Consider the following 98,438-nt stretch of genomic DNA (forward strand, 5'->3'; position numbering starts at 1 on the left):
TAGAGCGCTTGACTGTTAATCAAGATGTCGTCAGTTCGAGTCTGACAGCCGGAGTACTCTTGTATGGAGTGTTGTCCGAGTGGCTTAAGGAGCATGATTGGAAATCATGTATACGGGCTTATACCTGTATCGAGGGTTCAAATCCCTCACACTCCGTAGATAAATGAAGAAAAGAGATCATATTCGTTATGATCTCTTTTTTCTTACCTTATAATAAGTAGCAAGAAGGTATTAAAATGAAAAATAAAAAGAAAGTTGTGTTTTCTTCTCTACTGGTAGTATTTTTATTATTCTTTCTATCAGCCTGTTCAACTAAAAAAGAGGAAAATACTCAGAAACATCAAGTCGACATTGTCACATCAACTAATATTTATGCCAATATTGCCAAAAATATCGTGGGTAAGCACGGTAAAGTCGAAGCAATTATCAATCATGGCGATACCGATCCCCATGATTTTGAGCCTACTACTGGCTCCGCTAAAGAAGTTGCCAATGCCAATATCGTTATTGCAAATGGTTTGGGATATGACAGCTGGATGACTAATTTGGCTAATGCAAATGATATTCATGTTACTAAAGTAGGAGAGCAGCTTATGGGACTAAAACAGGGCGACAATCCTCATATTTGGTATAACCTGAATATGCCACAAAAATACGTGGCCTACCTTGTTAAAAAAGCTAGTCAAATTGATCCCAAGCATACATCTTATTTTAAAACTAATGCCAAAATTTATTTGAATAAAATAGATACGATAAAGAAATTGGCCGACAAAATAAATGGAAGAAAGGCGAAGCCAGTTTATGTGAGTGAGCCGGTATTTGATTATGCCTTAGAGCGGTGCCATTTTAAAATTGGTAATCCAGCTTTTGAAGAGGCTGTAGAAAATGAAACTGATCCAAACGCTAAAGTTGTGCACGAAATGCAAATGGGTATCAAACAGAGAAAAATTGCTTTCTTCGTTAATAATGTCCAAGCATCAAGCAGTACCGTTAATAATATGGTAAGCTTAGCTAAGCACTCAAACGTGCCAGTACTTGATGTACGTGAGACGATGCCTAATGGTGTTAGCTACTATCAATGGATGAAAAACAATTATCAAAAATTATTTCAAATTTTTTCAAAATAACCCTTGCATAAATTAAGGATGTCTAGTAATATAATAAACGTTGTGATTGAGATGTCACTCAGATAACTAAAAAATAAAAAAGTTCTTGACTTTTAAAACTGATTTAGTTATTATAATAAAGTACTCTTGATTAAGAGATATGACCCGTTGGTCAAGTGGTTAAGACACGGCCCTTTCACGGCCGTAACATGGGTTCAAATCCCGTACGGGTCACTTATGGAGGATTAGCTCAGCTGGGAGAGCATCTGCCTTACAAGCAGGAGGTCACAGGTTCGAGCCCTGTATCCTCCATTGTTCGGGACTACCGCGGAGACGGTAGTCTTTTTTTATGCAAAAAGAACGAACAAAATAATTTTATCGGTTCAAGTCCTGAAAGGATTCACTATTAACAGTGAAGATGCCTTGTAACCGAATAGCTAATGTCTATATAGGGGGACTATTATGGAAAGACGTTTGTTTACTTCAGAATCAGTTTCTGAAGGACACCCAGATAAGGTTGCTGATCAAATTTCAGATGCTATTCTGGATGCAATGTTGGAAAAAGATCCTAATTCACATGTAGCATGTGAAACGATTGTAACTACAGGTATGGTTTTTGTCTTCGGAGAAATTTCAACTAGTGCTTATGTTGATATTCAAGACGTAGTACGTAAGACCATCTTGAGAATTGGTTATGATCGTCCTGAATTAGGTTTTGATGGCAATAACTGTGCCGTCATGGTGGATATTGATGAGCAATCACCTGATATTGCGGGTGGTGTAGATCATTCACTTGAAACTAGAGAAAATGAGTCTGATCAAGACGAATTGGATCAAATTGGTGCGGGTGACCAAGGTTTGATGTTTGGTTTTGCTATTAAGGAAACACCAGAATTAATGCCTTTGCCAATCTCACTTGCTCATCGCTTAATGAGACGTGTTGCCTCATTGAGAAAGGATCATACTCTAGAATGGCTTCGTCCAGATGCTAAGGCACAAGTTACAGTTGAATACGATGAGAACAATAATCCACTTCGTGTTGATACTGTAGTTATTTCTACTCAAACTGATGCAGAAGTATCTAATGACGAAATTCGTCGAGCAATGATCGATTTAGTAATTAAAGAAGTTATTCCAGCTCGCTACTTGGATGAAAAGACCAAGTTCTTGATTAACCCATCTGGACGCTTCGTTATTGGTGGACCAAAGGGTGACTCTGGTTTAACTGGACGTAAGATCATCGTTGATACTTATGGTGGTTATGCTCGTCATGGTGGTGGTGCCTTCTCAGGTAAGGACCCAACAAAGGTTGACCGTAGTGCTAGTTATGCAGCTCGCTATATTGCTAAAAATATCGTGGCAGCTGGTCTTGCATATCGCTGTGAAGTACAATTAGCCTACGCAATCGGTGTGGCTCACCCAGTATCAATTATGATTGATACAGCTGGTACCGGTAAGGTGGATGATGATCTTTTGACTGAAGCAGTTCGTCATGTCTTTGATCTTCGTCCAGCAGGTATCATCAAGATGCTTGATTTGCGTCGTCCTATTTATGAACAAACTGCCGCATATGGTCACTTCGGCAGAACAGATGTCGATTTACCGTGGGAAAAGACCGATAAAACTCAAGATTTACTTGATTACATCAAAAACAATAAATAATAAAAAGAGGGAGTAAAAATGAAAAAAACAAACGTGTCACTAGTCACGCTTGCGATTTTTATGACTACTTTTATGTCTGGTGTTGAAGGAACGATTGTTTCTACTGCGATGCCAACCATAGTTTCTGATCTGAATGGATTGGAAATTATGAATTGGGTTGTATCAATCTTTCTTTTGATGACGGCTGTGTCAACTCCTTTATATGGAAAACTGGCAGATAGCATTGGGCGAAAGCCAGTTTTTTTATTTGGGATTGCACTCTTTGTCATTGGATCGTCATTGTGTGGCTTAGCTCAGAATATGATTGAATTAATTGTATTTAGAGCAATTCAAGGATTAGGTTCAGGAGCAGTTCAACCGGTGGCTATTACGCTGATTGCGGATTTATATACTTTGCAAAAACGGGCAAAACTGTTAGGACTCAATTCTGGCTTTTGGGGAGTAGCCTCAGTAATTGCACCACTATTAGGTGGTTTTATTGTTCAACATCTGTCTTGGCACTGGGTCTTTTATATTAATGTTCCGATCGGAATTATCGCCTTTTTGCTGGTTATTTTCTATTTAAAAGAACCAAAGCACAATGCCAAATCAAAGTTGGACTTGCAAGGTACAACTTGGTTGGTAATTTTACTGCTAGCTTTGATGTTCTTCTTACAGGATCTTGGCGAAAACACCAATATTGCAATAATGGCTATTTTAGCTCTTTTAATTGTGGTATCGGTAATTGCCTTCTTTAAGGCAGAAAAGCGCGCTAAGGACCCAATAATGCCGTTATCAATGCTGAAAAATAGAGAGTTCCTGGCAATCAATCTAATTACTCTACTTATCTGTGGGGTAGTTATTGGCTTTGAATTTTATATTCCAACTTGGATGCAGGGAATTAACGGAACTAACGCCTCGCTTGCTGGTTTTGCCGTTACACCAAGTTCTTTAATGTGGATTGTAGGTTCGTTTATTCTAGGCTGGATGCTTGGCCGCTGGGGTATTAAGCGGACTTATGATTATATGTTAGGCGTATTGGTGATCACAGATTTGGTATTGCTTTTAGTACCAATTTACACACCATTCTGGGTATTCTGTATTGTCGCAGCCTTTAACGGTACCGCATTTGGGGTTATTACAACGGCATCTCAGGTTCATTCTCAAGTGCTAGTATCTAAGTCTGACATTGGGGTAGCAACTTCATTTAATACTTTGATGAAATATTTGGGTCAAACTATGATGATTTCAATCTACGGTATTGCCTTTAATACGGCGGTAGCTCATGGTTTAGCTAAGCACCCTGGATTGACTCAAGGGATGATGAATAAAATCGTTTCTGCGGAAAATGCCAAGACGCTAGCAGCCAATACGATTCCACAGTTGCGTCAAGTTCTTTTGGGTGGATTAAAAGCCGTATATTTTGTTTCATTAATCGTGATAATTGTTTCCATCGTTTTGAACCGAACATATCGTGATCAAAAAATTAATACCAAATAAAAAATCCAGATGCATCTTTAATGCGTCTGGATTTTTGTTTTAAAAGCTGCGTTTCAACAATTGTTGCGGCATTTTCTTAAGTAATGTTGTTGCACTATTATTTGGAAAAATAGCTAAACAGTCAACCGCTTTTTGGGCATAATCTTGAGCGAGTTTCCTACTTTTCTCAATAACGGAACTATTAACGAGAATTTCTTGAATCAGTTGCATATCTGAAACGGACATTTCGCGTTTTTTATTTAAAATAGGCAACAGCTTTTGTCTTAACTCGGGCTGATCAAGTGCAAGCAAAAGTGGCAAGGAATAAACACCGGTAGCTAAATCTTCTAAAGTAGGCTTATTGAGTTTGTCGCTGCCTGTGTAGTCTAATAAATCATCTACAATTTGAAATGCGATTCCTAGATTTTCTCCAAAATTGGCTAAAGCTTCACTTTCTTCGGCATTCCCACCCGCAAAATGTGCACCTTCTTCAGCTGCTAAACGGAAGAGGGCGGCGGTTTTACCTTTGATATCGTTTAGATAATCCGTAAAGGTCTGCTCTAAGTTAAAGCGTTCAGCCATTTGACCGAGTTCTCCATTTAAAATATGGCTCATAGTTTGTGCGTTGCGCACCAGATACTCGTGTTCTGCAGTTGTATCCAGCATTAAATCAAAAAAGTTGGTGAATAATAAATCACCAGCGTACACAGCGACATCTTTGCCAAACTCTGCTTGAATGCTGATATTGCCTCTACGCAGATCAGAATCATCGATGATATCATCATGAATCAAAGTTGCCATATGCAAAATTTCGATAGATGAAGCTAAATTAATAGTTTGTTGATTAACTTTTCCGACTACATGTGCTGCTAATAATAAAAGGCTGGGGCGCAGATATTTGCCACCGTTGTCGGCCATTGTTAATAAAGCAGTCTGTAAACTCTGATGAGGAGTTTGAATGGTGTGCTGAATCAAAGCATCGACTTCAGCTAATTCATCAGCAATAAGTGGATATTTTTTCCAAGGCTTAAAATTTTTCATAAATTGTTTCCTTAAACTAATAAAATTATTATCGTTTAATTGATTTGTTCAAATAGTTACATTACTTATTATTACGCAGATTGTGAATCTAACCAACAAAAAAACTAGTGAAAATTAAATTCACTAGTCTTTTTGTTTATTTTCGCGATTTTTCTAACATTTTTGGTTCAATGTAAAAGTGGTATAAGAATGAATAACCAAGTAAAACAAAGGTAATTCCTTCAATCCAACCTCCAAAGACATCAGATGGATAATGCACATGGACGAATATTCTTGTGTAGCCGATCAAGATCGGGAACAACGCCCAAATGATAATTAATAGAGTTTTCCAGAATTTGCTTTTAATTAATAAAATTGTCAAGATAATTAAAACTCCAAATAATGCGGCACTACCAACTGAGTGACCTGATGGAAAACTGTAGCCATCGGCATAAACTAAATGGTGAACGGTTGGACGTTGGCGCTCAACTGCGTGTTTGATAATCCAGTTATAACCGTTGGCACAGATCATGACGCCTGCTGTGAACCAAGCATAAGCATATTGTTTAAACGTAATTAAAAGAATAAATAAGATAATTGTTTCTATCGTAATCGTGCTGGTATTGCCTAAATTGGTAAAAGTTTTTGCAAAAGCGACATTTGTCGGATTATTATTGCAGACAATGCTGATGACTGCATTGTCGAAACTGTGGATAAACGGTGAACCAGATGAAACAAGCATCGCCCACGCTGCGTAGATGACCACAAAGATTATCCCTGGAACCAGAGTATCTCTTGGTGGATTTTTTGTATTAATCAAAAAAAGTCTCCCCTTGTAATTTTTAGCATTTGTGGTAAATTATAATCATTATCTATAAGAAAATAAAGGTCAGGAAGTAGTAACAAGGATATTTTTTCAGAGAGAGACTGGTTGCTGTGAAGTCTTAGAATGGAATTGTGAACTTGTCCTGGTATTGAAACCTATCGTTGCCATCCGCGTTAAGGAGCGATTAAGGGTCACATTTTTGATGTGGAACTTAGGTGGTACCGCGATTATTTCGTCCTATGATTGATAGAATCATAGGACTTTTTTGTTAGAGAGGAAAAATATGTATAATCACAAAGTTGTCGAAAAGAAATGGCAAGATTATTGGGCAAAGCATGATACCTTCAAGACAGGTACAGATCCCAAGAAGAAAAATTATTATGCATTGGACATGTTCCCATTCCCATCTGGTAAGGGCCTTCACGTAGGTCACCCAGAAGGATATACTGCAACCGATATTGTCTCACGTATGAAGCGTGCACAAGGCTATAATGTGCTTCACCCAATGGGTTGGGATGCATTTGGTCTTCCAACAGAACAATATGCTTTAAAGACTGGTGAAGATCCAGCAGTTGTTACTAAAAACAATATTGCCAACTTTAAGCGTCAACTTAACAAGTTAGGCTTTTCATACGACTGGGATCGTGAAATTACTACTAGTGATCCTAACTACTACAAGTGGACTCAATGGGTCTTTGAACAAATGTATAAGAAGGGCCTTGCTTATGAAGCTGAAGTTCCAGTTAACTGGTCACCAGACCTTGGTACTGTTGTAGCTAACGAAGAAGTTATTGATGGTAAAACTGAACGTGGTGGTTACCCAGTATACCGTCGTAATATGCGTCAATGGATGCTTAAAATGACCGCTTATGCAGATCGTCTTTTGGAAGACCTTGACGATTTGGATTGGCCAGAACCAGTTAAGGAAATGCAACGTAACTGGATTGGTCGTTCAGTTGGTGCACAAGTAACTTTCAAGATTAAAGACAGTGACAAGACTTTTGATATCTTTACTACCCGTCCTGATACCTTGTTTGGTTGTTCATACACTGTTCTTGCTCCAGAAAACAAGTTGGTGCAAGAAATTACCACTGACGGTCATAGAGACGAAGTTAATGCTTACATCAAGAAGATTGAATCTAAGTCAGACCTTGAAAGAACTGATTTAAACAAGGATAAGACCGGTGTATTTACTGGTGCTTACGCAATTAACCCAGTTAACGGCAAAGAAGTTCCAATTTGGATTTCTGACTACGTTTTAGCAAGTTACGGTACTGGTGCCGTAATGGCAGTTCCAGCTCACGATGATCGTGACTATGATTTTGCTAAAAAGTTTGATTTGCCAATTAATCAAGTACTTGAAGGTGGCAACTTATCTAAGGCTGCCTTCACTGAAGATGGTCCACACATTAACTCAGAATTCTTGAATGGTTTGAACATCAAGGATGCCAAGAAGAAGATGGTTGACTGGCTTGAAGAACACAACTGCGGTGAAAAGAAAGTTAACTACAAGCTTCGTGACTGGGACTTCAGTCGTCAACGTTACTGGGGTGAACCAATTCCAGTTATCCACTGGGAAGACGGTACTACTTCACTTGTTCCAGAGGATCAACTTCCACTTCGTTTACCACATGCAACTGATATCAAGCCATCCGGTACTCCAGAAAGTCCATTAGCTAACTTAACTGACTGGGTAAACGTAGTTGATGAAAATGGTCGAAAAGGTAAGCGTGAAACCAACACTATGCCTAACTGGGCTGGTTCAAGTTGGTACTACTTACGTTATGTTGATCCACACAATGATAAAGAATTAGCTGATTACGACTTATTGAAGCAATGGCTTCCAGTTGACCTTTACATCGGTGGTGCAGAACATGCAGTTCGTCACCTTCTTTACGCTAGATTCTGGCACAAGGTTCTTTACGACTTGGGTGTTGTTCCAACCAAGGAACCATTCCAACGTTTGTACAACCAAGGCTTAATCTTGAAGAACCACGAAAAGATGTCTAAGTCAAAGGGTAACGTAGTTAACCCAGATGAAGTGATCGATGAATACGGTGCAGATTCACTTAGAATGTACGAAATGTTCATGGGACCACTTGATGCTTCAATTGACTGGGATGACAATGGTCCAGCATCAACTAAGAAGTTCTTAGATCGTGTATGGCGTTTGTTTGTTAACGACCTTGACCTTAAGGCAATTCCACAAGAAAGAATTGTGGATAAAAACGATGGTGAACTCGACAAGGTTTATGCAGAAACTGTTAAGAAGGTTACTGAAGACTTTGACGCTCTTCACTTCAACACCGCTATTTCTCAAATGATGGTCTTCATCAATGCTGCGCAAAAAGCTAAGAGTATTCCACGTGAATACGCAGAAGGATTTGTTAAGCTTTTGGCTCCAGTTGCTCCACACATGATGGAAGAAATCTGGCAAGTATTTGGTCATGATGAATCAATTACTTATGCTAAGTGGCCAACTTATGATCCAGCTAAGTTAGTTGAATCAACTGTGGAAATTATGGTTCAAGTTAACGGTAAGCTTCGTGGTAAGTTCCAAGCAGCTAAGGATGCAGATCGTGATGCTGTTCAAAAAGAAGCTATGGCTTTACCACACGTACAAAAATTCTTGGAAGGTAAGGACGTTAAGAAGGTTATCGTTGTACCTAACAAGATTGTTAATATCGTTGCTAAATAAGTTAAGTTTTTCCTAAAAGCTTTATGAAGTTGAGCTTTATGAAGCAAATTGAGTGACAATTAATTAGTTAATGCTTTTTATTAGGAAAAATTGATGGAAGAAGAAAATAATTTAGATAGCAAAGATACACAAAGCACGTTTTTAAAGGGCTCTGCCTGGATGACCTTTGGGTCGATTGCTTCTAGAATCTTAGGTGCGTTGTATATTATTCCTTGGTATGCCTGGATGGGGGACTATGGGAATATTGCCAATGCCTTAACTGCGCGAAGTTATAATATTTATACGATATTTATTCTAATTTCGACGGCCGGAATTCCGGGAGCGATTGCCAAACAGGTGGCTAAGTATAATGCCTTAAATGAATATGGAATTGGGCGAAAATTATTCCATAAAGGGTTAATTTTAATGGCCTTCTTGGGAGTAATTTCTGCTGCGATCATGTATTTTGCCTCACCGCTACTGGCATCTAACGGTAGTCAAAGCGATCCAAGACAAATTGCAGTTATGCGTAGTTTGTCTTATGCGATTTTGATTATTCCGATCTTGAGTATCATGCGTGGGTACTTCCAAGGGTATGCGGACATGATGCCAAGTGCGATGTCACAGTTTGTGGAGCAATTTGCTCGAGTAGTTTGGATGCTTTTAACGGCATTTGTGATCATGCAAGTGCAGCACGGCTCTTATGTTCATGCCGTTATCCAGTCAAACTTGGCTGCCGCAATTGGTGCCGCATTTGGGATTGGCCTGTTAGTTTGGTTCTTGTTTTCACGGCGAAAACAATTAGATAATTTGGTTGCTAATTCGAATAATCGGTTAAAAGTTTCCACAACCGAACTATTTGCGGAAATTATTGAACAGGCAATTCCATTTATTATTATCGATTCAGGAATAACTTTATTCTCATTAGTAGACCAATATACATTCCACCCAATGATTGCAGGGCTGGTTCATGCAAGTTCAGATACAATTGAAGATTGGTATGCATTATTTGGTCTTAATGCCAATAAGTTGATCATGATTATCGTGTCTTTGGCAAGTGCAATGGCAGTGACAGCGATTCCGCTTTTGTCAGCTGCACATACTAGAGGCGATTTTAAGAGCATCTCTAAGCAAATTGCTAATACGATGGACTTGTTCTTGTTCGTGATGATTCCTGCTGCATTCGGAATGGCCGCTATTAGTAAACCGATTTATACGGTTTTCTATGGCCCAGATCCATTAGGCAGCAACGTTTTATACTTGTCATCATTTACTGCAATCAGTTTAGGACTTTTTACAGTATTGATGGCGGTTTTGCAAGGTTTGTCAGAAAATGGATTGGCAATAAAATATTTAGTTTTAGGTTTAATCCTGAAGGGCATTTTGCAATATCCGATGATCTTTTTGTTCAAGATTTATGGACCGTTAGTTGCAACCAACTTAGGCTTATTGGTGATTGTTCTGTTGTCATTGAAGCACTTAGAAGTACAGTATGACTTTAATTTGAATAGAACAAGCCGCCGCTTGGTTGGTATTACCGCATTTTCGATAGGGATGTTCCTAATTGTTAAATTAGTTGAGATGGGCTTAGGCAAGTTCTTAAACCCAGATCATAGAATACCTGCCTTGATTCTGGTAATTTTATCAGTAGTCGTGGGAATTGTCTTTTATGGCTTAGCCACAATAAAGACAGATTTAGCCCAAAAAGTTATGGGTAGCAAAATTGAGCGAATTTTAGTTAAATTGCATATTCATAGTTAATGAAAGAAGAACGATGATTGATTTCATCGTTCTTTTTGTGTTTGGAGTTAAAACACTGGGGAAGGGATGCAAGTAGGTAATAAAAAAGGAACGAGCAAAACTCGTTCCTTTTTTCATGGTATTCATCATGTAAGAATTATTTATTTGTTTTGATCTAAAAGAATTAGTCCTTTACAACGTCCTTAATGTTCAACCATTGGCTTTTGTTAATCTTAACGATCTTCTTGCCATTAGTCTTCTTAACTGCTTTAGCAGTGAAAGTTGAACCCATTGAAACTTTCTTAGCAGTCTTCTTACCGTTAGCGTTTAAAACGTTAACCTTTTGGTTCTTAGTGTCCTTAACAACAACGAAGATCTTGTCGCCTTTCTTGATTGAAGAGTTAGTAGGAGCAACTTCTGAAACACCTAACTTTGGAGCAGTGAAGCTAGCAGCTTCACTAACTGAAGCACCGACACCCATCATACTAATTGAAGCAACTACAACTGAAACAACTTTAACAATTTTCTTTGAGTCTAACATAATGAATACCTCTATTTTCTAAATCACTTTAACTTGTTGGAACTTTTCGTTCCCTCATTCCTTGCATTATATAACGTGTGCTATATAATACAAGGGCAAAATAAAACTTTTTTAAAAAGAAAATAGATGGTGCCAAGCTTGCTATAATAACTTTTATGCCAAGTTTTAATTATAAAAAGTAAAAAATAAAAAAACAAAAATTTTTGTTATAAAAAATCCAGATGCCTATTAGAACATCTAGATTTAAATTTTTGAGGCTTAAGTAGTCAAATATTTATTCATGGTGATCGATCAATCTTCTATTGAGATTAATATTAGTTTATTAATGCATTTATATTAGTTTATAGTATGTCTTTTTTATTCTATATAAATAGACAAATGAACGTCTTTTTGACTATAAATTGGTCAAATATAAAAATCTATTTTTTATTACTTTATGCTAAAATGATGGACGTTAAGTCATGAATATTAAAAAATTATTGTAGGAATTTAAATGAAAGGAAAAGATAACTATAACTCGGTAGATTATTCTTATGTTTTTTCTGCTAAAAAGAAATTGGAGTTAGAGCACGGCAAAAAAAGTGCTACTAATTTTGGCAGAATGAAGAATAAGTGGACTGCTGCCGCTGTTATCGCGTTAGCCTCAGGTTCAGTGGTTTTGTTTGTGCCAACTGGAAAAGCGCAAGCAGCTGAAGCTGCTGGTGTGAAGACAGAACAAGTTGAGACTAATAAGCAAACTGATCAAGCACAGCAAAAACAAGTAAAACAACCTACGCAGGGTGAAGACGAGATGATCAAACTGATCAAGATACACCAGATCAACCGGTAGGTGATGATGATACTGATAAAGGTTATTATGAAAGTCAAAATCAACCTGTAAATACACCTGATCATATTAAAGGCAACGTTCAAGATGCATGGGACCAAGGTTATAAAGGTGAAGGCATTGCTGTAGCTGTAATTGACTCTGGAGCAGATCCAAGTCATAAAGATTTCCAAACTGCACCTACTAATCCTAAGTTTTCTAAAGAAGACATGGAAAAGATCATCAAGAAGTTAGGTCATGGTCGTTACGTAAGTCCTAAGTTTCCTTATGTGCATAACATGATCACAGGTGATGATGATCAAATTAAAGAAAATAACCAAGATGCAGTAAAAGATGGCTCTCACGGCCAACATGTATCCGGAATTATTGCTGCTAATGGTCAGCCCGATAATAAAAATGGTGAATATGTTGTTGGAGTAGCACCAGAAGCTCAACTATTGTTCTTAAAGTATTTTAGTGATGATGGAACTACGGGTGATGTAGCCGAAGCGATCTATGATGCAGTTAATGCTGGAGCTGATGTAATTTCACTATCTCTTAATAGTGCACCTAATGTGCCCAACTTGAATAACGCCGATCAAAGAGCAATTCGTTATGCTGTTGATCATGGGGTTGTTATTTCCGTTTCTGCTTCCAACGATGGTAATTCTGCATCAATTGATGCATCAAATAATGTTTCTGATAAGGATGACTATTATCCTAATTCCAATTTAGGTAATTACAAGCCATTTAGTTCAGGTGATATTGGTGATCCTGCTGACTCTCCAGACACCATTACTGTAGCGGCTGAAAAATCAGAACAAGATGAAGACAGTGACATGGCAGATTTTACTTCTTGGGGACCACTTCCTGATTATACTTTAAAGTCAGATGTATCAGCTCCGGGTGTGGATATTATTTCAACAGGAAATGATAATAAATACGTTAAGATGGATGGTACTTCAATGGCAACACCATTTAATTCAGGTGTAGCTGCTTTAGTTATTCAACGACTAAAAAAGACCAATCCTAATTTACATGGTGCAGCTTTAGTTCAAGCAGTGAGGGGCTTGATAATGAGTACTGCTAATCCACAGTTAGACGTAAATAGTGATAATTCTGCTATTGTGTCTCCTCGTAGACAAGGTGCTGGTCAAATTAATGCTGGTGCAGCAACATCATCACCAGTTTATATTACTGCCGATGATGGAACTAGTTCACTTAGCTTACACAATATTCAAGATTCAACTAATTTCAACTTAACTTTCCATAATTTAAGTGACAAGGAACAAACTTATACCTTTGATGATTTGGGTGGAGGATATACTGAAGATCGTGATCCAGATACTGGATTGTTTAGTGATGTCCAATTAGCAGGTGCACGTGTTGATGGAGAAAATAGTATTACTATTGCTCCAAATTCAACTGCTAAATTTGCCTATACTTTAAAGCTGACTGGTTTGCAAAAGAATCAATTAGTTGAAGGATATTTGCATTTTGCAGGTAACAACGGTCAGGTAGATCTTTTTGTACCATATCTTGGTTATTATGGTGATATGACTAATGAGCACGTCTTTGATAAAAACGCTAATGAAGACGATACTGATATTTTAGGCAACCGTCTTACTAATGAAGATAATTATCCACGTGGTATTGCCGATGAATATTCATTAAAGCAATTTGTTAAGCAGAAAAAACAAGATAATGCCGATTATAAATGGCAACAAGCTGCTCAAGTTTATGATAGTGGTAAAGTTGCATTTTCACCTAATGATGATAATGAGAGTGATTATGTATTACCATTTATGTACTTAAAACAAAATATCAAGGATAGTCCTTAATGACAAGGGTGAAGTAATACGAGTAGTTACTGATGCAAAAGACGTAGCTAAATCATATTATGACAATCACAGCTCTGAAACTACGGTAAGTACAGAGGAGTATAAATGGGACGGTAAAGTTTACAATAAAAAGACCGGCAAAATGGAAGTAGCGCCAGATGGTCAATATACTTATCGCTTCATAGCAACACTTTATAATAAGGGACCTCATCAAGTTCAAACTAATGATATGCCAATTATCATTGATACGACTAAGCCTGTATTTAAGAGTTTCAATTATGATACTCAAACTAATACTCTAACTGGTAGCTATGAAGATACTGGTGTTGGCTTCACTGATTATTCGTATGGTACTGTTACTATTAATGATAAAGTTTTCGGTTTCAAATTAAATGAAGGCCAAAATCAGTTTGACAATGATGATAAAACTAAAGGTCATTTCACTGTTAAATTGGATGCTGAGGAACTCGCAGCTTTAGCAAATACTCAAAATAAAATTACTATAGCTGTGAGTGATGCTCCAGATAATACGGCTAGTGAAACTAGGAATATTGCGCCAGTTGCAGGTAAAGCTGAAGTTAGTGTTTGGAATGCAATTACTGGTATGCCATTTGATACCAACAGTGCTGATTATCATGAAAATAAAAAAGTCGACACTTACACTTTAAGAGGTGCGGCTAATCATAATTTCTACATTAATGGTAAATTAGTGCAGGTAGTTAATGGTCAATATGCGGTTCCAGTTGATGTTACTTCAGGAAAGATCGTATTTACTTCTGATGAAGCTGGAAAGAATGAGTTATATACTTTCAAGGTAACAGATGTGGATCCAGATTCTCCAGCGGCCGAAACTAATGATTCAGATGATTCCGACAATTCAAATCCAGGAAAAATTGACTCAGAGGACCTAGGCAATATTAGCTTTGATCATTTTGAAAAGAATGAAATTGATTTTACTAATATAGATGATGCTAAAGAAAATGGATATGACCCATTAACAGGTAACTGGAATGTTACAGGATCTGTTGATCTAGATAAAGTTGCTAGTTTAATTGCAGTTGTGCAGGGTAATTCTGAAAATGATCCAGCTAATTTAATCAAACTTGATAAAGATGGTAATTTTAAATTTACTTTTAAGGTACCTAAAACTGGTCAGAAGGCAATACAGTATATTTATACTACTAAAGACGGAGAAAAATACCGTGGTGTAATTGGAGCAATAGTGGATTTTGAAACTCCAACTTTGAATGTTGAATTGCCAACTATGACTAATCAACCAGTTTTGCATATTTTAGGTACTGCTAATGATAATATGAGTGGCTATTCTGTCATAATAGACGGTAATAATATATTTACTCAAAGAAATACCAGGCAAGTTAATAGTTATCCAGAATCTGGCCAATCACTTAATCCATACGGACCATATAACATTAACTATGATGTTAATTTAGATGACAATAATGGTCAGCCAAGTGATCATATCATTACAATTAAGGTAGTGGATCAAGTAGGTAATGTCACTAAGAAGAAATTCAATGTACATTATGATCCTAATTACACGGGGCAACCTGAGATTACGTCAGGTATTGATATGCCAACTACTTCAGAACAATCAATTAGTAAGTCACGTGTTGTAATTCCAACTAATAATTCTAGTGATATTGAAGTTTCAACAGACACCATCACCCTAATCTTAACTCACAACGCCCTCGTCTATGATGGTGACGGCAATGTTGTAATTACAGACGGCAAGAATACTTTGCTTGAAAAGGGCAATACTATTTCTGCATGGCACAAGGGTCAAATCACTACCTTGGCAGGCAAGAAGTACGTTCAAGTCGGTGATAACAAGTATGTGAAGTTGTTCAACACTTTGCTTAAGAAACTTGTAGTTCACAACTCATACCTTTACGATGCTAATGGCAAAGCAACTGGTAAGAAGCATAAGTTGACCGTTGTAAAGCATGGTAAGTTTGTTTACGTTTGGAACAATGGCGAAGAATTCAGAATTAATGGTAAAAAGTTCTGTCGCTTAGCCAACGGTAAGTTTATCAAGGTAGCTAACTTACAAACCGTTAAAGCAATCAAGATAAAGCATTACAGAGCACGTTTATATGATAAAAACGGTAAGTTACTTAAGAAACATATTACTTTGACTAAGGGTAAATGCTACTGGGCGTGGAATGATGCCAAGATAGTTAAAATCCATGGTAAGAAATATTACAGAGTAGGAAAGAACAGATATGTTCGTGCAAATAAGGCTGCAAAAGTAGAGATCAAAACAGCCCTAGATGCTGATAAGCTCAAGTAGAAATAGATTTAGATACGAAAAGCCAGGCAAATTTTGCCTGGCTTTTTGACTAGATTGATTTGTAAAAATTTAAGCTTGTTTCATGAAGTCTTTCAATTCATCAATGGAGAATTGATCACCGTAATCCTTCTCTAAGCGATTTAAGATTTGTTCATCATTGCCGCCGAAATCTTTTAAAGCAGCGATTAACTTTTTTATGCCGGAAACAGTAGCGCTAGCTATGCCTCTTTGCATACCTTGTTACATACCCTTTTGCATACCTTTTTCTTCTGCTTCTTGCTCTTTTTCAAGCATTCTAGTTTCATAGTCGATCATTTTATCCCTCCATTCTGGATCTTCGTTCATGTCCTTGATTCGCGTTTGAATTTCATCAAAAATGGCATTCAAGTGGACAGGTCGGTCATTAATCAGGTTAACTAAGCCTACCTGATCTGCATTTTCACCATTAGGAATTCCTTTGCCATTAATTATAATTTTTTCTAGTCCGTCCTGAAATTGCTTAGACTTGTTGTGATCTTCATAAGTATGGTAAGTGTATTTGATCCGGCCTTCACCTTCAGGATCGAAGTTGCATAAGAAAATCAAATAGGCTTTTTTCATGTTGCGATAGGTCTTGCCTTTATCGAGAGTATAGCGTTGATCAATTTTAGCAGCATAGTACCGCATTCGCCAGCCAAGGTCTTTCTTATCGGTAGTTTGAGCTTCTACATCGTAAGGGTTGTGCTCGTAATCTTCGACCAGTATGTCGAAGCGTACATCTTTACGTTCGCGATGTTTAGGATCTTTGACTTCTTTTTGTTTTTCCGGATAGTAGATTTCTTTGATCTTGAAAGACAAGATGGTTTCAAAAATATACTTGCAAATTTTCTTGTCTGATATGATTTCACCGAAGACCTGATCTTCCAAGAAGCCATACCACGGTTTGATTACTTTAGGTGTTTCTTTCGTAGCACACCTGCTTTCTGTAGAGTAGGGCAGAGCCCTCTACTATTTAATACACAAAAAACAGGCAAAATTTTTTTGAAAAGTTAAAATAATAGAAAAACTACTAGATCCGTCTGAGAGTCTAGTAGTTTTTGAGTGATATTAATAATTTTAGGAGTCTTAAAAGCCAAAAATCAATTTGGTGAAACTGCTGATAAAATAAATACACCGAGCAATTCAAGTGCCAAAAATGTAATTCCAATAACTGTAGTCATAATTGCCATCCCCTTAGTTTGGAGATAAATAATTGGATATTTATCTTATTCATACTCTTTATCTTTACAATTTTTACTTTAGCATAGAATTACATAAAAATAAAGCGCTTACATTCGAAAAGGAGAAAAAAGACGAAATCTTTCGGAAATCGTCTTTGTCGCCCCTGCCAAGGAAGTCCATTATAGCATTTTGCATAAGTAAAAGTTATAGCTAGCCAGTAATTATAGATATTTCTCAAGCTTAATTTCTAAGCATACAATGTAATTGAGTTGAGCAAAGGAGAAATAAAAATGGCTAGAAACGAAGAAAAAGTAAAGAACTGTTCATTTGGTTTTGGCGAACCTAACACAGCTTATGCGAAATATTTTACTGGTGAGAGTTATTTGAATCCACTTGCTAATAGGGCTAACTGTAGTATTTCAAATGTTTCATTTGAACCGGGATGCATCAATCATTGGCATATGCACACTGTTGCTCAAACTTTGGTTTGCGTTGCAGGTGAGGGCTGGGTTCAAGAAGAAGGTAAGCCAGCTCATAAGATGACACCTGGTGATGTTTATGTTGTTGCCCCTAACACTAAGCATTGGCATGGTGCAGCGAAGGATTCATGGTTTGCGCACCTTTCAATCATGGCTGATACTGACAAGGCAAAGTCCACTTGGCTTGAGCCGGTTGATGAAGATTACTATAATAATTTGAAATAATTAAATATGCACGTATATTGAATGATCAAATCGTTTGGATTGGGTCATTTTTTTGTTAGAAAAAGCACGTTAAATAACAGCGATATTTTTAGAAAATAATTTTTGAGCCATTACAAGTAAAGCAGACTATCTTTAAAAAAATGCCTCTAAACCAGCACTAGAACTACAAAGCTAGCGTAATAATCAGTAGCAAAATTAAAGCAATATATTATTAACTGATAATAAAAGTTACGCTTAAATAACTAAAAAACTTTTGCAATTTACATAAAATGTGCTAGTACATGGTTGTTGAATAAAAACATACGTTATTTTTAATGAAAACAAGATGTATAAAGAAAGCGCAATGCGTGTGAAATTTAATTAATAAGGAATATTAGGGGGGTTTTTGATATTGTATCTAAGAATAACCGTATTAAGAAAATGGAAAACGCTGCAGATAGACGGCAACACTTCGCAATTAGAAAATTGACTGTAGGTGCTGCTTCCGTTTTGCTTGGAACTACACTTTGGTTAGGTACTAACGCAAGCACTGCACATGCTGATGTGGCTGATGGCAATACTGAACCTGAAGCACATGAAGCAAGCGATACTCAAGCTGATAACGGTACAAGTACAGCTGAAAAAGTTGTAGTTGAACAAACAAAACAGATGATAATACTGTTGCTGGTGACAACAATACATCATCTGTTTCAGAAAATTCAGCAATCGAACAGAGTAATTTGGATGAGAGCAATGATAAAGCTGCTTCAAATGATAAAACGAATAATGAGACAGCTGAGATTAAGAATAATACAAATAAGATTGCTGCAACAGTAGATACTTAAAAATTAGAACAAAATAAAGTTGACGCCTCTACTGTTAAACCCAATAATAACACCAAGGTGCAAAATGGTGTTAAAGATACGCTTAAGGAAAATTCTGTTGCTAAGAATACTCAAGCAGATAAGGTTGAACAAACTGTTAAAGATGCCCAAAAAGCTGCTGATTCTGCAGTTGTGTCAGAAACAGCTGGTATAAATAAGATTAATAACAGCGACTTGAATAAAGATGCTGTTGTTTCTGATGCCGGAAAATTGGGTAAGGCTGCAGATGAAAAGCAAGCTGAAACTGTAAACTTCAATTTGGATGATGCTGCATTACAAGGCCTCTCAAAGGAAGGCTCAGCTAACTTAGCTAAGTTGTTCAATACTAGTTTAGCAGTAGCTAATGAGGGTACTGAAAACCAGAATATTAACACTAATCCTAAGAATGAGAGCAAGCCTGTAACTACTGGGGATGCTGTTAGACAAGCAGCCGGTGCAGGTGATAAGAGCGTTAAAATAAAGGGTAATATTACCGCTTCAGATAATTTGAATGTTATCGGTAATTTAACTATTGAAGGTGTTGATGGCGCGACTTTAAGCTTGGGTCAAAATAGTATTGTTAACAATGGTAATTTGACTCCTGATATTACTAAAGATAAGTTAGACGACATTAAGAACGATGCTCTTTCACATACGTCTGATCAAACTTTGGAATACATTAAACACAGCCAAGCAGTAAGTCAGGATTCTGGTTGGAAGATGACAGACGCAGCTGGTAATCCAGTGACAGATCCATATGCTGCAGTAGAATCTCCTAAACTTGATGGTTACACTGCAACTATTAAGTCAACTAATGCTCCTGGCGTAACTCAAGGCGCCGATGGTTCTGAAGTTCAAGCTAAATTAAAGATTAATCCAGATGCTGTTGTAAAAGACGGTGAGTTAACTGATGCTTACAAGAATAATGGCGTAACTGGTATTCCTGAAAATTATGAAACAGTTGTAGTTTATAAGAAGGAAGCAGAAAAAGGTTCAGTAACAGTTAAGTACATCGATGATACTGCTGATAAAACTCTTGAAACCAAGGATCTTTCAGGTGAAGTTGGTGAAAAGAGTGATTACTCAACAGCTCCTACAATTGAGGATTATACAGATAAGGGTTATAAGCTGGTTAGCGATGATTATCCTAAATCTGGTGTAACTTTCACTAAAGAGCCACAAAAGTATGAAGTACACCTTAAACACACTTACAGTCCAGTAACGCCTGATGATCATCACGATGTAGATCCTAATGAAGTTACTAAGAATGTTAAGGAAACTGTTCATTATACTGGTGCAGGTGACAAGACTCCAAATGATAATGTTCAAAACGCAACTTGGACTCGTCATTTAACTAAGGACAATGTAACTGGCAAACTTGTTCCAAATGGTAAATATGATACTCCTTGGACTCCAAGTGAAACCGATTATAAGGCAGTTCCATCTCCAAAAGTTGATGGCTACACTCCAGATAAGGAAACCGTACCTTCAACTCCAGTAACTATGGACGACATTAATGTTACTGTAACTTACACTAAGAATGGTAAAGATATTCGTAATCAAAAAACTTTGCCATCACAACAAACTGTTAAGTTTGTTGACGAGGACGGTAAAGAACTTCATGCATCAGACAAGTCACCAGTATTTAACTACGAATATAGTGGTGATACTTACGAAAAACAGACTGATAAATTAATCAGCAAGGGTTCATGGAATGCAGATTCACACAAGTTTGATACTGTTGATGTACCGGTAATCGATGGTTACTATGCAGTTAGTGGTTACACTAGTCCTGTTGTAAAAGGTTACCACGTAATTAAAGTTTCAGAAGATAGTGAAGACAACGTTAATGTTGCCCCAGTTACTGTCAATTAAAAGACCAAGAATTACACTGTAACAGTAACTTATGCACCAAATGGTCACATTATTCCAGTTGACAAAGATGGTAATCCAATTCCGGGTGCTGATCGTCCACAATTCCCAACCAATCCAGAAAATCCTGGCAAAGTTGATGAAGGTAAGATTCCGTCAGTTCCTGGTTATGAACCTGTCAATGGCAACCCAGGCGAACCTGTAGATCCTGCTAAGAATCCAAGTGATGATGTCAAGATTCCATACACTAAGAACCCAACTGCAATTGTTGCTTCAGGTAGTGTAACTTACTTTGATAAGACTACAGACAAGGACCTTCAAGTTGAACATTTGAAAGGTAATGTAGGTGAGCCAATTACTTACACCACACAACCAACAATTGATGATTACTTGAATAAAGGATACAAGTTGGTAAGCAGCAACTTCAAAGATGGTGATGAAATATTTAAGAAGACTGGCAATAAGTTCACTGTAGTATTAGAACACGCTACAGTTGATGTGACTCCTGATAATCCAGGCAAGCCAGATGAATCAATCAATCCTAACGATCCAGACGGTCCTAAGTGGCCTGAAAATACTGGTAAGGATAGCTTAGAGAAGACTGGTACTCAAACGATTAAATACATTGGTGCAGGCAGTGATACACCTAAAGAGATTACTGATCACACAACATTTACTCGTCACTATGTAGTAGATAAGGTAACGGGTAAGATCCTTAATCCAAATGAAAGTTGGACTCCAGCAGAGCATACGTTTAAGTCTTATAAGACTCCAGTAGTTAAAGGTTATGTCGCAAACGTCAAAGAGGCTGGTGGCTTCGAGTCAACTCCTACTGATCCAAACAAGACTTACACTGTAACTTATAAGAAGATTGGTAAGATTATTCCAGTAGATAAAGATGACAATCCAATCCCGGGTGCTGCTACACCTGAATACAAGAATGATCCAACTAAAGTGTTGCCAAATGAACCAGTACCAACGGTTGATGGTTGGAAGCCAACTGCTTCAAATGTAACTCCACAGGATCCAATCAAGGATACTCCAGTAATTTACACTAAGAATGAAACTCCAGTGGTTCCACCGGATAGTCCAAACCCAATTCCAGCACCAACACCAACTCCACAGCCTGAACCTAAGAAGCCTGAAACTCCAAAGACTCCTGAAAAGGATAAGACTCCAGAGCCTGATGTTCCTGAACCAGATGAGCCAGAGCCTGATGAACCAGACGAACCTGATGTACCAACACCACGTCGTCACCACAAGAATAAGAAGCATACGCCAGCTCCAAAGCCAGCAAATAACTGGTCGAACAACTATGCTCCTCATGGTCAAAATGGTTACTACAACAACTTCGGCCCTCATGGTCAAGGCACTCCAGGACCAAATGGCGGAACTATTATGCCAAACGGTGAAGTACTTGACCGCAACGGCAATGTAGTTGGTTACATTGATGCAAACGGTAAAATTCACTACACTTTGCCACAAACTGGTGAAAATCAGAGTGAAGGTGTAGCTGCAGCTGCCTTAGGTGGCGCTGTTGTAGCCATCGGCCTTGTTAGTTTGGTCGGTGTGAAGAAACGTCACACGAATTAAATCAACATCTTAGATACCTTTTCCCTATATGAAGGGCGATGCATGTGCATCGCTCTTTTTTTGTGCGAAAATATTGACTTGTAAAAAGTAAGTGATATGATAACTATAGAATTAAACGAAAACGTAGAATACTTAAGGAGAAAATAAAATGACTGAAAAGAAACAAGATAAGGAAAAATTACAATCAGCATTTGCATCACTTAATGATAATGATAATTTAAGTGCGGGCGTTTGTGGTCCAGATGGCTGTGAAATTGACTGGAGCAAGGCGAAGAAAAATACCAAAGATGATCAAAAATAGTCTGAATACTATCCCAGATAATGCTGTTTTATATTTTGACAATGATTGGTGTGCTCAGTGTTACGGTGAAACAAATGTTGTAAAAGATTTCACTCAAATAGTTGGCGATGTGGTTCCTTTCTATGAAATAAATGTCAATGAAAAACCAGAATTAGCCCAAAAATTTGAGGTATGGTCAGCTCCCAGCATTGTTTTGATCAAAAATGGAAAAAAGGTTGATCAGTTTAGTAAGTTTTTAAATTTTAACCAGTTTAAGACGTTATTTAATTACTATTTTAGTTCGTTAAAATCGAAAGAGGTGAAGGAGCATGCAAGATAAACTAGCAATTGCCTATCAAGATAGGGCTTTTGATCAAGTGTTGCGCATTGGGAAAGCCGTCAGCAATCTGACACGTTTAAAGATTATTTTTATTTTAGATCAAGGCTCTAAGTCCGTAGAGGAAATTTCAAAGGCAATCAATATTAGCGTGGGCACAACCTCTAAGAATTTACAAATATTAAAGCAAGTAAATTTAGTTAAGGAAGAAAAAAGCAAGAACTTTGTCTTTTATGCGTTGGCAAATGAGCAAGTAAGTCAACTGTTAATGCTTTTGACGACTTTAGCAGAAAAAACATTGCCAGAAATGAGATGCCTTGAAAAAACATATGATACTTTGCCGCAAACTGAAATAGCGGATCTATCAAATCAGGATAGCGCTACAACTTACGTTTTAGATTTACGTCCGACCGATGAATTCAATAATGTACATTTATCGGGAGCTCATAATATTCCATTTAATGAAATTGATTTTACTAATCTACCCTTTAGTCCTAATCAAGAAGTAATGGTTTATTGTCGTGGTCGACTTTGCGGTTATGCAAATCTGGTTGGCAATGAATTAAAAGCTAGAGGCTATACGCATGTTAGTGTTTTTAACCATAGTATGACAGAATGGCAAAAGGAAAAAGCCAAAAATTAGATACAAGCTTTTGAATTAAATAGTTGACTTACAAAAAGTTAGTGATACTATATAATTATAGTTCAACGAATTTATAGAATATTAAAACTTAGCGAGGTAATAACGATGAAAGAATACGATTTAGCTGTAATTGGTGCAGGTCCTGGTGGTATGACAGCTGCTCTTTATGGAGCTAGAGCTAACTTGAAGGTTGCAATGATTGATCGTGGTGTTTATGGTGGTCAAATGAACAACACTGCTGAGGTTGAGAATTACCCAGGTTTTCCATCAATTATGGGACCAGAATTGGGTGAAAAGATGTATAAGAGTGCAACGGATCAAGGCGTTGAATTCGTCTACGGCGATGTGCAAAAAATTGAATTAGATGGTCAAAAGCGCATTGTTAGAATGGATCCAGAAGACATTACAGCCAAGGCAGTAATTATTGCAACTGGTTCAACCAATCGTAAGCTTGGCATTCCTGGCGAAGAAGAATATAGCGGTAAAGGTGTTTCCTACTGTGCTGTCTGCGACGGTGCATTTTTCAAAGATGAAAATGTGGCTGTAGTTGGTGGTGGTGATTCCGCTATTTCTGAAGGTCTTTACCTAGCAAACTTAGCCAAGGATGTTGATGTAATTCACCGTCGTGATCAACTTCGTGCTGAAAAGGTTTTACAAACACGTGCTTTTAATAATCCTAAGATGGAATTTACTTGGGATAGTGTTCCAGTTGAAATTGTTGGTGATGAAAATAAAGTTACTGGCATCAAGGTTCACAATAAGAAGACTGATGAAGATAAGGTAATTGATGCTTCAGGTATCTTCATCTACATTGGTAATGTGCCAAATAGTGAACCATTCAAAGATTTAGAGATTACTGATGATCAAGGTTGGATTATTACTAATGATGAAATGGAAACTACTGTGCCTGGCGTTTATGCAATTGGTGACGTTCGTCAAAAGAAGTTACGTCAGATTGTTACAGCAGTTGGTGAAGGTGGTATTGCCGGTCAAAACGCCTTTGAATACATTAGTGAATTATCAGACTAATGAGGAAAAAGATGAAAATCAAATACTGGTCAGATATTGCATGCCCATTTTGCTATATTGGTTCTACTAGAATGAAAAAGGCAATGAAGGAAGTTGGCATTTATGATGATACTAAGTTGGAGCTTAAGTCATTTCAATTAAATCCAATGGAAGCTGAGACTGCTAAGAGTGGAGATTATATCAATCACTTTACTGGTGGTAAAAAAGAACTCGAAGCAGATGCTAAACAAAAGATGGCTTACATTACCCAAATGGCTGCTGGTGAGGGCTTAGAATTTCATTTGGATAAAGTTGTACCTACTAATACAATGGATGCTCATCGTTTGATCAAGTTAGCTGAGAGTAAAAATGATCGTGACTTGGTAGAAAGAGTAATCAGTCGTTTTTACAAAGTATACTTCACTGATGGTAAGTCAATTGCGGATAAAGACGTGTTGACAGCAGCTACAGTTGAAGCAGGTCTTGATAAGGATGAAGTAGAAAAAATTCTTGCTTCTGATCAATATGAACGCCAAGTTGTAGGGGATGAAGTTGAAGCACAACAATTAGGTATCCAAGGTGCACCATTCTTTGTAATCAACAATAAATATGCAATCAGCGGTGCACAACCATATGAAGTATTTGTGCAAGCATTAGAAAAAGTTAAAGCAGAAGAAAAGTAAGCTAATAATAAAAGTCGTTGCTCTGTAGTGAGTAACGACTTTTTGTTTGGCAAATAATCGGTTAAGCTTGTTTCATGAAGTTTTCTAATTCCTTCTTAGTGAATTGATCACCGTAATCAGCCTCTAATCGATGTAAAATTTGCTGATTAGTTCCACCAAAGTCTCTTAAAGCAGAAATTAGCTTTTTAAGTCCACTAATAGTAGCTTCTTCTTTACCTTCTTGTTTTTCTTCTAAAAGTCTTGTCTCGTAGTCCATAATCTTGTCCTTCTATTTTCCTTTAGCATTTATTATAATGGCATCAATTTAATACGCAAAAAGTTGGCAAATTTTTTTCAATAATTGAAAAAATATAAATGATAGAATTAAAGTTAGATTTATGATCGATGAATTGAAAATTAATAGAAATATACACGAGGAAAATATGAAGGATATTAAATTAATTGCAATTGACATAGATGGGACCTTATTAAATAGTGAGCGCAAATTGACACCAGGTGTAATTTCTACCATTAAACAAGCAAGTGCTGTAGGAAAAAAGGTGGTTATTTGTACCGGCCGGCCACTTGCTGGGGCACGTGAATATCTTGAACCGTTAGGTCTTGATGAGCAAGATGATCAATACATCATCAGCTTTGGGGGTGCTTTGGTTGAAACTACAACTGGCCACGGTTTAATTGAAGAAACTTTATCATATGATGACTATATTAGAATTGAAGCATTAGCAAGAAAAACTAATTTACATTTTCATGCTAGCAGCGATGATTGCGTTTATACTGCTAATCGTAATATTGGTAAATATACTGTACATGAATCTGTATTGTGTAGTATTGGTATTAAATATCGTACCCAGGAAGAAATGGCTGATAAAAAGATTTATAAATGCATGTATGTCGATGATCCTGATGTTTTGAGCGCAGCAATGGCCAAGTATCAAGCTGATTTTGACCAATTAGCTAAGGAATATATGGTAGTTAAAAGTACGCCATTTTATCTTGAAGTTAATCGTAAAGGTGTCAATAAGGGAACAGCTTTAAAGGCATTGACAGAAAAATTAGGATTGACTCAAGATAACGTAATGGCAATTGGGGATGAAGCTAATGATCTGAGCATGATCGAGTACGCTGAAACTGGTGTTGCAATGGGGAATGGTACTGATTTAGTTAAAAAAACTGCGGATGTGGTAACTGTTGATAATGATCATGATGGAGTTGCTCAAGCAATTAAAAATATTTTATAGTGTAAGCGGATACGGATAGCTCTATAATAGAGTTAGAAAGAAGGTCTCGCTTATGGCTCAAGATGAAGAAAGAATTATTAGAGATAAAATTGAATATATTGTTAATCATGATGAGGAAGTAAAGAAAAATCCCGAATTGATGGAAATTGTGCGGACAGCTTATGGCAGAAGGGCTGCTGGTAAGCCGATGCAAGAAGTAGCTTTAGCACTTGATAAGGCTTTAGCAGGATATATTATTAGCCACGGTGATGATACACCTGACAGTATTTTAGATTTGCATGAAGAAATGCAAAAATTATCTGGAATTTAAAAAATACCCCATAGTGCAGTAGCTTTGCATTAATGGGGTATTTTTGGTTTTAGAGTCATTTGAATGTAAGCGAATACAAAAAGGCTATACTAAAAGTAACAGAGTATTATTTTAGTAGAAATAGAGCCCTATTATGACAAGACATAAATTTAACGTTGGAAAATGGCTTCCCAGCGATCAAGAATTTGAAAATAAATGGGTAAAAAAGGTTTATGAAGAAGCAAAGAGCGAAGAAAATAAGAAGTTGCTTCCACCGGTTCAAGCTTTAAAAGAATTGATTGAATCAAATCGTTATATTTGGAATTTGTTTCAGATGATGTTTGATGAAATTCCTCAGAAAGATGTTGATACACCTGCAGGAACACCGCAGGTTCGAGACTATCACGAACTTTTATTAGTGCTTAATCGGCTAATTCAACGTGCTCCGGAATTTAATACGACTGGCTTGGTTGGTACACCAATTAATGCCGTACTTGATTATTCAATGGGAACTCGTGCCGGTTATGTTTTATTTAACGATCCACGTGTTAATGCGAAGATGAAAAATATTTTGGATTACTGGGGCCGGTATTTACAAAGTGAAGATTCTAGTTATGTTCTGAATACTTCAGATAAAGGCTGGCTTTCACCGTATGCTTTAAATGAAATGGCTAAAGAAGCAGGCGGAGATAATTCCGCGGACTTATTTGCTGTGCGTTCAACAGATGTTAAACAAAAATTAGGTTATACTTCATGGGATGATTTCTTTACTCGTAAGTTTAAGCCAGGTATTAGACCTGTAGCATCTCCAGATGACGATGACGTGATTGCTAACGCCTGTGAATCTGTTGCGCATGATGTACCACTTAAAGCTAAGTTCTGGATTAAAGGACAGCCATATTCATTGATTGATTTGTTGCACAATGATCCGTGGACATCAAAGTTTGAAGGCGGTACATTGTATCAGGCATTCTTAAGTGCTCTTAGTTATCACCGCTGGAACAGCCCAGTTAGTGGCAAAATCGTTAAAGCATATAATTTAGATGGTACTTATTATGGTGAAGCTTTGGCACAAGGATTTGAAAATCCAAATGGTCCTGATAAGGTCGCCGCAAATAATTCTCAGGCATTCTTGACATCGACTGCTGCTAGAGCAGTGATCTTCATTCAGGCTGATAATCCTAAGATCGGTTTGATGTGCTTTGTTGCTGTCGGCATGGGTGATGTTTCTAATAATGAAATTACCGTGCGGATTGGTCAACATGTTAACAAAGGCGATCAGTTAGGGATGTTCCACTTTGGTGGGTCAACTCACGTTTTGCTATTTAGACCAGAAGTTAAGCTTGATTTTGATATGCATGGACAAACTCCAGGTCTTGATACGACTAATATTAAAGTACGTGAAGCCATTGCAAATGTAGAATAAAATTAATGTTAAAAAAGGCGAGGAAACCGTTTTAAGCAACTTCCTCGCCTTTTTAGTTATTCATTGTCTTTAGAATCTGATTCTTTTTCATCATCTGTTTTGGTAAAATCGCCATCCATACTGTTAGGACGACCGGTGTGATAATCTGTGTCGTGTTTTTCAGCTTTAGGTGATGATGCACCAGGTTCTGGCATTACCATTGCGGCAATGATGTAAAGTGCGATGCCAGGGAAAATACCAGTGAACAGAATTACAGCTGCACCGATAATTCTTACCCAAGCTGGATCAAAGCCGAAGTAGTCAGCGATACCACCGAATACACCAGCTAGAATTTTATCAGTTGATTTAGTTAATCTTTTTTGCATAATAATAGCCTCAGTTCTATTTGCTATTGCTTATCTATAATTATACAGCAAGTGGCGGTGCTAGAGAGAATTACAGATCTATTTTAAGAATAGATTAACAATAAAAGGTAATATTAATAGCTTTATTTATTAATGTGACTTACAATTTTAGTAAAATGTAAACAAAAAAGCAGAGGATAATTATGACAAGTATCAGAGATGTAGCCAAAATAGCTGGTGTTTCTCCAGCAAGTGTATCAAGAATTTTAAACCATGACAAAGCTTTTCACATCAATGAAAATACGCGAAAAAGAGTAATTGATACTGCAGAACGAATGAATTATTCCAAAGTTAAGAATAAACGATGCCCCCAAAGGTAAAAAGGGAATGGCGATAGGCTTAATTTTACGGCATACAGAGGAAAATGAACCTAGTGATCCATATTTTAAAAATATCCATACTGGAATTCTTGATGAAGCTGCTAAGTGGCGGCTTGATACCGAAGTATTATTTCGAATGCATGACAAAAATAAAGATCTTGATCAGCTTTCCAAGTACGGTGCCATTATTTTGATTGGTCAGATGACTGATGATGCAATTAAAAGGATTAAAGCATACAATGAAAACGTGATTCTAGTAGATGCTAATCCAACCATTGAGAATTGTGATTATATTTGCAACGACTTCGGTACTCGTACGCAAAAAATTCTTAATTATTTATATGATCTGGGGCATCGAAATATTGCTTATATTGGCGGTAACTCTAGTGTTGTTGCCATGAACGGAAAAACAATTATGTTAGACAGGGATGCAAGAGCCGAGGCTTATTCAGATTGGATGCGGATAAAAGGTCTTAACAAATTTGAGCATCTTTACATTGATAATTGGTCAATTGAAAATGGCTTTCGTTTATGCAACCAAATGATTTCTGAGTTAGATGAGATGCCTACGGCTATTGTGGTGGGAAGTGATCCGATGGCTTTAGGTGTTTATAAGTCTTTAAAAAATCATCAAATTAATATCCCTAATGACGTTTCTATTGTCAGCTTTGATGATGTCGAAATGACTAATTACTTAATTCCATCCCTGTCTAGCGTTTATATGGATTCAAGTGAAATGGGAAAAACGGCGGTACGGTTAGCTAAAGATTTAATGATTGAAAAAGCCAAAATGCCATTAATAATTACTTGTAGAAGTGAATTGCATTTGCGCGATTCAGTGAAAAAGATTAAATGAAAAATTTAATCTTTTTTATTTTGCCTCCTGCGTAAACAAATACTAAACATTTATTATAATAAATGTAAACAATAAAAGTGGTTACACAAATAGAGAGTTTTATTATAAAAAAGTTTTTAGATTGGATGCAAAAGAAATTAGTTCCGTTTGCATCTATTCTTGGTCAGAATAAATATCTGACTAGTCTTCGTGACGGTATGATGGTCGCATTCCCAGCTACTATGTTTGGTGCGATTATGGTTATTTTACAAAATTTACCCCAAACTTTTGGTTTTGCAGGTTTCTTACCAAAAGGTGTGTTAGATTTTATCGATAATTTCTTTGCACCGGTTGGTAACGCCACAATGAATATTTCTGCGATGTTTATTGCATTTGGTGTGGCTTATCAATTAGCAGGTAAGTATAAACAACCTAAGGTATTTGCCGGTGCTGTTTCATTATCATGTTTTTTGATGCTTACTTTAGTTGGAACGGATAAGACGTAAGGTGCCTTTTTCCCAATTCAACAACTTGGTGCACAAGGGATGTTTGTAGCAATTATTACGGGTATTGTATCTTGTGAATTATACTGCCGTATAAGTATGAAAAATATCACAATTAAATTGCCTGATTCAGTACCACCGATGATTGGTCAATCATTTGTTGCCATCATTCCAGGCGCTGTTCCATTATTCTTATTTAACTGTATTAGATTTTTCTTCACCTATACTCCATACAAAGACGCAATCGACTTTATCTATAAAGTTTTGCAACAACCATTAATGGGATTAGGCGAGACTTTACCAGCTGTTTTGCTGTCAGTATTCTTTATGCAATTATTCTGGTGGTTTGGTATTCACGGTACCTTGTTGGTCGATTCAATTATTCAACCAATCATGGACCCATTAGCTTTACAAAACTACAATGCCTATCGTAGCGGAGTAGATGCAGGACACTTGCCACACATTATTAACACTACATTCATGGGTGTCTTTGTTATGCAAGATTTGCAATTGGGAATTGCTTTGATTTTTGCATTCTGGCTTGCAAAATCAGCTCGAATGAAAGCAACTATGAAAACAGTTTTAGTACCATCAATCTTCAATGTATCCGAACCATTAAGAATTGTCATGTTGACTATGTTAAATGGAATATGAATCAGAATATCACTGAAGCTTATTCGCCATATTTAAAGTAACTTCATTTGCCACAAGGTGAATTTTTCCATCGTTATATTTTGGGTGTCTATCATTTATATAAAAAATTACTCACTAATTTTCCTAACTTGTTAATTGAAGGCTGTGCTAGCGGTGGTGGCCGTTATGATTTAGGCATTATGTTCTATAGTCCACAGATTTGGCCGAGTGACGATAGCGATACAGCTGAACGACTTGATATCATGTCTGGCACAATGCTAGCTTATCCTTTATCAGTTTTTAGCAATCATGTGTCTGCCGTTCCTAATGGACAGGTTAGAAGAATCACTAGTTTAAAGTTTAGACAAGAACTTACTTCATTTGGTCCGCTGGGTTATGAACTAGATTTAAATGCACTCTCTTCTCCCCAAAAGCAAGCAATCCATGACCAAATTGAATGGTATAAGAGTAAACGGGATCTACTTGTTAATGGCCACTTTGAGTAATTAGTGCCCTTAGAAGATCAAAATAAATATGCATGGAGCGTAAAACAAGATGAAAAACAAATCATTGGCTTTTTCCGTAAATTAGCTAAGCCAAATGATACGCTTGATCGTTATCTTTCCCTCTCAAATTTAGATCAAAATGCAGACTATATCATTAATCAAAAAAATAAGGTTAGTGGTAGAGTACTTACTAATTTTGGTTTGCGTGAACCATATCAATTCAATGCTTCTAATGGCGATACAGCCCAAGTGACTGGTGATTTTCAGTCGTATCTCTTTGAAATAGAAAAAGAATAGCAAAAAGGCCTAGCAAATACTGCTAGGTCTTTACTTATGCCCGCTAAAGGATTCGAACCTTCACTCAGTCACCTGAACAGCGACCTGAACGCTGCGCGTCTGCCAATTCCGCCAAGCGGGCATTTTTCTCATGTACATGAATAATAATACCAAATATTTGGTAAAATGTAAGCATAAATATACTTTATTATTCAAAAGGACGGGTTTCATGTTTTTTAGTAAAAAGATAAAACGAGCTGTTATTAGCCTCGTTGCTCTTATTTCGTTAGTATCGTGTGGTGCAACATTTTCAGCACCTGTTAAGGCGGATGTGGCTAATTATCAAACGGATCAAGTTAAATTAGATGTCAAGTCAGCAATCGCCATTGATAGTAACAGCGGCCAGGTTTTGTATGCAAAAAATGCAGATAAGACTTTGCCAATTGCTTCTATGACTAAACTTGTGACAGTTTACTTAACTTTAAATGCAATTAAGAATCAAAAACTATCTTGGAATCAAAAAGTTAAGCCAACCGCTTCTATTGTGAAGGTGGCTAATAATGCTGAGTATTCAAATGTACCTCTTAAGATGGGACATTCTTATACTATTAAGCAACTTTATCAAGCAACTTTGATCGAATCAGCTAATGGTGCTGCCATGCTTTTAGGACAAACTATCGCTGGTTCACAAAAGGCATTTATCGATCAAATGCGTGCACAAGTGAAGAAGTGGGGTATTAAAGATGCCAAAATTTACACTGCTTGTGGTTTGCCAAATGGCAATGTAGGCAAGGATGCATATCCTGGTGTAAGTAAAAATGCTGAAAATTCTATGTCAGCTAAGGACATGGCAATTGTAGGTCAAAACTTAATCAAAGATTTTCCTGAAGTATTAGAAACTACTAAATTAGCTCATTTAGACTTCAAAGACCAAGGTCATACTACTAGGATGGCTAACTTTAACTGGATGCTCAAGGGCCTTTCACAATATGATAAAGCTTATCCAGTCGATGGTTTAAAGACGGGTACTACTGATGCCGCAGGTGCTTGCTTTATTGGTACTATCAATCATGCAGGTGCACGTTTAATTACTGTAGTCATGGGTGCGCGTCACAAGGATGGTACTGACCCTGCACGTTTTATGCAAACTAAGAAGTTAATGAACTATGTCTTTACTAAGTATCGTCCAGTAACTTTTAACGCAGGTAGTCAAATGGCTGGTGCTAAAAACATCAAGGTAACTGATGGAGATAATGCCACTACCAATTTGGGTCTTAAAGAAAAGACAACAATTTGGGATCCTGCTGATGGTAAAACCTTAGTAGCTAAGTTAAACAAGCAAACAGTTGAGGCACCAATTACTAAAGGTCAAGTAGTAGGCAATTATCAATTTAAGTCTGGCAATGAAAAGATTGTTTCATTATCAAATCCTAATGGAATGAATGTAAAAGCTAAGGCACTTGCCGCAAATGGTAAGGTTAATTTCTTTGTAAGAATTTGGCGGATGCTTTTCGGGGGCAGATAAAATGACGGAAATAACTGAAGACATTTTAAAGAAAGTTATCAAAAAAAGAGCAAGTGACAGCTACAAAGGAAAATATGGTCGCGTGCTTTTAATTGGCGGTAGTGACAACTATGGCGGCGCAATTATTATGTCTACTGAAGGTGCTATAAATGCTGGTGCTGGGTTAGTAGCTACTGCAACACATCCTATGAATTTATCTGCTTTGCATGCTCGTTTGCCAGAAGCGATGTTTATTGACTGGCGCGATAGCAAGTTAGCGGATTTAATCAAAAAGGTGGACGTAGTTGTCTGCGGTCCTGGACTTGGGATGAGTGATTTAGCTAAACAAATTCTGGTAATTCTAAGAAGATGTACTTCAGAAAGTCAAACCGTGGTTTTGGATGCTAGTGCATTAGATTTAATTAGTGAAGACAAAACATTATTGCCTGCTAATGCTGGGCACTTGATTTTGACGCCACATCAAATGGAATGGCAAAGATTAAGTCAAATTCGTATCCCATTTCAAACAGATAGTGCTAATGTAGATGCTCTTAATCAGTTAATTCCGGATAGTAATGCAATGCTGGTTTTAAAATCTAATCATACACATGTTTATGATGGTACAGGTCAATTCTTTGTTAATCCAATCGGTAATCCTGGCATGGCTACTGGCGGCATGGGTGACACTTTGGCTGGAATCATCGGTGGTTTTGTTGCACAATTTGGTCCAAGCGTCGATACAGTTTTAGCAGCTGTTTATATTCATTCTTTAGCCGGTGATTTAATCAATAAAGATGATTATGTAGTTAGACCAACCAAAATTTCTAAAGTATTGCCTAAATTAATGAAAAAATATTCCGAATTAGACTAAACATGTTAAAATCTTATATAGTCATAAAAGACATCCCCATTATTAGGGATGTTTTTTAACATCATGCTATGAATACGCGTAGCATATTTCAATAAAACTAAAACTATTAATTAAAGAAGATTGCTATATTTATGAAGAAAAATATTGTTATTGGTGTTGCTAGTATTGTAATCGCATTCGGAGCTATTATTGGTTTAGCTAAGGCTTGTGCACCTAAGTCTGACGTTTCTCAAGAAGCGGTTTCTACTCAAAAAGTCGCTAAACAAAAGAAGAATAAAACTAAAAAGAAAAATTCTAAAGTAGATAGTGATATTTTGCGTCCATATAAAGATCCAAAGGATCTTAGAAAAGCCGGGACTTGGAATAGAAAGAGTGAAACTAAAAAGCACCCTAAGCTTAGTCCTACTGAAAAAGATTTAACTTTAAGAGTATCACTTGAAGGTAACCGTACCTATTTGCTTAGAAAAGGCAAGGTAATCTATACCATGTTGTCAAGTGGTGGTATTTATAAAAAAGGTAAGTCACTTACTCCAACAGGAACTTATACCATCCAAGCTGGCCGAGGTGATAGTTTCTTTAATTATAAATTAAATGAAGGGGCAAATAATTGGACAAGTTGGAGTCCAGATAATGTTTACTTGTTCCACTCTGTGCCAACTAAAGCTGATGGTAACTACAATATGAAGGAAGCTGCTAAATTGGGCAGAACTCAGGGATCTCATGGTTGTATTCGACTTAGTGTGCCAGATTCCAAGTGGCTAATGGACAATATTCCTGATGGCACTAAGGTTGTAATTAAAGATCGTTAATGCAGAAAAAGCGTTACTCAGTTTTGAGTAGCGCTTATTTTCATAGTGAGTTAAGCCATTCGAGTTGTCCTTCGTTGCGTGAGATAGCTCGCGTTAAGATCAAATAATGACCATAATTCTTTTTAATATTTTTTTGATCACTGAATAGTAATTTCTTGCGTGCATATAGGTGCTGCAATTGTGATTTGATTAATGCTTTTTCTTCGTCAATTAATTCCGCAATCCGTGGATCATTTTGATCATTGATAAAAAATAATTTAAGTGAAAAGAGATCATGACTAACAGCTAATTCTGTGATAGGTTGCTTTATCCAATTTTCTAACTGGAGAGCGCCTTTTTTAGTTAGTGAATAAACGATCACTCGTGATCCCATCTTTGGACATGTTTTTAGCAAACCAGAGAATTGCTTGCATTTATTGCAGAGTATTCTTCCAGATCTGGGGATAACTGAAGTCGAAGTTACACCTCAGAAGCAGTTAAACAAGAAATTGCTAGAGAAGAATGTCATCATGGATCTGTGGGCAAAGAACAAGGATGGAAAAATCTTTGATGTGGAAATGCAAACGACCAAGCAAAAAGGGCCTGGCGCTAGATTTCGCTATTATCAATCCATAGCAGATCAGGATTCATTGAAGCCTGGCGAAGATCTTGATCAAATTGGGGAAACGTATATTATTTTCATTTACCCATTTGATCCATTCGGTGAAGGAAAATATATTTATGAAGGTGCGTTTCTTTTAGATAAAGATAATCCTGATTCGCAAGCTAATACGAAAACACATTGGATTTCGATTAATGCCAGGGGCTATAAAGGTAAGATTACGTCAGAACTGAAAGATTTTTTGAATTATATTAAATATGGATTGACTAAAGATAGTAGCAATTTTATTAAGGAGATTGATCGGGAACGTTTAGATTACATTAGAAGTACAGAGTGGAGGGATGCCAAAATGAGCTTAGACGTACTATTGACTGATGAAAGGGCAGAAGCTAGAAAAGAAGGCCGTCGACAAGGCCGTAAAGAAGGACGTGAAGAAGGCATAGTAGAAGGAAAATTAGAAGGTAAACTGGAAGCTCAAAGAATAGGTGTAAAAAAATTCGTTCAAAATGTGCGCGAACTTGATCAGTCTGATGATTGGATTATGTCTAAATTGATCAAAGACTATGGCAAAGATTTTAGTGAAGCTGAGTTAAAAAAAGTTGATGCTAGAAGCAGAACAAGAATAGTTTTTTACTTAAATTAGTAGCCAGCACCATTCTTTCCTGCTATAATCATCTTTGCCAGTAAGTTAGAAGTAGTAATTATTTCCTTTTTTAAGCGAGCCTATGTTGGTGGAAGATGGGTATTAAGGAATAACGAAGGCGTGTCTAACCGAATAAATAATGATTTTAAATAAGCGGATACTTTGTATCAATTTGAGTGGTACCGCGGGTTAATGCTCGTCTCTTTCTATCTAGGATAGGAAGAGGCTTTTTTGTTTAGAAAAGAGGAAAATATGGACTTTAAGAATGAAGTTGTTGACTTAGTTGCTAGCCAAGTTGATTTACCAAAAGAAAAAATTGCAGCCTTAATTGAACGTCCAAAAAATGCTAAGATGGGTGATTATGCTTTCCCAGCATTTATTTTGGCTAAGACTTTGCACAAGAACCCTGCAATGATTGCACAAGATATTGCAGAAAACTTAAGTAGTGACAATTTTGCTAGCATCAAAGCAGTTGGACCTTACGTAAACTTTGCTATTGATCATGAAAAGCTTGTTTCTTCAACCTTGAAGGATGTTTTATCTGAAAAAGAACATTACGGTGATCAAAAATTAGGCGAAGGTAATGTACCAATTGATATGTCTTCACCTAACATTGCTAAGCCAATGTCAATGGGTCACCTTCGTTCAACAGTAATTGGTAATTCAATTGCTAAGACTATGGAAAAGGTTGGTTACACTCCAATTAAGATTAACTACCTTGGTGACTATGGTACTCAATTTGGTAAGTTGATTGCTGCTTATAAGCATTGGGGTAATGAAGAAGACGTTAAGAAAGATCCAATTATGAATCTTTTCCACTACTACGTTCGTTTCCACAAAGAAGCTGAAGATAATCCTGAACTTGATGATGAAGGTCGTGAATGGTTCAAGAAGCTTGAAGACGGTGATCCAGAAGCAGTTAAATTGTGGAAATGGTTCCGTGAAGTTTCTCTTGAAGACTTCAAGCGCATCTACAAGGAATTGGGCGTAAGCTTTGATTCATACAACGGTGAAGCTTTCTTCAACGATAAGATGCAACCAGTAATCGATGAATTGAAGGAAAAAGGTTTGCTTCATGAATCACGTGGTGCTCAAGTTGTGGATATGGGCCCGGATGAAAACCCAGCAATTATCGTTAAGTCCGACGGTACTTCAATTTACTTAACACGTGATTTAGCTGCGGCTGAATGGAGAATGAAGGAATACAACTTCGTTAAGATGCTCTATGTGGTTGGTAACGAACAAGCACAACACTTCGTTGAATTGAAGACTGTTCTTAAGAAGATGGGGTATGACTGGTCAGATGAAATTCACCACATTCCATTTGGTTTGATTACTCAAGGCGGTAAGAAGTTATCTACTAGAAAGGGTAACGTTGTCTTCCTTGATCAAGTATTAAAGGATGCCGTTTCTCTTGCTAAGAAACAAATTGAAGAAAAGAACCCAGATTTGGCTGATAAGGATCAAGTTGCTCATGACGTAGGTGTCGGCGCAGTTATTTTCCACGATTTGAAGAATGATCGTTTAGACAACTTTGACTTTGACCTAGATGAAGTTGTCCGTTTCGAAGGTGATACTGGTCCTTATGTTCAATACACTAATGCTCGTGCACAAAGTGTTTTGCGTAAAGCCGCTGCAATGGGTGAAAAGCCAAGCGAAGGAGACTTTGCCTTAGACGATGACTGGGCATTTGCCGTAGCTAAGGATTTAGCGGACTTCCCAAGAATTATTGCAAGAAGTGCTGACAAGTTCGAACCATCTGTAATTGCTAAGTTTGCTCTTGATTTAGCTAAGAAATTTAACAAGTACTATGCAAACGTGAAGATCTTAACTAAAGATGATAAACTTGGTGCTCGTCTTGCCTTAGTTCAAGCTACTTCAATCGTTTTGACTGAAGCACTTAGACTCTTGGGTGTCAATGCTCCTAAGGAAATGTAACTGAAAAATTATGAAAATTAAAAAATAACGCTTACATTTTGTGAAAGATTGTTCATAATTCCAGAATTAGGGTACAATATGCATGTAAGATATTTAGGAGGTATTTTTTAATGGCTTATTTTGACAACGGTAATCAAATCTTTAAAGATGCTCGTAAGAACCATTACGCTGTAGGTGCTTACAACACTAACAACTTGGAATGGACTCGTGCAGAATTACGTGCTGCTGAAGAAACTAGAACTCCATTGTTGATCCAAGTATCAACTGGTGCTGCTAAGTACATGGGTGGTTACAAGTTCGTTAAGGACATGGTAGCTGACCAAATGGATTCAATGAACATCTCAGTTCCAGTTATCTTGAACTTGGACCACGGTGACTTTGAATCAGCTAAGGAATGTATTGCTCTTGGTTACTCATCAGTTATGTTTGATGGTCACGCACTTCCAACTGATGAAAACTTGGCTAAGACTAAGGAAATCATCAAGTTAGCTCATGAACGTGGTATTTCAGTTGAAGCTGAAATCGGTAAGATTGGTGAAAACCAAGGCGGCGGTGAATTAGCTTCTGTTGAAGATGCTAAGAAGTTCGTTGCAGCTGGCGTTGACAAGCTTGCTTGTGGTATTGGTAACATCCACGGTGTTTATCCAGCAGACTGGAAGGGCTTGAACTTCGACCGTCTTAAGGAAATTGCTGAAGCTGTTCCTGACACTCCACTTGTACTTCACGGTGGTTCAGGTATTCCTGAAGACCAAGTTAAGAAGGCTATCCAACTTGGTATTGCTAAGATCAACATCAACACTGAATTCCAATTAGCATTCCAAGAAGCTACTCGTAAGTACATCGAAGACAAGAAGGACCTTGACAAGAAGGCTAAGGGTTATGACCCACGTAAGTTGTTATTGCCAGGTGCAGAAGCAATTACTGCCAAGATGAAGGAAATGATTTCTTGGATGGGTACTAAGACTATCGATGACGAACTTAAGGATGCTTCATTCGACCGTTCATCATTGAACGAAGAATAATCATTGATTATCAATTAAAATAAAACTCAGCTTTGGCTGAGTTTTATTTTTTTCTAGAAAGAAAAAGTTATGAAAGAATTAAACCTCCAATTGAAAGACACTGAATGGCCATTAGAATATATTGATCATGATCGTAAAATAGTGCGAGCTATCGTGTTTGATGACCAGGAAAATTATTATTTTGTTAGAGCTAAACGTGATGACGACTTTGGTAAGGCAACGCTAATTGAAACTTCAGGTGGTGGCGTTGAAGCTGGTGAAGATTTAGAAACAGCGCTAAAGCGAGAGCTTAAAGAAGAATTAGGTGCTGAAGTTGAGATTATGCATAAAATCGGTATAGTTAGTGACTACTATAATTTGATTCATCGCCATAATATTAATAATTATTATCTTTGCAAAGTCACTTCTTTTGGTGAAAAACATTTAACTAAGGATGAAATAGAAGATTTTCATTTGTCGACTTTAAGGTTGAGTTATCGGGATGCTGAAAAAGAATATCAAAAATGTGCGGAAACTAAAATTGGTAAATTAATTGCGGACAGAGAGTTACCGGTTTTAAGAAGAGCAAAAGTGTTGCTGGGTGGAAATTATGCGTGAGATACTAGTTAAACAAGTAAAGTCATTAATAAAACAGCTATTGAAAAGCAAAGAATCAAAACGTGTGGTGTTGCTTACTAAGAAGAAAGATCGTTCATTAACAGTTGAAGTTGATGGTGAGCAAATGAAATTAACTGAGCAGGGATATGAGAATTCTGTTAATACATTTGCGATTGCTGATAATGTAGCAAAGCATGCTTTCACTGCGGCTTTTAAGCGTGAGTTTCCACGAAGTCATCAGGTTTATGTGAGTGAGAAGTGAGATTTAATTGTAATTAACTAATATGTATGTTTATCTGATTTTTAGCTTATAATTAGAAGTGGAATATCTTAATTATTGATCAAAGCATGGCTCAACCTTTGTTGAGCTTTATTTTTTTTGTAAATATGATGTCAAAATAGTGTGAATTTGATGAATTTAGGCGCAGAAAGGTAAAAATGATATTATATCCATAGTTTGTAACAATGTAAGTGGAGAAATTTATATAAAAATGGAGACGTGGAAAATTATAAATTAAGATGACTAATTTGATTTTAGGCCTACTTGAACGAAACTGTCAAATCTATTTACACAAAAAATTTGACAGTTTCCCTAAGTCAGTAAATGCCGCATCTACTAGTTCCGCTCCTGTTGCAGCTGTCAAAAACAAGGCTAGCTTTACTAAGGAAGGCTATATCATGCGCATTCTTAATGATAAAGATGCGTCAAAGATTTATGTTGGTAAGTCCAACTATAAGAAATTAGTTAAAAATATCACGCCTTCGAAGAAAGCAAAAACCATTAGCCCTAAAAAGGTTCAAAAAGTTAAGTTTAGAATAGAAAAAGTTCTTAACGTTAAGGGCCGCGGTGCTGGTGCACCAGTATATTTGGTTGCTTCTAAGGATAAGAAATATTCTAGTTGGACTACTCAATCTGGTTTGCAATACTATTACTTAAATAGTAAAGCAATGAAGAATGTGAAAAAGCCACTTATGAGAATTGCTAATAGATTGAATACTAGTCTTAAGAAAGCAAACAACAAGCGTGACTTTAATGCTGCTATGAAGGCTGCTAAGAAGTTGCATGGTAATCAAAGAAAGTTTGTTTTACGTTCATTGAAACAATTAAAAAAAGATGGTTCAATGAACGTGGGTGGGACTAATCTATTAATTTTTGGTTTGCAATAAAATAAATAAGCTCAGCATCTGCTGGGCTTTATTTTTTACATAATTCATCTTTCCATCTTAATCCAGCGTCCATGTACTTCAATTTTGCCATCTTTTTCTAGTTCTTTTAACTTACGGCTAAATGTCTCCGGCGTAATTCCCAAATAGCTGGCTAAGTCCTTTTTCTTCAGTTCTAATTTGACTTCATTTTTACCTTGTTCATTGGCCAAGTCATTTAGGTAAGCCAATATCCGTTCTTTGGCATCTAAAGTATTTCTAAGCACTGAATTGTGTTCAATTGCCACTAATTTTTCACCAAAATTATTTAAAAGCTTCAATGATAAATCCGGTGTTTTTTGCAAAAGGTTTTGAAAATCAACACGATTAATTGAGCATACCCAGGTGTCCTCCACAGCTTCAACAAAATTTTCACTTTCGCTTTGTTTGAATAAATGTTGCTGGCCTTCGATATCACCTTTTTGGAGTATACCTAGCACAACTTCTTTACCATCTTTTGATAGATTGTAGACTTTTGCTTTTCCCTGATCGATGACAATCATGCCATCTTTGCCGTCGTCAGGTTGCCTAATGATACTTCCTTTAGGAAATTTTTGTTGGTGTTCGGAGACGGTTACTAGTTTTTCTTTTAATTCAATTGGTAAATCAGTAAAAAGGGCTGCTTTGCTTAAGCAAGCAATTGGTGAATATTTTGTCATAAAAATCCTCTTTTCTAAAATTCTTGATTTAAATCAATTTTATCATAATAGCTTCTTATTATAATTAATTACGATAAGTGTTGAGACAACAAATTATTACTCAAAGATTGTATGATGAATTTGAAAACATCATAGTATAGAGAGGAATTATTAAGATGAAAAAATATATTGCACACATTACCCCATTAAATGCAGATAAGATCGGTTGCGAAGCTCATGGCACCGCTGAATTTACTGAAGATGGCGACAAGCTTCATGTCAAAGTAGAAATGTTCGATACTCCTAAGAATATTGAACACTGGGAACACTTCCACGGCTTTCCTGATGGTAAGGAAGCTCATGTTCCAACTATGGCTCAGGATAAAAATCATGATGGTTTCATTGATTTACCAGAAACTGAAGAAGTATCAGGTACAACCATGGTGCCATTAGATGATGCGCCACAAGACATGAACATCCCTCACGATGGTTATCCTGTTGCAGACGAAAACGGTCATTACGAATACGAAATTGATATTCCATTGGAAAAATTACAAGCTAAGTTCAAGGATGCCTTTGACACTGAAGATCTTCAATTAGATAAACGTGTAGTTTATGTACATGGTGTACCAAAGGATCTTGAATTGCCTGACACCGTTGGTGGTTGCGTAATGAGCTATGATGCGCATACAACTTTGCCAATTGCTGCAGGTAAGATAGAAAAAGCTTAAGGTGAATTTAATGCAAAGTATTTTTTTGAAGATTTTGTGGTTAATTTGTTACCTAATTACCGCGTATTTTACCTTTAGCGGAAAAATGATGCCGGCAATGTACTGGATGGCAGGAACAATGCTAGCTGAAGCGATTGTTTCTTTCGTTTATTGTTTGGTTAATAAGAAAAAAGCTTAATAAAAAAAGCCCGAAATTGTACCGCACTACAAATTTCGGGCTTTTTTGATTGGTAGCTGATAAGGATGGGTCACAGGAACAATTAGCTAAGAAAGTTGATGTTTCAAGACAGACAATCTCGGCGATTGAAAAAGGTAATTACAATCCATCGGTTAATTTGTGTATTAAAATTTGTCAGGCACTAGATAAGACTTTAAATGATCTGTTTTGGCCAGAGTGAGAAATTGAGTTAATTATAAAAGAAGTATAAAATAAAAGATAATAATTATAAAAACTCTATAAAACGTAAATTTTGATTATAAAAAATCTATAAAAAGGAATCTTATGGAAGAAAAAATGTTAAATCCGTTTATGCCTAGTTTTGGACGTTTTCCTAAAATTATCATTGATCAACAAGAAGCATTAACCGATTATTTGACAGGACTGCAAACACATGATGCTAAATATCAAACGTCTTTGGTGTATGGAACGAGAGGATCGGGAAAAACTGTTTTTCTTTTAAATGTTCAAAGGTCTTTAGAGAAATTAGACAATTGGATATTCATTCGTTTAAACAATGGGCAAGGTAATCTATTATTCCAATTAATGCATGGTCTTCAACGAGCAGCAGGGATTTCATTAGTTGATTTATTAAAGAATGTTAAAAGCTTAAATATTATGGGCAATGGTATTACCTGGCAAGCATTACAAGAATCTCAGCAAATTGATTATGATGAATATATTTCTATTTTATTGAGTCGCTTAAAAAAGCAAGGCAAATCTATTTTGATTGGCATTGATGAAATTGAAATTAGTGATGATGTGCGAGCCTTTGGATCAGAATATCAAACTTTAATTGGTGATGAATATGATATTTCATTATTAATGACAGGATTACCAAGCAGAATTTCTGAAGTACAGAATGATAATACTCTTACTTTTTTATTGCGTAGCAATCGGATTTACTTATCTCCGTTAGATGAGGAAACAATAACCGCTAGCTATGAGAAGGCATTTACTAAAGGTAAACGTGAAATTGACTTCATGGTATTAGATGAAATGAGTCGTGCGGTAAAAGGTTACGCTTATGCTTTTCAAACTATTGGTTACTATGCCTGGCGTTTTAGTCAAGAGTCTTTGCAGCTAGATGAGGAGGTTTTAAAGCAGACAATAGAGGCCACTAAAAAAGATTTATTCAGAAATGCTTATGAAAGAATGTATATGGACATTTCTAAAACCGATCGTGACTTTATTAATGCGATGATTAAAGCTGGAACCAATCGGGTGACAACAAAGCAATTGCAAGATATTTTGCATAAACCGATTAACTATATTTCAGTATATCGTGCACGCTTGCTAGATGATCAGTTGATTACTTCACCTGAAAGAGGAGTAGTTCAACTGGCACTGCCATTTTTTGCAGAGTTTGTGGAAAAATATAATTTAGAACATTTAGCTTAAAGAAAGTGAAGATATAGATATGAGTAAATACGATCAATTATGGCAATATATTAAAAACAACAAAACTGGCGACTTTTAGCTCTCATTTGATGAGGTTTAAAAAGCAGCAGGTCTACCAATCGATCATTCATTTTTACGTTATAAGAAAGAACTGCCTGATTATGGCTTTGAAGTGAAGAAAATTTCACTTAAGAATAAGACAGTTAAATTTCATCAACTATAGAGGCAGAATATGGCTTACGATTTTAAAAAAGAAGAAAAACAATTCTATCGTTCGGGCAAGAAGCCTGAATTGGTTGATGTTCCGCAGATGCAATATCTAGCTGTTAGGCGATCCCAATCAAGAGGGCGGAGAATACAAGCAGGATCTACAATTGTTGTATAGTCTAGCCTATACAATTAAAATGAGTAAAAAAGGCTCACATCAGATTAAAGATTATTTCGACTTCGTGGTTCCACCGCTTGAAGGATTTTGGTGGCAAGATGGCGTTAAAGGCATTGATTATGCTCACAAAGAAAGATTCAATTTTATTTCCTGCATTCGGATGCCTGATTTTGTGACAGATGATGTTTTGACTTGGACTAAAAAAGAAGCTGCAGTTAAGAAGGGGTTGGATTTTTCACCAGTTAAATTACTTACTTTGACTGAAGGAAAATGCGTGCAAATCATGCATCATGGCAGTTATGATGATGAGCCAGCTACAATCGACAAGATGCATCAATTTATTACTGAAAATAATTTGAAATTAGATTTTTCGGATAAGCGGCGTCGTCATGAAATTTACTTATCAAATCCTCAGCGCACGAAGGTGGAAAATTTAAAAACGATTATTCGCTTGCCTGTTAAAGAAAAGAAGATGAACAATGACTAAAAAAGTTACGCCACGTTTGGTGATGGCGATTTTATCCGCAGGGATGCTCTCGTTTTTGGGAATCCTTGACGAAACGGCAACGACAGTTACTTTTCCAATCTTGACCAGAGATTTTGCGATTACTACCGATCAAGTTCAATGGGTTAACACCTTGGTGTTGCTAGTGATTGCGACGATTGTACCGATTAGTTCTCAGATTAGATTGCGAATTCCTACTAAAAGTATTTTTATTCTAGGAGTTTCGTTATTTATAGTGGGTTTGCTGATTGATATCGTTACTCCATGGTTTGATCTTTTGTTAGTGGGTCGAGCCTTGCAAGGAATCGGTACCGGTATAGGCTTGCCGCTGATGTACAACATTATCTTAGCTGAAGTACCTAAAGAAAAACTCGGCTTCATGATGGGGATCGGGACGATGATTACCGCTTGTGCCGTGGCCTTTGGGCCGGTGTTCGGTGGTATCGTAACTGATGCACTTAATTGGCGTTGGATTTTCATCATTTCACTTTTTCTGATTATTATTAGCCTGCTAATAGGGATGTATTCAATCGGGCAAATCAATCCTTTGCAAAAAGTGAAGATCAAGTACGGTCAGTGGCTGTCTCTTGCCGTTGCTTTAGTTTGCTTAATGCTAGGCTTTACTCGAATTGCCAAATATTCATTCCTGTCAGTTCCAGTTTTAGTCTTTTTAGTTTTAGGAATCATCAGCTTATTAATTTGGCTAAAAATATCTTGGTCCGATAAGGAAGCCTTGATTAGTCCTAAATTATTTAAAAATTTGCGTTTTAGCATGCAACTAATTGCCTATTGTTTTGCTAAAATTGCGACTTTGGCCTTAGGCTTCATCTTTCCAATTTATGTGCAGGCCGTTAATAATGGTTCAGTTTCACTAGCTGGTTGGATTACATTTCCTGGTGCAGTGATTAACGCATTAATGGCAGCCTTAGCAGGAAAGCTGCTCGATAAAAAAGGTGCGCGTTTGCCGATCATTATTGGCGTAATTGCCAGTCTAACTAGTTTGATTTTGATAAATAAATTAGCACCACTCAGCAGTATTGCCATTGTATTATTGTATGTTCTTTATTATGGCGGTTATGGGATGTGTTTTGGCAGTCTGATGACCAGTGGATTGATTACTTTGAGCAAAGCCAACCATGCCCAAGGTAATGCGATCTTTAATACTTTGCAGCAGTTTTCTGGAGCACTGGGAACTGCATTAGCTGGGACTTTGATTGCGATTGCACAAAATAATAATGTAGGTAATGGCACGGCAATAGGTTCTAAGTGGACGTTTATGGTGCTGCTTGTGCTGATAATTGTTAATTTAGTCCTTGCACTAGTATTTGTACCGAAGAAGAAAAGTAAATATTAAAAGGTTAAAATTATGACTTTTAAAAAATGATAAAAGTTTAAAATTTTTAGATACTGTGGAAGCATTGCAAGGCAAAAAAGAGGTAGAAAATCATACCATTGCTAAAATTGGTAGTTTAAAAGATTTAGATCAATGGATGGATAGTTTATGATTTGTAAGTTCAGTGAAAGCTGAACTTTTTTATTTTGCTTTGTTTAATAATTAAAATCTTCGAAAAATTGATCAATACATTAAGCTAAATCATGGTAATTTTGATTAATATAGAAAGCATAAAGTAAAAGGCTCAGCAAAAGCTGGGCCTTTTATTCACGTTCTTTTTCCTGATCTTGTTTTTGCTTAATTAGATCTCGATTCTTTCCAATTAATATTTCAACTAGTCCTTCAACTATATACATTGCCGGAATTTGTGAAGAAAGATCACAATATTTAAATAATCGTTGCTTATGTTCTTGATAATTAAGCACATATTTACTGATGTTTGCAATAGTACTAGTTGGATTACTGGTGATAGCTACTACTTGATTATCAGAACGTTTAGTACAGTAATTAAGTTGTTCGATTAATTCGGTAGTTTCACCTGAGACCGAAAAGCAAATAATGGTATTGTTACTGGTATTTTCTAGTTGTCTATTTAATGGATAAAAAGGATCGGTAATAGGAAATGCGTTGAATCCTAATAATGCTAGCATTCTTGCAGCATAGACGGCGGTGGAGGCAGAATTGCCAGTTCCCATGATAGGAATATTATCAGATTGATAAAGTTGATCAGCAACGACTCGCAATTTGTTTTCAATATCATTAGGAAAATTTTGTTGATCAATAAATGTTAATGCTTTTTGAGGTGCAACGGTTTGATTGATATTTTTTAAATAGGCTTTGAATTCAGGAAAGCTTGCAAAGCCTATTTTATGAACAAAACGCATTACTGAGGAATTAGCCACATGCGTCTTTTTGGCAATATCACGTACACGCATATACGCTACTTTTTCGGGATTATTAACAACAAAACGGTAAACGGAGAGTTCTACATCTGATAAGGATGAAAGATTATTAAAATCAAAAATAGCCATTCTTTTCCTCCCAACGAATAAATTTATAATTCAATTATAAAGAACACAGTGTTCGAATAAAAGAACAGAAACCTAAAAGTATAGATTTTTACCAGATAAGGCTAAAACTATTGCACTATTACAAGCGCTTACATAGAATAGAAAGCGAGATGAGATGAAAAAGGAGAAAAGATCGTGAATAATCTACAAAAATTTCTAGATAAGTTTTTAGCACCAATAGCTAAATGGATGGGAAACAATTTGTTCTTCTCATCTTTAGCAGATGCTTTCATGAAAGTAACTCCAATTACTTTGGGTGGTGCCTTCGTTCTGTTAATTGGTAATTTCCCAATTCCAGCTTGGACTAACTTTTTACAAAAAATAGGTTGGGCAACACAATTTAACGCTGCACAAAATGCAACTATGAATGTATTGTCACTCTTTGTTGTATTTAACTTTGCTTATGTTTACGCAGAAAAATGTAAATATAATCCATTGCCAGCAGGATTGCTTGCCGCATCAAGTTTTATGATTTTAGCTCCACAAGATTATATGGCTAGAGCATTTGGGACGCACGCTAAGTTGACTCAAGTGACAGCATTTGGTACCAATTACCTTGGTTCATCTGGTATGGTTGTTGCTATTCTTGTTGGTTGGGTTGTCGGGATGCTTTACGTATTCCTCAATAAAAAGAATATCGTAATTAAATTGCCTGACAGTGTTCCACCTAATGTTTCAGCTTCACTTCAGCCATCATTAATTGCCGGAATTATTTTGGTATTAATGACTTTAATTAGAGGAGCATTTAGTTATACTACATTTGGTAACATCTTTGATTGTGTTACTAAATTGGTTCAAACACCACTTCAGACATTTACTGCTTCTCCAATTAGTATTATTGCTATTTACACCTTGGCTAATATTTTATGGTTCTTTGGTATTCACCCTAACATGGTTTATGGTATTGTAATGCCAATTATCATTGCTAACGGTATTGTTAACCAGAATGCATTTAAGGCTGGTCAACCAATGCCATACGTCACCATGGCAATGCTTTCTGTCATTTTAAACAGTGCTTTTGGTGGTCAGGGTGCTACAATCGGTTTAATTATTTCTATGTTTAGAGCAAAATCTGATCGCTACAAACAAATGTTAAAATTGGCCGGAGTACCAGCATTGTTCAATATTAATGAACCATTGGTATTCGGGATGCCAATTATGTTAAACCCCGTTTTCTTCTTACCAATGCTGTTTGAACCTATCATTAATGGTTTGGTAAGTTGGGGATTGATTGATTTGTTCCATGCTACTGTTAACCCATTTATTCAATTACCATGGACTATGCCTGGTGTTGTTCAAGCATTCTTCTCAGGTGGTATTCCATTCTTTATCATCGCTATGGTTGTAGTAGTCTTAAGTACTTTGATTTGGTTCCCATTCTTCAAGATTGCTGATAATAAGGCTGTTGCTGAAGAACAAAAGAATGCTAAGAAAGCTTAATTACCGTAAATTTTAAATAAAATTATAAAAACCCAAGATTTAAATAAAAGAAGTTACTCCGCATGAGTAGCTTCTTTTTTATCTTAAAAGAAATTTTATAAGATCTAAAGAGATCTAAAAATAGACAGAAGATCTAAAGAGATATAAAATAAATTTCGAGAACTAAAAAGATATAAAAGTAGGTGGATTAAAATAATGATTAACATGAATAATCCTTTTGATCCTAACTTTGGTAAGGTACCAAAAATATATTTAGGGCGACAGAAAATAGTAGAAGATATAGTCCAATCACTTGAAAGTGGAACAGGTCCTTATCAAACTTCAATGATTTATGGGATGCGTGGCGTAGGAAAAACTTCTTTGTTAGCTGATATAACCTCCACATTAGAACAGAAGAATAATTGGCTCGTTATCTATTTAGCTATGACTAATGATTTGCTTGCCACCTTAATTCAGAGTATTTATCAGGAAGCTAATAATACAATTAAAAAAGCACTAGATAGGATTGATGGGGTGAAGTTCTCAGCATTTGGTTTTGAACTTGAAGTGCATGTTTCTAATCCTCAGTCTACTTATCAAGTTTTATTAGAAGAAATGTTAAAAGTATTAAAAAAGCATGATCAATCTCTATTGATTGCAATAGATGAAGTTAAAGAAACTCCTGAAATTGTTAATTTGGCTTCTATTTATCAGATAATGGTGCTAAAGGAGTACCCTATTAATATTATGATGACGGGGGTACCTAAAAATGTTTCTGAACTGCAAAATAATGATGTCTTAACTTTTCTTCTGAGAAGTGGGCGCGTGCCATTAGGTCCGCTTGATCTTTTTGACATTAAATATCGCTATCAAAAAGCCTTTGAGAGAGGAAACAAAGAAATCGATAATAATACTCTAATGAAAATAACCAAACTGACTAAGGGATATGCTTATGCATTTCAAGATCTGGGATATTATGTCTGGCAAAATTCTGATAATAAGGTTACGGAAGAAAGTGTGGAGAAATCTATCCCATTATTTAAAAATGATCTTTTTCGTAATGCTTATACTAAGATACTATCTGAATTGTCGCCAACAGATAGGAAATTCTTATTTATTATGGCTAATTGCCCTAAGAATATTGTGGAAATAAGTTATATTCGTGAACAAATGAAAAAGAGTTCCAATTATATTTCTCAATATCGCCAAAGATTGATGGACAGTCAAGTAATCGTAGATGCAGGATATGGTAAGGTCACATTTTCATTACCATTCATGAAAGATTTTTTGCTGGAAGCTGCAGAATTATATGGAATTGAAGAATAAAGCAAAAGAGGTTACTCCGCGTGAGTAACTTCTTTTTTATCTTAAAATTAAACTTTTTGCTTTCATCCACCAGACATGCAAGCAATATGCGGAAGTGAAAGACAGGATCCACGTTAAAATCCAGGTGCCAAACAAAGTCAAGATTGGATGATAGATTGCGTGATATTGCATGTTAAGTCCGCGCCAGACTAGTTGATTCCAAAAGCCATTGGATAAGTATGCTCGATAAGCATAAGTAGCTAAAAAGTGAAAGACGTTTAAACTAGCCCGTGAATTTTTTCTAACTTGGTGCAAACAAAATGCAGAGATTAGTGCAATAACTGCTAAACAGTACAAGGTCATTGATGGCTTGTAGTATGGTGCATTGTTAAAGTTGATGGGATGACCAAATTTTTGTAATTCGATGTTAGTCCAAATGAAGCAACCGATGAACGAAATTGAGATCAGCCACCATAACTTAGTGACTAGCTGGTTGTAATAACCTCGCAGTTGCCAAGCTAACATCCCGTACACACCATAGATAAAGAATGAAATGAACACGCGATCAAGCAGATACCAATCATGTTCATGCACGCCGTGGAAAACGTAGTAGTCATATAACCACAGCCAGGCGAAGTATAGCACAAAAGTAATGATTGCAACCCAAATTCCGCGTGTTAAGTTATGACCGACAAAGCGGCTTAGTGCCCAAAAAAGTGGCATTAAGATAATGAATTGCAACATCATCGTGTTGTACCAAAGGTGTGGTGCCGCATTACCATTAATAAATTGCCAGCAAAATGAACCGATGCTATTAAAATGATTGACTTGTTGCACCCATGGCATCCCAAAAAGGTAAATCAATGTCCACCAAATAGTTGGTACAAACAGATTAGACCAGTTAGCTCGCATATGTTTGGCATATGAGAAACTGCCTTTTTCATCATTAGTCCGAATGGTAGTGTACAAAATACCAAAGATAAAGGCCGGTGCCGTATATTTCACTAAATTATAAAAAACGCCAAAAACGTCCTGCACATGAGTGGGCTGCCCGGTACCCATGATCATCGACATAATTGGCTGCGATATCACAGCCGTACAGGCGAAAACTTTCAAATAATCACCAATATCAGCTGCACTAGAGCTGTTAAACTGATATTTTTTCATAAAAATCTCTCTTTTCTTTTGAATTGTGAGATCCAAAAGAAGTTCAAGTTTAATTTAACGGTATTTTTTAAAAAAAGCAACGGTTTAAATTCATAATTATTTTGTTGCAGCATCTATTTCTTGCAAGAAAACATTGGCAATTTCATTGCTAAACAACCGCTGGGTATCAGTTAAATTATGATGAGGCGAATTTAAATAAATCGTGCGTTGAGGAGCTTCTGGATAAATATGAGCCTTAGTGATATTTTGAGTTTCAAAGTCCTGCCAACTAATAGCTGGGATAAAACCGATCCCAATTCCGCTTGCAATTAACTGCCGCACCGTCGCTGGTTCATCAGATTGATATTGATAATTTAGTTTGATTTTGTGAGCCATTAAAAATTGATCGATAGTTTGTTGAAGCTCGGTTTCTTTATCAAGACCGACAAAGATATATTTTTCAAAATCTTTTAGTTCAATGAAATCCTTGTTAGGAAGAATGCCTTTTTTGGCACCGATCAGCAATTCTTCAGTGGTGATGGGGATGCTATTAAAGTTGGGGATCTTGGCAGTAGAAATAATAAAGTCAAATTGTTCTAGATCTTTGGCAAAACTATTTTTCTGATGAATATTCAAGCTGATATTGGGTAAAACTTCCTGCATGCACAAAATTATTTTAGAAATTAAAGGCGAAGCAACAGTAAATAAGACATTCAAAGGGCTTTGATCGATATTTTTAGAACCTTGCACTGCTTTAATCCCGCGATCAAGCAAATTTAAACTGTCGGAAACATAAGAATAAAACAATTTTCCTTGTTGATTTAGCTTGATCGTTCTGCCTTCACGATCAAATAATTTCACACCGATTTCGTCCTCTAATTGTTTAATAGTTTTGCTGACGGCAGATTGACTGACATAGGCTTCCTTTGCAGCTTCGGTGATTGATCCAAGGGAAGCTACCGAAATAAAGTATTTTAATGTAGTTAGATTCATTTTACTCACTCAATTCATAACTATTTGGTTAAGTATTATTCTATTTAGATATTATAAATTGTCATTCAAACGTTTTAAACTAAAAAATGTGAGATCCAAAGAGGTGATTATTTTGCGAAACTTATGGTTATTTCCGGGTCAAGGTGGTCAAAATCCGGGCATGCTTGACCAAGTCGATCCTCAACTGAAAGAGCAGGTAGAAAAATGGACCAATGTCAAGCTACTGGATACTGCTGAGGGCTATCAAGATTCAGTTCAAATTCAGCTAAGTATTTTGCTTTTGCAGATTGATCAAGTCGATCAATTGAAAAAGTTAGGCTGGCAGCCGACTTTAGTTGCAGGACATTCTTTAGGCATATTTGCGGCAGCTTATGCAGCTGGTGTCATAAATAAAGAAGATATTTTCAAGTTAGTAACTCTTAGAGCTAAGTTGATGCAGGAATGTTATCCAGAAGGCTACGGCATGGGTGTTGTAGTTGGCTTGAGCCGTCCAGAAGTAAAAAAGTTAGTTGCTGAAGTTCATTCAGATACCAATCCAGTTTATATTTCTAATCAAAACTCAGAAATGCAGAATACTATTTCTGGGAAACTCATTGCGATTAAGCAAGTTCTAGCATTGGCTAAAGAAAATGGTGCATCAAAAGCAAAATTGCTGCATGTGCCTAACCCATCGCATTCGCCGCTAATGCAGAAGACAGCCGATCAGCTGAATACTTTTATTGCTCAGCTTAATTTGCATCAACCTAGTTGCATATATTTAGCTAATTACAATGGTCACGCAGTAAGGAGCTTAAAAGATATCAAATATGATTTAGGAAACAACGTAATTTACCCAGTACTTTGGGAAACGATGATGCAGGTTGCTCTTGAATATCAACCTGATGTTAGCTCCGAATTTTCACCTGGAACAGCTTTTACCAAACTACTAAAAGCAAAGACGGATCAATTACATATGGTTACGTTATCGGCAATGTCGATTGATGATGCGGACTATTTATTTAACAAATGGGAGAAAAAAGAATGACAGAAGAAAAGAATTGGCATACTCATCGAGATGCGAAAAATGCACGTTTAGCAAGCGCCAGTTCATTATTTAATGGTAAATTTGCTAAAACCGAAGATGTCGTTGAAGTGTTGAATACTTTAATTAAGCCAGGCGACAAGGTGGTGCTTGAAGGGGATAATCAAAAGCAAGCATCATTTTTATCAGAAGCTTTAACTAAAGTGGATCCTGAACGTGTTCATGATTTACACATGATTATGTCTAGTATTTCATGTCCAGAACACCTTGATATTTTTGACTTAGGTATTGCCTCAAAGATGGACTTTTCATTTGCCGGCCCACAAAGTACACGTGTATCGCAAATGATTGCTGACGGCACAATGACGGTTGGTGATATTCATACTTATCTTGAATTATTTGGTCGTTTATTTATTGATTTGATTCCGAATGTTGTCTTGGTTGCCGCGGATAAAGTTGACCGTGAAGGTAACCTTTACACTGGTTTTAACACTGAAGAAACCCCAACAATTGTGGAAGCCGCAGCCTTTCATGATGGAATCGTGATCGTGCAAGCAAACGAAGTTGTTGATAAATTACCACGTGTTGATATTCCTAGCGACTGGGTCGATGTCATTATTCCAGCTGATAAGCCATATCAATTGGAGCCTTTGTTTACTCGTGATCCACAAGCAATCACCGAATTACAAATTTTGATGGGGATGATGGCAATTAAAGGAATCTATGCTAAGCATCATGTTCAAACCTTAAATCACGGTGTTGGCTTTAACACTTCTGCAATCGAACTTCTATTGCCAACATATGGTGAACAATTAGGACTCAAGGGCAAGATCTGCCGCAATTGGGAATTGAATCCAACTCCAACTTTAATTCCAGCAATTGAAAGTGGTTGGGTTCAATCAATCCACTCATTTGGTGGCGAAGTCGGGATGGAAAAATATATTGCCGCTCGTCCAGACATTTTCTTTGTTGGTAAAGATGGTACCATGCGTTCTAATCGTGCTTTAGGTCAGGTTGCTGGTCAATATGCACTTGATATGTTCGTTGGTTCTACTTTGCAAATTGACCAATGGGGTAACTCTTCAACTGTTACTAATGGTCGTTTGTCAGGCTTTGGTGGTGCACCTAACATGGGTTCTAACCCAACTGGTCGTCGTCACTCAACTCCAGCTTGGCAAAGCTTAAAGCCAGATGATGATCCATTGGCTAAGGGTCAAAAATTGGTTGTTCAAATGGTTGAAACCTTTGGTGCAAATAAGAAGCCAGTCTTTGTTGATCACTTGGATGCTGAAGAAGTTAGAAAAGAAGCTAAGTTGGCTAACGTGCCAATCATGATTTATTCAGAAGATACCACGCATATCGTCACTGAAGAAGGTATCGCATATCTTTACAAGACCGACAGCATGGAAGAAAGAAAAGCCGCAATTGAAGCAATTGCTGGTGTAACTCCTGTTGGTTTACGTTCAAATCCAGAAGAAGTAAAGAAGCTGCGTGAAAAGGGCATTGTCGCATTGCCAGAAGACTTAGGCGTACGCCGTGAAGATGCTAAGCGTTCACTTCTTGCAGCTCAAACTATGGATGATATTGTTGAATGGTCCCATGGCCTTTATAATCCACCTGCAAAATTTAGATCTTGGTCATAATTGAGGAGGAAAGAATAATGGAAAAATTACACTTTGAATATCAAAATTCTACACCCGTAAAGAAATTTGCCCACGTTGGTGTGGTAGCCTCCGGTGACTTAGAAATCTTGGTTTACCCAGCAGATGGGGAAAAGACAACATTAGATATCACTACTGGTAGCGATGGCTTTGAAAAAGTTTGGCAAAATGTGCTCGATCGTTTCTTTGCTCGTTATCCATTAAACGGTAAGTTTATTGTTCACGATTTTGGTGCAACCCCTGGTGTTGTTAACTTGCGTTTGACTCAAGCAATGGAGGCTTTGAAAGATGAAAAATAGTTTTGTTGAATTAAATGGTCGTCAGCGTGCATTTGCATTAGTTGATGAAAACTCTGGTCGCGAATTAGTTGGTCCAGAATATGATATGATTTCGCCTCACCTTGAGCCACAGAAGATTGTGCCCGAAAGTGATGATGGGGTTATCTTAGTTAAAGGTACCTTGAATGGCAAAAATGTTGTCGTGATTTCCATTGAAGGTAAATTCCAAGGTGGTGGTATTGGTGAAGTTTCCGGTGCCAAGATCGTTGCTGCTTTAGAAGAAGCCTTAGATGACAATAAGAATGGTAAGACTATCTATCCAATCATTATTTTGGATACTGGTGGTGTACGTCTTCAAGAAGCAAATTATGGCCTTTTGTCAATTTCTGAAATTCAAAATTCAGTTATCGCGTTGAAGAAATATGTTCCTGTAATTGGTTTGGTGCCGGGTAGAGTTGGTAGTTTTGGTGGTATGTCAATCACTAGTGCCGTTTTGTCATACCTAATTACTACCAAGAAGGCTAGAGTTGCCTTGAACGGACCGGAAGTTATCGAACAAGAAGCAGGCGTACGTGAATTTGACTCTAGCGATAAGGACTTAATTTGGAATACTTTGGGTACTCGTCAAAGAGTTAAGACTGGCATTGCTGATGAATTAGTTGAAGATGATGTTGAAACTATTAAGAATGCGATTTCTGAAGCAATCGATCAAAAGAAGGATGCTCACAGAACTGATAAGGCTGATTTCTATTTAACTTTGCTTGATAAGATCGATTTTTCAAAGCCATTAACTACTGAAGAATATCGCAAGATTTTCAACGAAACAAAAGCTGAAAAGCATGAAATTCCAAGTGCTGTATCTAGCGATACACCAGGTGATAAGAGCCGCGGTCGTTTATGGTTTGAAAAATTAACTGGCATTAAAAATGCTAAGTCAGAATATCCAACAGTTTTAGCAGCTGAAGTTGATGGCAAAGAATATATTGCTATCGTGCCAGACAAGAATAATCGCTTCCCACGCGTACGTAATGGTGAAGTGGGCTTGCAAGAAGGATTTGTCATCTCTAAGATCGTTAATAAGATTGTTGAAGAAGACAAGGATAAAGAGGTTAAGCGTCCAATCATTTTGATTGTAGATGTACCAAGTCAGGCTTATGGTTACAAAGAAGAATTAATTGGAATTCACATTGGATTAGCTTCTAGTGCTGCTGCTTATGCTAAGGCTCGTCAAGCTGGCCACCCAGTAATTGACTTTATTCCTGGGGATGCTGTTTCAGGTGGTTTCTTAGCTCATGGTTTGCAATCTAACCGCATGATCGCCTTAGCTGATAAGTCAATCACTATTCAAGCGATGTCTAAGGCATCTGCTGCTAGAATTACCCAAAGAACTATTGCCGAACTTGAAGAAGCTACTAAACATGTTCCTGCAATGGCTTACGATATCTTCAATTATGAAAAATTGGGTGCTTTATACAAGCTAGTGCATGATGTTTCATCTTGGGATGCCAACGATGATGCAGTTAAGGAAGTTCATGAATTAATCGATGAAGCTATTGCAAGTACAAAGGATCAACCAACTGACTTGCGCTTCCGTTATGAGACTCCAATTGCAATTGAAAGTGGACGCAAAGCTACAATTAAGATGCGCGAAATGGTTGATGATCAATGGGAAAAATAACTAATATTTGGCCGCATGATTTATTAACGTTTACCAATGATGACGACTTAATATTAGAAGAGAATCCTTTACCTGAATGGGCAAAGGATTCTTTGTCTAAGGCTAAAATCGTAGTGGTCAGACGTGGTCAATTCAAAAATGGTTTAATTCCGGTAGGCTTGCGCGGTTACGAGCGTAATCAACGCTTGGCTGGCTATTTAAAAAAGTCTAGTATAGTTAAGCAGTATCATCCAGATTATTTTATTAAGCATGAGTCTTGGTGTGATTTGCCAATTGAAAGGCAAAAATTAATTGCTTTTCAAGCACTGGTTAAGATTGCACCACTTTTAACTGATTATCAGTGGGGAATTAGTGGTTCACTTGCTTATGAAATGGCAACTGGTGTAAAGATGGTCAAAGAAAGTCCAGAGCATACTAGTGATTTAGACTTGATTATGCCCGATTTACCTAAAATGAACGTAGCTGAAGCAAGAAAATTTTTAGCTAGATTAAATCAATTTTGCACGCATGCGGATGTACAAGTAGTTTATGGTGAGAATGGCTTTTCTTTGGAAGAATATGCATTGGGACGTGATCAGCAGATTTTAATTAAAACCGCCACTGGTCCAATTTTAAGTGAAAATCCATGGCAGGCAATTAAAGAGAGATGAAATGGATTTTGTAACTAATGATGGAATTAAAATTAATTACCAGATAAAAGGTAATGGCAAACCAATTATTTTTGTTGCTGGCTTTGGCGGTTATCAAGAAGTATGGACTATGCAGGTTGACTATTTTACTAAAATGGGATATCAGGTGATCACATACGATCATCGCAATTTTGGTCGGAGTCAAAGAACAAAAAATGATCATACTTTACAACGTCTAACTGATGATTTGATTGAATTGGTACAATGTTTAGGCATAAAACAAGCTGTGTTTGTCGGTCATTCAATGGGTGGCAGTTTACTTTTTAATTTGATTAAAACCGCACCAGATTTAGTTAAACTGGCGGTTATCGTAGACCAAACGCCTTTTATGTTGAATACTTCGGATTGGTCATATGGTTTTATGAACTATACGTTAAGTAACTATGTAAGAGAAGCTAAAATGGTTCCTGCTGTGCATGAGACTTTGCACGGTATAGATAATCGAGTAGCGATGAAACTGAATAATGCTAGAATAGATCACCCTTTTAGTAGATCTGATAATTTTGATTTGTTGTGTGAGCATATTGCCCATGATTGGCGTGGGGTGGTCAAAGATAGCCAAGTACCTATCGATGTAATTGCGGCCGTTCAAAGTCCATATTATAATTTTCTTTTTGCAAAATGGATGACTACACAAAATGATCGCGTAAATATGGCTTTGGTTGATAATTGTGGACATGATATCATGGCAGAGGTACCAGATCGTTTTAATCAGATTTTGCGGCACTTTTTGTTAAAAAATCGATACTTGAGTAATTAGAAAGAAACAAATGGCAATAGAAGAGATCGCTCAAAATGCATTAAAAGCATTACTTTATGAAGTAGTTACTAATCCTAAGCCTGGCTTGGTTGATCCAGCTGATGTGGGTTCTCATCCCGATATGAACGTCTATATGTTCATTGATAGTAGCTTAAGTTTGGAAAAATATTTTGTTCAAGCCGCTGAGATTGGTTTTAACTTTACTGGACAAGATTTAAGACAGATGTTTGAACTGCTGCGACAAGCTGGGATTAAGGCAGAGAAGGCAATGCTTGCCGCTACGAATAATGTGAATACGCATAAAGGGGCGGTTTTTTCATTAGGTTTATTCGTCTGTGCATGTGCATATTGTCAAAAACATGGCGGTAATGAGTTTGAAGTAATTCAGATGATGACTAAGGGCTTAGTTAAGCATGATTTGGGAGAGAAGAGCGAGACTGCTGGCGAAAGACAATTTTTGCAATATGGCAAAGGCGGCGTTAGAGCAGAAGCAGAGGCAGGCTACCCTTTGGTGAGAAGTGTCGCATTGCCATTTCTAGCACAGACAAGTGGCGACTTGAATACGCGCTTGCTTGATACCTTGATGGAGATTGTTAGTGAGATTGAAGATTCTAATTTGATTAAAAGGGCTGGTAATGTTGAAGTAATTGATTGGTCGCACAAGCAGGCGCAAAAATATTTGGTATTGGGTGGTTATGGCACTCAAGCTGGCAAGCAATTCATGTTAGAGTTAAATCGTATTTTTAAAGAAAAGAATTATAGCCTTGGCGGTAGTGCTGATTTGCTGATTATTACTATCTTTATGGGGTTGCAGCGTGGAATGATATAAAAATCTTAAGTCATATTGTTTGGGTATTTTCAAAAAGGACATCATACTGAAAGTGAGAAAAATGATTTTTCACGAAAGGATGGGAAATGCAATGGACGATTATGTAATTGATTTTGATTCCTTGAATTACTTAAGACCAGAAACTTTGGCCATCATGAAGCTCTTGGTAAAGAAATACAATGAAAGCAAAGATGATGATGTTTTACAAGATGGAGTAGTAGTTAGCTTTGATGAATTAGCAAAAGCAGCCAAAATTCCAGTTGATAAGTTACCCGATGAGGTCTTTAAAGATCTAGATGCCGAAAGAAATCAGTTTGATGAGGAAAAGAGAGGCTATGAACCATTAGTCGCTAGTTGTTTAGCTGATGAAGAAGATCGTGAATTTAGAATTATCATTAACCACCGCTTGTTTGAATTTTAAAATAATATCAAAAAAGATCGATGATCAACGTTTTTTAACGAAGATCATCGATCTTTTATTTGTCATTAATCTAAATCCGCACCATTTGAGGCAATTACTTTTTTATACCAGTAAAAAGAATCCTTAGGGTAGCGCTTGAAGCTGCCTTTACCATAATCATCTTCATCAACGTAGATAAAGCCATAGCGTTTCTTCATTTCACCGGTACTTGCACTAACTAAATCGATGCATCCCCATGGCAAATAGCCGATTAAGTCAACACCATCATCGATTACTGCTTTTTCCATTTGCTTAATGTGGTCACGGAAGTACTGAATGCGATAATCATCGTGAATTTGATGATCATCAGTCATTTTATCGTAAGCACCAAGTCCGTTTTCTACGATAAATAATGGCTTGTGCCAGCGAGTCGTCATCCAGTTCATTGCATAGCGCAAACCAACTGGATCAATTGCCCAGCCCCAATCATTAGTTTTGATATATGGGTTGGAAACTAAATCTTGATATTCACGATAATCCATGTGATCAGTGTATTTGGCAGTGAATGACATGTAGTAGGAGAATGCAATGTAATCTACTGTACCATTTTTCAATATCTGCAAATCTTTTTTAGTAATATCTAAGTGATAATTCTTACGATCGAAGTAGGCTTTTAACCAATTTGGATATTCACCGTTAACATGCACATCGCCAAAGTAAAGACGTGAATCCATTGCACGCTGAGCAAAAAGAATATCTTCGGGTTTAGATGAAGCAGGGTAAATAGGGCAAAAGGCCAACATACAGCCAATTTGTAATGATGGATCAATAGCGTGTCCAATTTGAACAGCTTCAGCACTAGCTACTAATTCATAGTGTGCTGCTTGATACATCATTTTTTCTTTATCGTCACCTTTTTTGAAAAGTAGACCAGAATTTTTTAACACATTGCCAATATCTTCATAATTGGCTTGATTGTTAATTTCATTAAAGGTTATCCAATACTTAACTTTGTTGTGATATCTTTCAAAACATACATGAGCAAAGCGAGCAAAGAAATCAATTAATTTGCGGTTGGACCAGCCACCATATTCAGTTACTAAATGATAAGGCATCTCGAAGTGGGAAAGGGTGACAACGGGTTGGATACCATATTTTAACAATTCATCAAATAAATCATCATAGAATTTAAGTCCTGCTTCATTAGGCGCATCTTCATCGCCATTAGGGAAGATGCGTGTCCACGCAATTGAAGTTCTAAATGCTTTGAATCCCATCTCTGCCATCAGTTTAATATCTTCCTTGTAGTGGTGATAAAAATCGATTCCTACATGGTTAGGATAATATTTATCTTTTTCGATTGTCTTAGTGATTTCACGAGGATGATCACGATCGCCTAAGGTCATAATATCGGCGATAGAGATTCCTTTTCCGTCTTCTTGATATGCACCTTCAAGTTGATGAGCAGCAACGGCGCCACCCCATAAAAAATTCTTATCTAAAGTTCTAGTCATAAAAAACTCCTTTGATTCATTGCTTATTTGCATTATATGAAATCATTTGCAAGTAAGTAAGAGAAGATGGGAGTTTTGGTATGGTTCGAAGATTTTGGAATAATAATTTATTTTTGGAACAAGGTGTTCCAGATATAAAATGCATGTCAATACAATAGAACTTTACCTAATACCGTGATAACTATCGAGCTTAAGAAAGCGGTTGCATACAATACGGAAGTGTAAGGAATAAGAAGAGTTAAGAAGAGAGAGGAGTTATCATGGGGAAATTCTTCAATAAATATATATTGCCTCCAGTAATGAAGTTTGTTAATACTAAACCAATGCTCTCATTAAGAGATGGGATGGTATTATCATTGCCATTCATTATGATTGGGTCAGTATTCTTGTTATTAGCTTCATTTCCATTACCAGCTGTTGCCAACTGGATGAATGAAAATGGCTTAACTCAGTTTTGGAGTCAAGCATACAACTGTACTTTCGGTATCGGTTCTGTTTTTAGTGTTATCGGTATTGCCTACACTTGGGCAAAGAAAGATGGGATAGATCCAATTCCAGCTGGTATTACTTCATTTGTTGGTTTTTTGATTATTATGAGTCCAACCACGGCAGTTATGCAGGGAACAAAGACTGTTATTTCTGCTAAGCAAGCTCCAGTTTTATTGTCAGCTAATTATATTGACCGTACTTGGTTAGGTGGTCAAGGAACGATTGCAGCAATTATTGTAGGTTTAATTACTGGTTGGATTTACTGCTGGTTTGTTAAGAAAAAGATCACTATTAAATTACCAGAACAAGTTCCACCTGCAGTTGCAAGCTCCTTTGTTGCATTGATTCCGGCTTCCGCATTAACAGTTATGTGGCTACTTGTATACATGTTCTTTGCAAAGTTCATGGATACTTCAATGACTCAATGGATTTATCATACAATTCAGATTCCATTACAAGGTTTGTCTGATACCTTTGGTGGTATTATGCTAGTGGCTTTCTTAATTCCATTCTTCTGGATTTTTGGTGTTCATGGTTCCAACTTGGTAGGTGGTATCGTAGGCTCAATCTTCGGTGCCAATACTCTACAAAATGCTAATATCTTTAAGGAATATGGATATGTAACTGCTGCTCATGGCGGTCATATAGTTGTTTCAGGATTGATTGATCAATTCATTAATGTCACTGGTGCCGGAATTACTATTGGGTTAGTGGTATTCATGACATTCTTTGCTAAATCCAATCAATTAAAGAGTGTAGGTAAATTGACCATTGTACCTGGTATCTTTAATATTAATGAACCTGTCCTCTTTGGTTTGCCAGTTGTTATGAACCCAATGTTAGCTGTACCATTTATGATTATGCCAGCTATTTCTGCAGGCTGTACTTATTGGTTAATTAAATTAGGTGTCTTGCCATATTTGAACGGGATGCAGGTCCCATGGACTACGCCACCAGTTATTTCTGGTTTTATTATTGGTGGTTGGAAAGTTGCCATTTGGCAAGCAATAGTATTGGTAATTAGTTTCTTTGTATATTTACCATTTATTAAGAGATATGACAATATGTTGTATCAACAAGAACAGGCTAAAGCGACTAAAGAAGCTAAATAAAAAGATCGATGATCACCGTTTTTTAACGAAGATCATCGATCTTTTGTTTTTCTATAATCCAAATGCAATCTTGTATAACAATGCACCGCAGATACCACCTGCGATTGGGGCAACAACTGGCACCCAACCGTAATCCCAGTGAGCGGAACCCTTATGTGGTAATGGGCAAAGTGCATAAACGATACGTGGACCTAAGTCTCTTGCAGGGTTTAATGCAGGACCTGTAGGACCACCAACAGCCATAACCAATGCGGTGATTAAGAAACCAACACCGATGTTGGCAATATCTTCTGATTGCTTGAAGAACATGCCACGGTATAAACCAACAGCTACGAATAAAAGAATAGCTGTACCAACAAATTCAGTGATAAAACCGTTCAGCTTACTGTTGGCAGAGTCACCAGTCGCAAAGCTGGCAAAAACAGCGTCATCGCTGGCAGTTCTCTTAATGTATGGCCAGTAGACAGCGACTAACAAAAGCTGACCTACGATTGCACCAAGCATTTGCACCAAGATATATGGCAGAACTTGATCCCAAGGAAATGCGCCTGCACATGCTTGTGCAAGAGTTACGGCCGGATTCAAGTGGTTACCTGAAATTGAACCGAACAACATTGCAGGAAGCATGACACCAAAACCGAAGCCAAATGCGATAAGCAGCCACCCACCATTGGCTTGTCCATCGCGACTGTTACCTCCAGTGTCACGCAATACTGAATTGGCAACTGAACCGTTGCCTAAAACTACCAAAATAATCGTACCGAAAAATTCAGCGAAATATTTCATTAACCAAGTATGTTCCATAGTAGATACTTTTTACTCCTCCAGTAGAAAAAATATGTGAAAAATAGTACAACCAAAGATTATACTCTTAACTGAGAAAATAGATATAGTTATTTTGAAAAAATGCAAGAATTTTGCTCGAAAATAGCTTTCGTTGACTATTCTTAATTATTTTTTTGAATAAAGGTGTAAGAAAGAATAATTTTTGCCCATTGGGTATGGAACCAAGTTCCCCAGATTATGATGAGTTTCAAACTTAATTTTTTAGAAATAATTTTACGTTTATCAATGGCTACAATTTTTGCGGCAATTGTTGGCTTGGATAGAGAAGAGCATAATCATCCAGCTGGCCTTAGAACGCATATCTTGGTTTGTCTAGGAGCGTGTATCTTAGCATTGATACAAGAAGCAATTTGTAATCAGGTTCTGTATTACGCTAAAAATTACCACGATTTGTCAACCGTTCTCGGAGTCGATCCAGCCCGTCTAATCGCTCAAGTGATTGGCAGCATTGGCTTTATCGGCGCAGGCACCATCGTTATTACTCACCATTTTGTAATGGGACTTACTACAGCGACATCTTTGTGGGCTACTGCAAGTATCGGTTTAGCAATTGGCATGGGATATTACTGCATTGCAATTGTCGGTGGAGCGTTTGTTTTGCTGGTGGTAGTCATTTTACGTAAAATTGTTAAAGTAAATACATATAAGCAGGTTGAATTCAAATATACTGATCGTCATACACTTGATCAAGTTTTACAGCCAGCCGTACTTTAAGTAGAATAAAGTACAGGTAAAACATTTTAATTTTAAAGTTGATGCTAATAAGCAAATTGATGCGCAAAATGTGTATATCTGCGTTTGCAACCTTAAGTTTCCTAAAAATATGACTTATTTTAAGATGGCGCAGGATCTGGCGATGAATAATAATATTTTTGAAATCAGTCTTGTTACGTTGTGATTTGAAAGGGGATTTTTATGAATAAAGACAATCAAAATGATGTAGTGACGGGCGCATCCCAAACTATTGATGTTAATTCTGGTTCATCTTTGATGGAGCCTGATAAAAATAAGAGTGAAGAGACAGTGCAAATCAAAAGTGAATGGCCTGGTCCTAAAGGAATGATTCCAGTAACTAGTGGCAAGGCTGATGACGCTAATGTTCATAATCGTGTCTTCTTAGATAACATTTTAGTGGAGATGCGCGTGATCGATGCGGTAGAACCAGATTTAACTACTACAATCTTAGGTAGAAAATATTCATCCCCATTAATGCCAGCCGCTGTATCTCACTTGAACAAAGTATTAAGTGATAAAACTAGAAAACCAATGCAGGAAAAGGCAATAGCTGCACGCAACATGGATTTACTGAATTGGATCGGTATGGAAACAAATGAAGAATATGGTGAGATTGTAGCTCAAGGCGGCGATACTATTCGAATCATTAAGCCATTTGCGGATCACAATAAGATCTTAGATGAAATTAAATTCGCCGAAGAAAAAGGTGCCGTTGCTGTTGGGATCGACATAGACCATATTGCAGGTAAGAATGGTAAATATGATGTAGTTGATGGTATTCCATTAGGTCCAATTACGATGGAAGATTTAAAGCATTATGCTGAAAGTACCAATTTACCATTTATTGCTAAAGGAGTGCTGTCAGTTTCGGATGCACTTAAGGCGCGTCAAGCTGGCTGCAAGGCGATTGTAGTATCTCATCACCATGGACGCGTACCATTTGGTATTCCGCCTTTATCAATCTTGCCCGAAATTAAGAAAGCTTTAGCTGGTAGCGGTATGGAGATTTATGCTGATGGGTCTTTAATGAGTGGATATGATGCATATAAGGCTTTAGCTTTGGGTGCAAATGCAGTTTTGATTGGTCGCGGAATTTTATCAGAATTATTGAAGAGTGGTACTAGGGCGACAGAAGATAAGCTGAAAAAGATGAATGAAGAATTGGCTGAAATGATGATGTATACAGGAGTGAAGGATACAAATTCATTTGATGCTAGTGTGTTGCATTATGAATAATAGCAGGTAGATGAAAAGATTGATTATTATAAATCACATTATGTGATGCGAATAATCAATCTTTTTATTTTTCATAAATTAATAAAGCTGTTTTAACGATTGAGACCGTAAAATAGTTTGTGTAAGGATGAATAATTCCTTAAATTAATTTCTTAAAACATTAGAAAAAGGAGTTAATGACCTATTAGAGGCTGAACTGACTGCGTTTTTAGGCTATGATCCTTATGCCAGAGCTGGCTGAAATACAGGCAATTCACGCAATGGTGTTTACTTTCGCAAGGTTGATACGCAGTTTGGCGAGATTGAAATCCAGGTGCCACGAGACCGCAACGGCCTGTTTCATCAGCACACGATGCCTGGCTACAAGCAGCACGCAGATGTGTTGGAAAACATGATCATCAAGCTTTACTCTAAAGGCGTAACTACCAGAGAGATAGCCGATTTGATTGAAAAAATGTACGGCAGTCATTACAGCCCCGCTCAAGTATCTAACATCTCCAAACAGATGATTCCCAAGGTGGAGGCCTATCATAAGCGCAAGCTGAGTGATAAGTTCCTCTGCGTTTATTTCTACCTACGTTCCTCTGCGCCGAGAAACTTTTGAACGTGAAGCTGTCTATATTGTCATTGGTATCAAACCTAATGGCCACAAGGAAGTTATCGACTACTGCATTGCGCCCAATGAAAACATTGAAGTCTGGACGGAGCTGCTCCAAAGCATGAAGTCTCGCGGTCTAGAGCAGGTTGAGCTCTTTCTTTCAGATGGCGTTGTGGGCATGAAGACAGTGCTGGAGCAGACTTATCCGAAAGCTCATTTTCAACGCTGTCTAGTTCATGTCATGCGCAATATCTGCGCTAAAGTACGCGTAGATGATCGCGAAACGATCATGAATGAATTCAAGCAAGCCAAATAAAGAAGCTGCGATCAAAGTCTTGCACGCCTTCTATGACAAGTGGAACAGAGCGTACAACCATGTCATCAGAAATCTCAAAGAGATTGAACCTGATCTGCTGGTCTTTTACAGCTATCCTAAGCAGATCAGGGCTTCAATTTACTCCACCAATATGATCGAATCCTTTAACAACGTTATCAAGCGTAAAGCTAAGCCTAAAGCAGAGTTTTCAACTGAACAGTCGTTTAATACTTTTATAGGCATTCAGGCAATGAGCTACAACGAACGCTATTTCAATCGAATCCACAAAGGCTTTGGTCAGGTTCAGGACACCTTAGAATCTTACTTTGACTAAATAAAGAATAAAAAATCAATCTATGAGAAAGATCTATTTACACAAAAGATTTGACAGTTTCGTAGTCTTTGATAAGGCTACGGTTTTTGTTTACAATTTGATTTTTTCTTTTGGTAATTTAATTGTTAATTTCTCAAAAGAAAAAGGTTTAATCAACGAAATTTCATAAGCGTCAAGCGCTAAATCTTCTCCAGCAAAGCTGGGGTTATATAGCGGGTCGCCAACGATTGGTGTACCAAGGGATGCTAAATGCACACGGATTTGATGAGTACGACCAGTTTCCAAAGTTAGTTTGACTACCGCTGTATTATCATTTCTTTTTAACACTTGATAATGTGTTACGGCATGAAGTCCAGCAGGTGAGATCATTCTTTTTCGCTGATCATCAGGATCATGATCAATTGGCTGATTAATTGTACCTTGATCGTTTAATTTCTCTGCATGATCAACTTTAGCTAAATAATCACGATGAAAAGTTTTGGTGGTTAATTCACGATTTAAAATCGGCACTACTGCAGGATTTTTTGCAACAAGCAGTAAGCCGCCTGTAAGCATATCTAATCGATGAACAATATAGGGATTTTGTCCTAAATAAGTGGCGCAATCATTTAAAGCTGTGTCAGTTTCATTTAAGTTGGGGTGAGTTTTTTGCCCCTTCTTTTTATTAATAATCAATAAATTATCGTCTTCGTAAATGATATCGGGTAACTTTCCACTAGCTGGATATTTTTGCTGGGTAGATTCAACTTGATCTAATGTGATGTCAATTTTATCGCCTGGCGAAATTTCCTGATTAAAATAGCGGTATTTGCCGTTAATTGTAATGTTTTGTTCAATGCGCAAGTAGTGACGCCATTTTCTCGGAATAAGCAATTTACGCAATACGTCATTGACGGGTAAGGGTTCGAGATTTTTAGGATAAAAAAGTGTAAAATGATAAACCATAAATATTTCCTAAGACTGTTGCAAGTCTAAACAAGTGTACTAGCAATGTGATACAATTTTCTTGTTTCTAAAAAGGAGCATTGTATTAATGAATAACGACCAACCAAAAAGAAGTGGTTTTAAAGATATTTGGCATCGAATTGATCGCCGCTTCTTTATCGGACGCTGGATTATTTTAATCCTGCTCACTCTTATATTGATAACTTGTACATATTATACAATTAAAGTTAAGACTTCGAATATCTCAAATTTGAAGGCTTCACTTTCAACAACGACAACTATTTATGATTATAAAGGCAAAAAAGCTGGTTCTTTATATTCACAAAAAGGTACATTCGTTGAATATGATAAAATTTCTCCCAATATTCAAAATGCAGTAATTTCGACAGAAGATCGTACTTTCTGGAAAAATCCTGGTTTTAGTATTAAGGGAATGGCGCGTGCAGCAGTAAGTTTGGTTATTCACCACGGACAAGTAACTGGTGGTGGTTCCACATTAACGCAGCAGCTGGCTAAGAACTCACTACTTACTCAGCAGCAGACCTTTTCACGAAAATTGGAAGAATTGTTCTTTGCAATTGAGATCAACCATGTTTATTCCAAAAAAGACATTTTGACGATGTACTTGAATAACGCCTATTTTGGCAATGGTGTCTGGGGCGTGCAGGATGCCAGTCGCAGGTATTTTGGTAAAAATGCCAGTGATGTGACAGTAGGAGAAGCTGCTACATTAGCAGGAATTTTACGTAATCCAAGTTTTTATAATCCTGTTGATCATATGGCCAATGCTTTGGCGCGGCGTAATTTGATTTTAGGATTAATGGCTGATAATGGTAAGTTAACTGCTGCTCAAGCTAAAGCTTACTCTAAGCAAGGGTTAACTTTGCGGAATACCTTTAGAAATAAAGATGGCTATCGTTATCCATATTTCTTTGATGCTGTAGTAGATGAAGCTATTAGCAAATACGGCTTGACTGAAGAGCAAGTAATGAATAAGGGACTTAAGATTTACACTACTCTTAATCAAAATTATCAGGGAAGATTGCAAGATACCTTTAATGAAAGTTGGCTTTTCCCACAAACTGGTACTGATGGCACAGAATGTCAGGGTGCAAGTGTGGCAATGGATCCAGAAACAGGTGCTGTACGAGCTGTAATCGGTGGTCGTGGTAAACACGTTTTCCGTGGTTATAACCGTGCAATTCAAATGAAGCGTCAGCCTGGTTCATCAATTAAACCAATCGCTGTTTATGCACCGGCTCTTCAAGATGGTTATCATTATGATTCTGAGCTTTCTAACAAGTTGCAAAAGTTTGGTAAAAATGGTTATGAGCCGCATAATGTTGATAATGGCTATTCTGATAAGATTCCGATGTACCAAGCTTTAGCGGAAAGTAAAAACGTTCCTGCAGTATGGCTGCTTGATAAAATCGGTGTAAATAAGGGTGTACAATCTGTTCAGAATTTTGGTATAAAGGTACCTAAGTCAGATCGCAACCTAGCTTTGGCATTAGGTGGACTTTCTACAGGGGTTTCGCCTTTACAGATGGCTCGTGCATATTCTGCTTTTGCTAATAAAGGTAATTTACCTAATAATTCTTACTTTATTACTAAAATTACTGATGCAAGTGGCAATGTGTTAGTCGAAAATAATAATCCAGGTAATCATAGAATTATTTCTGAGAATACTGCTAAAGAAATGACGACGATGATGCTTGGCGTTTTCACTAATGGTACTGCTCAGACTGCTCAACCTAATGGATTCCGTGTTGCTGGTAAGACTGGTTCAACTGAAGTTCCTAACTCATATGGTTTTGGAACAAAGGATCAATGGATCGTCGGTTATACTCCTGATATCGTGTTAGCTACTTGGGTTGGTTTTGATCAAACAAGTAAGCAGCGTTATATGCAAGGAGTATCTGAAACAGGAATTACACGATTGTACAAAGCAGAAATGGAAGGGATCCTACCATATACTGCTCAAACGCAATTTACCGAAAAATCACCAGGTCAGCTTGTCAAAAACAATGGATCCAATTTTGATTGGACCAACGGTTGGGGACAAAAAATTCAAGATGGTATCGGATCTGCAGGACAGAAAATTAATGAATGGTATAATGATGTCAAAGGTTTATTTGGCCGATAAAATTTAGGAGGACCCATATGATTAATATTTATGATTCAGCTAATCAATTAGCACAAGATTTAACCAAGACTGACCAATACAAGGCTGTAGGTGACGCTGTTAAGGCTGTTCAAGCAGACAGTGAAAGTGCAGCAATGTTTAAGAAGATGGATGAACTTCAAGCTAAGATCATGCAAGCTCAACAAAGTGGTCAACCTTTATCTGATGAAGATCAAAAGGCTTACCAAGAATTGAATGCTCAAGTTCAAAAGAACGATAAGATCGTTGCTCTTCTTAAGAGTGAACAAGGTTTGTATGATTTGTTAGGTGAAATCCAAAAGGCTTACACTAAGCCAATTAATGATCTTTATGAAGGTCTTAGAAACTAGAATTTGCGATGAAATTTATTCATTTTGCAGATGCGCATTTAGATAGTCCATTTCGCGGGCTATCTTTTTTGCCATCTAAGGAATTTAATCAGATATATCAAGCAGCAGACCAATCATTAACACGGATTGTAGATTTGGCGTTGGCTGAAAAGGTCGACCTGGTTTTAATTGCAGGTGATACCTTTGATAGTGCTAAGCCATCTCCACGTTCGCAGTTGTTTTTTGCACAGCAGATTAAACGTTTAACAGATGCGCAGATCCAAGTAGTAATGATTTTTGGTAATCATGATCATATGCGACGTGAAGATTTATTGGTTAATCAGAGCCCATATTTTAAATTGCTTGGTGCAAATGAAGCAGTAGAAAAAGCAACATTTAAGACTAAAGATAATTTTGACTACGATGTTGTGGGCTTTTCATATTTAAATAATCATATTACAGAAGATAAAATTCCAGATTTTCCTGGAAAGGAACATAATTATACTTTTGGTTTAATGCACGCCCAAGAAAAAGAAGCTGATAGCCGTAAAAATGTTTATGCACCGTTTACGGTATCTGAGGTTCAAGCATTGAATTATGATTATTTTGCTTTAGGACATATTCATGCTCGGCGTAATTTGAGTGAAAAGCCATGGATTGTTTATTCAGGCAATATTCAAGGACGTCACATCAATGAAATGGGTGCTAAGGGATGCTACCTTGGCGTGATTGATGAGAATACTAAAAAAACAAGTATTGAATTTAAGACGACAGGTCCAATTTTATGGCAAGGAGTACAAGTTGAATTAGATACTCAAATTAGTAAAGCTGATTTACAAAATGAAATTATTGCAAGTCTAAATAATGCAAAACAAAAAACTTATTTCAGTTTAACTACTGCTGGCGCCCAATTTATGACTGATGAAGAACAAGAGTTAGTGCAAGACACGGATTTTTGGCAAAACATTTCACAGAATTTGCCGTTTGATTCGCAATTAGTAGATGTACGGTTGAAAATAAGTTCTAATTTGGAACTTAATGAAAATGATCAGCAAGCCTTTGAGCAAGCTAAGGCAGAAATATTTGAAAATGATGAGTTTGATAAGATTGTTAGCGATTGGAAGAAAAAGGATCCTATAGCAGCTCAATTAACGGAAGATCCCGCTTTTATTAAGGCTGTGAAGCAACTAACTGAGGTTAAGTTAATGGGTAAATTGAAAGGAATTACTGATGAGACTGAAACAAATTAAGATAGTCAACTTTGGCCAATTCTCTAATAAAAAATTTGATTTACCTGGTGACCAAATTAATGTCTTTTTTGGTGCTAACGAAGCCGGCAAGAGTACAACTGTAGCTTTTATTAAGCAAATAATGTTTGGTTTTCATTTGCGTAGCAATGCTTCGCCATTTTTTGAAGACTATACGCCGCTAGCACATGTTAGTCCAATGGGCGGTAGCTTGATTTTTGAAAACGGTGATTCAGAATATGAGCTGGAACGTCTTTATGCCAAGGGTGATAAAACTAAAAAAGGAATTTTAACCGTTAAAAAAGACGGTCAAGTTGTCTCTGAAAGCTTGTTTTTTGACCAGATTCAAAATATTGATGGCTCTTTTTATGCTGATAGCTTTATTTTTAATCAGGAAATGTTGGGCCAAGTTACTAGTCTGAGTCAGGAAGATTTGCTGGAGCGTATTTATTATTTAGGTGCGACTAATAGTGGTCAATTACTGAAATTACGTGATGATTTTGCCAAGGAAGCTGGCAAACTTTTTAAAAAGACTGGGAAAAAGCCAGAAGTTAACCGCCTATTAAAGCAAATAGAAACGGATCGTGACAAGTTAGTTCAAACTAAAGCGGAATTTAGTGATTATGAAGAGCTTGCTCAGGATCTGAAAGATCATCAAGATCGGTTGAAAAAGGCACAGCAGGCTTTAGCAAATATTCAAACTAAACAGGCAAGTTTGCGTGATTTACAAAAAGAATTAAGCAACTATACAACTTTATTAGATTTACAAAAGCAGATAAAAGATATCAAATTTGATAGTGAAAACTACCAAAAAGCTCAAGATTTAATGGCTCAAGGGCGAAATTTACAAAAGATGATGCAATCTTTACAAAAGCAATTATCTGAGTTAACAGAAGAAGACTTAATTGATCTAAACGAATCTAAGAAAGTTGTTCAACAAAAGCCGCAGTTATTGCAATGGCAGGTTGAATATCGTAATTGTTTACAAAAAGCTGATCAGTTGAAGCAAGAAGAGCAGCAACTACTTGCTTTATCACCTGAAATTAATGAGCTGCGCGATTTAAATACAGAAGATATTAAGCAGCTAAAAGAAGATTTCTTAGCGTTGCCAGCAAAACAAAATGAAGAAGTTAATGAAATTAGCTCTAGTGATAAACTTTGGTATATTGTTGGTGCTGTACTAGTAGTTCTAGGTTTAATTTTATTAGGAACTGCTGGAGTGGTAGGGATTATTGTATTAATAGCTGGTATTGGACTTGCAGGCTTTGGCTATGTCAAAAATACACAGGCAAGTAAACAAGCAGCGGATATTTTAGCAAAACAAAAGGCAGTTAAAAATCAAAGGCAAGCTTTTTATTCAAAATATAATTTGGATCCTGATATGTTGGATCTGAATAGTGTGTTGACTAATTTAAATCAATACAAGCTTAAAGAGAGTGCCGAAAAGACTAATGCGGAAGAATTAAATAAAATTAATCGGCAAGTTGCTCAATTAGCTGCCAATGTCCAGAATGTCTTAAGAGAGCCGATCGACGATGATTTTGATCAGGTCTTGAATGGATTAGATGAGATCGAAGAACAAATTAATAAACAACAAGAATTAACGCAGAAGAAGTCTAATTTAACTAGTTCACTGAATCAGGATAAGCAAGAGTTAAAAGAGCTTGGTTTAAAATTAAAGGCTGTGTTTGCGCAAGCTAATGTAGAAAATATGGCGGATTATGATGCAGCTTATCAAGAGTCTTTAGATCAAGCTAAAATTAAAGCTCAATATGATGCTCTTGAAAAAAGTTTGCATGATGATTTAGATGAATTAAAACAAGAAGCCAAAGAACCAGGCAAGGTTTTAGCACAACTTCAAAGTCTGGCTGCCCAATCTTCTGATGTAACTGAAGAAATTGATGAATTACAGCAGCAGGTGGCTAAATTGCAGGTTCAATTGGACAATTTGGCTGATTCTACTGCAGTTTTTGAGGCAAAGCAGGAGCTAGCCAATACCGAAACTAATTTCGTTAACAGCAGTCAAGAGTATCTGGCTAATTTGCTAGCTTCTAAGTGGATTAGCCGTTCACTCGATTTAGCTTCCAATGAGCGTTTCCCTAAGATGCTGAATGCCGCTAAGGAATATTTTGCTTTGCTTACTGGTGGTCGCTACGTAAATATCGTTTTAGATAAAAAGCTAACGGTTATGCGTAAAGATGGTAAGAAGCGTGAAGTGAAATACTTGTCTCGTGGGACAGCCGAACAGCTTTACTTTGCATTGAAATTAGCATTTATTGAACAAATCAAAGATAAGATTAATTTACCAATTTTAATTGATGATTCATTTGTTAATTTTGATGATCGTCGAATCAGCTATATTAAGAAATTACTTGAAAAGATTAGTGAAAATAATCAAGTATTGATTTTTACTGCTCAAGAAAAATTGGTTGATCAATTAGAAATTACGCCTTTAACTTTTACGAAAGGAACTCAAGATGCTTAAACGATTGTTAGATTATAACGATGGCGAAGAAATGGATATTGTGGTCTTAATTAAGAATTCACAATTGCGTAATAATAAGAAAAATAATCTTTATTTAGCTATGCAATTTGGCGATGGCTCAGGTGAAATCCGTGGCAATTATTGGGATGCTAATAATCAGGATGCAGCGACCTTTAGTACTGGTACGATCGTTGAGTTAAATGGTAAAAGAGAAGAGTATCAAGGGCGACCACAGATTCGAATTTATAGTTTGCGTGTTGTAGGTCCACAAGAAGGATATGAGCTTGATCAGTTTATTAAATCTGCTCCTGAACCAATTAATGAAATGGAGCAGGAGATTAACAATTTTGTGGCTCAGATTCAAAATAAGACTTGGAAGATAATCGTAGAATATTTGCTTAAAAAATGGGGTAAAAGATTCTATGATTATCCAGCGGGCAAAAGTAATCACCACGCGGTTCGAGGCGGATTAGCATTTCACACATTATCGATGTTAAAGGATGCTAAAGGTTTGTCTGATAATTATGAGCAAGTTAATCGGTCTTTGCTTTACGCAGGATGTATTTTACATGATATGGGCAAAGTTTTAGAGCTTACAGGACCTGCTGCAACACAGTACACGGCTGAAGGAAATCTAGTTGGTCATTTAGTATTAATAGATGAACAAATTATGCTTGCAGCTAATGAATTAAACTTTGATCTTGAATCAGAAGATTTGCTTTTGCTTAGACATATGGTCTTATCGCATCATGGTAAATTTGAATATGGTTCACCTAAGTTGCCAGCCTTGCTTGAAGCTGAATTACTTCACCGCATTGATGATTTAGATGCGGCTGTGTATGCTGTAACGAATGCTTTGCAGCATACGCCTAAGGGGCAGTTTACAGAACCATTGCTTAGCCAAGATGGTAAGAGGTATTATCACCCTAAGCATGATCCAGCACTGGAAAAGGCACGACATTTAGAATAGAGAAAAGCAGTACAAATTATCGTTTGTACTGCTTTTTTAGTAATTATTTTTTGTGAATTATATTTATAAAATTACGCCATTTACTACCTTTAACCTGATAACTTTGGACGGGTTGAGTAACTTCTACGCAGCCTAAATATTTACCATTATCATCGTGAAGGCTATAAAAAGAAATATTTAATGGCTGTCCGTTTTTGTGAATATTGATTGAAATTGAATTACGCTCACCTTCGTGCATTTGTTTTAAAACTGCTTTAACTCGTCCTTGTGAGTGACCGGGATGCACTTCGAAGACAGTTTTACCAATATCTTTCTCGGTTCTAGGGAAGATGCGATGCTCATTCATTGATGACCATACAACGATATCATTTTCATCAAGAACATCAAATTCTTGCGGAATGGTAGTAAAAATTGCGTTTAATTCGGGAAGTGATAAGTGACCACCTTTTAACTTGATTTCATTCATAATTAAAGCTTCTTTCTATACTTTAATTGTAGCATTAAAGCGGTTACTTACGCTGTTATTAAAAGGATAGATAATTAAGAGTAAAGAAAAAATCCAACTCTCAAGCGAGAATTGGATTTTTTAATTTAGTAAAATTCATTACTTAGTAGCACCAGTTGAAACGTAAGCTGATAATACATCCTTCAAGTCGTTATCCTTGATAGAAACGTCTGCCTTCTTCAATACAGTAGCAATAACGTCCTTCATAACAGCTTGATCTTGAGCCATTGATGCGTAAATTTCATCATCGATAGCCTTCTTGTGATCAGCAAACTTACCCTTAGCTGGGTGACTAATCATCTTGATTACGTGGTAACCAGATTGTGACTTAACTGGACTTTCAGTAACTTCACCAGTCTTAAGCTTGAATGCGGCAGTCTTGAATGCACTGTCTAAAGTGTTATCAGTTGAATCAAATGCAGGAAGCTTACCGGCTTTATTCTTAGTAGCAGTATCAAGTGAGTACTTCTTAGCTAAACTCTTGAAGCTCTTACCATCCTTCAATTGCTTGATAATGTCTTCAGCAGTTGACTTCTTAGCAACTAAAATGTGTTGAACAGTTACCTTAGGTTGGTAATTCTTCCAAGCTTCTTGTTCTTGCTTTTTAGAAATCTTCTTAATGTGCTTCAAAGCTGCTTCAGAAAGCAAGTTAGTCTTCAAGTTTTGCTTAAATGTTGAAGCGGTCATACCATTTTGTTGTAAAACAGCACTAAATTGTGAACCGTATTGCTTCTTGTAGTTGTTGTATTGCTTGTCAACTTTCTTTGATGAAACGTATTTGCCGTATTGTTGTTCCAAAGCACGGTTAATAATCATGTTAGCCAAAGCTGACTTACCAGCTTGAGACTTCTTCATTTCATCGTAGTATTGTTGTTGAGTGATCTTACCACCCTTGTATGAAGCAACAGTAGCATTGTTGCCGCTATTTGAGCAGGCAGCAGTAGATAAAGCAACACCAGCTACAGCAACAACTGCAGCAACTTTTTTCATATAACTCTTCATATAAATAAATCTCCACATCCTTAATTAAGTAACTGTCAACTAATATACCATAAAATTAGTTGTTTCGTTTTCAAATAAGCAATATTCATAAAAAAATCAAATTTTCTTTAATATTTCTTATTTAACGATATTATTTTCACCAAAATCTTGATTTAATTGATCACTTTTTTGTTTGATTTTATCAACAGTTGGCTCAATATGTCTTGAATATTTTTCAATATTATCACTGATATCACTAATAGTTCGTTCAGCTTGAGGCATTTGATCATTTAAATCTTGACTAGCTTTTTTGGCTTTTTGTAAAGCTTGATTAAAGCGGCTAGTTTCATACTTAAATGCATCAAATTCATCTTTGAGTGGTTTGCCGGGACGATTGCCTTCGCTATCTTTCATGCAAGAAAAAACGGTTCCAGCTGCTGCACCAAAAATAGTACCTAAAAGAAAATGTTTCATTATTTCTCCTTAAAATTGAGCTTTAATCTTATCAGCTACTTCATTGTATTTTGCTTCATCGTATTGATCGGCGTTGTTACGAGTCATGAGCTTCAAGCCATCGCCTTCAAAACGAGGAATGAAGTGAATATGTGAGTGCATTACTACTTGGTTAGCTGACTTACCGTTGTTAGTGGTAATGTTCATACCAGTAACGTTAGGAAATGCCTTTTTGATTGCATTAGCAATTTCAGGAATGTATTGCAAATATCTTTGGGCATCTTCCTTAGTGTAGTCAAATAAGTTAGTGATGTGCTTCTTAGGGATCATCAAAGTGTGGCCTGGGTTAACTTGAGAAATGTCTAAGAAAGCTTTAACGTCGTCGTTTTCAAAGACAGTGTAACTTGGAACTTCACCGCGGATAATTTTGCAGAATAAACAATCGTCAACTAAATTTTTATTTTCCATATAATTACCTCTTATTTGTTAGACTTTAGTTTCTACTAATATCCATGATATTATAAAATATGATAGTTTACTAAGGAAAGAAACGAAAAAATGACATTAAAAATTGAACACTTAACTGGGGGCTATACTGGTGTCCCAGTTATTAAAGATATTAATTTGGAGATTAAGCCAGGAGAAGCACTGGGCTTAATTGGTTTAAACGGTGCGGGTAAATCGACTACGATTAAGCACATTTTAGGTTTGCTTAGACCACAGAAGGGTAAGATTTTACTCAATGACGTGAATTTGACGATGCAACCAACCAAATTTAAGCGGCAAGTTGCTTATATTCCTGAAACACCGGTTTTGTATCCAGAATTAACGTTAAAGGAACATTTGGAATTAACCATGCTTAGTTATGGCCTTGATGCAAGTAAGTCATGGGATCGAGCACATGAATTGCTTAAAATGTTTAGATTAGATGATAAGCTTGATTGGTTACCAATTCACTTCTCTAAAGGGATGCGACAAAAGGTAATGATCGTGTCAGCCTTTTTAGCAGATACAAGCTTGCTCGTTATTGATGAACCATTTACTGGGCTTGATCCACTTGCGGTAGCCAATTTGATAGATTTAATTAAGCAGTCAATTGCTAACGGCAAGATGGTGCTGATGACTACTCACGTATTAGCTGATGCGCAACAAGCAATTTCTAATTATGCTGTTTTAAATCGCGGAACAATTGAAGTGATTGGCAATTTGCAAGAAATTCGTCAGCACTATGGTTTAAGGCCTGATGATCCATTTGATAAACTCTATTTAGCTTTGAATAGAGAGGATAATGGCAATGCGTGATTTAGCGAAAAAAAGGTTAAACGAAAACCTTAAGCAATCAGTTAAGTATTTAACACTGGTTTTCAATGACTTCTTTATTTTGGCTTTGATCTTTTTATTCGGGGCTTTGATGTTCTGGTATGCACAAGCCATGAAGTCGATGCCGACTAATTTGTGGTTTTATAAGCCATTAGTGGGACTTTTATTGTGGTTGCCATTATTAACAGGGCATTTAGTCACGCTTTTAAAAGATGCTGATATGCAGTTCTTGTTCACTCAAGATGAGCAGATGGATGAATATCTCAAACCAATGATCAAGTATAGCTTGGTTTTGCCAACAATCTTGATTGTACTCTTAGGGGGAATTTTATTTCCATTTGCTACGATTAAGGCAGGAATTCCAGTCTGGTCATATGCTTTAATTTTAATTGGGACGATTCTCTTAAAGGCAGTCATGATATTAATTGAAAAAGAGAATTTGTATTTTTACTACAATTTTCCTAATTGGGTTAGCTTATTAATTACCTTGGTGGTTTTATTAATTGGTAGCCTTGGTTCTTATGTATATCCGATTGAAGTCATTGTTTTAATGATGATGGGTCACTTAGGTACAAAAAAAGATAAGGGAGTTTTTAACTGGCGCTATGCCATTGAAAGTGAAAAGGCAAGAAAAGACCGCGTTTACAGTATCTTTAGCATGTTCACCGATGTTGAAGAAAAACAAGTGACGATTAAACGTAGAAAATATCTTGATTTTCTTTTACCTAAGGCAATTGCTAAAGAAAATCCTAACTTATTCTTGTACCGGAGATCACTGCTTAGAAATCCAGAATACTTGAATTTATTAGTTAGAATGACAGTTTTTGCCATTTTGATTTCCTGGCTAGTACAAGATTGGCGCTGGGCACTTGGTTTGTCCTGCTTAGTTATTTTCTTGACCGTTTACCAATTATTGCCAATGGCAACCGAATTTGATTCAAACATCATGTATCGTGTTTATCCCATTGTGCGTGATAATCGCGGGAAAGACTTAGTCAAAGTCTTAAATTTAGGACTTTTGATTCAATGGTTATTAGTCAGCGTATTCTGGTTGATATTATTGCCAATTGATTCTCATCTTTGGATTAGTATTGTGGTATTGTTTGTCTTCACGATGATTATCAATTATGGTTATTTGCCAGTTAGAGTTAAACAACAAAAAATAAAGAGATAGGAATTGAAAGAATGAGATTAAGAAATAAACCTTGGGCTGTAAAGCTCGTTAATGAACATCCTGAAAGTGTTTTGCAAAATCCTGACCCTGACAAGAAGATTGATTGGGCAGCACGTTTTGGTAATGACAATCCGATTGAAATTGAAGTAGGTTCTGGTAAAGGACATTTTATTACTACATTAGCTGAAAATAATCCCGATAAAAATTATGTAGCACTTGAACTTCAAACTACTGCAGCTGGGATTATTTTGAGAACTAAGCTTGAAAAGGGTCTAGATAACTTACAAATTTTGCGTGGGGATGCGGCTGATATTAACTGTTTCTTCCCTGAAAACAGCACAAATGTCATTTACTTAAACTTTAGTGATCCATGGCCAAAGACCCGCCACGAGAAGCGTAGATTGACTTATAAGAGCTTTTTAGCTAAATATCAACAAGTCTTAACTAATGACGGTCATATCGAATTTAAGACAGATAATTCTGGTTTGTTTGCTTATTCTGTGCAAAGTATGAATAATTTTGGGATGCACTTTGATTTCGTTTCAGTAGACTTACATCACGAAAAGCCTGAAATCGTGGAGAAGAATATTGAAACTGAATACGAGCATAAATTTGCTGCTAACGGCAATCCAATTTATGCATTGCATGCAAGTTTTGAAGCATAGCACTTGTAAAATGAATTTTTAATCATTAAAATACTTATAAATAGTAAGCTGATAATGAGGGATAAAATTATGGAAAAGATTAAAGAATTAACAGAAGATCAATTAACAGAAATCACGAAGTCAGGCCGCGTTGTATTGGAATTTTCTGCAAACTGGTGCCCTGATTGCCGTTTCTTAGATCCATTCTTGCCAGAAATTGAAAAAGATTTCTCAGATGCTAAGTTTTACCAAATTGACCGTGATGGCTCAATGGATGTTGCAAAAAAATTAATGATTATGGGAATTCCTTCATTTGTTGTCTACCAAGATGGCAAAGAAATTGGTAGACTAGTAAATAAGGACCGTAAAACTAAAGATGAAGTAGAAAACTTTTTACGATCACTTGATTAAAAGGAGAAAATAGAGAAGCATGATTACTAGTACTAATAAAGAAGCTTATCCTAATACTTTGATCGTGATTATGGGTCATGATGAAGGCCGTAGTTCATTTGAAGAAAAAGAAGATGTTACTCGCGTAACTAACGATGAAGGCAAGACTATTGGTTTTAACTTTTTCAATGTTGATAAGTTAATCGACTTTGACAAGTTGACAAATGGTCCAGTTAAGCTTTCAGATGATGAACTTGCAGCATTAAATAAGAAGCTTGCTGAAGTTGGTTTTGATGATAAGTTAGCTTATGGCAAGCCAACTCTTGTTTACGGCTACGTTAAGACCTGTGAAAAGCACCCAGATTCAGATCACCTTCACGTAACTACTGTTGAAGTAGGTGACGGTGAAGAACACCAAATCGTTTGTGGTGCTCCTAACATTGCACAAGGCCAAAAGGTTGTTGTTGCTCTTCCAGGTACTTTAATGCCAAATGGTGAACAAATTTGGCCAGGCGCTCTTCGCGGTGTTGATTCATACGGTATGATTTGTTCAGCTCGTGAATTAGGACTTCCACACGCACCACAAAAGCGTGGTATTATGGTTGTTCCTGACAACTTTGAAGTTGGTGCAGAATTTGAACCAACTAAGTGCGACGAATTGATCGCTAGTGGTGAAATCACTTTATAATTTGAAAAGGCATTAGGCTGCTAAATAGTAGTCTGATGCTTTTTTTGATACGTTTAAATAAAAAAAGTACGTTTTGCTAAACCTTTTTGTAAAAGCAACTACAATAAGAGTTGAAGAAGGCGTTTTTTATGACAAAGAAACAGAAAGCGTATTAGAAGATAAGAATTTAACTGACAGTGAAATCTCACAAGAGTTAATTGATAAAGATAATTCGACCGAAAATGTTAAACCATCTGAAGTTGATTTCTTACGTAAAAAGCCAGATCTAGCAACTCAAATTGATTTTACATTGTTAGGTAACCTTACTGGATTATCCAAGGAAGCTAAGGAAGAAGCAGCAGTTACTGCGGCTAAATAATGCTAAACAGAAGATATTGTAATAGGTCAATATAGATAAAAGAAGCGTTGAGAAAAAATCCAATGTCATTAAGTTAAGACATTGACAATTAAGGGTGCTTTTTTAGAGATCGAATCATTTGGATTCGATCTCTTTTTTTGTATAAAATAAAGGCGAAAAGACCTGCCTTTTCGCCTATCTTATATATTTTAAACCTTCAAAATTATTGCCAGAAAGCTGGTGTTAATTATGAAAGCCCTTCATAAGAATATTCTAGAACGTCTTGATCAAATTATCAATAATACTGGGGATCATATTCACGATTTTATTAATAATCCTCATGCTTTTACCAGGAAACGCACTTTGGATGCAGCGACAGTCCTTAAAACTACAATTAACATGCAAGGTCAGAATTTAAACAGTGAACTCTTTAGAGCTTTTGGCGAAGATGCAACTAAAAAGAACGATAAAGTAGTTAGTACTTCTGCCTATGTTCAACGCAAAAGCCAGCTTTCTCCTGCTTGTTTTAAACATATTCTGACTGTTTTTAATCAAAATCTATTTAATATTCAACTTTTTGATCATCACTACCGTTTGTTTGCCATTGATGGCTCTGACTTTAATCAAATCTGGAATCCGAAATCGAATAACATTGTACAAGCTTCTTCTCATAAAAAGAAACCCTATTGTCAAATTCACGTTAATGCCTTATATGATCTATTGAATAATACCTACCAGGATTGTATTTTTCAGCCTAAATCAGAAATGGATGAACGCAAAGCGGCTGTTCAAATGCTTAAAGCTTTGAATTGTGGTCCATATATTGTAACAATGGATCGTGGCTACACTAGTTTCAATATGATTGAAAACTGCAATCGCCTGCCTAACTGTCATTACATAATACGAACTAAGGCTGGACAAGGCGGAGTTAAAGAAATAACGACATTGCCTGATCAAGAATGTGATCGTGAGATTTCCTGCCTGGTAACTACTTCTAACTATTACTACATCACGCATAAAGCCAGTGAGAATATTCACCATGTCCAGCATCATTATCGCCAATATATTAAGTATCGCTCTAAAAATACCCAGGATCTAAGCTGGGATTTTGGCGAGTTATGCACAATAAAATTTCGAGCCTGCAAATTTAGAATTAATGATGCCAAATCAGGCAAAGAAGAATGGGAAGTGGTGCTAACCAATCTTGATCGAAAAAATTATCCGCTAAAAAGAATTAAAGAGCTTTATCATCTGCGTTGGGGTATTGAGACCTCCTTCAAGAAATTGAAGTATTCTTTAGGCAGCGTACAGCTCCATTCCAAACAAGATAAATTTATTGAAATGGAAATTTATGCCCATATGATTATGTTTAATGCAATCAGTCAAATTGATGCACAGGCCTATATTCCGCAAAAGCATTGCAAGTATCAATATGCCATCAATTTCAAGCAATCATGCTTGATTATTCAGAGCATGTATTTAGCTTCTTCTTTAACGCAAGATTTTGAACGGATCCTTATTCAGATCAGCTATTATACCATTCCAATTAGACCAGGCCGCAAGGACAAGAGAAATATTAAGCCCAAATCAGCTGTATATTATTTATATCGCGTAGCTTAAAAAAGCAGAATCTGTGCTATGCCTTATTTGTTGTACGAAAAAAGCACCAATTTAACCAATTAAATGTTAAATCAGTGCTTTAAAAGTCTAATATTAATTGTCAATGTCTTAACTTAATGACATTGCCTAGTTGGCAATACTTTTAAAGACATTTATCGAATCATTTTATTCGATAAATGTCTTTAAAGACTACAAGCAATTGCTTTTAAGTGTTCACTACTTCTAATCAGTATTATAAAGTTTCATTTAGATTGATTAACCTTGATTTATCAACGTTTTACGAAGATAAATTAAGGCTATTTTTTCGCGTAAAAAAATGACGCAATAGTAGACGCTAAAGTCTGATTTCTTTTGCGTTTAATACTATAATTGGCCATAATAAAATTTTTAAATCTGCTTATAGGTGATTAAGATGGAAAATACAATTTTAGTTGGAAGTGCATTAAAAAATAAGAGAAAAGAATTGGGACTATCACAAAAAGAAATGGTTGGTTCTGTTTTGTCTGTTTCATATTATTCGAAAGTCGAAAGAAATTTATTTGATATAAATGTAAATGATTTAATGAGGATTTTGACTTTACACGGAATTGATGTTGTAAGATTTTTTCGAGAAATAAAAACAAATAAACTTTCAGAACAGGAAATATTAACTAAAAAATTACAACAGGCTTTTTATGAACAGAATCTCGATAAAATAAATCACATTGTAACACGAATTGAAGAACTAAAATATGATGACCATTTAATTTTGTTAGCTAAATTAATGAAATGTTCTATACAAAAAAATTTGAAGCATATTAGTTCTGAAGAAAAAAGAAGGATTAAAAGCGAAATCTTTAATACTGATAATTGGGATACTTTTTTATTGCAACTTTTTAGTACTTCAATGATTATTTTTAGTTTTGAAGAACTAACTGTAATGGTTAATTCTATCTTTAATCATTTTAAAATGATTAAAGATAGTGATAAATACGTTCAAGAATTAATTGCCTCAATAGCTATAAACTATTTGCAAAATTGTTATGACAATAATAATCCTAAAAATATTGATAGTGCCTTAAAAGAAATAGAATTATTACCAGAAGATCCATTATTTATAGGATATAAAGAATTAGCTCTATATTACAAAGCGGTTTTTGCCAGGGATAATTTATCTAAAGAAACTATTAGAAAAATTCTATCGCTAAGTGGATACAGTAATTTTTTAAAATTATTGCCAAAATAATTTTCAAATTTGATAATTGTAATAAAAGAATCACCTTAAATTACTATAATAATCTTATATTTTTATAGAGGTGATTAAAATGGTTATTGTTCCAGAGCCATATGGCTTAATACCAGAAATTAAGTTGTATAAATAATTATCAAATTTGAAAAAATAAAGACTACATTAAAATATAAGAATAAAATTACAGTACAAAGTTTAAAAATTTATGTTTTTAAACTTTGGAATTTATCAATGAGTTATGGAAGGCCAATAAAATGACAGAATCTGCTTTATTAGACTTAAAAATTGATGAAAGTGCAGTTAATGCATTTGATGCAAAAGGTTATGCAAAGAGTTACTCAGCATATACTCTTGAAAAGGCTAAAGTTGATTTTGAATACTTAGCTAAATTTATTCTTACAAAGGATCAGAGAATTTCAAAACGTAGTAGCATTGTATCGCAATTAATTAACTTTGAAAAAAGTTATATTTTTAATGATCAAAACATAGATAACTATGTTGATCCTATTCTCAAATATTTAGAAAAAGTAAAAGAAAAATATAATAACTGTAAACCAAAATATTATAGTGTAGTGATTTCGCTTCTACATATGCATTTTAATAGATTTCTCAAACCAACTAAGAAGGAAGAATATCAATTAAATTTAAATATACTGGAGTATGAAAAAGTGAAGTCAGATAGGAAGAAATATGATCAAAATAGAACAAAAAATTAGTAGGATTTTAGATCATTCTCTAGATAGCTGTATACAAAATCTAAAGGAAAAAAGTACTGATATTGGAGTTGCAAATGGACTTGCGGGTATGAGCATTTTTCTTTCAGATATATATAGAACTACAAATAGTGTTGATAAAAAAATATTGATAAAAAACACAAATTTGAAAATTACACAAGCAATGATCAACTCTATAAATAAAAATAATGTATCATTGTCCTTATTTAGTGGGTTATCGGGTGCGGGTACGGCTTGTCTTGAAATGGCAAAATACGATTCAAATTATCTGAAACTATTAACACAAATCTCTCTAATAATAACTAATAAAGTTGAAAAAGTTTTTGCTGTTGAAAAATATCAACAACAAAATATGATATTTGCAGTATATGATCTATTTAATGGATCCGTAGGAATTTTAGATTTTCTTTTTCATGCAAATGAATTAATACATTCTGCGAGAGTTAATAGGGGGATTGAACAACTTATTAACTTCTTGATTAGGATATCTTATGTAGATTTTAATGATATATCGCAATCTCCAATATATCTATTAAAGAAAAACTTACCTGAGAATGGTGAATCAAGAATCTTATTACCTAATGGCGGCTTGTTTATGGGAATGGCTCATGGGTTGGCTGGTATATTGAGTATCTTATCAGAAGTGTATTCTAGATTTAGTTCACCGGAACTAAAAGAACATATTCAACGTTTATTAAACGTATTTCTTAAGTTTAGAAATAATAAAACACTATATCCTGAATGTATTACAGCAGTTAAAAATACATCGATTTCTTCATTAAACGGTGGCTGGTGCTTTGGATCTTTAGGAATATTGAGAGCTATGCTTAAGGCTGCAAGGAGTATAGATAATGTTTTACTAATTAATAAATTACAAAAAGAATTTGAATTTGTATTAAAAAATTGGAAAACAGATATTAGACCTAATTCACTAATATTGTGTCATGGACTGATTAATGCAATATATAGCTCTTATATCTTATTTCTTGAAACAAAAGAAGAAACTTTTAATTACTATATGAATGATATGCTGGAATTCTTATTGAGTCATGTCAATTGGAATAAAAGATATTTGTTTTCGGATGTTTCTATGAATCTTTATGATAATAAGTGTAGATATGAAATGGGAATTTTAGAAGGTGAATTGGGAGTTAGTTTGGTATTGAATGCAATAAGTCATAATGTAAGATGGCAAACTGATTGGATATTTTTATATTAAAAGGTGACCATTATGAATCCAAACTATTTTAAAGCCAACTTCAAGATTGCAATAAAATCAAAAAAGAACTTTCTTTTGGTTTGTTTGCTAATAATTTTTATGACTTTTTTCCTATTTGTGGTTGAATCTCAAGAAATTGGAGATGGAGTTCGTCAATGGCGTGATTATGCAGAATCAGTCCAAGTAAATACTGATTATTTTGATGGAAGCTCGCTTCGTAATAAACGTTATAAACAAACTTATGATAATTTGAATAAACAGTCAGCATATATTGCTGATTTACAAAATGGTGAGGCATTTAATGATCCACAATCTTATTTGAAGGGATCAGAAAACTTAATAAAAACAATGATTGCTGGTTATAGGAATAACTATAAAGGTGCAAAAACGCTCAATGTTCCTGCAAAATATGAACTATATCAGCGACTGGTTTCATACAAATATCTTTATAAGCATCATATCCCAATAGTGATGAATTCAGAATCTTCGTCAACATATTTAATTTATATTTTGTCGCTAGTAGGCTGTTTTATTTTTCTTTATGTACTTTTCGTTTCAAGTGATGTATGGATGCTTAAATTAAATCATCCAACGGTTTTAAAGAATATTCCATATCGAATTGAAGATGAAGTAAAAGGTAAGATTAATATTAATTTAGCCCTAACAGTTATTCCGCTACTAATAGGCATGATAGGGGCATATTTATTTGCTGGTATCCGTAATGGCTTTTCTGATTTAAGATACCCTGATGTTTTTTATTTTACTAAAATTACTGCTATCTCTTTATGGTTATACTGTTTGCTATTTTTACTTTATAGCATTGTAATAGTGATTTTTGCTACATCTTTAACTTTGGTACTTAATCAAATAACTAAAAATGTTTATTTGAGTATTTTAATAGGGATGTTCGTTTATACGATCTCATTCCTTCCAGAAAAAATGAGCAAATATTTATTATGGCTTCCCTCGACATATTTGAATATTACTAAAGTATTTAATGGAACTGTAGCTAATATAACTAAATTCTCCTTTGTAAATTGTTATATGGGTGTGTTCGTATTAATGGTGTGGTCATTAATTTTAATGATCTCTTTTCGGTGTTTAGTCGATAAGGGGAGGGATGCATAGTGAAATGGCATTATTTTCTTTTTCAAGTAAAAACATTCTTTACGAATCCTAAAAATATTGGTTTATACATAGTTACTGCATTGTTAGCCTTATATTTTGGGATAGTAAGTGTCCCTGATCACCACGTTATTAATCGCATTGATCCATATGCCATTAAAAAAGAATATAAAGATGATACTGCTTTTCTTAAAGTTGCAAAAAAAGAATTTTTACAAGCAAATAAACCTAATTTAACGGTTATTCCTAGTCAGGGTGCAAAAAATGCAATTGAAACTTATCCGACAATACTTAAATATGATAAAAAAAGATTAGTTGCTTTAAAAAGAAAAGATTGGAGAACATATACCCTATATTCAAGTAAATGGTTTAAATATGTTGATCATTTGATTTTTGTAAAAGAAAATAAGAATTTTATGTATCCAGTAGAATATGGGCACAATGGAATTTATAAAGAGAATGGGCATTTTGGTTATCAACGAACTCATCATTTTTATAATGCACTTTTGACTAGTCATGCCAATCTAAATAAAAATGTGTTGGAAGAAAATACTGCTTTACAAAGAATCCAAAATTCCTTATCGGGATGGACAACTTTGGTTTTAATAATAATCGTCATTTTTTGTACAGCTGACATTTTTCCGAGAGATAAAAAGTACCGTACAGTTATTACAAATATCCCTTTGAGTAAAAGTACTGTATTGTGGGTAAAGACAGCTGTAGTTGAACTGGGCGTTCTACTTGATTTCTTGATGGCTTTTATTATTGCAGTAGCATGCATTGCTCCTAGATATGGATTAGGCTCCTTTAATTTAAGAACCACTTTTTATACAGGGAGATTATATTTTAAGATACCGTTTACTTATCCAACTTTAGGTATGTATTATTTGCAATTACTTATATTTACCGTTGTAATTACATTCATTTTTATTCATTTAACGATGCTATTATCTTTGTTATTCAGAAATGAATATGTTGCAGAAATTGTGGCAAGTATAGTTGCTGTAAGCGGCAAGGTGTTTTATTTTTCAATGGGAATGGGCTTTGTTCATCCATTTTTACAGCGATTGCCTACAACATATTTTACAATCGGTGATAGTTTGTCTGGCAATTTATCTTACATGATGGATTCTCCTGGATGGGGATTTAATGAAGGGATAAATTCATTAATGTTAACCGTTATAGTTATTGAAGCAATTATATTTTTAATCTGTAGAACAAAGAAAATTCCGTTAATTAATTGAGGTGAAAAGTAAATGTTAAAAATACAGCATGTGACCTTATCTTTTGGTCAAAAGAAGATTTTTAATGATTTATCCCTAAATTTTGAAGAGGGAACAATTACCGGATTGGTTGCACCAAATGGTACAGGAAAGTCTACTTTAATAAATATAATTTTAAATAATCTTACACCTCAAGTTGGCTTTGTTGAGTATGACGGTCTACGTTATAAAAATGAGCGTGATATTGTTAGACTACATAAAAAAATATGTGCTTTCCCTGATCAAAGTGATTTATTTTCATTTATGACTGGAAGAGATCATTTAAAACTTTATGCGAATTTATGGGACAATTCTAAAATATCTGTTGATGAAATTGTTAATGAACTTAATATGAATGCCTATGTTGATCATAAAGTTGAAACGTATTCACTTGGAATGAAACAGCGTTTATGTTTTGCAATGGTTGTAGTTGCAGATACACCAGTTATGTTGTTAGACGAAGTCATGAATGGATTGGATCCACAAAATGTTTCTTTAATATCTAAAGTACTTGTAGATCTAAAAGAGAAGAAAAAAACAATTATTATGGCTTCTCATTTATTGCAAAACTTACAAATGTATGCTGACCGGATTTTATTTTTAAAAGATGGTGGGGTAATTCAAGATTTTGATAATAGAGGACAAAATAAGCAATACTTAAAGGTTCGAATGTCATCAGAAGTTTCAAAGATACTGGTACATCTTAAGTATGAAAAATTACCTGATGGATTAGTTTTAATACCTATTTCTAAGAATAAAGCAAATGCTTTAGAAAAAATAACTGTCGAATTATTACAGCGTAATATTCAATATTCAGTAGATAAAATTAGTATTGAAGACCTATTTAATAAGATTTACGGAAAATAATATCCAAAGGTAGATAAAAATATCGTCATACTTCTATATATTTATACCTTAGTGTGTTTATCATAGAACCAATAGAAATTAGGTTAGTGATCCTATCATAATGTGTTTTAAATGGTGATCTAATAATTGTAGAAAGTGAACGTTATAAGAACAGTTCTAAGCTTATTTGTAGGATTTTAATTGCTATATTTTAGTAGATTAAGGGAATAACGTAATGAATAATAATGCATATTAGCATGAATTAAGTTCAGAAGATAAAACTAAAATATGTTTAAAGTTAGCAACTTTGAAGTATAGTATACCTAATGATAAATATGTTTTAACTAAAATTAAAGATAGAATGGGACAAGAAATAGAAGAAAAAATTAATGATGGTTTGAATCTTGATCGTATTTCGCAGATCACAGAATATTGAATTGCATCTGATTTGAGAAGGTGATCTATTTATAACTTCATCTAATACTTATAAGTATCTTACACTTGAAATGTATAAATTAGGTAATATTCAACTTAATTCTGCAAAGATACGTTACTGCACTTTATAATAATTTAAGTTACTTTAAATTGTTTCAAGATATTGGGATCATCACTGCATATTTGCAAAAAATGCGCTGAAAAGGCAAAGAAATAAAACTTATGATCTGTTCTTGGGCGACCAACAGGATGTCTACTATTATTTTAAACTTGGTTAAGTCTTTGTCAGATCAGTGCAATCATATCTTTTTAGTTTCTTCGTGTGATAAATAAGATGATCGAACAATGCATCATAGTCAAAGTCCTTTGCGTTTTGTAGTAGATTATTTATTGCATTCAATAAATAAATAATTATAGTAAACGTATTTTAAATTGATATATTAACATCAATTATGCTGTTAAAGCAGATGCTAATTATAGTATAAAAGAAACTCATAAATTAAGGAATTCTACTAAATTAGGTTTATAGAGAAAATATTTAAAATGTCATTAAGTTAAGAATTGACAAATCTGGTGCCACCTTTTAAGACATTTATCGAATTATTTTATTCGGTAAATGTCTTTTTTAGTAACACAAATAAACTGTCAAGAAGATAGTTCTTTTCAATTAGTTTAGGCTGCTAGACGATAAGGAAAGCCAATCACTAATTTATTCTTTAAATTTCGCTTGTCTTTTCTCCCTGGTCTAATGGTGTAAGATAAAATGACATATTTAATAATAGTTGCGTAAACCCCTTATCAGAGTTATCACTTGAATTAAAATATCGACGCCAAACACAACAAGCCATTTTAAAGTCTATTTGATATTGATATTTTCCCTGAGTATACGGTTTTGAGCTTGCAATTACTGATAAGCTCACAGCGTTATACATTGCAAAATGAGCGTATATCTCCATATAAACAAATTGATCTTTTTTAGAATGAAACTGGATACCACTTAAATCATATTTAAGCTCCCTAAAGGAAGTTTCTATTCCCCAACGAAGGTGATAGATCTCTTTCATTCTAGCTAGAGGATATTCATTTCGATCCAAATTGGTGATGAGTACTTCCCACTCATCATCTGAGCCTGGTGGATTAATTCTAAACTTACATACTCGGAACTTTACATTGCATAAATCTTCAAAATCCCAGCGCTGATCGTAGGTATTTTTAGATCGAACGGCTTTATAGTGATGCTTTTTGTGGTGTATTAAGTGGAGAAATTTTTCAGTATCTTTGTGAATCATATAATAGCGATGCAATGAGGTTACTTTGCACGAAAGGTCAATATCACATTCATGCTCTGGCAATACAGCGATTTCTTTAATGGCACCATATCCAGCTTTAGTTCTGATAAGATAATGACAATTCTTTAGTCTGTTACAGTTTTCAATTAAGTTAAAGCTGCTGTAGCCGCGATCCATTAAAACTAAAAAATCTTTTTCTCGCTTGTCCAGATTTTCTAACATTGTCAGCGCAGCTTCACGTTCATCCATCTTTCGATGAGGCTGAATAATCAAATCTAAATATAATTTATTCAAGACATCGTAGAGAGCATTTACGTGAATCTGACAATATACTTGGCCCTCATTATTGTTAAAAATGTTTTTCGATTTAGGATTAAATGGCTGGTCAAAATCAGATCCATCAATCGCTACAACTAAATACTTATCATCCAACAATTGTAGTGTAGTACTTTCACGACTGAGTTCTAACATAATTTCCTTAAAACATTCGGGCTTTAATTTAGCTTTCTGCTGTTCAAAAGCTGAAGTAGTCATTCTGAGATTCATATCAGGAAATGCATGAAAGATTTCCGAGTTTAAACTGCCGGCTCCTATATTTAGAATTAGCTTAATCAAGTCAACGACATTGAGCTTGCGACAACGGGTAAAAGCCTTATCTGAAGTAGAGAAAGCATGAATATTAGCGGCAATTTTATTGATAATATTGTCCATCAGCTTTAGAATATTTGAATGAAGGGCTTTCATAATAATACGACCTTTCTAAAATTATTTGAAAGACCTGAAAATTTAAACAAGTGAAGTGAGAAGAGACATTTTCTTCTCACTTTTTATTTTAGAAAGAAAAAGAACCGAATCAAAATGATTCGGTTCATAAAGTCCAACCTTCGTCAATGTCTTAACTTAATGACATTGGAAAAAATCTCAACGCTTTTTTTGCCGTAAATCAAATTCCATCCTAGAGTAATTAACCAAGGTATAATAAAACTGTAAAAGTTATTGAAACAAAGCCACAAGGGAGTGGAGAAAATGAAACTCAACAATAAAATTTTATCCAGTGCAGCGGCTGTTTTAGCAGCAGTTTCTTTAGGATTAATAACTTCTCAAACAGTTAATGCACAAAGTATTACTTTACATAAAGGCTACGATAAAACCGCAACGCCTTATATTAGACAAAAAGGCGAATTTATCCATGCCAATAAGAGTATCAAAATTAAGAATTATAAATTCTATGGTCAACCTATTTTAACTAAGGGTGACAAAGTGGTTTATGCTAGTGCCACAACACCACGTCTTATTAACCAGGAACCTTATTACTATATCGGCAATGGTGGATATGTCAAACAAAATAATGCGTATGTAATGAAGGGCGGTACATATGTACTTACTAGAAATTCATATGTCTACGATAAAAATGGTAATAGACTGAAGACCTACCGCGGCAAGCGTGCTTACTTGCCATATAACACTAAGATTAAGTCTCCAAACGGTGAGGAATACTACCGTAAGCCTTATACTTACTACAACATTGGCAAGAACATCTATATTCAAAGTGACCAAATTGCTAAATTAAATGGCAAGGGAGTTTTATTCGTTTCTCAAAATAGTTCCGTTTATAATTCTCGCGGTCAACGTCAAAGACAAGTAATTAAAGCAGGTCGATTAGTACCATATGCTGGTAAAGTTCAGGACAAAGGTGGCCAATATTTCTATGTGGCTAATAACAAGAACCATACTGTTCGTTCACTTAAAAGCTACAAGATTAAGGGCAACTATTACTTCAGAATTGGTAAGAATCAGTACATCAAGGCTAACAACGTAAATGCCATTAATGGTAATGCTCTTTATACCAAAGGTCCTATCAAGGTTAAGATTGTTGCCGATACACTTGCTTACAATCAAGACTTCCAACAAATCAATAAGCTGTACAAGAAAGGACAAACTGTAACAGCCGATATGGTGGTTCAAACCGGTATGGGAGACTATACTGCTTCTTACTATCGTGTAAAAGGCGGTAAGAATCCAGTTTATATTGATACTGGTTTATATGAAGAAAGCAGTCCAGACGTTCCTTATGTTTGGAGTGGTGATAATGGTCCAACTTTAGTTAAACAATATCTTAGCGGTGAAGATGCGTACAACATGCGCTATAGTGTGGCTGACTTCAAGATAGGTCAAACTGCTTTCTACAACGTCAACGGTGAAAAGGTTGATACTAAATTTGACGGTGATGAGTTGGCCGTTAACCAAAAGCTTTACTTGTGGGATGCCAAGGAAAACAAAGCTGAATTGTACTACCATGTTCAAAACTCATTGGTTTACAAATCAGGTGCAGAAGACGATCGTCAAAATACTGCCTACAGCAATCTCTATGTCAAAGCTAGTGATGTAGCACTCAGTGGTAGAAAGCTTAAGACCAGCAACACAGAAGCTGAAGCAAAAGCAAATAGTGCATTAGCAACTGCTAGTGAAAAGACTTCACTTACCAATGCAATTTCTGATGAAAGTACTGTTAAGGCATCAGATAAGTATCGTCTTGATAATTGGGTAAATCGTAGCTTGTACGACCAAGCCATAGAAAATGCGAAGACTGTTGCAGCGGATAAAGATGCAACTAAGGCTGCAGTTAACGAAGCTTTATGGCAAGTTAATTTTGCTAAGAAAAACTTGAAGGGTGCTAAAGTAAAAGTAAAAGACATCAACAACTTAACGCCACTAGAAGCACAACAAGTTTTGAACTTAATGCGTCAAGCCTACAATAGTGACAAGACATATCCAATGGTTAGCGTATATCAAAAGTGGGCACACAAGCCAGGCTATTATCCAGCAGAAGGTTGGAAAGGTAACCAAAAGACAAGATATTACTTAATCCCAAGCAGCGGGGCTAAAAAAGTACTTCTAAAGTTCTCTGATTTTGCTACGGAAAAATGAAATAATGTTAGAATAAAAGACGAGTATTTTTAACATTATGGAGAGTTAAATATGTTAGATAAAAACAAACAAATTTGGTTTATTGGTATTAAAGGAACCGGTATGGCTTCCTTAGCACTACTTCTTCACGACTTAGGCTACAACGTTGCCGGTAGTGATATTGAAAAGTACACCTTCACTCAAGTTCCACTTGAAAAAGCTGGTATTGAAGTTAAGGACTTTGACCCAAGCAACATCAAGAGTAACGATGAACAAGTAATCGTTAAGGGTAACGCCTTCAAGGAAGATAACCCAGAAGTTAAGGCATGTCTTGATAAAGGCGTTAAGTGGCAAAGCTACCCAGATACTGTTGAAGAAATCGTGCAAATGCACACTTCAATCGGTATTTCAGGTACTCACGGCAAGACTTCAACCACTAGTCTTTTGTCACACGTTTTAGGTGAAGTTGCACCAACTACTTACTTAATTGGTGACGGTCGTGGTAAGGGTGTTCCAGATTCACGCTTCTTCGTTTACGAAGCTGATGAATACCGTCGTCACTTCTTGGCATATCACCCAGATTACCAAATTATGACTAACATCGACTTTGACCACCCAGACTACTTCAAGGATCAAGACGATTACACCAGCGCATTCCAATCAGCAGCTGATCAAACTAAGAAGGCATTGTTTGTATGGGGCGATGACAAGCGTCTTCAAAGCCTTAAGACTGATATTCCTAAATACACTTACGGCTTTAACGACACTGATGACTTCCAAGCTACTGACATTAAGAAGTCAACTACTGGTTCTAAGTTCCATGTTTTAGCACATGGCAAGGATCTTGGCGAATTTGAAATTTACTTGTTTGGTGATCACAGCATTTTGAACTCAACTGCTGTTATTGCGGTTGCCTACACTGAAAAGGTACCAATGGATGACATTCGTGATGGTCTTCTTACCTTTAAGGGTGCTAAGCGTAGATTTAGTGAAAAAGACTTTGGCGACATTGCAGTTATTGATGACTATGCTCACCACCCAACTGAAATGCGCGCAACTATTCAAGCTGCCCGTCAAAAGTTCCCAGACAAGAAGTTGGTTGTCGTCTTCCAACCACATACTTTCTCAAGAACTAAGAAGTATCAAAAAGACTTTGAAGAAATCTTACGTGGCGTAGACAAGGCTTATGTAACTCCAATTTATGCTTCAGCTCGTGAAGCTAACGGCGATATTTCAAGCGAAGACTTAGTTAAAAATATCCCAGGTTCAGAAGTTATTGACTTAGATAACATTGCTGATTTAACTAAGAATAAGAATTCTGTCATCGTATTTATGGGTGCCGGCGATATTCCTAAGTATGAAGATGCTTTTGAAAAATTGCTTTAATTGAAAGATAAGCATGAAAAAACTGTTCTCAATAAGAGAGCAGTTTTTATTTTGGCTAATCTTTGATTTTATCCTTGAGATCCAGGCTCTTTTCATAAATAAAGTAACCGATGATGCAGGTGATGATATCACTGGCTGCTTGAGCCCAAACGATGCCGTGATAACCAAATGTAGCTTTCAAAATCTCTAATGCGATAAAGTAGACAACGCCTTGACGAGTAATTGCCATAATGAAGGCGGCCCAAGCATTACCTACTGATTGGAAAACGGTAGTGTAGACCAAAATGATACCAACAATTGGTGTGGTAATAATAGTGGCAATTAACATATAACTACCAGCGTTGACGATATCTGGTTGATTCATAAATAGGGCGGTGACTGGACGAGCAAATAAAATTAATAATCCACCTGAAACTACAGCATAGACAACTTGGACAAGAATATCGAAGTTCAAAATTTTCTTTAGTCGTTTCCAGTTTTTGGCACCGTAGTTGTAGCCGATTAAGGGCTGAGAACCAAAGGCAAAGCCGACGATTACCAAGATAACGATACTATAAATTTTTTGGGTGATTCCCATTGCGGCAACTTTGTTTGCACCGTATAGAGCTAAAGATGAGTTAAGAAGTGCCATGCCAAAGCTTTGAGCGAAGTTGGTGATTGAACCGGGGATGCCGATTGCTACGATATCTTTGATTGTTTTGCCGCTAATTTTGCTATATTTTAGCTTTAATTTGATGTAGTCAGTTTTGTATAAAACGTAGTAAATGAGAATAGCATCAGTGACTAGATAACCTGTAACGTTGGCAATCCCAACACCGATTGCACCCATTTTGAAAGCAAACAAGAAAATAGGATCAAGGATGATAGCTAAAATGGTTCCCGTCATTGTAGCAACCATTGCTTGGGTAGCTAAGCCTTCTGTTCTGATTAAGTTCTGCGGAATGATTGAAAAGATAATTGGAGCAGCACCAATTGATATTACACGATAAAAATCGGCGGCATCCTGATAAGTGGCAGCTTTTGCTCCTAAAAGATGAAGGATCGGATTTTCAAAAATTAGTAAAATAGCTGTTAGTATTAAACCAGTAACAAGTCCACCGATCATACAAAAACTGCTTACACGTTTACTTAATTGATAATTTCTTTCACCGAATAGCCGTGAAATTAGTGAAGATCCACCGAGCCCAAAAATGTCAGAAACAGCGATTAAAAAGGTAAAGAGCGGGGTACCGATCGTGATTCCTGCTACCAAGTTTGTATCACCAGTTTTGGCAACAAACATTGTGTCTGCCAGGTTGTAGATCATGGTAGTGATCATCCCTAGAACAACTGGCAATGCTAGCTTAAAGTAGACCTTTTTGATCGGGGCTTTAGCAAATAATTCATCCATAAATTTTCTCCTACATTGAAAAAAGCGACCTAGAAAGATACTTTGAGGAAAACCTCACGATTCTAGGCCGCCATATATTATCGTTAATTTAATTTTAGCATATTATCTTAATTAGCAAGGTGATTACCTAAATTGAAGTTGCCTTGGAATTCATCTGTGGTGCTTTCTTGATCCATACCATATTCGGCATCGTCGCCCCAGTAAATGTATTGTGCGTTTTTACCTTTGGTGCCAGCAATTCTGAAGTAAAGGCCAGCTTCATCACCTTCACCAGTGGTCTTGGTGGCATCTACCTTAACTTTTTGACCAATCTTGAGCAACTTGCTGGTTGACTTAAGCTTATTATTCAAAACATGGATTTTGTTTAAAATAGTGGCTGTAGTGGTGCCAGAAGCTTGGTAAAGAGTGTTGCCGTTGACAAAGCCAACATTTGAAGCATAGATATAAGCGCCATTACCTAAGGCGTAGAATGGCTTGCCCTTGATAGTGGTTGTATTCAAACTTCTCTTTTTAGATCCGCTAAGATTTGAGAAGTAGTAAAATACGTCATTCTTAGTTGTGGCGTGGGTTTTAGCTGGTGTTTTAACTAACATATATTTAGGGATGAGTGACAAACCATTGAAAGTAGTGCGGTGACCGTTTTTATCATAAATGCGAGAGTTGGAACTCAAGATTAAAACATTTTGTCCATCCATTGAGCTAACATTCAAAGATTTGATGTAGCGTTTTTTACCGATGTTAACGTAAGAAGCGGTAGTGTAGTGGTAGTTCTTAGAAGTTTTTGCATCTACTTTTTTACCTTGGATCAGGATAGGCTTGCCATAATATTTAAAACTTGAGCCTGATTTAACCGTTGAAGCAACAGTCATCTTCTTGCCATTGACTTTTTGGGTAGTGGTAGTGGCATTGCCTTTGCTGTTGAAGACTTGAACTGTGCCGTTAAAGGATTTCTTGAGAGTAACTTTACCTTTTTGTGATTGCGTAGCTGCTTGAACTGTGTGAACAGGTTGATTGATAATGGCAGCTGCTGGTGCAACACTGATTAATAAAGCTGCTGCGATAGTTGCTAATTTTTTAGTAGTCATATTTTGTCTGCTATATAAAACATGGAAATATGTAGAAGAATACGAATTTCCTACATATCAGAAAGATATATTTTTCCTTTCTTTGTTTCATTTACTGTCGTCTTCACTAGTATTCTGATATTCCAAATAGGAGTAATCACATTGACTAGCTCTTACAGCTTAAGGACCTAGCCAGCCCTGTTTATTTTCTTTATTTTGCCAAAGCTAAAAGATTTAAAACTGCATTTTCATCGCGATCATTCTTGTAGCCACACTCATAACAGACATACTCATTATGTTTGGTACCATGCTTTTTATTGCCCTGCAAAGTGATCTTTTCCTCGCCTTTTTTGACATAGCCACACTGAGCGCATCTTTGAGTTGATGGGTATGTTTTATCAGCCAAGATTAATTCTTTGCCATACCAATCACACTTATAAGTTAGTATTCGTCTAAACTTGCTAAAAAGTGATCTCTGCATTCCTTTTGAAGCTACATGCGTCATCATCATTTCTTTGACTGCCAAATCTTCAATTACAATTTGATCGTAATTATTAACAAGCTTAGTAGTAAATTTTTGTAATAGATCGTTTTGAATATTAGCTGCTTTGCGATAATCTCTTTGCAGTTTGGTTCTCACTGCAAAGTAATTATTTGATTTTGTAGCTAACTTACCGTTAACTTCTCTTTTACGTGCCAGCATTCTTTGATAATGCTTAATACGCTTATAAAGCTTTTGCAATTTAGCAGGCAAAATATTGATTTGCCCCTCGGTATAGTTAAAGTGGCCAACATTGACATCAACTGCTGTCTTTTGCTGGGTTTTAGCTTTTAG

92 protein-coding genes, 4 tRNA genes, 5 pseudogenes, 1 riboswitch and 1 other annotated feature are annotated in these 98,438 nt (G+C 36.1%); of the genes and pseudogenes, 77 read left to right on the forward strand and 24 right to left on the reverse strand.

Annotation, left to right across the window (positions count from 1 at the left end):
* Nucleotides 1-65 precede the first annotated feature (65 nt).
* The 6 genes from FC37_RS03815 to FC37_RS03840 all read left to right on the forward strand — a co-directional run bounded on the left by FC37_RS03815 (nucleotide 66) and on the right by FC37_RS03840 (nucleotide 4,247).
* Nucleotides 66-156: transfer RNA gene (locus FC37_RS03815), tRNA-Ser, on the forward strand.
* An 80-nt stretch (nucleotides 157-236) separates the two neighbouring features.
* The gene (locus tag FC37_RS03820; protein WP_025006405.1) at nucleotides 237-1,127 is read left to right on the forward strand and encodes a metal ABC transporter solute-binding protein, Zn/Mn family; all 891 of its coding nucleotides are present in this window, start codon (nucleotides 237-239) and stop codon (nucleotides 1,125-1,127) included.
* Between the two features lie 141 nt (nucleotides 1,128-1,268).
* Nucleotides 1,269-1,340: transfer RNA gene (locus FC37_RS03825), tRNA-Glu, on the forward strand.
* Nucleotides 1,341-1,345: 5 nt separating this feature from the next.
* Nucleotides 1,346-1,418, forward strand: a tRNA-Val gene (locus tag FC37_RS03830).
* Nucleotides 1,419-1,482: 64 nt separating this feature from the next.
* Nucleotides 1,483-1,571: riboswitch (SMK box riboswitch) on the forward strand.
* Nucleotides 1,569-2,768: a methionine adenosyltransferase gene (metK, locus tag FC37_RS03835; RefSeq protein WP_025006406.1), complete on the forward strand. Its 1,200-nt coding sequence runs from the start codon at nucleotides 1,569-1,571 to the stop codon at nucleotides 2,766-2,768. (Overlaps the previous riboswitch by 3 nt.)
* Before the next feature lie 18 nt (nucleotides 2,769-2,786).
* Entirely contained in the window at nucleotides 2,787-4,247 is a 1,461-nt protein-coding gene (locus FC37_RS03840; RefSeq protein ID WP_025006407.1) for an MDR family MFS transporter, read from the forward strand.
* Nucleotides 4,248-4,286: 39 nt separating this feature from the next.
* Here the strand turns inward: FC37_RS03840 and FC37_RS03845 are convergent, their stop codons facing one another.
* On the reverse strand, nucleotides 4,287-5,267 hold the full coding sequence (locus tag FC37_RS03845; RefSeq protein ID WP_056945496.1) for a polyprenyl synthetase family protein: 981 nt from the start codon (nucleotides 5,265-5,267) through the stop codon (nucleotides 4,287-4,289).
* A gap of 136 nt (nucleotides 5,268-5,403) precedes the next feature.
* Nucleotides 5,404-6,066: a phosphatase PAP2 family protein gene (locus FC37_RS03850; RefSeq protein ID WP_025006408.1), complete on the reverse strand. Its 663-nt coding sequence runs from the start codon at nucleotides 6,064-6,066 to the stop codon at nucleotides 5,404-5,406.
* 56 nt (nucleotides 6,067-6,122) lie between these two features.
* Nucleotides 6,123-6,315 (forward strand) — a binding site (T-box leader).
* Nucleotides 6,316-6,355: 40 nt separating this feature from the next.
* On the opposite strand from FC37_RS03850, the gene leuS reads away from it, so the two are divergent.
* Nucleotides 6,356-8,770 carry a leucine--tRNA ligase gene (gene leuS / locus FC37_RS03855; RefSeq protein WP_025006409.1) on the forward strand — a complete coding sequence of 805 codons (2,415 nt, stop codon included), beginning with the start codon at nucleotides 6,356-6,358 and terminating at the stop codon, nucleotides 8,768-8,770.
* Nucleotides 8,771-8,863: 93 nt separating this feature from the next.
* A complete protein-coding gene (locus FC37_RS03860) occupies nucleotides 8,864-10,510 on the forward strand; it encodes a putative polysaccharide biosynthesis protein (protein WP_025006410.1) in 1,647 nt (548 codons plus the stop codon).
* 163 nt (nucleotides 10,511-10,673) lie between these two features.
* Here the strand turns inward: FC37_RS03860 and FC37_RS03865 are convergent, their stop codons facing one another.
* Nucleotides 10,674-11,030: a hypothetical protein gene (locus tag FC37_RS03865; protein ID WP_056945497.1), complete on the reverse strand. Its 357-nt coding sequence runs from the start codon at nucleotides 11,028-11,030 to the stop codon at nucleotides 10,674-10,676.
* Nucleotides 11,031-11,523: 493 nt separating this feature from the next.
* On the opposite strand from FC37_RS03865, the gene FC37_RS10720 reads away from it, so the two are divergent.
* The 3 genes from FC37_RS10720 (at nucleotide 11,524) to FC37_RS10730 (ending at nucleotide 15,987) form a co-directional block, all read left to right on the forward strand.
* Nucleotides 11,524-11,859 (forward strand): hypothetical protein, encoded by a 336-nt coding sequence (locus tag FC37_RS10720; protein WP_051518985.1) that lies wholly within the window; start codon nucleotides 11,524-11,526, stop codon nucleotides 11,857-11,859.
* Nucleotides 11,860-11,990: 131 nt separating this feature from the next.
* Nucleotides 11,991-13,676: a S8 family serine peptidase gene (locus tag FC37_RS10725; RefSeq protein ID WP_236697278.1), complete on the forward strand. Its 1,686-nt coding sequence runs from the start codon at nucleotides 11,991-11,993 to the stop codon at nucleotides 13,674-13,676.
* 142 nt (nucleotides 13,677-13,818) lie between these two features.
* Nucleotides 13,819-15,987 carry an SLAP domain-containing protein gene (locus FC37_RS10730; protein WP_236697273.1) on the forward strand — a complete coding sequence of 723 codons (2,169 nt, stop codon included), beginning with the start codon at nucleotides 13,819-13,821 and terminating at the stop codon, nucleotides 15,985-15,987.
* Between the two features lie 69 nt (nucleotides 15,988-16,056).
* Here FC37_RS10730 and FC37_RS10735 read toward each other — a convergent pair whose 3' ends face one another.
* Together FC37_RS10735 and FC37_RS03885 are read right to left on the reverse strand one after the other, a co-directional pair.
* On the reverse strand, nucleotides 16,057-16,221 hold the full coding sequence (locus FC37_RS10735) for a hypothetical protein (RefSeq protein WP_236697274.1): 165 nt from the start codon (nucleotides 16,219-16,221) through the stop codon (nucleotides 16,057-16,059).
* A gap of 6 nt (nucleotides 16,222-16,227) precedes the next feature.
* A complete protein-coding gene (locus FC37_RS03885) occupies nucleotides 16,228-16,893 on the reverse strand; it encodes an Rpn family recombination-promoting nuclease/putative transposase (RefSeq protein WP_236697275.1) in 666 nt (221 codons plus the stop codon).
* 584 nt (nucleotides 16,894-17,477) lie between these two features.
* On the opposite strand from FC37_RS03885, the gene FC37_RS03890 reads away from it, so the two are divergent.
* The 9 genes from FC37_RS03890 to FC37_RS03925 all read left to right on the forward strand — a co-directional run bounded on the left by FC37_RS03890 (nucleotide 17,478) and on the right by FC37_RS03925 (nucleotide 25,149).
* Nucleotides 17,478-17,891, forward strand: coding sequence for a cupin domain-containing protein (locus FC37_RS03890; protein WP_025005501.1), 414 nt, complete (start codon nucleotides 17,478-17,480; stop codon nucleotides 17,889-17,891).
* A gap of 420 nt (nucleotides 17,892-18,311) precedes the next feature.
* Complete coding sequence (locus FC37_RS03895; RefSeq protein WP_025005502.1) at nucleotides 18,312-18,707, forward strand: YSIRK-type signal peptide-containing protein; 396 nt, start codon at nucleotides 18,312-18,314, stop codon at nucleotides 18,705-18,707.
* A gap of 65 nt (nucleotides 18,708-18,772) precedes the next feature.
* A complete protein-coding gene (locus FC37_RS03900; protein ID WP_025005503.1) occupies nucleotides 18,773-20,608 on the forward strand; it encodes a mucin-binding protein in 1,836 nt (611 codons plus the stop codon).
* A 261-nt stretch (nucleotides 20,609-20,869) separates the two neighbouring features.
* Complete coding sequence (locus FC37_RS03905; RefSeq protein ID WP_269082137.1) at nucleotides 20,870-22,198, forward strand: mucin-binding protein; 1,329 nt, start codon at nucleotides 20,870-20,872, stop codon at nucleotides 22,196-22,198.
* A gap of 148 nt (nucleotides 22,199-22,346) precedes the next feature.
* Nucleotides 22,347-22,499, forward strand: a complete 153-nt coding sequence (locus tag FC37_RS10480) for a hypothetical protein (RefSeq protein WP_087176718.1) — start codon at nucleotides 22,347-22,349, stop codon at nucleotides 22,497-22,499.
* Complete coding sequence (locus FC37_RS03910; protein WP_025005505.1) at nucleotides 22,486-22,818, forward strand: thioredoxin family protein; 333 nt, start codon at nucleotides 22,486-22,488, stop codon at nucleotides 22,816-22,818. The genes FC37_RS10480 and FC37_RS03910 overlap by 14 nt, the downstream gene beginning before the upstream one ends.
* On the forward strand, nucleotides 22,808-23,458 hold the full coding sequence (locus FC37_RS03915; RefSeq protein WP_025005506.1) for an ArsR/SmtB family transcription factor: 651 nt from the start codon (nucleotides 22,808-22,810) through the stop codon (nucleotides 23,456-23,458). Before FC37_RS03910 ends, FC37_RS03915 begins: the two co-directional genes overlap by 11 nt.
* 105 nt (nucleotides 23,459-23,563) lie before the next feature.
* Nucleotides 23,564-24,487, forward strand: coding sequence for a thioredoxin-disulfide reductase (gene trxB, locus FC37_RS03920; protein ID WP_025005507.1), 924 nt, complete (start codon nucleotides 23,564-23,566; stop codon nucleotides 24,485-24,487).
* An 11-nt stretch (nucleotides 24,488-24,498) separates the two neighbouring features.
* The gene (locus FC37_RS03925; RefSeq protein WP_025005508.1) at nucleotides 24,499-25,149 is read left to right on the forward strand and encodes a DsbA family oxidoreductase; all 651 of its coding nucleotides are present in this window, start codon (nucleotides 24,499-24,501) and stop codon (nucleotides 25,147-25,149) included.
* A gap of 61 nt (nucleotides 25,150-25,210) precedes the next feature.
* Here FC37_RS03925 and FC37_RS03930 read toward each other — a convergent pair whose 3' ends face one another.
* On the reverse strand, nucleotides 25,211-25,405 hold the full coding sequence (locus FC37_RS03930; protein WP_025005509.1) for a hypothetical protein: 195 nt from the start codon (nucleotides 25,403-25,405) through the stop codon (nucleotides 25,211-25,213).
* A gap of 166 nt (nucleotides 25,406-25,571) precedes the next feature.
* Between FC37_RS03930 and yidA the strand changes: the two genes are divergently transcribed.
* The 3 genes from yidA (at nucleotide 25,572) to FC37_RS03945 (ending at nucleotide 28,102) form a co-directional block, all read left to right on the forward strand.
* Entirely contained in the window at nucleotides 25,572-26,387 is an 816-nt protein-coding gene (yidA, locus tag FC37_RS03935; RefSeq protein ID WP_025005510.1) for a sugar-phosphatase, read from the forward strand.
* A gap of 52 nt (nucleotides 26,388-26,439) precedes the next feature.
* Nucleotides 26,440-26,697 carry a bacteriocin immunity protein gene (locus tag FC37_RS03940; RefSeq protein ID WP_025005511.1) on the forward strand — a complete coding sequence of 86 codons (258 nt, stop codon included), beginning with the start codon at nucleotides 26,440-26,442 and terminating at the stop codon, nucleotides 26,695-26,697.
* 133 nt (nucleotides 26,698-26,830) lie between these two features.
* Nucleotides 26,831-28,102: a phosphatidylserine decarboxylase family protein gene (locus FC37_RS03945; protein WP_025005512.1), complete on the forward strand. Its 1,272-nt coding sequence runs from the start codon at nucleotides 26,831-26,833 to the stop codon at nucleotides 28,100-28,102.
* Between the two features lie 56 nt (nucleotides 28,103-28,158).
* Here the strand turns inward: FC37_RS03945 and FC37_RS03950 are convergent, their stop codons facing one another.
* Complete coding sequence (locus FC37_RS03950; protein ID WP_025005513.1) at nucleotides 28,159-28,467, reverse strand: PspC domain-containing protein; 309 nt, start codon at nucleotides 28,465-28,467, stop codon at nucleotides 28,159-28,161.
* Nucleotides 28,468-28,649: 182 nt separating this feature from the next.
* Between FC37_RS03950 and FC37_RS10960 the strand changes: the two genes are divergently transcribed.
* From FC37_RS10960 to FC37_RS10030, 4 genes and pseudogenes are all read left to right on the forward strand, one after another.
* Entirely contained in the window at nucleotides 28,650-28,826 is a 177-nt protein-coding gene (locus tag FC37_RS10960) for a LacI family DNA-binding transcriptional regulator (RefSeq protein WP_338107500.1), read from the forward strand.
* A gap of 7 nt (nucleotides 28,827-28,833) precedes the next feature.
* Entirely contained in the window at nucleotides 28,834-29,682 is an 849-nt protein-coding gene (locus tag FC37_RS03955; RefSeq protein ID WP_338107501.1) for a substrate-binding domain-containing protein, read from the forward strand.
* A 125-nt stretch (nucleotides 29,683-29,807) separates the two neighbouring features.
* Nucleotides 29,808-30,815, forward strand: a pseudogene (locus tag FC37_RS10025) (PTS sugar transporter subunit IIC); the annotation flags it as partial.
* A pseudogene (locus FC37_RS10030) lies at nucleotides 30,773-31,600 on the forward strand (alpha-galactosidase); the annotation flags it as partial. The pseudogenes FC37_RS10025 and FC37_RS10030, both read left to right, overlap by 43 nt.
* A 37-nt stretch (nucleotides 31,601-31,637) precedes the next feature.
* Here FC37_RS10030 and FC37_RS03980 read toward each other — a convergent pair.
* Nucleotides 31,638-31,721: transfer RNA gene (locus FC37_RS03980), tRNA-Leu, on the reverse strand.
* Nucleotides 31,722-31,808: 87 nt separating this feature from the next.
* On the opposite strand from FC37_RS03980, the gene FC37_RS03985 reads away from it, so the two are divergent.
* The 3 genes from FC37_RS03985 to FC37_RS03995 all read left to right on the forward strand — a co-directional run bounded on the left by FC37_RS03985 (nucleotide 31,809) and on the right by FC37_RS03995 (nucleotide 34,763).
* Nucleotides 31,809-33,104 (forward strand): serine hydrolase, encoded by a 1,296-nt coding sequence (locus tag FC37_RS03985; protein WP_025005516.1) that lies wholly within the window; start codon nucleotides 31,809-31,811, stop codon nucleotides 33,102-33,104.
* A 1-nt stretch (nucleotide 33,105) separates the two neighbouring features.
* Nucleotides 33,106-33,954 (forward strand): NAD(P)H-hydrate dehydratase, encoded by an 849-nt coding sequence (locus FC37_RS03990; RefSeq protein WP_025005517.1) that lies wholly within the window; start codon nucleotides 33,106-33,108, stop codon nucleotides 33,952-33,954.
* A 131-nt stretch (nucleotides 33,955-34,085) separates the two neighbouring features.
* On the forward strand, nucleotides 34,086-34,763 hold the full coding sequence (locus FC37_RS03995) for a L,D-transpeptidase (RefSeq protein WP_025005518.1): 678 nt from the start codon (nucleotides 34,086-34,088) through the stop codon (nucleotides 34,761-34,763).
* A gap of 40 nt (nucleotides 34,764-34,803) precedes the next feature.
* Here FC37_RS03995 and FC37_RS04000 read toward each other — a convergent pair whose 3' ends face one another.
* Nucleotides 34,804-35,124, reverse strand: a complete 321-nt coding sequence (locus tag FC37_RS04000; protein WP_025005519.1) for a virulence activator alpha C-terminal domain-containing protein — start codon at nucleotides 35,122-35,124, stop codon at nucleotides 34,804-34,806.
* A 10-nt stretch (nucleotides 35,125-35,134) separates the two neighbouring features.
* On the opposite strand from FC37_RS04000, the gene FC37_RS10265 reads away from it, so the two are divergent.
* The 6 genes from FC37_RS10265 to FC37_RS04035 all read left to right on the forward strand — a co-directional run bounded on the left by FC37_RS10265 (nucleotide 35,135) and on the right by FC37_RS04035 (nucleotide 40,731).
* The gene (locus FC37_RS10265) at nucleotides 35,135-36,007 is read left to right on the forward strand and encodes an Rpn family recombination-promoting nuclease/putative transposase (protein ID WP_269082138.1); all 873 of its coding nucleotides are present in this window, start codon (nucleotides 35,135-35,137) and stop codon (nucleotides 36,005-36,007) included.
* 252 nt (nucleotides 36,008-36,259) lie between these two features.
* Complete coding sequence (gene argS / locus FC37_RS04015; protein WP_025005520.1) at nucleotides 36,260-37,945, forward strand: arginine--tRNA ligase; 1,686 nt, start codon at nucleotides 36,260-36,262, stop codon at nucleotides 37,943-37,945.
* A gap of 110 nt (nucleotides 37,946-38,055) precedes the next feature.
* On the forward strand, nucleotides 38,056-38,967 hold the full coding sequence (locus FC37_RS04020) for a class II fructose-bisphosphate aldolase (RefSeq protein WP_025005521.1): 912 nt from the start codon (nucleotides 38,056-38,058) through the stop codon (nucleotides 38,965-38,967).
* A 69-nt stretch (nucleotides 38,968-39,036) separates the two neighbouring features.
* On the forward strand, nucleotides 39,037-39,564 hold the full coding sequence (locus tag FC37_RS04025) for an NUDIX domain-containing protein (RefSeq protein WP_025005522.1): 528 nt from the start codon (nucleotides 39,037-39,039) through the stop codon (nucleotides 39,562-39,564).
* Nucleotides 39,557-39,826 carry a hypothetical protein gene (locus FC37_RS04030; protein ID WP_025005523.1) on the forward strand — a complete coding sequence of 90 codons (270 nt, stop codon included), beginning with the start codon at nucleotides 39,557-39,559 and terminating at the stop codon, nucleotides 39,824-39,826. The genes FC37_RS04025 and FC37_RS04030 overlap by 8 nt, the downstream gene beginning before the upstream one ends.
* Before the next feature lie 257 nt (nucleotides 39,827-40,083).
* The gene (locus FC37_RS04035; protein WP_025005524.1) at nucleotides 40,084-40,731 is read left to right on the forward strand and encodes a hypothetical protein; all 648 of its coding nucleotides are present in this window, start codon (nucleotides 40,084-40,086) and stop codon (nucleotides 40,729-40,731) included.
* A 44-nt stretch (nucleotides 40,732-40,775) separates the two neighbouring features.
* Here FC37_RS04035 and FC37_RS04040 read toward each other — a convergent pair whose 3' ends face one another.
* Nucleotides 40,776-41,426, reverse strand: a complete 651-nt coding sequence (locus tag FC37_RS04040) for a Crp/Fnr family transcriptional regulator (RefSeq protein ID WP_025005525.1) — start codon at nucleotides 41,424-41,426, stop codon at nucleotides 40,776-40,778.
* 155 nt (nucleotides 41,427-41,581) lie between these two features.
* Between FC37_RS04040 and FC37_RS04045 the strand changes: the two genes are divergently transcribed.
* The 7 genes and pseudogenes from FC37_RS04045 to FC37_RS04065 all read left to right on the forward strand — a co-directional run bounded on the left by FC37_RS04045 (nucleotide 41,582) and on the right by FC37_RS04065 (nucleotide 45,998).
* Complete coding sequence (locus FC37_RS04045; RefSeq protein ID WP_025005526.1) at nucleotides 41,582-42,136, forward strand: hypothetical protein; 555 nt, start codon at nucleotides 41,582-41,584, stop codon at nucleotides 42,134-42,136.
* A 10-nt stretch (nucleotides 42,137-42,146) separates the two neighbouring features.
* Nucleotides 42,147-42,314, forward strand: a complete 168-nt coding sequence (locus FC37_RS10485) for a hypothetical protein (protein ID WP_164477381.1) — start codon at nucleotides 42,147-42,149, stop codon at nucleotides 42,312-42,314.
* Between the two features lie 49 nt (nucleotides 42,315-42,363).
* Nucleotides 42,364-42,534: a helix-turn-helix transcriptional regulator gene (locus FC37_RS04050; RefSeq protein ID WP_025005527.1), complete on the forward strand. Its 171-nt coding sequence runs from the start codon at nucleotides 42,364-42,366 to the stop codon at nucleotides 42,532-42,534.
* Nucleotides 42,535-42,638: 104 nt separating this feature from the next.
* Nucleotides 42,639-43,754, forward strand: coding sequence for an ATP-binding protein (locus tag FC37_RS04055; RefSeq protein WP_035434217.1), 1,116 nt, complete (start codon nucleotides 42,639-42,641; stop codon nucleotides 43,752-43,754).
* Between the two features lie 19 nt (nucleotides 43,755-43,773).
* Nucleotides 43,774-43,977, forward strand: a pseudogene (locus FC37_RS10740) (hypothetical protein).
* A 9-nt stretch (nucleotides 43,978-43,986) separates the two neighbouring features.
* Nucleotides 43,987-44,626, forward strand: a pseudogene (locus FC37_RS04060) (GyrI-like domain-containing protein).
* A complete protein-coding gene (locus FC37_RS04065) occupies nucleotides 44,619-45,998 on the forward strand; it encodes an MFS transporter (protein ID WP_025005528.1) in 1,380 nt (459 codons plus the stop codon). The pseudogene FC37_RS04060 and the gene FC37_RS04065 overlap by 8 nt, the downstream one beginning before the upstream one ends.
* Before the next feature lie 302 nt (nucleotides 45,999-46,300).
* Here the strand turns inward: FC37_RS04065 and FC37_RS04070 are convergent, their stop codons facing one another.
* Nucleotides 46,301-47,068 (reverse strand): MurR/RpiR family transcriptional regulator, encoded by a 768-nt coding sequence (locus FC37_RS04070; RefSeq protein WP_025005529.1) that lies wholly within the window; start codon nucleotides 47,066-47,068, stop codon nucleotides 46,301-46,303.
* Nucleotides 47,069-47,242: 174 nt separating this feature from the next.
* On the opposite strand from FC37_RS04070, the gene FC37_RS04075 reads away from it, so the two are divergent.
* Nucleotides 47,243-48,547 carry a PTS sugar transporter subunit IIC gene (locus FC37_RS04075; protein ID WP_025005530.1) on the forward strand — a complete coding sequence of 435 codons (1,305 nt, stop codon included), beginning with the start codon at nucleotides 47,243-47,245 and terminating at the stop codon, nucleotides 48,545-48,547.
* 195 nt (nucleotides 48,548-48,742) lie between these two features.
* Nucleotides 48,743-49,852, forward strand: coding sequence for an ATP-binding protein (locus tag FC37_RS04080; RefSeq protein ID WP_025005531.1), 1,110 nt, complete (start codon nucleotides 48,743-48,745; stop codon nucleotides 49,850-49,852).
* A 36-nt stretch (nucleotides 49,853-49,888) separates the two neighbouring features.
* Here FC37_RS04080 and FC37_RS04085 read toward each other — a convergent pair whose 3' ends face one another.
* On the reverse strand, nucleotides 49,889-50,998 hold the full coding sequence (locus FC37_RS04085; RefSeq protein WP_025005532.1) for an acyltransferase family protein: 1,110 nt from the start codon (nucleotides 50,996-50,998) through the stop codon (nucleotides 49,889-49,891).
* Nucleotides 50,999-51,094: 96 nt separating this feature from the next.
* Nucleotides 51,095-51,970: a LysR family transcriptional regulator gene (locus FC37_RS04090; RefSeq protein WP_025005533.1), complete on the reverse strand. Its 876-nt coding sequence runs from the start codon at nucleotides 51,968-51,970 to the stop codon at nucleotides 51,095-51,097.
* Nucleotides 51,971-52,073: 103 nt separating this feature from the next.
* On the opposite strand from FC37_RS04090, the gene FC37_RS04095 reads away from it, so the two are divergent.
* The 8 genes from FC37_RS04095 to FC37_RS04130 all read left to right on the forward strand — a co-directional run bounded on the left by FC37_RS04095 (nucleotide 52,074) and on the right by FC37_RS04130 (nucleotide 59,307).
* Nucleotides 52,074-52,994: an acyltransferase domain-containing protein gene (locus tag FC37_RS04095; protein ID WP_338107502.1), complete on the forward strand. Its 921-nt coding sequence runs from the start codon at nucleotides 52,074-52,076 to the stop codon at nucleotides 52,992-52,994.
* Complete coding sequence (gene mdcA, locus FC37_RS04100) at nucleotides 52,991-54,634, forward strand: malonate decarboxylase subunit alpha (protein ID WP_025005535.1); 1,644 nt, start codon at nucleotides 52,991-52,993, stop codon at nucleotides 54,632-54,634. Before FC37_RS04095 ends, mdcA begins: the two co-directional genes overlap by 4 nt.
* Nucleotides 54,635-54,651: 17 nt before the next feature.
* Complete coding sequence (locus FC37_RS04105; protein ID WP_025005536.1) at nucleotides 54,652-54,951, forward strand: malonate decarboxylase subunit delta; 300 nt, start codon at nucleotides 54,652-54,654, stop codon at nucleotides 54,949-54,951.
* The gene (mdcD, locus tag FC37_RS04110; RefSeq protein ID WP_056945499.1) at nucleotides 54,941-56,608 is read left to right on the forward strand and encodes a biotin-independent malonate decarboxylase subunit beta; all 1,668 of its coding nucleotides are present in this window, start codon (nucleotides 54,941-54,943) and stop codon (nucleotides 56,606-56,608) included. Before FC37_RS04105 ends, mdcD begins: the two co-directional genes overlap by 11 nt.
* The gene (locus FC37_RS04115) at nucleotides 56,596-57,258 is read left to right on the forward strand and encodes a malonate decarboxylase holo-ACP synthase (protein WP_025005537.1); all 663 of its coding nucleotides are present in this window, start codon (nucleotides 56,596-56,598) and stop codon (nucleotides 57,256-57,258) included. The genes mdcD and FC37_RS04115 overlap by 13 nt, the downstream gene beginning before the upstream one ends.
* Nucleotide 57,259: 1 nt before the next feature.
* Nucleotides 57,260-58,057, forward strand: a complete 798-nt coding sequence (locus tag FC37_RS04120; protein WP_025005538.1) for an alpha/beta fold hydrolase — start codon at nucleotides 57,260-57,262, stop codon at nucleotides 58,055-58,057.
* Nucleotides 58,058-58,067: 10 nt separating this feature from the next.
* Entirely contained in the window at nucleotides 58,068-58,886 is an 819-nt protein-coding gene (locus FC37_RS04125; RefSeq protein WP_025005539.1) for a triphosphoribosyl-dephospho-CoA synthase, read from the forward strand.
* A gap of 91 nt (nucleotides 58,887-58,977) precedes the next feature.
* Nucleotides 58,978-59,307, forward strand: coding sequence for a hypothetical protein (locus tag FC37_RS04130; RefSeq protein WP_013086716.1), 330 nt, complete (start codon nucleotides 58,978-58,980; stop codon nucleotides 59,305-59,307).
* 65 nt (nucleotides 59,308-59,372) lie between these two features.
* On the opposite strand, the gene FC37_RS04135 is transcribed toward FC37_RS04130, so the two are convergent.
* Nucleotides 59,373-60,800 (reverse strand): 6-phospho-beta-glucosidase, encoded by a 1,428-nt coding sequence (locus FC37_RS04135; protein WP_056945500.1) that lies wholly within the window; start codon nucleotides 60,798-60,800, stop codon nucleotides 59,373-59,375.
* 260 nt (nucleotides 60,801-61,060) lie between these two features.
* On the opposite strand from FC37_RS04135, the gene FC37_RS04140 reads away from it, so the two are divergent.
* Nucleotides 61,061-62,401, forward strand: coding sequence for a PTS sugar transporter subunit IIC (locus FC37_RS04140; RefSeq protein WP_025005541.1), 1,341 nt, complete (start codon nucleotides 61,061-61,063; stop codon nucleotides 62,399-62,401).
* A 51-nt stretch (nucleotides 62,402-62,452) separates the two neighbouring features.
* Here the strand turns inward: FC37_RS04140 and FC37_RS04145 are convergent, their stop codons facing one another.
* On the reverse strand, nucleotides 62,453-63,205 hold the full coding sequence (locus FC37_RS04145) for an MIP/aquaporin family protein (RefSeq protein WP_025005542.1): 753 nt from the start codon (nucleotides 63,203-63,205) through the stop codon (nucleotides 62,453-62,455).
* 219 nt (nucleotides 63,206-63,424) lie between these two features.
* Between FC37_RS04145 and FC37_RS04150 the strand changes: the two genes are divergently transcribed.
* The 3 genes and pseudogenes from FC37_RS04150 to FC37_RS04160 all read left to right on the forward strand — a co-directional run.
* Complete coding sequence (locus FC37_RS04150) at nucleotides 63,425-63,961, forward strand: MgtC/SapB family protein (RefSeq protein WP_236697276.1); 537 nt, start codon at nucleotides 63,425-63,427, stop codon at nucleotides 63,959-63,961.
* Nucleotides 63,962-64,162: 201 nt separating this feature from the next.
* Nucleotides 64,163-65,218, forward strand: coding sequence for an alpha-hydroxy-acid oxidizing protein (locus tag FC37_RS04155; RefSeq protein ID WP_025005543.1), 1,056 nt, complete (start codon nucleotides 64,163-64,165; stop codon nucleotides 65,216-65,218).
* 148 nt (nucleotides 65,219-65,366) lie between these two features.
* A pseudogene (locus tag FC37_RS04160) lies at nucleotides 65,367-66,466 on the forward strand (IS256 family transposase); the annotation flags it as partial.
* Nucleotides 66,467-66,556: 90 nt separating this feature from the next.
* On the opposite strand, the gene FC37_RS04165 reads toward FC37_RS04160, so the two are convergent.
* Nucleotides 66,557-67,411, reverse strand: coding sequence for an RluA family pseudouridine synthase (locus FC37_RS04165; protein ID WP_025005544.1), 855 nt, complete (start codon nucleotides 67,409-67,411; stop codon nucleotides 66,557-66,559).
* Between the two features lie 88 nt (nucleotides 67,412-67,499).
* Between FC37_RS04165 and FC37_RS04170 the strand changes: the two genes are divergently transcribed.
* The 5 genes from FC37_RS04170 to FC37_RS04190 are packed head-to-tail and all read left to right on the forward strand — an operon-like array spanning nucleotide 67,500 to nucleotide 74,606.
* Nucleotides 67,500-69,557 (forward strand): PBP1A family penicillin-binding protein, encoded by a 2,058-nt coding sequence (locus tag FC37_RS04170; protein WP_056945501.1) that lies wholly within the window; start codon nucleotides 67,500-67,502, stop codon nucleotides 69,555-69,557.
* A gap of 17 nt (nucleotides 69,558-69,574) precedes the next feature.
* On the forward strand, nucleotides 69,575-69,925 hold the full coding sequence (locus tag FC37_RS04175) for a YlbF/YmcA family competence regulator (protein WP_025005546.1): 351 nt from the start codon (nucleotides 69,575-69,577) through the stop codon (nucleotides 69,923-69,925).
* A gap of 8 nt (nucleotides 69,926-69,933) precedes the next feature.
* Nucleotides 69,934-71,154, forward strand: coding sequence for a metallophosphoesterase family protein (locus FC37_RS04180; protein ID WP_056945502.1), 1,221 nt, complete (start codon nucleotides 69,934-69,936; stop codon nucleotides 71,152-71,154).
* Nucleotides 71,135-73,636, forward strand: a complete 2,502-nt coding sequence (locus tag FC37_RS04185) for an ATP-binding protein (protein WP_025005547.1) — start codon at nucleotides 71,135-71,137, stop codon at nucleotides 73,634-73,636. Before FC37_RS04180 ends, FC37_RS04185 begins: the two co-directional genes overlap by 20 nt.
* Entirely contained in the window at nucleotides 73,629-74,606 is a 978-nt protein-coding gene (locus FC37_RS04190; RefSeq protein WP_025005548.1) for a 3'-5' exoribonuclease YhaM family protein, read from the forward strand. Before FC37_RS04185 ends, FC37_RS04190 begins: the two co-directional genes overlap by 8 nt.
* A 43-nt stretch (nucleotides 74,607-74,649) precedes the next feature.
* Here the strand turns inward: FC37_RS04190 and FC37_RS04195 are convergent, their stop codons facing one another.
* From FC37_RS04195 to FC37_RS04210, 4 genes are all read right to left on the reverse strand, one after another.
* Entirely contained in the window at nucleotides 74,650-75,072 is a 423-nt protein-coding gene (locus tag FC37_RS04195; RefSeq protein WP_056945503.1) for a PAS domain-containing protein, read from the reverse strand.
* 138 nt (nucleotides 75,073-75,210) lie between these two features.
* Entirely contained in the window at nucleotides 75,211-76,113 is a 903-nt protein-coding gene (locus tag FC37_RS04200) for a peptidylprolyl isomerase PrsA (protein WP_025005549.1), read from the reverse strand.
* A gap of 117 nt (nucleotides 76,114-76,230) precedes the next feature.
* The gene (locus FC37_RS04205) at nucleotides 76,231-76,566 is read right to left on the reverse strand and encodes a hypothetical protein (protein ID WP_025005550.1); all 336 of its coding nucleotides are present in this window, start codon (nucleotides 76,564-76,566) and stop codon (nucleotides 76,231-76,233) included.
* A 9-nt stretch (nucleotides 76,567-76,575) separates the two neighbouring features.
* Nucleotides 76,576-77,013, reverse strand: coding sequence for an HIT family protein (locus FC37_RS04210; RefSeq protein WP_003627196.1), 438 nt, complete (start codon nucleotides 77,011-77,013; stop codon nucleotides 76,576-76,578).
* A 90-nt stretch (nucleotides 77,014-77,103) separates the two neighbouring features.
* On the opposite strand from FC37_RS04210, the gene FC37_RS04215 reads away from it, so the two are divergent.
* The 13 genes from FC37_RS04215 (at nucleotide 77,104) to FC37_RS04275 (ending at nucleotide 89,153) form a co-directional block, all read left to right on the forward strand.
* Nucleotides 77,104-77,847 (forward strand): ABC transporter ATP-binding protein, encoded by a 744-nt coding sequence (locus tag FC37_RS04215; protein WP_025005551.1) that lies wholly within the window; start codon nucleotides 77,104-77,106, stop codon nucleotides 77,845-77,847.
* Complete coding sequence (locus FC37_RS04220) at nucleotides 77,840-79,039, forward strand: ABC transporter permease (protein WP_025005552.1); 1,200 nt, start codon at nucleotides 77,840-77,842, stop codon at nucleotides 79,037-79,039. Before FC37_RS04215 ends, FC37_RS04220 begins: the two co-directional genes overlap by 8 nt.
* Nucleotides 79,040-79,050: 11 nt before the next feature.
* Nucleotides 79,051-79,704, forward strand: a complete 654-nt coding sequence (trmB, locus tag FC37_RS04225; protein ID WP_025005553.1) for a tRNA (guanosine(46)-N7)-methyltransferase TrmB — start codon at nucleotides 79,051-79,053, stop codon at nucleotides 79,702-79,704.
* 69 nt (nucleotides 79,705-79,773) lie between these two features.
* Complete coding sequence (locus tag FC37_RS04230) at nucleotides 79,774-80,094, forward strand: thioredoxin family protein (protein ID WP_025005554.1); 321 nt, start codon at nucleotides 79,774-79,776, stop codon at nucleotides 80,092-80,094.
* A gap of 19 nt (nucleotides 80,095-80,113) precedes the next feature.
* Nucleotides 80,114-80,761 carry a YtpR family tRNA-binding protein gene (gene ytpR, locus FC37_RS04235; RefSeq protein WP_025005555.1) on the forward strand — a complete coding sequence of 216 codons (648 nt, stop codon included), beginning with the start codon at nucleotides 80,114-80,116 and terminating at the stop codon, nucleotides 80,759-80,761.
* A gap of 73 nt (nucleotides 80,762-80,834) precedes the next feature.
* A complete protein-coding gene (locus FC37_RS04240; RefSeq protein ID WP_025005556.1) occupies nucleotides 80,835-81,119 on the forward strand; it encodes a hypothetical protein in 285 nt (94 codons plus the stop codon).
* 228 nt (nucleotides 81,120-81,347) lie between these two features.
* Nucleotides 81,348-82,718, forward strand: coding sequence for an IS4 family transposase (locus FC37_RS04245; protein WP_025005557.1), 1,371 nt, complete (start codon nucleotides 81,348-81,350; stop codon nucleotides 82,716-82,718).
* Between the two features lie 412 nt (nucleotides 82,719-83,130).
* Nucleotides 83,131-83,943, forward strand: a complete 813-nt coding sequence (locus FC37_RS04250; RefSeq protein WP_025005558.1) for a helix-turn-helix domain-containing protein — start codon at nucleotides 83,131-83,133, stop codon at nucleotides 83,941-83,943.
* A 257-nt stretch (nucleotides 83,944-84,200) separates the two neighbouring features.
* The gene (locus tag FC37_RS04255; protein ID WP_025005559.1) at nucleotides 84,201-84,662 is read left to right on the forward strand and encodes a lantibiotic dehydratase C-terminal domain-containing protein; all 462 of its coding nucleotides are present in this window, start codon (nucleotides 84,201-84,203) and stop codon (nucleotides 84,660-84,662) included.
* A complete protein-coding gene (locus tag FC37_RS04260; protein WP_025005560.1) occupies nucleotides 84,637-85,899 on the forward strand; it encodes a lanthionine synthetase LanC family protein in 1,263 nt (420 codons plus the stop codon). The genes FC37_RS04255 and FC37_RS04260 overlap by 26 nt, the downstream gene beginning before the upstream one ends.
* Before the next feature lie 12 nt (nucleotides 85,900-85,911).
* On the forward strand, nucleotides 85,912-87,027 hold the full coding sequence (locus FC37_RS04265; protein ID WP_025005561.1) for a hypothetical protein: 1,116 nt from the start codon (nucleotides 85,912-85,914) through the stop codon (nucleotides 87,025-87,027).
* On the forward strand, nucleotides 87,027-88,268 hold the full coding sequence (locus FC37_RS04270; RefSeq protein WP_025005562.1) for a tellurium resistance protein TerC: 1,242 nt from the start codon (nucleotides 87,027-87,029) through the stop codon (nucleotides 88,266-88,268). Before FC37_RS04265 ends, FC37_RS04270 begins: the two co-directional genes overlap by 1 nt.
* Nucleotides 88,269-88,280: 12 nt before the next feature.
* Complete coding sequence (locus tag FC37_RS04275) at nucleotides 88,281-89,153, forward strand: ABC transporter ATP-binding protein (RefSeq protein WP_025005563.1); 873 nt, start codon at nucleotides 88,281-88,283, stop codon at nucleotides 89,151-89,153.
* Between the two features lie 1,130 nt (nucleotides 89,154-90,283).
* On the opposite strand, the gene FC37_RS04280 is transcribed toward FC37_RS04275, so the two are convergent.
* Nucleotides 90,284-91,600, reverse strand: coding sequence for an IS4 family transposase (locus FC37_RS04280; protein ID WP_236697277.1), 1,317 nt, complete (start codon nucleotides 91,598-91,600; stop codon nucleotides 90,284-90,286).
* A gap of 282 nt (nucleotides 91,601-91,882) precedes the next feature.
* Here FC37_RS04280 and FC37_RS04285 point away from each other — a divergent pair, with 282 nt between their 5' ends.
* Nucleotides 91,883-93,784, forward strand: coding sequence for an SLAP domain-containing protein (locus FC37_RS04285; protein WP_025005564.1), 1,902 nt, complete (start codon nucleotides 91,883-91,885; stop codon nucleotides 93,782-93,784).
* A gap of 51 nt (nucleotides 93,785-93,835) precedes the next feature.
* Nucleotides 93,836-95,149, forward strand: a complete 1,314-nt coding sequence (gene murC / locus FC37_RS04290) for a UDP-N-acetylmuramate--L-alanine ligase (RefSeq protein ID WP_025005565.1) — start codon at nucleotides 93,836-93,838, stop codon at nucleotides 95,147-95,149.
* 55 nt (nucleotides 95,150-95,204) lie between these two features.
* Here the strand turns inward: murC and FC37_RS04295 are convergent, their stop codons facing one another.
* The 3 genes from FC37_RS04295 to FC37_RS04305 form a co-directional block, all read right to left on the reverse strand.
* Entirely contained in the window at nucleotides 95,205-96,539 is a 1,335-nt protein-coding gene (locus tag FC37_RS04295; RefSeq protein ID WP_056945504.1) for an MATE family efflux transporter, read from the reverse strand.
* 107 nt (nucleotides 96,540-96,646) lie between these two features.
* Nucleotides 96,647-97,624, reverse strand: coding sequence for an SLAP domain-containing protein (locus tag FC37_RS04300; protein ID WP_025005566.1), 978 nt, complete (start codon nucleotides 97,622-97,624; stop codon nucleotides 96,647-96,649).
* A gap of 190 nt (nucleotides 97,625-97,814) precedes the next feature.
* Nucleotides 97,815-98,438: RNA-guided endonuclease InsQ/TnpB family protein (locus FC37_RS04305; RefSeq protein ID WP_156400656.1), on the reverse strand; the 624-nt coding region annotated here is incomplete at its 5' end.

It is taken from the genome of Lactobacillus gallinarum DSM 10532 = JCM 2011 (assembly GCF_001434975.1).
In the GTDB taxonomy this organism is placed as follows: Bacteria; Bacillota; Bacilli; order Lactobacillales; family Lactobacillaceae; genus Lactobacillus; species Lactobacillus gallinarum.

What these genes read in the sequence shown, in the direction of transcription:
- FC37_RS04265 (WP_025005561.1), top strand. Translation starts at nt 85,912, where the DNA reads ATGAATCCAAACTATTTTAAAGCCAACTTCAAGATTGCAATAAAATCA.
- FC37_RS04105 (WP_025005536.1), top strand. Translation starts at nt 54,652, where the DNA reads ATGGAAAAATTACACTTTGAATATCAAAATTCTACACCCGTAAAGAAA.
- FC37_RS04135 (WP_056945500.1), bottom strand. Translation starts at nt 60,800, where the DNA reads ATGACTAGAACTTTAGATAAGAATTTTTTATGGGGTGGCGCCGTTGCT.
- trxB (WP_025005507.1), top strand. Translation starts at nt 23,564, where the DNA reads ATGAAAGAATACGATTTAGCTGTAATTGGTGCAGGTCCTGGTGGTATG.
- FC37_RS03930 (WP_025005509.1), bottom strand. Translation starts at nt 25,405, where the DNA reads ATGGACTACGAGACAAGACTTTTAGAAGAAAAACAAGAAGGTAAAGAA.
- FC37_RS03890 (WP_025005501.1), top strand. Translation starts at nt 17,478, where the DNA reads ATGGCTAGAAACGAAGAAAAAGTAAAGAACTGTTCATTTGGTTTTGGC.
- FC37_RS04245 (WP_025005557.1), top strand. Translation starts at nt 81,348, where the DNA reads ATGAAAGCCCTTCATAAGAATATTCTAGAACGTCTTGATCAAATTATC.
- FC37_RS04220 (WP_025005552.1), top strand. Translation starts at nt 77,840, where the DNA reads ATGCGTGATTTAGCGAAAAAAAGGTTAAACGAAAACCTTAAGCAATCA.
- metK (WP_025006406.1), top strand. Translation starts at nt 1,569, where the DNA reads ATGGAAAGACGTTTGTTTACTTCAGAATCAGTTTCTGAAGGACACCCA.
- FC37_RS04250 (WP_025005558.1), top strand. Translation starts at nt 83,131, where the DNA reads ATGGAAAATACAATTTTAGTTGGAAGTGCATTAAAAAATAAGAGAAAA.
- FC37_RS03985 (WP_025005516.1), top strand. Translation starts at nt 31,809, where the DNA reads ATGTTTTTTAGTAAAAAGATAAAACGAGCTGTTATTAGCCTCGTTGCT.
- FC37_RS04205 (WP_025005550.1), bottom strand. Translation starts at nt 76,566, where the DNA reads ATGAAACATTTTCTTTTAGGTACTATTTTTGGTGCAGCAGCTGGAACC.
- FC37_RS04080 (WP_025005531.1), top strand. Translation starts at nt 48,743, where the DNA reads ATGATTAACATGAATAATCCTTTTGATCCTAACTTTGGTAAGGTACCA.
- FC37_RS04115 (WP_025005537.1), top strand. Translation starts at nt 56,596, where the DNA reads ATGGGAAAAATAACTAATATTTGGCCGCATGATTTATTAACGTTTACC.
- FC37_RS04055 (WP_035434217.1), top strand. Translation starts at nt 42,639, where the DNA reads ATGGAAGAAAAAATGTTAAATCCGTTTATGCCTAGTTTTGGACGTTTT.
- FC37_RS10960 (WP_338107500.1), top strand. Translation starts at nt 28,650, where the DNA reads ATGACAAGTATCAGAGATGTAGCCAAAATAGCTGGTGTTTCTCCAGCA.
- FC37_RS04255 (WP_025005559.1), top strand. Translation starts at nt 84,201, where the DNA reads ATGACAGAATCTGCTTTATTAGACTTAAAAATTGATGAAAGTGCAGTT.
- FC37_RS10485 (WP_164477381.1), top strand. Translation starts at nt 42,147, where the DNA reads ATGCAAAGTATTTTTTTGAAGATTTTGTGGTTAATTTGTTACCTAATT.
- trmB (WP_025005553.1), top strand. Translation starts at nt 79,051, where the DNA reads ATGAGATTAAGAAATAAACCTTGGGCTGTAAAGCTCGTTAATGAACAT.
- FC37_RS04175 (WP_025005546.1), top strand. Translation starts at nt 69,575, where the DNA reads ATGATTAATATTTATGATTCAGCTAATCAATTAGCACAAGATTTAACC.
- ytpR (WP_025005555.1), top strand. Translation starts at nt 80,114, where the DNA reads ATGATTACTAGTACTAATAAAGAAGCTTATCCTAATACTTTGATCGTG.
- FC37_RS04070 (WP_025005529.1), bottom strand. Translation starts at nt 47,068, where the DNA reads ATGGCTATTTTTGATTTTAATAATCTTTCATCCTTATCAGATGTAGAA.
- FC37_RS04285 (WP_025005564.1), top strand. Translation starts at nt 91,883, where the DNA reads ATGAAACTCAACAATAAAATTTTATCCAGTGCAGCGGCTGTTTTAGCA.
- FC37_RS04260 (WP_025005560.1), top strand. Translation starts at nt 84,637, where the DNA reads ATGATCAAAATAGAACAAAAAATTAGTAGGATTTTAGATCATTCTCTA.
- FC37_RS03925 (WP_025005508.1), top strand. Translation starts at nt 24,499, where the DNA reads ATGAAAATCAAATACTGGTCAGATATTGCATGCCCATTTTGCTATATT.
- mdcD (WP_056945499.1), top strand. Translation starts at nt 54,941, where the DNA reads ATGAAAAATAGTTTTGTTGAATTAAATGGTCGTCAGCGTGCATTTGCA.
- FC37_RS03940 (WP_025005511.1), top strand. Translation starts at nt 26,440, where the DNA reads ATGGCTCAAGATGAAGAAAGAATTATTAGAGATAAAATTGAATATATT.
- FC37_RS04030 (WP_025005523.1), top strand. Translation starts at nt 39,557, where the DNA reads ATGCGTGAGATACTAGTTAAACAAGTAAAGTCATTAATAAAACAGCTA.
- yidA (WP_025005510.1), top strand. Translation starts at nt 25,572, where the DNA reads ATGAAGGATATTAAATTAATTGCAATTGACATAGATGGGACCTTATTA.
- FC37_RS03945 (WP_025005512.1), top strand. Translation starts at nt 26,831, where the DNA reads ATGACAAGACATAAATTTAACGTTGGAAAATGGCTTCCCAGCGATCAA.
- FC37_RS10480 (WP_087176718.1), top strand. Translation starts at nt 22,347, where the DNA reads ATGACTGAAAAGAAACAAGATAAGGAAAAATTACAATCAGCATTTGCA.
- FC37_RS04180 (WP_056945502.1), top strand. Translation starts at nt 69,934, where the DNA reads ATGAAATTTATTCATTTTGCAGATGCGCATTTAGATAGTCCATTTCGC.
- FC37_RS04025 (WP_025005522.1), top strand. Translation starts at nt 39,037, where the DNA reads ATGAAAGAATTAAACCTCCAATTGAAAGACACTGAATGGCCATTAGAA.
- FC37_RS04155 (WP_025005543.1), top strand. Translation starts at nt 64,163, where the DNA reads ATGAATAAAGACAATCAAAATGATGTAGTGACGGGCGCATCCCAAACT.
- FC37_RS04190 (WP_025005548.1), top strand. Translation starts at nt 73,629, where the DNA reads ATGCTTAAACGATTGTTAGATTATAACGATGGCGAAGAAATGGATATT.
- FC37_RS03895 (WP_025005502.1), top strand. Translation starts at nt 18,312, where the DNA reads ATGGAAAACGCTGCAGATAGACGGCAACACTTCGCAATTAGAAAATTG.
- FC37_RS04275 (WP_025005563.1), top strand. Translation starts at nt 88,281, where the DNA reads ATGTTAAAAATACAGCATGTGACCTTATCTTTTGGTCAAAAGAAGATT.
- FC37_RS04170 (WP_056945501.1), top strand. Translation starts at nt 67,500, where the DNA reads ATGAATAACGACCAACCAAAAAGAAGTGGTTTTAAAGATATTTGGCAT.
- FC37_RS04295 (WP_056945504.1), bottom strand. Translation starts at nt 96,539, where the DNA reads ATGGATGAATTATTTGCTAAAGCCCCGATCAAAAAGGTCTACTTTAAG.
- FC37_RS04300 (WP_025005566.1), bottom strand. Translation starts at nt 97,624, where the DNA reads ATGACTACTAAAAAATTAGCAACTATCGCAGCAGCTTTATTAATCAGT.
- FC37_RS04215 (WP_025005551.1), top strand. Translation starts at nt 77,104, where the DNA reads ATGACATTAAAAATTGAACACTTAACTGGGGGCTATACTGGTGTCCCA.
- FC37_RS10730 (WP_236697273.1), top strand. Translation starts at nt 13,819, where the DNA reads ATGGAAGTAGCGCCAGATGGTCAATATACTTATCGCTTCATAGCAACA.
- FC37_RS10720 (WP_051518985.1), top strand. Translation starts at nt 11,524, where the DNA reads ATGAAAGGAAAAGATAACTATAACTCGGTAGATTATTCTTATGTTTTT.
- FC37_RS04200 (WP_025005549.1), bottom strand. Translation starts at nt 76,113, where the DNA reads ATGAAGAGTTATATGAAAAAAGTTGCTGCAGTTGTTGCTGTAGCTGGT.
- FC37_RS04280 (WP_236697277.1), bottom strand. Translation starts at nt 91,600, where the DNA reads ATGAAAGCCCTTCATTCAAATATTCTAAAGCTGATGGACAATATTATC.
- FC37_RS04120 (WP_025005538.1), top strand. Translation starts at nt 57,260, where the DNA reads ATGGATTTTGTAACTAATGATGGAATTAAAATTAATTACCAGATAAAA.
- FC37_RS03840 (WP_025006407.1), top strand. Translation starts at nt 2,787, where the DNA reads ATGAAAAAAACAAACGTGTCACTAGTCACGCTTGCGATTTTTATGACT.
- FC37_RS03845 (WP_056945496.1), bottom strand. Translation starts at nt 5,267, where the DNA reads ATGAAAAATTTTAAGCCTTGGAAAAAATATCCACTTATTGCTGATGAA.
- murC (WP_025005565.1), top strand. Translation starts at nt 93,836, where the DNA reads ATGTTAGATAAAAACAAACAAATTTGGTTTATTGGTATTAAAGGAACC.
- FC37_RS04065 (WP_025005528.1), top strand. Translation starts at nt 44,619, where the DNA reads ATGACTAAAAAAGTTACGCCACGTTTGGTGATGGCGATTTTATCCGCA.
- mdcA (WP_025005535.1), top strand. Translation starts at nt 52,991, where the DNA reads ATGACAGAAGAAAAGAATTGGCATACTCATCGAGATGCGAAAAATGCA.
- FC37_RS03910 (WP_025005505.1), top strand. Translation starts at nt 22,486, where the DNA reads ATGATCAAAAATAGTCTGAATACTATCCCAGATAATGCTGTTTTATAT.
- FC37_RS04185 (WP_025005547.1), top strand. Translation starts at nt 71,135, where the DNA reads ATGAGACTGAAACAAATTAAGATAGTCAACTTTGGCCAATTCTCTAAT.
- FC37_RS04085 (WP_025005532.1), bottom strand. Translation starts at nt 50,998, where the DNA reads ATGAAAAAATATCAGTTTAACAGCTCTAGTGCAGCTGATATTGGTGAT.
- FC37_RS03865 (WP_056945497.1), bottom strand. Translation starts at nt 11,030, where the DNA reads ATGTTAGACTCAAAGAAAATTGTTAAAGTTGTTTCAGTTGTAGTTGCT.
- FC37_RS04195 (WP_056945503.1), bottom strand. Translation starts at nt 75,072, where the DNA reads ATGAATGAAATCAAGTTAAAAGGTGGTCACTTATCACTTCCCGAATTA.
- FC37_RS03955 (WP_338107501.1), top strand. Translation starts at nt 28,834, where the DNA reads ATGGCGATAGGCTTAATTTTACGGCATACAGAGGAAAATGAACCTAGT.
- FC37_RS04125 (WP_025005539.1), top strand. Translation starts at nt 58,068, where the DNA reads ATGGCAATAGAAGAGATCGCTCAAAATGCATTAAAAGCATTACTTTAT.
- FC37_RS03990 (WP_025005517.1), top strand. Translation starts at nt 33,106, where the DNA reads ATGACGGAAATAACTGAAGACATTTTAAAGAAAGTTATCAAAAAAAGA.
- argS (WP_025005520.1), top strand. Translation starts at nt 36,260, where the DNA reads ATGGACTTTAAGAATGAAGTTGTTGACTTAGTTGCTAGCCAAGTTGAT.
- FC37_RS04090 (WP_025005533.1), bottom strand. Translation starts at nt 51,970, where the DNA reads ATGAATCTAACTACATTAAAATACTTTATTTCGGTAGCTTCCCTTGGA.
- FC37_RS04150 (WP_236697276.1), top strand. Translation starts at nt 63,425, where the DNA reads ATGATGAGTTTCAAACTTAATTTTTTAGAAATAATTTTACGTTTATCA.
- FC37_RS03860 (WP_025006410.1), top strand. Translation starts at nt 8,864, where the DNA reads ATGGAAGAAGAAAATAATTTAGATAGCAAAGATACACAAAGCACGTTT.
- FC37_RS04020 (WP_025005521.1), top strand. Translation starts at nt 38,056, where the DNA reads ATGGCTTATTTTGACAACGGTAATCAAATCTTTAAAGATGCTCGTAAG.
- FC37_RS04165 (WP_025005544.1), bottom strand. Translation starts at nt 67,411, where the DNA reads ATGGTTTATCATTTTACACTTTTTTATCCTAAAAATCTCGAACCCTTA.
- FC37_RS04230 (WP_025005554.1), top strand. Translation starts at nt 79,774, where the DNA reads ATGGAAAAGATTAAAGAATTAACAGAAGATCAATTAACAGAAATCACG.
- FC37_RS03915 (WP_025005506.1), top strand. Translation starts at nt 22,808, where the DNA reads ATGCAAGATAAACTAGCAATTGCCTATCAAGATAGGGCTTTTGATCAA.
- FC37_RS04130 (WP_013086716.1), top strand. Translation starts at nt 58,978, where the DNA reads ATGGACGATTATGTAATTGATTTTGATTCCTTGAATTACTTAAGACCA.
- leuS (WP_025006409.1), top strand. Translation starts at nt 6,356, where the DNA reads ATGTATAATCACAAAGTTGTCGAAAAGAAATGGCAAGATTATTGGGCA.
- FC37_RS04040 (WP_025005525.1), bottom strand. Translation starts at nt 41,426, where the DNA reads ATGACAAAATATTCACCAATTGCTTGCTTAAGCAAAGCAGCCCTTTTT.
- FC37_RS04035 (WP_025005524.1), top strand. Translation starts at nt 40,084, where the DNA reads ATGACTAATTTGATTTTAGGCCTACTTGAACGAAACTGTCAAATCTAT.
- FC37_RS03995 (WP_025005518.1), top strand. Translation starts at nt 34,086, where the DNA reads ATGAAGAAAAATATTGTTATTGGTGTTGCTAGTATTGTAATCGCATTC.
- FC37_RS03820 (WP_025006405.1), top strand. Translation starts at nt 237, where the DNA reads ATGAAAAATAAAAAGAAAGTTGTGTTTTCTTCTCTACTGGTAGTATTT.
- FC37_RS03950 (WP_025005513.1), bottom strand. Translation starts at nt 28,467, where the DNA reads ATGCAAAAAAGATTAACTAAATCAACTGATAAAATTCTAGCTGGTGTA.
- FC37_RS04140 (WP_025005541.1), top strand. Translation starts at nt 61,061, where the DNA reads ATGGGGAAATTCTTCAATAAATATATATTGCCTCCAGTAATGAAGTTT.
- FC37_RS04145 (WP_025005542.1), bottom strand. Translation starts at nt 63,205, where the DNA reads ATGGAACATACTTGGTTAATGAAATATTTCGCTGAATTTTTCGGTACG.
- FC37_RS04045 (WP_025005526.1), top strand. Translation starts at nt 41,582, where the DNA reads ATGAAAAAATATATTGCACACATTACCCCATTAAATGCAGATAAGATC.
- FC37_RS04210 (WP_003627196.1), bottom strand. Translation starts at nt 77,013, where the DNA reads ATGGAAAATAAAAATTTAGTTGACGATTGTTTATTCTGCAAAATTATC.
- FC37_RS10735 (WP_236697274.1), bottom strand. Translation starts at nt 16,221, where the DNA reads ATGCAAAGAGGCATAGCTAGCGCTACTGTTTCCGGCATAAAAAAGTTA.